The sequence below is a fragment of the Desulfovibrio sp. JC010 genome (assembly GCF_010470675.1).
In the GTDB taxonomy this organism is placed as follows: Bacteria; Desulfobacterota; Desulfovibrionia; order Desulfovibrionales; family Desulfovibrionaceae; genus Maridesulfovibrio.
Genome location: NZ_VOIQ01000007.1, coordinates 115,344 through 229,116, shown reverse-complemented (window position 1 = coordinate 229,116; position 113,773 = coordinate 115,344). Strand labels below are relative to the sequence as shown.

The 113,773-nt window shown below is 50.1% G+C and carries 103 protein-coding genes, 9 tRNA genes and 1 pseudogene (1 of these 113 running past the window's edge); 57 read left to right on the top strand and 56 right to left on the bottom strand.

Annotated elements, in window-relative coordinates; translation table 11 throughout:
- Positions 1–170 precede the first annotated feature (170 nt).
- The 14 genes from FMR86_RS10170 to FMR86_RS10105 form a co-directional block, all read right to left on the bottom strand.
- Entirely contained in the window at positions 171–509 is a 339-nt protein-coding gene (locus tag FMR86_RS10170) for an Hpt domain-containing protein (RefSeq protein ID WP_163351043.1), read from the bottom strand.
- Between the two features lie 56 nt (positions 510–565).
- A complete protein-coding gene (locus FMR86_RS10165; protein WP_163351041.1) occupies positions 566–2,377 on the bottom strand; it encodes a methyl-accepting chemotaxis protein in 1,812 nt (603 codons plus the stop codon).
- Between the two features lie 256 nt (positions 2,378–2,633).
- The gene (locus tag FMR86_RS10160) at positions 2,634–2,936 is read right to left on the bottom strand and encodes a Dabb family protein (RefSeq protein WP_163351039.1); all 303 of its coding nucleotides are present in this window, start codon (positions 2,934–2,936) and stop codon (positions 2,634–2,636) included.
- Between the two features lie 135 nt (positions 2,937–3,071).
- Positions 3,072–4,874, bottom strand: coding sequence for a methyl-accepting chemotaxis protein (locus tag FMR86_RS10155; RefSeq protein ID WP_163351037.1), 1,803 nt, complete (start codon positions 4,872–4,874; stop codon positions 3,072–3,074).
- 373 nt (positions 4,875–5,247) lie between these two features.
- Positions 5,248–7,407: an L-lactate dehydrogenase (quinone) large subunit LdhH gene (gene ldhH, locus FMR86_RS10150; protein WP_163351035.1), complete on the bottom strand. Its 2,160-nt coding sequence runs from the start codon at positions 7,405–7,407 to the stop codon at positions 5,248–5,250.
- A gap of 2 nt (positions 7,408–7,409) precedes the next feature.
- A complete protein-coding gene (locus FMR86_RS10145) occupies positions 7,410–8,033 on the bottom strand; it encodes a lactate utilization protein (protein WP_163351033.1) in 624 nt (207 codons plus the stop codon).
- 235 nt (positions 8,034–8,268) lie between these two features.
- Positions 8,269–9,459, bottom strand: a complete 1,191-nt coding sequence (locus FMR86_RS10140; protein ID WP_163351031.1) for an acetate kinase — start codon at positions 9,457–9,459, stop codon at positions 8,269–8,271.
- Positions 9,460–11,577 carry a phosphate acetyltransferase gene (pta, locus tag FMR86_RS10135; RefSeq protein ID WP_163351029.1) on the bottom strand — a complete coding sequence of 706 codons (2,118 nt, stop codon included), beginning with the start codon at positions 11,575–11,577 and terminating at the stop codon, positions 9,460–9,462. It abuts the gene before it with no gap.
- Positions 11,578–11,786: 209 nt separating this feature from the next.
- Positions 11,787–13,079 (bottom strand): (Fe-S)-binding protein, encoded by a 1,293-nt coding sequence (locus FMR86_RS10130; RefSeq protein ID WP_163351027.1) that lies wholly within the window; start codon positions 13,077–13,079, stop codon positions 11,787–11,789.
- A 1-nt stretch (position 13,080) separates the two neighbouring features.
- The gene (locus FMR86_RS10125; RefSeq protein WP_163351025.1) at positions 13,081–14,466 is read right to left on the bottom strand and encodes an FAD-binding oxidoreductase; all 1,386 of its coding nucleotides are present in this window, start codon (positions 14,464–14,466) and stop codon (positions 13,081–13,083) included.
- Between the two features lie 103 nt (positions 14,467–14,569).
- A complete protein-coding gene (locus FMR86_RS10120; protein WP_163351023.1) occupies positions 14,570–16,282 on the bottom strand; it encodes an L-lactate permease in 1,713 nt (570 codons plus the stop codon).
- A gap of 227 nt (positions 16,283–16,509) precedes the next feature.
- Positions 16,510–20,034, bottom strand: a complete 3,525-nt coding sequence (gene nifJ, locus FMR86_RS10115; RefSeq protein WP_163351021.1) for a pyruvate:ferredoxin (flavodoxin) oxidoreductase — start codon at positions 20,032–20,034, stop codon at positions 16,510–16,512.
- A gap of 432 nt (positions 20,035–20,466) precedes the next feature.
- Positions 20,467–21,957 (bottom strand): sigma-54 dependent transcriptional regulator, encoded by a 1,491-nt coding sequence (locus FMR86_RS10110; protein ID WP_163351019.1) that lies wholly within the window; start codon positions 21,955–21,957, stop codon positions 20,467–20,469.
- Positions 21,950–24,610 carry an ATP-binding protein gene (locus FMR86_RS10105; protein WP_163351017.1) on the bottom strand — a complete coding sequence of 887 codons (2,661 nt, stop codon included), beginning with the start codon at positions 24,608–24,610 and terminating at the stop codon, positions 21,950–21,952. The genes FMR86_RS10110 and FMR86_RS10105 overlap by 8 nt, the downstream gene beginning before the upstream one ends.
- A gap of 182 nt (positions 24,611–24,792) precedes the next feature.
- Between FMR86_RS10105 and FMR86_RS10100 the strand changes: the two genes are divergently transcribed.
- Both FMR86_RS10100 and FMR86_RS10095 read left to right on the top strand, forming a co-directional pair.
- The gene (locus FMR86_RS10100) at positions 24,793–25,848 is read left to right on the top strand and encodes an esterase-like activity of phytase family protein (protein WP_163351015.1); all 1,056 of its coding nucleotides are present in this window, start codon (positions 24,793–24,795) and stop codon (positions 25,846–25,848) included.
- 202 nt (positions 25,849–26,050) lie between these two features.
- Positions 26,051–26,230 (top strand): hypothetical protein, encoded by a 180-nt coding sequence (locus FMR86_RS10095; RefSeq protein ID WP_163351012.1) that lies wholly within the window; start codon positions 26,051–26,053, stop codon positions 26,228–26,230.
- A gap of 149 nt (positions 26,231–26,379) precedes the next feature.
- On the opposite strand, the gene FMR86_RS10090 is transcribed toward FMR86_RS10095, so the two are convergent.
- The 8 genes from FMR86_RS10090 to FMR86_RS10055 form a co-directional block, all read right to left on the bottom strand.
- A complete protein-coding gene (locus tag FMR86_RS10090) occupies positions 26,380–26,766 on the bottom strand; it encodes a DUF3568 domain-containing protein (RefSeq protein ID WP_163351010.1) in 387 nt (128 codons plus the stop codon).
- A gap of 59 nt (positions 26,767–26,825) precedes the next feature.
- Positions 26,826–27,221 (bottom strand): response regulator, encoded by a 396-nt coding sequence (locus FMR86_RS10085; protein WP_163351008.1) that lies wholly within the window; start codon positions 27,219–27,221, stop codon positions 26,826–26,828.
- 237 nt (positions 27,222–27,458) lie between these two features.
- Entirely contained in the window at positions 27,459–29,165 is a 1,707-nt protein-coding gene (locus tag FMR86_RS10080) for an FAD-dependent oxidoreductase (protein WP_163351006.1), read from the bottom strand.
- 239 nt (positions 29,166–29,404) lie between these two features.
- On the bottom strand, positions 29,405–29,896 hold the full coding sequence (locus FMR86_RS10075; protein ID WP_163351004.1) for a PocR ligand-binding domain-containing protein: 492 nt from the start codon (positions 29,894–29,896) through the stop codon (positions 29,405–29,407).
- Between the two features lie 183 nt (positions 29,897–30,079).
- Entirely contained in the window at positions 30,080–30,556 is a 477-nt protein-coding gene (gene moaC, locus FMR86_RS10070; RefSeq protein ID WP_163351002.1) for a cyclic pyranopterin monophosphate synthase MoaC, read from the bottom strand.
- A 1-nt stretch (position 30,557) separates the two neighbouring features.
- Positions 30,558–31,679 carry a molecular chaperone DnaJ gene (dnaJ, locus tag FMR86_RS10065; protein WP_163351000.1) on the bottom strand — a complete coding sequence of 374 codons (1,122 nt, stop codon included), beginning with the start codon at positions 31,677–31,679 and terminating at the stop codon, positions 30,558–30,560.
- Between the two features lie 3 nt (positions 31,680–31,682).
- Positions 31,683–31,904, bottom strand: coding sequence for a DNA-directed RNA polymerase subunit omega (rpoZ, locus tag FMR86_RS10060; RefSeq protein ID WP_163292575.1), 222 nt, complete (start codon positions 31,902–31,904; stop codon positions 31,683–31,685).
- Positions 31,905–31,944: 40 nt separating this feature from the next.
- A complete protein-coding gene (locus FMR86_RS10055) occupies positions 31,945–33,195 on the bottom strand; it encodes a DUF4340 domain-containing protein (RefSeq protein WP_239057202.1) in 1,251 nt (416 codons plus the stop codon).
- Between the two features lie 265 nt (positions 33,196–33,460).
- Between FMR86_RS10055 and FMR86_RS10050 the strand changes: the two genes are divergently transcribed.
- The 13 genes from FMR86_RS10050 (at position 33,461) to FMR86_RS09990 (ending at position 45,022) form a co-directional block, all read left to right on the top strand.
- On the top strand, positions 33,461–34,210 hold the full coding sequence (locus FMR86_RS10050; RefSeq protein ID WP_163350996.1) for an ATP-binding protein: 750 nt from the start codon (positions 33,461–33,463) through the stop codon (positions 34,208–34,210).
- Between the two features lie 75 nt (positions 34,211–34,285).
- Positions 34,286–35,191, top strand: coding sequence for a M23 family metallopeptidase (locus FMR86_RS10045; RefSeq protein WP_163350994.1), 906 nt, complete (start codon positions 34,286–34,288; stop codon positions 35,189–35,191).
- Positions 35,192–35,368: 177 nt separating this feature from the next.
- Positions 35,369–36,172: a flagellar biosynthetic protein FliR gene (gene fliR, locus FMR86_RS10040; RefSeq protein ID WP_163350992.1), complete on the top strand. Its 804-nt coding sequence runs from the start codon at positions 35,369–35,371 to the stop codon at positions 36,170–36,172.
- A gap of 11 nt (positions 36,173–36,183) precedes the next feature.
- Positions 36,184–37,245, top strand: a complete 1,062-nt coding sequence (gene flhB / locus FMR86_RS10035) for a flagellar biosynthesis protein FlhB (protein WP_163350989.1) — start codon at positions 36,184–36,186, stop codon at positions 37,243–37,245.
- A gap of 69 nt (positions 37,246–37,314) precedes the next feature.
- Positions 37,315–39,402, top strand: a complete 2,088-nt coding sequence (gene flhA / locus FMR86_RS10030; protein WP_163350987.1) for a flagellar biosynthesis protein FlhA — start codon at positions 37,315–37,317, stop codon at positions 39,400–39,402.
- 13 nt (positions 39,403–39,415) lie between these two features.
- On the top strand, positions 39,416–40,504 hold the full coding sequence (locus tag FMR86_RS10025) for a flagellar biosynthesis protein FlhF (protein ID WP_163350985.1): 1,089 nt from the start codon (positions 39,416–39,418) through the stop codon (positions 40,502–40,504).
- Between the two features lie 103 nt (positions 40,505–40,607).
- Complete coding sequence (locus FMR86_RS10020) at positions 40,608–41,435, top strand: MinD/ParA family protein (protein WP_163350983.1); 828 nt, start codon at positions 40,608–40,610, stop codon at positions 41,433–41,435.
- The gene (locus tag FMR86_RS10015; RefSeq protein ID WP_163350981.1) at positions 41,377–42,168 is read left to right on the top strand and encodes a FliA/WhiG family RNA polymerase sigma factor; all 792 of its coding nucleotides are present in this window, start codon (positions 41,377–41,379) and stop codon (positions 42,166–42,168) included. The genes FMR86_RS10020 and FMR86_RS10015 overlap by 59 nt, the downstream gene beginning before the upstream one ends.
- Before the next feature lie 10 nt (positions 42,169–42,178).
- The gene (locus tag FMR86_RS10010; RefSeq protein ID WP_163350979.1) at positions 42,179–42,562 is read left to right on the top strand and encodes a chemotaxis response regulator CheY; all 384 of its coding nucleotides are present in this window, start codon (positions 42,179–42,181) and stop codon (positions 42,560–42,562) included.
- A gap of 101 nt (positions 42,563–42,663) precedes the next feature.
- Positions 42,664–43,368, top strand: coding sequence for a flagellar basal body-associated protein FliL (gene fliL / locus FMR86_RS10005; protein WP_163350977.1), 705 nt, complete (start codon positions 42,664–42,666; stop codon positions 43,366–43,368).
- Between the two features lie 5 nt (positions 43,369–43,373).
- On the top strand, positions 43,374–43,694 hold the full coding sequence (locus FMR86_RS10000; RefSeq protein ID WP_163350976.1) for a hypothetical protein: 321 nt from the start codon (positions 43,374–43,376) through the stop codon (positions 43,692–43,694).
- Positions 43,695–43,771: 77 nt separating this feature from the next.
- Entirely contained in the window at positions 43,772–44,182 is a 411-nt protein-coding gene (locus tag FMR86_RS09995) for a potassium-transporting ATPase subunit C (RefSeq protein WP_163350974.1), read from the top strand.
- Positions 44,183–44,188: 6 nt separating this feature from the next.
- Positions 44,189–45,022 (top strand): hypothetical protein, encoded by an 834-nt coding sequence (locus tag FMR86_RS09990; protein WP_163350972.1) that lies wholly within the window; start codon positions 44,189–44,191, stop codon positions 45,020–45,022.
- Between the two features lie 199 nt (positions 45,023–45,221).
- Here the strand turns inward: FMR86_RS09990 and FMR86_RS09985 are convergent, their stop codons facing one another.
- A complete protein-coding gene (locus FMR86_RS09985) occupies positions 45,222–47,354 on the bottom strand; it encodes a methyl-accepting chemotaxis protein (protein ID WP_163350970.1) in 2,133 nt (710 codons plus the stop codon).
- A gap of 186 nt (positions 47,355–47,540) precedes the next feature.
- On the opposite strand from FMR86_RS09985, the gene FMR86_RS09980 reads away from it, so the two are divergent.
- On the top strand, positions 47,541–48,209 hold the full coding sequence (locus tag FMR86_RS09980; RefSeq protein WP_163350968.1) for a YaaA family protein: 669 nt from the start codon (positions 47,541–47,543) through the stop codon (positions 48,207–48,209).
- Between the two features lie 83 nt (positions 48,210–48,292).
- On the opposite strand, the gene FMR86_RS09975 is transcribed toward FMR86_RS09980, so the two are convergent.
- The 4 genes from FMR86_RS09975 to FMR86_RS09960 form a co-directional block, all read right to left on the bottom strand.
- Positions 48,293–48,368 (bottom strand) — tRNA-Ala (locus tag FMR86_RS09975).
- 77 nt (positions 48,369–48,445) lie between these two features.
- The gene (locus FMR86_RS09970) at positions 48,446–51,079 is read right to left on the bottom strand and encodes a PAS domain S-box protein (protein WP_163350966.1); all 2,634 of its coding nucleotides are present in this window, start codon (positions 51,077–51,079) and stop codon (positions 48,446–48,448) included.
- Positions 51,080–51,093: 14 nt separating this feature from the next.
- Complete coding sequence (locus tag FMR86_RS09965; protein WP_163350964.1) at positions 51,094–52,071, bottom strand: ABC transporter substrate-binding protein; 978 nt, start codon at positions 52,069–52,071, stop codon at positions 51,094–51,096.
- 100 nt (positions 52,072–52,171) lie between these two features.
- A complete protein-coding gene (locus FMR86_RS09960; protein ID WP_163350962.1) occupies positions 52,172–54,175 on the bottom strand; it encodes a molybdopterin-dependent oxidoreductase in 2,004 nt (667 codons plus the stop codon).
- Here FMR86_RS09960 and FMR86_RS09955 point away from each other — a divergent pair.
- The 4 genes from FMR86_RS09955 to FMR86_RS09940 are packed head-to-tail and all read left to right on the top strand — an operon-like array spanning position 54,156 to position 58,721.
- Positions 54,156–54,416: a hypothetical protein gene (locus FMR86_RS09955; protein WP_163350960.1), complete on the top strand. Its 261-nt coding sequence runs from the start codon at positions 54,156–54,158 to the stop codon at positions 54,414–54,416. The genes FMR86_RS09960 and FMR86_RS09955 overlap by 20 nt on opposite strands.
- Complete coding sequence (locus FMR86_RS09950) at positions 54,397–55,530, top strand: ABC transporter substrate-binding protein (RefSeq protein ID WP_163350958.1); 1,134 nt, start codon at positions 54,397–54,399, stop codon at positions 55,528–55,530. The genes FMR86_RS09955 and FMR86_RS09950 overlap by 20 nt, the downstream gene beginning before the upstream one ends.
- Before the next feature lie 36 nt (positions 55,531–55,566).
- Positions 55,567–57,786 carry a PAS domain-containing sensor histidine kinase gene (locus FMR86_RS09945; RefSeq protein ID WP_163350956.1) on the top strand — a complete coding sequence of 740 codons (2,220 nt, stop codon included), beginning with the start codon at positions 55,567–55,569 and terminating at the stop codon, positions 57,784–57,786.
- Positions 57,787–57,839: 53 nt separating this feature from the next.
- On the top strand, positions 57,840–58,721 hold the full coding sequence (locus FMR86_RS09940; RefSeq protein ID WP_163350954.1) for an oxaloacetate decarboxylase: 882 nt from the start codon (positions 57,840–57,842) through the stop codon (positions 58,719–58,721).
- A 51-nt stretch (positions 58,722–58,772) separates the two neighbouring features.
- On the opposite strand, the gene lpxC is transcribed toward FMR86_RS09940, so the two are convergent.
- The 16 genes from lpxC to FMR86_RS09860 all read right to left on the bottom strand — a co-directional run bounded on the left by lpxC (position 58,773) and on the right by FMR86_RS09860 (position 68,779).
- Complete coding sequence (gene lpxC, locus FMR86_RS09935; RefSeq protein WP_163350952.1) at positions 58,773–59,699, bottom strand: UDP-3-O-acyl-N-acetylglucosamine deacetylase; 927 nt, start codon at positions 59,697–59,699, stop codon at positions 58,773–58,775.
- 175 nt (positions 59,700–59,874) lie between these two features.
- The gene (gene prmC, locus FMR86_RS09930) at positions 59,875–60,738 is read right to left on the bottom strand and encodes a peptide chain release factor N(5)-glutamine methyltransferase (RefSeq protein WP_163350950.1); all 864 of its coding nucleotides are present in this window, start codon (positions 60,736–60,738) and stop codon (positions 59,875–59,877) included.
- Between the two features lie 275 nt (positions 60,739–61,013).
- The gene (gene prfA, locus FMR86_RS09925; protein WP_163350948.1) at positions 61,014–62,087 is read right to left on the bottom strand and encodes a peptide chain release factor 1; all 1,074 of its coding nucleotides are present in this window, start codon (positions 62,085–62,087) and stop codon (positions 61,014–61,016) included.
- Positions 62,087–63,016, bottom strand: coding sequence for a DUF1385 domain-containing protein (locus FMR86_RS09920; protein WP_163351055.1), 930 nt, complete (start codon positions 63,014–63,016; stop codon positions 62,087–62,089). Before FMR86_RS09920 ends, prfA begins: the two co-directional genes overlap by 1 nt.
- Before the next feature lie 265 nt (positions 63,017–63,281).
- On the bottom strand, positions 63,282–63,512 hold the full coding sequence (gene rpmE, locus FMR86_RS09915; protein ID WP_163350946.1) for a 50S ribosomal protein L31: 231 nt from the start codon (positions 63,510–63,512) through the stop codon (positions 63,282–63,284).
- A 312-nt stretch (positions 63,513–63,824) separates the two neighbouring features.
- Positions 63,825–64,142: a TusE/DsrC/DsvC family sulfur relay protein gene (locus FMR86_RS09910; protein WP_163349165.1), complete on the bottom strand. Its 318-nt coding sequence runs from the start codon at positions 64,140–64,142 to the stop codon at positions 63,825–63,827.
- 178 nt (positions 64,143–64,320) lie between these two features.
- Positions 64,321–66,048, bottom strand: coding sequence for a YcaO-like family protein (locus FMR86_RS09905; protein ID WP_163350944.1), 1,728 nt, complete (start codon positions 66,046–66,048; stop codon positions 64,321–64,323).
- Positions 66,048–66,767, bottom strand: a complete 720-nt coding sequence (locus tag FMR86_RS09900) for a methyltransferase (protein ID WP_163350942.1) — start codon at positions 66,765–66,767, stop codon at positions 66,048–66,050. Before FMR86_RS09900 ends, FMR86_RS09905 begins: the two co-directional genes overlap by 1 nt.
- 143 nt (positions 66,768–66,910) lie before the next feature.
- Positions 66,911–67,969, bottom strand: a complete 1,059-nt coding sequence (locus FMR86_RS09895) for a glycosyltransferase (protein ID WP_163350940.1) — start codon at positions 67,967–67,969, stop codon at positions 66,911–66,913.
- 138 nt (positions 67,970–68,107) lie between these two features.
- Positions 68,108–68,182, bottom strand: a tRNA-Gly gene (locus FMR86_RS09890).
- A gap of 3 nt (positions 68,183–68,185) precedes the next feature.
- Positions 68,186–68,260: transfer RNA gene (locus tag FMR86_RS09885), tRNA-Cys, on the bottom strand.
- Between the two features lie 7 nt (positions 68,261–68,267).
- Positions 68,268–68,342, bottom strand: a tRNA-Gly gene (locus FMR86_RS09880).
- 61 nt (positions 68,343–68,403) lie between these two features.
- Positions 68,404–68,478, bottom strand: a tRNA-Gly gene (locus FMR86_RS09875).
- Positions 68,479–68,544: 66 nt separating this feature from the next.
- Positions 68,545–68,619, bottom strand: a tRNA-Gly gene (locus FMR86_RS09870).
- A gap of 3 nt (positions 68,620–68,622) precedes the next feature.
- Positions 68,623–68,697 (bottom strand) — tRNA-Cys (locus tag FMR86_RS09865).
- A 7-nt stretch (positions 68,698–68,704) separates the two neighbouring features.
- Positions 68,705–68,779, bottom strand: a tRNA-Gly gene (locus FMR86_RS09860).
- 364 nt (positions 68,780–69,143) lie between these two features.
- Here FMR86_RS09860 and dksA point away from each other — a divergent pair.
- Positions 69,144–69,506 carry an RNA polymerase-binding protein DksA gene (gene dksA / locus FMR86_RS09855; RefSeq protein ID WP_163350938.1) on the top strand — a complete coding sequence of 121 codons (363 nt, stop codon included), beginning with the start codon at positions 69,144–69,146 and terminating at the stop codon, positions 69,504–69,506.
- Between the two features lie 16 nt (positions 69,507–69,522).
- Positions 69,523–71,034, top strand: coding sequence for an NFACT RNA binding domain-containing protein (locus tag FMR86_RS09850; protein ID WP_163350936.1), 1,512 nt, complete (start codon positions 69,523–69,525; stop codon positions 71,032–71,034).
- Between the two features lie 279 nt (positions 71,035–71,313).
- On the opposite strand, the gene FMR86_RS09845 is transcribed toward FMR86_RS09850, so the two are convergent.
- Together FMR86_RS09845 and FMR86_RS09840 are read right to left on the bottom strand one after the other, a co-directional pair.
- On the bottom strand, positions 71,314–72,333 hold the full coding sequence (locus FMR86_RS09845; protein WP_239057201.1) for a hypothetical protein: 1,020 nt from the start codon (positions 72,331–72,333) through the stop codon (positions 71,314–71,316).
- Positions 72,334–72,458: 125 nt separating this feature from the next.
- Positions 72,459–75,098 (bottom strand): hypothetical protein, encoded by a 2,640-nt coding sequence (locus FMR86_RS09840; protein WP_163350935.1) that lies wholly within the window; start codon positions 75,096–75,098, stop codon positions 72,459–72,461.
- Positions 75,099–75,127: 29 nt separating this feature from the next.
- On the opposite strand from FMR86_RS09840, the gene FMR86_RS09835 reads away from it, so the two are divergent.
- Positions 75,128–75,490: a molybdenum cofactor biosynthesis protein MoaE gene (locus tag FMR86_RS09835; RefSeq protein ID WP_163350934.1), complete on the top strand. Its 363-nt coding sequence runs from the start codon at positions 75,128–75,130 to the stop codon at positions 75,488–75,490.
- Between the two features lie 46 nt (positions 75,491–75,536).
- Here the strand turns inward: FMR86_RS09835 and FMR86_RS09830 are convergent, their stop codons facing one another.
- Positions 75,537–76,415 carry a glycosyltransferase family A protein gene (locus tag FMR86_RS09830; RefSeq protein WP_163350933.1) on the bottom strand — a complete coding sequence of 293 codons (879 nt, stop codon included), beginning with the start codon at positions 76,413–76,415 and terminating at the stop codon, positions 75,537–75,539.
- Between the two features lie 172 nt (positions 76,416–76,587).
- Here FMR86_RS09830 and FMR86_RS09825 point away from each other — a divergent pair, with 172 nt between their 5' ends.
- Complete coding sequence (locus FMR86_RS09825; RefSeq protein ID WP_163350932.1) at positions 76,588–77,694, top strand: glycosyltransferase; 1,107 nt, start codon at positions 76,588–76,590, stop codon at positions 77,692–77,694.
- A 3-nt stretch (positions 77,695–77,697) separates the two neighbouring features.
- On the opposite strand, the gene FMR86_RS09820 is transcribed toward FMR86_RS09825, so the two are convergent.
- The 5 genes and pseudogenes from FMR86_RS09820 to FMR86_RS09805 all read right to left on the bottom strand — a co-directional run bounded on the left by FMR86_RS09820 (position 77,698) and on the right by FMR86_RS09805 (position 82,027).
- Positions 77,698–78,609: a lytic murein transglycosylase gene (locus FMR86_RS09820; RefSeq protein WP_163350931.1), complete on the bottom strand. Its 912-nt coding sequence runs from the start codon at positions 78,607–78,609 to the stop codon at positions 77,698–77,700.
- 18 nt (positions 78,610–78,627) lie between these two features.
- Positions 78,628–78,789 (bottom strand): annotated as a pseudogene (locus tag FMR86_RS20690) (dual CXXC motif small (seleno)protein); the annotation flags it as partial.
- A 199-nt stretch (positions 78,790–78,988) separates the two neighbouring features.
- Positions 78,989–80,410: a TolC family protein gene (locus FMR86_RS09815; protein ID WP_163350930.1), complete on the bottom strand. Its 1,422-nt coding sequence runs from the start codon at positions 80,408–80,410 to the stop codon at positions 78,989–78,991.
- 112 nt (positions 80,411–80,522) lie between these two features.
- Positions 80,523–81,299, bottom strand: a complete 777-nt coding sequence (locus tag FMR86_RS09810) for a MogA/MoaB family molybdenum cofactor biosynthesis protein (protein WP_163350929.1) — start codon at positions 81,297–81,299, stop codon at positions 80,523–80,525.
- Between the two features lie 23 nt (positions 81,300–81,322).
- Positions 81,323–82,027 (bottom strand): DUF1614 domain-containing protein, encoded by a 705-nt coding sequence (locus FMR86_RS09805; protein WP_163350928.1) that lies wholly within the window; start codon positions 82,025–82,027, stop codon positions 81,323–81,325.
- Between the two features lie 133 nt (positions 82,028–82,160).
- Between FMR86_RS09805 and rfbA the strand changes: the two genes are divergently transcribed.
- Positions 82,161–83,045 carry a glucose-1-phosphate thymidylyltransferase RfbA gene (gene rfbA, locus FMR86_RS09800; RefSeq protein ID WP_163350927.1) on the top strand — a complete coding sequence of 295 codons (885 nt, stop codon included), beginning with the start codon at positions 82,161–82,163 and terminating at the stop codon, positions 83,043–83,045.
- Positions 83,042–83,524 carry a hypothetical protein gene (locus FMR86_RS09795; protein WP_163350926.1) on the top strand — a complete coding sequence of 161 codons (483 nt, stop codon included), beginning with the start codon at positions 83,042–83,044 and terminating at the stop codon, positions 83,522–83,524. Before rfbA ends, FMR86_RS09795 begins: the two co-directional genes overlap by 4 nt.
- Positions 83,525–83,627: 103 nt before the next feature.
- Here FMR86_RS09795 and FMR86_RS20395 read toward each other — a convergent pair whose 3' ends face one another.
- Positions 83,628–83,771 (bottom strand): hypothetical protein, encoded by a 144-nt coding sequence (locus FMR86_RS20395; protein ID WP_203544836.1) that lies wholly within the window; start codon positions 83,769–83,771, stop codon positions 83,628–83,630.
- A gap of 224 nt (positions 83,772–83,995) precedes the next feature.
- On the opposite strand from FMR86_RS20395, the gene FMR86_RS09790 reads away from it, so the two are divergent.
- The gene (locus tag FMR86_RS09790; RefSeq protein WP_163350925.1) at positions 83,996–84,541 is read left to right on the top strand and encodes a PilZ domain-containing protein; all 546 of its coding nucleotides are present in this window, start codon (positions 83,996–83,998) and stop codon (positions 84,539–84,541) included.
- A gap of 38 nt (positions 84,542–84,579) precedes the next feature.
- Entirely contained in the window at positions 84,580–85,542 is a 963-nt protein-coding gene (locus FMR86_RS09785) for a D-2-hydroxyacid dehydrogenase (RefSeq protein WP_163350924.1), read from the top strand.
- Positions 85,543–85,640: 98 nt separating this feature from the next.
- Here the strand turns inward: FMR86_RS09785 and FMR86_RS09780 are convergent, their stop codons facing one another.
- From FMR86_RS09780 to FMR86_RS09770, 3 genes are all read right to left on the bottom strand, one after another.
- Positions 85,641–86,078, bottom strand: coding sequence for a response regulator (locus FMR86_RS09780; RefSeq protein ID WP_163350923.1), 438 nt, complete (start codon positions 86,076–86,078; stop codon positions 85,641–85,643).
- A 160-nt stretch (positions 86,079–86,238) separates the two neighbouring features.
- Positions 86,239–86,616: a hypothetical protein gene (locus FMR86_RS09775; protein ID WP_163350922.1), complete on the bottom strand. Its 378-nt coding sequence runs from the start codon at positions 86,614–86,616 to the stop codon at positions 86,239–86,241.
- A gap of 93 nt (positions 86,617–86,709) precedes the next feature.
- Positions 86,710–86,913 (bottom strand): hypothetical protein, encoded by a 204-nt coding sequence (locus FMR86_RS09770; protein WP_163350921.1) that lies wholly within the window; start codon positions 86,911–86,913, stop codon positions 86,710–86,712.
- A gap of 243 nt (positions 86,914–87,156) precedes the next feature.
- On the opposite strand from FMR86_RS09770, the gene rdgC reads away from it, so the two are divergent.
- The 5 genes from rdgC to FMR86_RS09745 all read left to right on the top strand — a co-directional run bounded on the left by rdgC (position 87,157) and on the right by FMR86_RS09745 (position 91,385).
- Entirely contained in the window at positions 87,157–87,774 is a 618-nt protein-coding gene (gene rdgC, locus FMR86_RS09765; protein WP_163350920.1) for a recombination-associated protein RdgC, read from the top strand.
- Positions 87,775–87,804: 30 nt separating this feature from the next.
- Positions 87,805–88,338, top strand: a complete 534-nt coding sequence (locus tag FMR86_RS09760) for a hypothetical protein (protein WP_163350919.1) — start codon at positions 87,805–87,807, stop codon at positions 88,336–88,338.
- Between the two features lie 2 nt (positions 88,339–88,340).
- Positions 88,341–88,907, top strand: a complete 567-nt coding sequence (locus tag FMR86_RS09755) for an arylesterase (RefSeq protein WP_163350918.1) — start codon at positions 88,341–88,343, stop codon at positions 88,905–88,907.
- A 76-nt stretch (positions 88,908–88,983) separates the two neighbouring features.
- Positions 88,984–90,171 (top strand): patatin-like phospholipase family protein, encoded by a 1,188-nt coding sequence (locus tag FMR86_RS09750; RefSeq protein WP_163350917.1) that lies wholly within the window; start codon positions 88,984–88,986, stop codon positions 90,169–90,171.
- Positions 90,168–91,385 carry an ABC transporter substrate-binding protein gene (locus FMR86_RS09745; RefSeq protein WP_163350916.1) on the top strand — a complete coding sequence of 406 codons (1,218 nt, stop codon included), beginning with the start codon at positions 90,168–90,170 and terminating at the stop codon, positions 91,383–91,385. The genes FMR86_RS09750 and FMR86_RS09745 overlap by 4 nt, the downstream gene beginning before the upstream one ends.
- Here the strand turns inward: FMR86_RS09745 and FMR86_RS09740 are convergent, their stop codons facing one another.
- Positions 91,386–92,075 carry a TVP38/TMEM64 family protein gene (locus tag FMR86_RS09740; protein ID WP_163350915.1) on the bottom strand — a complete coding sequence of 230 codons (690 nt, stop codon included), beginning with the start codon at positions 92,073–92,075 and terminating at the stop codon, positions 91,386–91,388.
- Between the two features lie 150 nt (positions 92,076–92,225).
- On the opposite strand from FMR86_RS09740, the gene FMR86_RS09735 reads away from it, so the two are divergent.
- The 24 genes from FMR86_RS09735 to pilV all read left to right on the top strand — a co-directional run.
- Positions 92,226–93,923 (top strand): YcaO-like family protein, encoded by a 1,698-nt coding sequence (locus FMR86_RS09735; protein WP_163350914.1) that lies wholly within the window; start codon positions 92,226–92,228, stop codon positions 93,921–93,923.
- Between the two features lie 59 nt (positions 93,924–93,982).
- A tRNA-Leu gene (locus FMR86_RS09730) sits at positions 93,983–94,069 on the top strand.
- Entirely contained in the window at positions 94,040–94,675 is a 636-nt protein-coding gene (locus FMR86_RS09725) for a TraK family protein (RefSeq protein WP_373682469.1), read from the top strand. The genes FMR86_RS09730 and FMR86_RS09725 overlap by 30 nt, the downstream gene beginning before the upstream one ends.
- 17 nt (positions 94,676–94,692) lie before the next feature.
- Complete coding sequence (locus FMR86_RS09720; protein ID WP_163350912.1) at positions 94,693–95,412, top strand: P-loop NTPase; 720 nt, start codon at positions 94,693–94,695, stop codon at positions 95,410–95,412.
- Between the two features lie 9 nt (positions 95,413–95,421).
- On the top strand, positions 95,422–95,835 hold the full coding sequence (locus FMR86_RS09715) for a hypothetical protein (protein ID WP_163350911.1): 414 nt from the start codon (positions 95,422–95,424) through the stop codon (positions 95,833–95,835).
- A complete protein-coding gene (trbB, locus tag FMR86_RS09710) occupies positions 95,835–96,812 on the top strand; it encodes a P-type conjugative transfer ATPase TrbB (protein WP_203544835.1) in 978 nt (325 codons plus the stop codon). The genes FMR86_RS09715 and trbB overlap by 1 nt, the downstream gene beginning before the upstream one ends.
- Positions 96,796–97,107, top strand: a complete 312-nt coding sequence (locus tag FMR86_RS09705) for a TrbC/VirB2 family protein (RefSeq protein WP_163350909.1) — start codon at positions 96,796–96,798, stop codon at positions 97,105–97,107. Before trbB ends, FMR86_RS09705 begins: the two co-directional genes overlap by 17 nt.
- Before the next feature lie 14 nt (positions 97,108–97,121).
- Complete coding sequence (trbD, locus tag FMR86_RS09700) at positions 97,122–97,403, top strand: conjugal transfer protein TrbD (RefSeq protein WP_239057200.1); 282 nt, start codon at positions 97,122–97,124, stop codon at positions 97,401–97,403.
- Between the two features lie 8 nt (positions 97,404–97,411).
- Positions 97,412–99,832: a conjugal transfer protein TrbE gene (locus FMR86_RS09695; RefSeq protein ID WP_163350907.1), complete on the top strand. Its 2,421-nt coding sequence runs from the start codon at positions 97,412–97,414 to the stop codon at positions 99,830–99,832.
- Positions 99,829–100,263, top strand: coding sequence for a helix-turn-helix domain-containing protein (locus FMR86_RS09690; RefSeq protein ID WP_163350906.1), 435 nt, complete (start codon positions 99,829–99,831; stop codon positions 100,261–100,263). The genes FMR86_RS09695 and FMR86_RS09690 overlap by 4 nt, the downstream gene beginning before the upstream one ends.
- Positions 100,260–101,054 (top strand): P-type conjugative transfer protein TrbJ, encoded by a 795-nt coding sequence (gene trbJ, locus FMR86_RS09685; protein WP_163350905.1) that lies wholly within the window; start codon positions 100,260–100,262, stop codon positions 101,052–101,054. Before FMR86_RS09690 ends, trbJ begins: the two co-directional genes overlap by 4 nt.
- Positions 101,055–101,056: 2 nt before the next feature.
- A complete protein-coding gene (gene trbL, locus FMR86_RS09680; RefSeq protein ID WP_163350904.1) occupies positions 101,057–102,487 on the top strand; it encodes a P-type conjugative transfer protein TrbL in 1,431 nt (476 codons plus the stop codon).
- An 18-nt stretch (positions 102,488–102,505) separates the two neighbouring features.
- On the top strand, positions 102,506–103,162 hold the full coding sequence (locus tag FMR86_RS09675; RefSeq protein WP_163350903.1) for a VirB8/TrbF family protein: 657 nt from the start codon (positions 102,506–102,508) through the stop codon (positions 103,160–103,162).
- 15 nt (positions 103,163–103,177) lie between these two features.
- Positions 103,178–104,182 (top strand): P-type conjugative transfer protein TrbG, encoded by a 1,005-nt coding sequence (gene trbG / locus FMR86_RS09670; RefSeq protein ID WP_163350902.1) that lies wholly within the window; start codon positions 103,178–103,180, stop codon positions 104,180–104,182.
- Complete coding sequence (locus FMR86_RS09665) at positions 104,179–104,907, top strand: TcpQ domain-containing protein (protein WP_163350901.1); 729 nt, start codon at positions 104,179–104,181, stop codon at positions 104,905–104,907. The genes trbG and FMR86_RS09665 overlap by 4 nt, the downstream gene beginning before the upstream one ends.
- A 2-nt stretch (positions 104,908–104,909) precedes the next feature.
- A complete protein-coding gene (locus tag FMR86_RS09660) occupies positions 104,910–106,409 on the top strand; it encodes a secretin N-terminal domain-containing protein (protein ID WP_163350900.1) in 1,500 nt (499 codons plus the stop codon).
- Positions 106,410–106,411: 2 nt separating this feature from the next.
- Positions 106,412–107,665, top strand: a complete 1,254-nt coding sequence (pilO2, locus tag FMR86_RS09655) for a type 4b pilus protein PilO2 (RefSeq protein ID WP_163350899.1) — start codon at positions 106,412–106,414, stop codon at positions 107,663–107,665.
- Positions 107,652–108,413, top strand: coding sequence for a hypothetical protein (locus FMR86_RS09650; RefSeq protein WP_163350898.1), 762 nt, complete (start codon positions 107,652–107,654; stop codon positions 108,411–108,413). Before pilO2 ends, FMR86_RS09650 begins: the two co-directional genes overlap by 14 nt.
- 3 nt (positions 108,414–108,416) lie before the next feature.
- Complete coding sequence (locus tag FMR86_RS09645; RefSeq protein ID WP_163350897.1) at positions 108,417–110,030, top strand: GspE/PulE family protein; 1,614 nt, start codon at positions 108,417–108,419, stop codon at positions 110,028–110,030.
- Positions 110,017–111,087, top strand: a complete 1,071-nt coding sequence (locus tag FMR86_RS09640) for a type II secretion system F family protein (protein ID WP_163350896.1) — start codon at positions 110,017–110,019, stop codon at positions 111,085–111,087. Before FMR86_RS09645 ends, FMR86_RS09640 begins: the two co-directional genes overlap by 14 nt.
- Positions 111,088–111,098: 11 nt before the next feature.
- Positions 111,099–111,581, top strand: a complete 483-nt coding sequence (locus tag FMR86_RS09635; RefSeq protein WP_163350895.1) for a type 4 pilus major pilin — start codon at positions 111,099–111,101, stop codon at positions 111,579–111,581.
- Positions 111,582–111,593: 12 nt separating this feature from the next.
- The gene (locus tag FMR86_RS09630) at positions 111,594–112,574 is read left to right on the top strand and encodes an ATPase, T2SS/T4P/T4SS family (protein ID WP_163350894.1); all 981 of its coding nucleotides are present in this window, start codon (positions 111,594–111,596) and stop codon (positions 112,572–112,574) included.
- On the top strand, positions 112,571–113,008 hold the full coding sequence (pilM, locus tag FMR86_RS09625; protein ID WP_163350893.1) for a type IV pilus biogenesis protein PilM: 438 nt from the start codon (positions 112,571–112,573) through the stop codon (positions 113,006–113,008). Before FMR86_RS09630 ends, pilM begins: the two co-directional genes overlap by 4 nt.
- 8 nt (positions 113,009–113,016) lie before the next feature.
- Positions 113,017–113,773: the 5' portion of a shufflon system plasmid conjugative transfer pilus tip adhesin PilV gene (pilV, locus tag FMR86_RS09620; RefSeq protein ID WP_163350892.1), read on the top strand. The gene runs 383 nt beyond the window's last position; the window shows 757 of its 1,140 coding nt (coding positions 1–757); it begins with the start codon at positions 113,017–113,019; its stop codon lies beyond the right edge, outside the window.

Here is a 113,773-nt window from a genome sequence, read left to right as displayed (position 1 = left end):
TCGAAGTAAATGGTTCTCAGGAACCAATTCTTCAATCGTAACCAACTCAACAGTGACTTGCTTTTGCTCAGGCTTTTTTAACATGCAAACAATATAAAAAAGTCCTCACCAAAAGGCGAGGACTTTGTCAGCAATCTGAAATCCCGGAGCGGTTGCTCCGGGATTTTTAATTATTTATCCGCATATTCAAGCAGGGGCAAAAGCTCCCGCCGCAATCGCATATAATAGCAACTCAAGTACAGGGGAGAAGTACTGGAAGCTGCTGTTTCAATATTGCCGGCAACCATGCTGAGTTCTTCCAATCCCAGATTCACAAGACTGCCTTTTAACATATGGGCACTGGTAACCACGGTTTCAAACTCACCTTCATCAATGGCTTCATCAAGGCTGTCCATGGTATCCCTCAGATGGACGGAAGTATCTTTCAAAAAACTGCCCATCTGTTCAGCAGGGACACCGGCTATCTCGCGCAGATGTTTTTCAACGATCTCAATGAGTTCAGATTCCATGAAGCCTCCAAGCAATAATTCCGCAAGGACGGATAATCCCGCCCTTGCGCTACACATTACTCTTCACTTCGCAATTCTTCAACCAGATTAAGAAGTTCCTCAACCTCGGCTGAAAGCGAGCGGGTTCCTTCTGCGGCCATCTGACTGTTATGCGCGTTCTCTTCGGTCATGGAATCAATCTCACCGACACTGCGGTTGATTTCATCCGAGGTTGCGGACTGCTCTTCAGCGGCAGTTGCGATCGAACGCACCTGATCAGCGGAGCTACCGGCCAGTTCGACAATTTCATCCAGCATTTCACCGGAGGAGCGCGACAACTCAGTGGCTTTTTCCACAGCATCCACAGTGGAATCCATACCCTTGACGTTTTCACGGGTCAGCTTCTGAATGGAGCCGATACTCTGGTCAACTTCCTCGGTGGCACCGATGGTCTTTTCAGCAAGCTTGCGGACCTCATCAGCGACCACAGCGAATCCGCGTCCGGCATCTCCGGCACGGGCTGCCTCAATGGCCGCATTCAGGGCCAGCAGGTTGGTCTGGTCAGCAATATCATTGATCACGCCCAGCACATTACCGATATCCACAGCCTGCGCATCCAAATGCTCCATGGATTCCTTCAGGTTGGCAGTACGTTCCTGAATATTGCCCATGGCAACAATCACATCCTGCACCAGCCTTGCCCCCTCGCGGGCCTTATCCATGGACTGCGCGGAGCTTTCATTGGTCTCAGTGGCATTCTTGGCAACTTCAAGAACAGTCACGTTCATTTCTTCCATGGCGGTAGCGGTTTCAGTTACACGCTGCTTCTGGAATTCACTTCCGCGCTGGATTTCCTCGGCATTGCTGGAAACCTCGGCAGTAATGCTTGATACACGCTCAACCACTTCCTGCAGCCTCTCGGCGGCGGCAAGCATGCCTTCCTTCTTGGCACCTTCGGCCCTGATCTGGGCTTCGCGAGCCTCTGCGGCAGCATCTTCAGCAATACGGGCCTGTTCCTGTGCCTCGACTTCCTTGGCCTTGATGCTTTCAAGGTTAGCGGACAGGGTTCCGACCATGGTATTCAAAGCTTCCTGCAAAGTGCTAATTTCATTGCGCCCGTCAGGATTAAGGGAAACATCAAGATTACCTTCGGCAACCTCGGTAGCGGCCTCGGTGGATTCAACAAGAGGATTAACAATGGAACGAATCAGATAAATGGACAGCGGAAGTACGATCAGCAGCAGGACAGCACCGGCCCCAAGAACAATCTTCATGGTAAAGCCGTTGGCACTTTCACGCATGGCATCGCCCATCTTCCCGGTTTCCACTTCAATATTATCGATATAAACACCCGTACCGATCCACATGTCTGTTCCGGGAATCATCATGGCGTAACTGATCTTGGGTTGAACCCCGGCTCCGGGCTTTTCAAAGAAGTACTTCACATACCCGCCGCCGGAATGGGCAACCTTGTCAAGTTCCCGGATTAAGAGCAGACCGTTCTTATCCTTAAGTCCGCCAAGATCCTTGCCCTGCAAGGACTTCTTGGGCGGCATGACCATATTCACAGTTCCCTTGTATACAAAGAAATATCCGGAACCGTCCTTTTCAAAACGGACAGGATCAAGGGCTTCACGAATGAATTGGAGCCGCTCTTCAGGGTCCTTGAAATGCTTGATTTCTTCACCAATGGATAAGGCCATGCTCCGGGTCGCGACCTTGACCTTATCTTTCTGGTCCTGAAACATTATTTCTTCAGTACTGCTGACCCCGTAAGCAGTGATGTCCCGGATTGCACCCATAAAGAACGCACCGGTTACAACCAAAAAAATTACCATCAAAGCCAACAGCAGGAAAAAACGTGCGCCTATCGATAGATTCTTCAACATAGGCCCTCCCCTTGTTTGCGGATTTGGAAACAATATTTCCAGCCTTAGTTAATTTATACATCTTTGGTGGAGAAATTCAAAGTTTTTAGCGTTATTTTTATAAAAAAATAACACAAACAAAAACATTCATCGCTGTATTTTTCATACAAATGAATGTATCTCCTTTAATAAATATAAGCATTACCCTTCAAAACACCAGCAATAAAAAAGGCCGAAGACTTGCGTCTCCGGCCTTTTAAAGCATATTTTGCTATTACTAGATCACGTAATCAATTGCGTGACGGGAAGAGACCACCTGCTTGATGAATGCAACGCATTCCTGATGCAGGGGATGAACAGCATAAGCCTGCAGATCTTCCTTGCTGTCGAATTCAGAATAAAGCACGAGGCTGCATCCTTCAGGGGCTTCAAATACATCCAGACTGATTTCAACATGGTTGAGTTCGTCAATTTTGCCATTCAGGGCTTCGATCATTTCTTTAATCTTAAGCCCGTTCTCTGCCGCAGTTCCGCCGGCGGCTTCCTCTTTAAGGGTCCACCATACAATATGTTTAATCATTTTTCCTCCGTTCCGTAGTGCATATGAAGAACAGGACAATGGATTCGATATTTGGAGAGAGCATTAGAGCCTATTTTAGCAGGCTCCACAAGCACTAAAAATTCAGACTGTTCAAAATAATTTTTCAACAGTCTGCTAACTTCTGAGTTCTTCAACAAGTGCTACCAGCGCATCAACTTCACGGGAGAGCTCAGTTGCTGCCTCAGCGGCACGCATGCTGTTACGGGTATTTTCCTCGGTCATGGAATCAATTTCGGAGATGCTGCGGTTGATCTCATCAGAGGTGGCGGACTGCTCTTCCGCTGCGGTGGCAATAGACTGCACCTGCCCGGCTGCGTTCGCGGCCAGAGTCACGATCTCAGCCAGAACCTCACCTGAAGCACGGGAATGCTCAGTAGCTCCGCCAATAGATTCCACGGCGTTGTGCATACCTTCGATATTCTGTTTGGCCAGCCCCTGGATGGAGGAGATGGATTTATCAACTTCATCGGTAGCCCCGATGGTCTTTTCAGCAAGCTTGCGGACTTCGTCAGCTACAACCGCGAATCCACGTCCGGCTTCACCGGCACGGGCTGCCTCGATAGCTGCGTTCAAGGCCAGCAGGTTAGTCTGGTCAGCAATATCATTAATCACGCCCATGACATTACCGATCTCAATGGACTGGGTATTGAGCTGATCCATAAGCCTTTCAAGTTCATTAGTCTGGTCCTGAATACCGACCATGGACTCGATTGTCCCCTGTACTACACCCTGCCCTTCGGAGGCTTTATCTCGGGTCTGCTCAGTGTCTTCATTGGTTTCAGTTGCATTGCGCGCAACTTCCAGAACAGTGGCGTTCATCTCTTCCATGGCGGTTGCGGTCTCAGTGATACGCTGCTTCTGGAATTCACTGCCGTTCATGATTTCATTGGTGGAACTTTCTACATCGCGGGAAATCTTAACGATATTATTGAGCACGGTTTCAAGCTTGTTTGCGGCAGCAAGCATACCTTCGCGCTTGGCACCTTCAGCTTCTTTGCGGGCTTCTTCAGCCTCGGCAGCCATTTTCTGGGCCACACGGGCCTGCTCTGCGGATTCAGCTTCCTTGCGCTTGATGTCGGTCAGGTTCTCATCAAGGGTGGTGGTCATGGTGTTAATTGCCCGCTGCAGGGTGGAAATCTCACTGCGTCCGGTGGGATTGAGGGTAATTTTCAGATCACCTTCTGAAACGTTCACTGCAGCATCTGTTGCATCCTTAACTGGCCCAACGATGGAACGGACAATAACAATGCAAAGCGGGGTAAGTGCAAAAAGAAGCAGTGCCAGCATGATTAGCACAATCTTGGTTGTATCAGCTACAACGGCGTCATCAATAACGGTTCTGACACGCAGTTTTTCCGCTTCAATATTATCGATATAGACCCCGGTACCGATCCACATGTCAGTGCCGGGAATCATGGTCGCGTAAGCAAGTTTGGGCTGAAGTCCTTTGCCCGGCTTATCAAAAATATATTCTACAAACCCGCCCTGTCTGGCAGCACTGGAAAGATCCTTTACAAAGTAAACACCGTTTTTATCCTTTGCTCCGCTGAGATCCTTACCCTGCAAAGACTTCTTAGGCGGCAGGGCAACAACAGTGGTTCCTTTATATACAAAAAAATAACCGGATTTATCATTTTCAAACCTGAAGCCATCAATGGATTTACGTATGAAATCAACTTTAGCTTCTTCACCATCAACATTCCTGAGCTGTGCACCCAGAGATTCTGCCGCAGCGCGGGTGGCAACCTCAATCTTATCCTTCTGCCCTTTCAGCATAACGCTTTCAATTTCAGTAAGGCCTATATTTTCAACCTGACGAATCTCAGTCAGGAACATGGCCCCGCAGATAATCAAAAAAACCAGAACTGAAGCGAGCAGCAGAACAAAACGCCCGCCAATAGACAAATTTTTTAACATTTCTCTCTCCAAAACTTCATAACAATCTATAAAAATTAAACAAAAAGGACACGCCAGTGCGACAAAAGGTACATTTCTCACAACTTAATTGTCACAGTACATATTTATCGGAAACAAAACAATAAAAGTTAATGCTCATACCGTTATCAAAATCAATTATAAAACATGCACTCATGAATGTTTAACACAATAGACACAAAAAAGGCTTTTCCATCGGGCGAGCGAATGGAAAAGCCTTAAGTGCGCGGCCTGTAACCGGTGTTTTCAGTTGCGAGGTGAAGGTACCGGGTTTGGAGGCATTATTACATGCCGCAGCTTAAACCACTGTCCGCGACCGGCAAACATAGTCGCGGACAGTGAGCGTGTGTCATGTTTATTTTCTGCGGTCAGCCATGTATTCAGCGATGTGCTTAACTTCAAGGTCGAAACCTTTACGTTTTGCACCGCCGCGAATCTGCATTACGCAACCGGGGCAGTCGGTGAGAAGCACCTTGGCACCGGATTCTTTAGCGTTGTTGAGCTTTTTCTCCAGAAGCTGTTCGGAGATTTTGGGGAACTTCACAGAGTAGGTTCCGCCGAATCCGCAACAGACTTCTTCTTCAGCACTTTCCTTGTAATCAAGTCCTGCTTTTTCCATCAGGGCGCGGGGAGCTTCTTTCACGTCCAGACCACGGCAGAGGTGGCAGGGAGCGTGGTAGGTTACCGCGTCACCGGCGGAATCAAGGAAGTCTTCTTTTTCAACGCCGAGCACATCATTCATGAAAGAGCTGTAGTCGATGACCTTATCGGCGAATGCCTTCACACGCATAGCGTACTTGGGATCCTGTCCGAGCATCTTCACGTAGTTGTGCTTCAGGTGGGAAGCGCAGGAAGCACACATGGTGATGATATAATCGCAATCCACACCTTCGTATGCTCTCATGTTCTGAAGAGCCACTTCTTTAGCACCGTCCACTTCGCCCATCATCTGCAGGGGCAGACCACAGCAGGACTGATCCATGGGGTATTCCATGTCGATGCCTTTGTTCTTCATGGACTCAACGGTGGCTACGGACTGTTCGGGATATACGAAGTCCTGTACACAACCGGAGAACATGGCAACTTTGTACTTGGTTTCCGCAGGCTTGGCCGGCTTGACCTTGGCCCACATGTCACGGAACGGAACTTCAGCCACTGTGGGCAGTGCGCGAAAGTCGTGATCCGGGGCAAACATCATGGGCAGGTGACGCAGGAAGCCGTCTTTAGCTTTCACAGGCTTCTGGGCAGTCTTGGCGATGCGCAGGAACTTGTGGAAAAGCTTGCGGTTCTTCATCATTTTCGCGAGGAAGGAGGAGTACATGGGATGTCCTTCTTCTTCCAGAATGCGGGCCTGAATGTCTTTGATCAGGCCGGGCAGGTCGATTCCGCCTGCGCAGATTTCCTTACATGCTCCACAGTTAATGCAGTTTTGAACAAGGTTCTTGGCCTTGTCGGTACCGTGGTAGAAGTAGGTAAGGATGAGGCCGATAGCCCCGATATAGATATGGCCCATCTTGTGGCCGCCGACCATACGGTAGACAGGACAAACGTTGGCGCAAGCGCCACAGCGTACGCAGCGGTGAACCTGAGAGAACACCGGGTCCTTTGCGAGAGCGCGTCTTCCATTGTCCAAAAACACGAAGTGCACTTTCTTCCTGTCATCCTCAGCCGCAGCACACTCGTTGGACCCGGTGATCCAGGTAACATAAGAGGTGATGGCCTGCCCGGTTGCGTTACGGGGCAGAGCCTTGATCACACGCAGAGCGTCATGAAGTTTGGGGGTCAGTTTATCAAGACCCATGAGAGCTACATGAACTCTGGGCAGGGTGGTAGCCAGACGGGCGTTACCTTCGTTGGTAACCAGACCGATGGAACCGGTTTCAGCGATAGCAAAGTTACCGCCGGAAATACCCATGTCGGCATCAACAAATGCCTGACGAAGCTCGCGACGTGCAACCTTAACCAGAGCCTGAACGTCATCGCCCTGCTTCTGGCCGGTCACTTCGGAGAAAAGATCGCTGACCTGATGGCGGGAAAGATGAATCGCAGGCATAACCATGTGCGAAGGACCTTCCTTACGCATCTGGATGATCCACTCACCAAGGTCGGTTTCAACAACCTTAAGGTTGAGATCATCTTCAAGGTGATGGTTGAGCAGGGTCTCTTCCGCAGTCATGGACTTGGATTTAACAATGGTCTTACAATTTTCTTCCACAGCGATGCGGCCGATGATTTCATTGGCTTCTTTTGCATCCTTTGCAAGATGAACCACTGCGCCGCGTTTTTCGGCTTCTTCCTTGAACTTGGCGAAAAGCTCATCCAGTCTCTGGGCGGAAGCGTCTTTGGCATCTGCAATTTCAGCGATGAGCGCTTTTTCGTCCATGTCTTTGAACGCATTGGCACGGCTGCCGCGGTAGGCAACAGCGAAGTTGTCCATTGCTGTTCTCAAAAAATCATTATCAAGGGATTCCCTGATCTCTTTTCTGTATTCTTTAAGATTCTTAGCGTCCTGCATGATTAGTCCTCCAGAAGAAGAATATGAAGTTCAAGGGGACCGTGTACGCCGATGGCGAGAACGCGCTCGATGTCGGCAGTACGGCTGGCACCGGTGATGAATGCAGTGTAGTTGCCTTCCATCATGTTGCCTTCCATCCATGATTCGAGATCATAGGAGTTATCCACGAGCTTGGACTTGGGCAGAACTGCCACGTGGAATTCACTGATCATGGTGGCCAGTCTTAATTCTTCTCCGGGACAGTTGAGAACGATAGTACCGGTCTCGGCAATGCCGTGGTCGGCATAGGTAAAAGCGATATCAATGCCGCCGAGATGGTTGCGGACGCTATCTTTGATCATGGTAAAACCGTTTTCTTCACACTGTTTTTCCAGTGCGGTTGCTTCCTTCTTTGCAAGGGCGGGAGCAACGATGGTTTTACCGGTCTTGGTTGCACAGAGTTTCTCAGCATCGCTGGAAAGGTTTTGTTCACAACCGGAAATGAGCATTTTACAGGCGTCTTTTTTTCCGCAGAGATCCATTGTGTACGCATAAGCTTCATCCAGAGAAGAAATCTCTGTCACTACAGCGGACACAAGCTCAGCTTTATCGGTAAAAAGCTTTACACTTTCAGATTTAGCTGTCATTTTTCCCCCAAATACGATGGACGATGTTATTAAAACATCTTCCGTTAATATTTCCGTTTTGCCACCATCCCTTCCACAAGATGGGGGCACAGCCTCTTCCACAGGCTGCTACGGACCGTTTCCTTCAGGCAGTGCTTCTTAAGTTGCAATAATCGCAATAAAAAGTTGCCTGTCCATTTCTTTTACCGGGGTGAAGTCTTCCACACTTCACCCCGGTTTTTTCAATATATACTTTCTACAGTCCGAGAACTGCTACAGTATCGTTTGCGATTTCGAGTTCTTCGTTAGTGGCGATGATAGCTACTTTCACAGCACTGTCGTCATCACTGATAAAGGAGGGAGTGCGATCCCAGTTCCAGTTCTTGTCGTTGTTTACGGAGATTCCGAAAGACTCAAGACCGGAAAGAGTGCGTGCGCGGTATTCGGGATCGTTTTCACCGATACCTGCGGTGAAGACGATGCAGTCAACCTTGCCCAGCTCAAAGCAGTAGGAACCGATGAACTGGCGCACTTTGTGGCAGGCCATGTCCAGAGCGAGTTCAGCCTGCTTGTCGCCTTCTTCGATGCGGGCATGGATGTCGCGCAGGTCGTTGGATCCGCAGATTCCTTTAAGGCCGGAATCGTTGGTCAGGACTTTTTCAACACCTGCTACGTCGGTGCCCAGCTTCTCAGCCAGAACGCCTACGATTGCGGGGTCGATATCACCGCAGCGGGTACCCATGATGATACCGGCCAGAGGGGTCATACCCATGGAGGTGTCGTAGCACTTGCCGTTCTTAACTGCTGCGAGGGAACCGCCGTTACCGAGGTGAACGGTAACGATGTTGCACTCTTCAAGAGGCTTGCCGAGCAGTTTTGCGGTTTCGCGGGCAACAAACTTGTGGGAAGTGCCGTGGAAACCGTAACGGCGGATACCGAACTTTTCATACATTTCGTAAGGAATACCGTAGGTGAAAACCTTGGGTTCCATGGTCTGGTGGAAAGCGGTATCAAAAACTGCAACCTGACGAACGCCGGGGAAAAGTTCCATGGCGGTTTCGATTCCGGTAAGGTTACCGGGGTTGTGCAGGGGTGCCAGAGGAATGTTGGCCTTGATGCCTTCGATGACTTTTGCGTCAACTTCAGCAGGCTCGGTGAAAGTTTCACCGCCGTGAACTACACGGTGACCGATGGCTGCGATTTCAGCCTTGTCTTTTACAACACCCTTGTCAGCGTCGGTGAGGATGTTGATAACCTCGACCATTGCTTCTTTGTGGGTGGGGAAAGGTTTTTCAAAAACTTCCTTTCCGTCGGTCTTGTAGGTCATGGTGCCCATGTCCTCGCCGATACGTTCCACAATACCGGAAGCGAGGTCATCTTTGCTGGTCATATCGAGAAGCTGGTATTTAAGAGAAGAGCTACCAGCGTTAATTACTAAGATTTTCATTTAGATCTGTCCTTTTTCGGCTGCTGCCTGAATTGCAGTGATTGCGACGGTGTTAACAATATCCGGTACGGTACAACCTCTGGAGAGGTCGTTTACAGGCTTGTTCAGACCCTGAAGTACGGGGCCGATTGCCACGGACTGCTCAGCGGAACGCTGTACAGCCTTGTAAGTGTTGTTACCGGTGTTCAGGTCGGGGAAGATAAATACGGTGGCTTTACCGGCTACCTCACTGTCGGGCAGCTTGGTTTTAGCTACGGAAGGATCGATAGCCGCATCATACTGGATGGGACCTTCGAGTTTCAGTTCAGGATTGCGTTCCTTGGCAATCTTGACCGCTTCCTTGACTTTCTCAACGTCAGCACCCTTACCGGACTGGCCGGTGGAGTAAGACATCATGGCCACACGGGGTTCAACACCGAAAATCTTCGCGGTCTGGGCGGAGTTCAATGCGATCTCGGCCAGCTGTTCCGCGTTGGGGTTCGGGTTTACTGCGCAGTCACCGAAGACAAGAACTTTATCTTTCAGGCACATCAGGAAGACACTGGATACGATGGAAGCATCAGGCTTGGTCTTGATGAACTCAAAAGCGGGACGGATGGTCTGGGCGGTGGTGGTTACAGAACCGGAAACCATACCGTCGGCATCACCCTTCTGCACCATCATGGATGCGAAGTAAGTGGGATCGAGCATACGGTCGCGGGCATCGGACATACGGATGCCTTTGTGTTCGCGAAGCTTGAAGTAGGTTTCGCAGTAGTCGTCGAACTGGGGTGCGGATTCGGGATCGAGGATACGCACGCCGTCCATTTCAAGACCGAGCTGGGAAATCTTACCGGCGATCTCCTCGGCCTTACCGAGCAGAACGATATCAGCAACACCGCGACGGGTCAGCATATCAGCAGCGCGCAGAACACGCTCACCGGTGCCTTCGGGCAGAACGATGGTCTGCTTGTTGGCTTTGGCTTTCTGGACCAGCTTGTACTCAAACATTTTGGGAGTAACCTTGCTGGACTTGCTGGTAACCAGACGGTGTCTCAGTTCGTCGGCGTTGACGCTTGCTTCGAAAGTACCGAGAGCAGAAGCAGTCTTGCGCTGATCTTCAGGATCGATTCTGCCGTACAGTTCACTCAGCAGCTGGGTGGTACGGTAGGTGTTGGTGGATACGGAAAGGATGGGAGTGGGAACACCGGTCCAACCTTCGATGAGACGGTGAACACTCGCGCTGGGCTGCAGTCCGCCGGTCAGCAGAATACCGGAAATATCCGGAAAAGAACTGGAGAGACGGGAAGCCAGTGAGCTCAAAATGATATCAGAGCGGTCACCGGGGGTGATGATCAGGCTGCCGTCTTCAATGTATTCAAGAAAGTTGCCGATACGCATAGCCGCGATAACGTAGTCATCTACGAGGGTATCGAGTCTTCCGTGGCCGTAGAGAACAGAACCGTCCAGCCATTTGCGAACGTCGTTCATGCTGGGGTTGCCCAGACTTTCATTTTCATCAATACCGTAAACGAGAAGTTCCTGAGTACATCTGGTCTTGCATTTAATGCTGGACAGGATTTCAGTTTTTTCCTCGTCGGTAGCGGTCAGCCTGTTGATGATAGCGGCGACGGTGTCTACGCCTTTGTCTTCGAGTGCATCGATTACGAGCTGGGTGGATGCGATAATGTCGTCAGCACTCTTCCCTCTTCCGTTTGCAACGAGAAGTACGGGACAGCTGAGGTTGGCGGCAATTTCCGCGTTGATGTCGAACTCGAAGTTCTGGTCTTTACCCTGAAAGTCGGTTCCTTCGCAAAGCACGAAATCATACTTCTCTTCAAGTTCACTGTACTTGTTGAGAATGTTTTCCAGCAGCAGGGAATGCTTGCCGCTGTTAATGAGTTCCCTTGCTTCCTTCAGAGTGTAGGCATAGGTATCTTCATAGCTGATATCCAGATTGAAGTGCTTCATGATCAGATTGATATCGTGATCACGATCACCGGACTGGCTATCATTGATGATGGGCCTGAAGATAGCGACATGCTGTAGATCTCTCAGCAGCAGTTGCATCACGCCGAGAGCAATGGCAGATTTTCCGCTCTTCTCTTCAGTGGCAGTGATGTAAAGGTTTTTAGACACTGGGATTATCTCCTGTGTAAAAGCGCAGACAGCTGGAACCTTCAGAGCCGCATTTGAAGAGTCCGCGCGATTTCAATAGTTCATCTTGGGCCGGATCAGACTAAAATGATCCTACAAACCCGGAAAATTGCTTCCAGCCAATCCCTATTGGAACGTTTTTTAGTGAAGTAGTCCAGAATGAAATCATTCTGGACTACTTTCGTATACTACTAGAGGGAATCGGCGTAGATTTCGAGAACGTGTTTTACCTCTACTCCACCACCGGTCTGGGAAAGCATGTCACCGAGCTGCATCATGCAGGCGGGACAACCGGTAGCCGCGATATCGGCACCTGCGTCGCGGACATTGCCCGCTTTACGCTCACCGATGCTCTTGGAGAGGTCGTAATGGTAAAGGTTGAAAGAACCACCGCAGCCGCAGCAACGGTTGGCTTCGTTCATTTCCTTGAATTCCACGTTATCGCTCAGTTTCAGCAAGGTACGGGGCTGTGCAGCAACACCAAGGGATTTAGAGAGGTGACAGGGGTCGTGGTAGGTAACGACCTTTCCGCCCTTCTTGGGTTCTGCAGGAGCCTTAACGCCCACGATGTCAACGAGGAATGCGTTAATATCCATAGTCTTGGCTGCAAGATCCTTAACTTTTTCAACAAAAACAGGATCTTCATTATCAATCATTTTAGGCCAGGTCTCATGAAGTGTGGCTGTGCAGGTAGCACAGGGAGTCACCAGATAATCAAAGGTTCCGTTTTCGAAAGCCTTGATATTCTGCTTCATAAGAGAAACCATGGTATCCTGGTCACCGGAAGCCAGTGTGGGGATACCGCAGCAGGCCTGTCCCTTGGGCAGGAAGATTCCCACACCGTGGTGCTCAAGAATCTTGATTGCCGCATGGCCGACGTTGGGGAACATTTTGTCCACAACACAGCCGGGGTAGAACGCTACTTTCAGGCCGGACTTGCCGCGGGGGGTATCCAGCTGCGGATAATCCTTGCGAAAAGGCTTTTTAGCCAGAGGCATGAAGTGACGTTCGCCGAGGAGCGGGTTCAGCATGGCACAGCTTGCAGCACCGGAGGCCTGGTCGGCGATCTTTGCAAACGGACCCTGAAACTTCGCACTCATCTCGGTCAGAGTGTTGAACAGTTTGGGACGGGTAAGCAGTCCCTTGAAGATCATCTTCTTGGTCGCGGAAAGACCCTTGAACTGGGTAACAATCACGCGGGCTTTCATGAAGATATCCATGATCTTTACGCCGGAAGGACAGTTTGCTGCACAGGAACCGCAAAGCAGACATCTGTTCAGCTTGTCGTTAACCTGATCGGCGTCCTTAACCATCTCATGAGCCAGCTTTTCGAGCAGAGCGATCTTGCCGCGGGTTACGTCGGCTTCCTGCATGGTCTCGGCGAAGACAGGACATACTGCCTGACACATACCGCACTTCATGCAGGCGACCATCTGGTCGTCCAGCTCCATGAGGTTTTGTGCTAATTGCTTGAGATCTTCCATGCTATACGTCTCCGATGATCTTGGTGGGGTTCAGGATGCCCTTCGGATCAATGGCACGCTTCATTTTCAAGGAGTACTCAAGGGTAGCCTTGGAAGTTTCTTTTTCCATCCACTTGGACTTTGCCATACCGATGCCGTGTTCGCCGGAAAGGGTTCCTTTCAGGGAGAGAGCTACGTCAAAGATTTCGTCGACAGCTTCTTCTACACGGTGGAATTCTTCCTTATCGCGGTTATCGCAGAGGATGGTCGGGTGCAGGTTACCGTCACCGGCGTGACCGAAGGTACCGATGTCGAGCTTGTACTTCTTGGCAATCTTATCCAGACCTTCCATCATTGCAGGAATCTGGGAGCGCGGTACGGTAGCATCTTCGAGAACGGTAGTCGGTTTTGCACGGGCAAGGGAAGGCAGCGCGTTGCGACGAGCAAACCAGAGAGCTTCACGCTCTTCAGCGGTTTCAGCCATTTTAACTTCTTTAGCGCCGCACTTGGTGCAGATATCAACAACTTTCTGAGCATCTTCGATAACTTCAGCCTGATGACCGTCAACTTCGATAAGCAGGATAGCGCCCGCATCGGTGGGCAGACCGGCTTTGGTGAAGTCTTCTACGTAACGGATAACAGAGTTATCGAGGAATTCCAGAGTACAGGGTACGATGTGGTTCGCGATGATGGCAGCAACGGTTTCAGAAGCAGTCTGAACGTTGGGGAAAATTGCCATCATAGCCTTGGAAGCCTTCGGCGGCGGAACGAGCTTGAGGATGATGTTGGAGAACACACCAAGGGTTCCTTCGGAAGCAACCATGAGCCCTGCGAGGTTGTAACCGGTAACACACTTAACAGTGCGGGATCCGGATTTGATCAGGTCACCGTGTGCGTCATAAAAATCCATACCCATGACGTAATCTTTGGTAACACCGTATTTGAGTCCGCGGAGTCCGCCTGCGTTCTCGGCAACGTTACCACCGATGGTGGATACTGCCTGAGAGCCCGGATCCGGGGGATAGAAAAGTCCTTTGGAAGCAACCTGTGCTGCAAACTGTGCAGTTACAACACCGGGTTCTACTACTGCGTAGAGGTCTTCTTCGTTGATTTCGAGGATTTTGTTGAGACCGTTGGTCAGAACAACAACGCCGCCGGGATGGGGAATGGTTCCGCCGGAGAGGTTGGTGCCTGCGCCGCGAACAGTCATGGGAAGACCGTGTTCATTACAAAGCGCGGTTACGGGACCGAGCTGTTCGGTGGTGGTGGGTTTGATTACCAGTGCAGGTACCTGGGGATCGAGTACTGCGGAATCGTAAGAGTAAGCGTGGAGGTCAGCTTCTTCGTGCATGACATTTCCAGCACCTACAATCTTTTCAAAGTCTTTGGCTAATTTAGCGTTGGACATGTTTTTTTGCTCCTGAATCTAAAAAACAATCTTGGTATATATTAATCCGACTAATTAAAACCCGCGACCGGAGCCGTCTCCGGTCGCGGGAGGACGTATTTAATTAGAACAGAGTGGGGTACATTACGAAGGAAAGTACGCAGGCTACGATACCTACAACCGCGCCGTATACGAGGAAGGGCCATACGGTGCGCTTGAGGATCTGACCTTCCATACCGGAGAGACCGACAACTGCACATGCTGCAACGATGTTGTGGATGCAGATCATGTTACCCATTGCGCCACCAACAGCCTGTGCGGCTACGATGATCTGGCGGGGCAGGTCGAGTTTAGCAGCTACGCCCCACTGGAATTCAGCGAAGAGCAGGTCGGATACGGTGTTGGAACCGGTGATGAAGGAACCGAGACCACCAACGAAGGAGGCGAACATGGGCCAGGTCTGGCCTGCGAGACCGGATACAGCTTCGGCCAGTGCCAGAGGCATGGACATGTAACCGTTGGGGTTCAGGGCTGCATCAGCAATACCGGAACCGCGGAAGATGGATACCAGCGCAACGGAGAAGAACAGTGCGATGGTGGGGTTCTTCATTTTCGCGATAGCTTCTTTCCATGCGGTAGCAGCTTTAGCAGCAGGCATGCCGTGGATGAAGATGGTCAGTACTGCGACCAGTGCGAAAGGAATGGTACCGGGGAGGTACAGAACCTTGATGGAGTTGTTAACGGATTCGAAACCGAGGATGTTCTTAAAGGGAATTGCAACACCTGCGAGCATGCCTTTGAGGCCGAGCTCGGGGATACGGGTGATTACAAGGATCAGACCGATGAGAATGTAAGGGGTCCATGCTTTGAGCTGGCTCATGTGAGCTTTGAACTCACCGGAGTTTTCAGCGGAAACAGTACCGGTCCATTCAGCATCCCAAGTGGAGGGTGCGCCGAAGTCCCAGGTTTTTTCGGGTACGCAGAAACCGTTTTTAGCACCGAGAACAGCGATACCGAGACCTACGAGACCACCAAGCAGGGAGGGGAACTCAGGTCCTACAAACCATGCGGTGAAGAGGTAAGGTACGGAGAAAGCGGTGGATGCGAAAAGGGAGAATTTCCATGCGCCGAAACCTTCAGACCAGCTCTTGTTCTCACCGAAGAAACGGGTCATGAAGCCGAGCATGAACAGGGGCAGGATGTAGATCATGGGGATGTGCATTACAGTCGCCCACTGACCGATTACTGCGTCGAAAGCTTCCATGGAGTTGAAGTTCAGGCCGGGAACTGCTGCTGCAACAGCCTGGTCAACATAAGAGGTCAGGTATTTCATACCGAGGATAACCGGGGTACCGACAGCACCGAAGGTTACGGGGAAGGAGTTGTATACCAGACACATTACAACTGCGCACAGAGGGGGGAACCCGAGGCTGAGGAGCAGCGGTGCTGCCAGAGCTGCGGGAGTACCGAAACCTGCGGCACCTTCAATGAATGCGGCGAACAGGTAACCGATGATCAGAACCTGTACGCGGCGGTCACGGCTGATGCCCTGGAATCCGTACTGGATGGTTTCCATACCGCCGGAATACTGCAGGGTGTAAAGAATGATAATCGCACCGAATACGATAATGAGAACGCCGATAGCGGTGATAAAACCGTGGACAGTAAGAGCTGCAACGTAAGATGCGGGCAGGTTCCAGACGGCGATTGCGCCTGCAACAGCAGAGAGCCATGCAACGGGCATAGCTTTAGTAGCGGGCCAACGCAGGCCGACCATCAGTACCATTGCCAGTACGATCGGGATGATCGCTACGAGGGCCAAAATTCCTACAGACATGTTTCCTCCTTAAGCAAAAAGAAATGCTTTTGTTCTTGCCGCTCTCTGATGAAAACGCATTCATCATACCACATAAGAACGGCAACGGTTCAACGTTTTTTTAAAAGTCTGCTGAAATGACTTTCTACCCTGCCCTCCTCTTGCTGCGACACCTTCCACGTATTCGCAGAGAGAGGGGGTGCTGCGGACGGGCCACCTGTGCAGGCCCGTCCGCAGCGCGGGTGGTGCTATTCGCCTTGGCTGTAATCAGCCGCGGCCATGTGTTTCAATATTTCGTACCGTTCGTTGTAATCTTTTTCGATTTTCGCACGGTATTCTTTGGATGCTTCGGGGTTGAGACGCTCAAGCAGGCCGTAGCGGTTTTCGCCGGCCATGAACTCCTGCATGGTTCCGTCGGGAGCTTTGGACTCCAGAACGAAGGGGTTCTTGCCTTCGTCAGCAAGCAGGGGGTTGAAGCGGTAGAGAGGCCAGTAACCGGAATCTACTGCCAGCTTCATTTCAAGCTGGGTCTTACCCATACCCTTGCGGATACCCTGGTTGATGCAGGGAGCGTAGCAGATTACGAGAGAAGGACCGGGGTAAGCTTCCGCTTCCTGGATTGCCTTCATGAACTGCTGCTTGTTTGCGCCCATGGATACGGAAGCAACGTATACGTAACCGTAGCTCATCATCATGCGGCCGAGGTCTTTCTTGCCGGTGTTCTTACCACCTGCTGCGAACTTGGCGATGGAGCCGAGGGGGGTCGCCTTTGAGGACTGACCACCGGTGTTGGAGTATACTTCAGTATCCATTACGAGGATATTGATGTCGCGACCGGAAGCGAGCACGTGGTCAACACCGCCGAAGCCGATGTCGTATGCCCAGCCGTCACCACCGAATACCCAGAGGGATTTCTTGGTGAACAGGTCTTCCATGTCTGCAATCTCAGCGAGAAGTTCGGTCTGGGGAGCACCGTAGATGCCGTCCACAACTTTCTGACCGTACTCTTCGGAGAGTGCTGCGTTGTCTTTGTTTTCCAGCCAGCCTTTCATGTCAGCTTCGAGTTCAGCGGGAACGCCTGCTTCGACAGCTTCAGTCACGAGGTCAGCCAGCTTTTCACGGCGGTGGGATACACCCATTTCAAGGCCGTAACCGAACTCAGCTGCATCTTCGAACAGGGAGTTGCCCCAGGTGGGACCGTGACCGTTCTTGTTGGTGCAGTAAGGAGTGGTCGGAGCGGATGCACCCCAGATGGAGGAACAACCGGTGGCGTTTGCAATGATCATGCGTTCGCCGAAGAGCTGGGTAATAGCTTTAACGTAGGGAGTCTCACCGCAACCGGAGCAGGCGCCGGAGAATTCCATCAGCGGACGCTGGAACTGGGAACCCTTAACAGAAGTTCTGGTCATCAGGTTATCCTTTTCGGGGATAGTCTGGGAGAACTCGAGGTTGGGAACTTCAGTGGGGGTCTGGGTAGCGATGGGCTTCATGACCAGAGCGGACTCTTTTGCGGGGCAGATGTCTGCGCAGTTGCCGCAACCGAGGCAGTCCTGAGCGTAAACCTGCATGCGGTACTTGAGACCTTTGAGCTCTTTACCTTTCGCATCGAGAGTTGCGAAGGTGTCGGGAGCGTCTTTCAGCTCTTCTTCAGTTACGAGAACGGGACGGATAGCTGCGTGCGGGCAGACAAATGCACACTGGTTACACTGAATGCAATTTTCAGGCAGCCATTCGGGAACGTTGATAGCAACGCCGCGTTTTTCGAACTGAGCAGTGGAAAGAGGGAAGAGGCCGTCAGGCTCAAAAGCGGAAACAGGCAGGTTGTCACCTTTCTGAGCAAGGATGGGACGGACAACATCAGTGATGAATGCCGGCTCATCAGATACGGCCGCTTCGTCTTCAGTGAGGTTTTTCCAAGATTCGGGAACAGTGATTTCAACAAGGTTGGCAACAGCCTGATCAACAGCAGCGTTGTTCATGTTGACGATCTTGTCGCCTTTCTTGCCGTAAGCTTTCTTGATGGATTCTTTGAGGTACGCAACAGCGTCGTCAAAAGGAATAACATCAGCAAGCTTGAAGAATGCAGTCTGCATAACCATGTTGATGCGACCGCCGAGACCTACTTCAGCTGCGATTTTAACAGCGTCGATGGTGTAGAACTTAAGGTTCTTCTCAGCGATGGTGCGACGCAGTTCTACGGGAAGTTCCTTCTCCATGTCTTCAGCAGACCAGGGAGAGTTGATCAGGAAGGTTCCGCCTTCTTTGATGCCTTCGAGCAGGTCGTACTGGTGCACGTAGCTGGAGTTGTGGCATGCAATGAAGTCCGCGCTGGTTACGAGGTAGGTGGACTGGATGGGATCATTACCGAAACGCAGGTGGGACATGGTGATACCGCCGGACTTCTTGGAGTCGTAAGCGAAGTATCCCTGTGCGTACATGTCGGTTTTGTCACCGATGATTTTGATAGCCTGCTTGTTGGCACCGACAGTACCGTCAGCACCGAGACCCCAGAACTTACACTGAACAGTTCCAGCAGGAGTGGTATCCATTTCGGCACCCACTGCGAGGGAAGTGTTGGTAACGTCGTCTTCGATACCGACGTTGAAGTGGTTCTTGGGACCGGCAGCTTTCATGTTGTCGAATACTGCTTTAACCATGTTGGGGCGGAACTCTTTGGAACCGAGACCGTAACGGCCGGCGGTAACAACGGGGTTCATGCCGCTTTCCATGAATGCGGTGCAGACATCCTGATACAGGGGATCGCCGAGGGAGCCGGGCTCTTTGGTGCGGTCCAGAACAGTGATGTTGGTGGTGGTTGCGGGGAGTACGTTGAGGAAGTACTCGGTGAGGAAGGGGCGGTACAGACGTACTTTGATGAGACCCACTTTTTCACCGTCGGCAACAAGCTTGTTGACAACTTCTTCAATGGCTTCACAACCGGAACCCATGGCAACGATGACTCTTTCAGCTTCTTCGTGACCTACGTAGTCGAAAGGCTTGTAGTAACGTCCGGTCAGGTCGCCTACTTTCTTCATGCAGTTGGTAACGATAGCAGGAAGCTGGTCGTAGAAACCGTTAGCTGCTTCACGAGCCTGGTAGTAAATATCAGGGTTCTGGGCAGTACCGCGAATGGAGGGATTCTCAGGATTCATTCCTCTTGCGCGGAAAGCTGCAACTGCGTCCCAGTCAACCAGAGACTTCATGTCTTCGTAATCGATAACTTCGATCTTCTGGATTTCGTGGGAGGTGCGGAAACCGTCGAACATGTGCAGGAAAGGCACGCTGGATTCGATGGATGCGAGATGGGAAATAAGGGCGATGTCCATACATTCCTGTACAGAGCTGGATGCCAGCATGGCGAAACCGGTCTGGCGGCAGGCCATTACGTCCTGATGATCACCGAAGATTGAAAGTGCCTGTGCAGCGATAGCGCGGGCGGAAACATGAAAAACGCCGGGAAGAAGTTCACCGGAGATTTTGTACATGTTGGGGATCATAAGCAGGAGACCCTGCGATGCAGTATAAGTAGAAGTAAGAGCACCCGCTGCGAGAGCACCGTGAACGGCACCGGCAGCACCAGCTTCGGACTGAAGCTGTTTTACGTTGAGTACCTGACCGAAAATGTTCTTACGGCCCTGCGCTGCCCATTCTTCAGCAACTTCACCCATGGTGGATGAGGGAGTGATGGGATAGATGGCTGCAGTGTCACTCATCGCGTAGGAAACGTGAGCGGTAGCAGTGTTACCATCCATAGTTTTCATGTTCTTAGCCATTAAAAAAGCTCCTTAAGAGAATTAATGTAAAACCTCACCGAGTAATTAAAAACCTTGCAAAAACAATCGGAACCCACGGCGCAAGGTTGAACACTCACATAAGCCCTAGTTATCAATTTGCGTGCCAAGACTGTTTTAAGCCATAAACACAAGCAGAATCAGCCGGTTACATTCAAACAACTCTAATTGAGAAGGGTATTCACTCCACTCAGTCCGAAAATTAAGACAAATCACCTGCCTCAAACTCTTAATTTTCCCGTTGCCGAAATGTAAACGGGCCCCAAAAGCCCGCAGGCTAAGGATTTCAGTTCTGAACACACAAAAAAAAGCCCTGTCTTCAAAAAAAGACAAGGCTTAGTCTTAAAAACCAGACTGAACAGTTATTCAATGATTATTTTAACCCAAACAAGTTACAACAGGTACTCACTTGCCCTAATCATTTATCCCGTGCTTTTTAAGCAGAGCATAGAAATGGGAGCGGGAAAGACCTGATATTTTTAAGATATATGCAGTCTCTCCGGGATGTCGCAGGAGCAGTTCTTCAAGGTATTTTTTCTCAGCCATACCCTTGAAAACTTTTAGCGGCGGCAATTCATCTGCAAGAATGTCAGATACCACAGTATCAAACACTGAATCTTGATTCAATTTCAACGAGTCCTTTTTTTCAGACACCAAGTTCTGCTTTAACTCGGCTGCAGGCTGCGGAGCGGACTTTTCCAGCTGAACAGCATGGCTGCCGCTCTTTTTTAAATTGGATTTAGCCATCTTGATACGCAGGGCATCGGAAAGATGCATGGCATAAATGGTATTGCCGGACCCGGCAGCAACAAAAGCCTGCTCTACGATATTAAACAGCTGGCGAACATTGCCCGGCCAGTCGTAATTCTCCAGCACATCATAAAAATCTGAGTTGGCAACCTTGGGCGGAACCCCGTACTGCGCGCTTAAACGCGAAAGATGAAAGGAGGTCAGCTCACGGATATCCCCTCCCCTGTCGCGCAGGGCCGGGAGGTAGATATGAATGGTCTGGATGCGGTAAAGCAGGTCCTGCCGGAACTCGCCGCGGGCTACCATGGCTTCAAGATCACGGTTGGTGGCCGCTATGAGCCTGAAATCAGACTTGAACTCCCGGTTCTCACCCACCGGACGGTAAGTACGCTCCTGAAGCACTCGCAAAAAGGACTTCTGCACAGCAAGAGGCATCTCCCCCACTTCATCGAGAAACAGGGTTCCCTTGTCCGCCAGCGGGATCAACCCCTTGCGGTCGGCCTGCGCTCCGGTAAAAGAACCGCGCTTGTGCCCGAAAAGAGTGGATTCCACCAGAGTTTCGGTCAGGGAGGCACAGTCAACCACAACAAAATTATTGTCGGCCCGTCTTGAATTCTCATGAATGGTCTGGGCGAAAAGCTCTTTCCCTGTTCCGGTCTCACCGTTGACCAGCACGTTGGCATCCGAACCTGAAGCATGGGCCACCAGATCATAACAACCTTTGATCTCGGCACTTTTACCCACAATATTATCGAGATTCAGGGCCACACACTGGGCCTTGTTCTGCTTTTCATTATGAAATTCCAACGCCCGGCGCATGGACAGGGTAATCTGCTTAACCGAAGAAGGCTTGACCAGAAAATCCCACGCGCCGCCCTGAATAGCCAGTTCGGCCCCGTCGGCATCTCCTTTTCCGGTCAGGATAATTACCTCCGGCTTACCGGAGGAATCCTTTACCTGCTGCAGATAATCCAGCCCGTTGCCGTCCGGCAGAGAGATATCAAGAAACACAAGATCAAAATCAGCGGCCTTAACCTTGGCAAGCCCGTCTTTCAGATTGTAGGAACTGACAGCCTCATGCCCGGTCCGGGCGATAAGGCTTTCAATTGTCTCGCATACCTGAACATCATCATCAATAATCAGAATTCTACCCATTTATGTTCTCCGTAGAAGAAAGAACTTCTCGAATTGCGTCAGCGATCACATTTTTATTATACGGCTTCATCAGAACTCTCCTGACACTCTTAACATCATATTCAGAATCCGACACGTAACTGAGCACATTGCGTCTGCCGGAAACAACAAGAATCGGCAGCTCCGGGGCCACATCCTGCACCATGCGGGCCAGTTCCAGCCCGTTGGTATGCGGCATGTCGTAGTCAGTTATCATCAAATCAAATCGTCCGGGCTCATCTACAATCAAGCTAAACGCTTTTTCCGGAGAAGCAAGGGCCGTCACTTCATAACCCAGACTTTCCAGAATACGCGGCGTGGTTTCCAGCTGGTCTTCATCATCCTCAACAAAGAGAATATTTTCCTGCCCCATGGGCAAGGCACCGTAACTCTTGCGCACAACATCACGCAGCTGGCCCTGCACCGGAAGGAAAATTTCAAAACAGGTCCTCACATCCGGAGTACTGCTGACCGAGATGCCGCCGCCATGCCCTTTGATCAGCCCGTGCACAACGGCAAGCCCCAGCCCTGTTCCTTCAGCCTTGCCTTTGGTGGTAAAGAAAGGATCAAAAATCTTATCCAGAATTTCCACCGGAATCCCCGGACCATTGTCAGTAATTTCCAGACGCAGGTAAACTCCGGGCGCAACCCGCATGAACTGGGCCTGCTCATCTTCAACTTCCACGGTGGTCAGGGTAACATCAATATTGCCGCCCCGCCCTTTCAGGGAATGAAAGGAATTGGTACACAGGTTCATGATCACCTGATGAATCTGGGTCGGGTCGGCCATAACCAGCGGCGCGCCTTCCGGGACATTGGCTGATACCCGAATATTGCGCGGCAGGGAAGCTTTAATAAAATCTACGGTCTCCTTGACCACCTCACCGATAGCAGTTGCCTTGAACCCTTCCTGCGAGGGACGGCTGAAGGTCAGAATCTGCTTAACCACCCGGCTTCCGCGCTGGGCAGCCTTAATGGCCCGGTCAAGGTCCTTATAGGTCAGGGTTCCTTCCTCGATATCGCTCAAAGCAAGCTCCACCGAGTTCATGATCGAGGTCAGGATATTATTGAAATCGTGGGCAATTCCACCTGCAAGGGTACCGATAGCTTCCATTTTCTGCGATTGCAGAAGCTGTTTTTCAAGGTTGACTTTACGGGTCACGTCTTCAGCAGTTGAAAGTGTGCCCACTACCGCCCCTTTTTCATTGTAAAGGGGAACCTTGTTGATCTCCAGCCAGACCGGCTCCTCACCGTCCCGGATCAGGGACCAGTTAATACCCATACGCGGCTTGCCAGTCTGGAGCACTTTCTTATCCCAGACCGCAGCCTGCTCTGCAAACCTTTTATGCACCTCAATCTCGGAGTCAGTCAGCCCCACCAGCGACCACGGGGAACCCAGCCCGAAAAAGTCAGTAAATGAATGGTTGGCCCCCAGATACTGCTGTTTCTTATCCTTCCAGCAGATCAAAAGCGGGATGGTATCCATAAGGATTTCCTGAAATGAAAGCTGGGCCTTGATGCGCTTTTCAACCTTGCGCCGCTGAAGGATGGAAATTATCAGCATGACCAGAATCATACTCAATCCGAGTATGGAAACGATGATGGTCCAGAAAACCTGCTTGTCCAGTTTATAGAAGTAGTCCGGTTCGTTGATTATAACGCTGTCATCCGGGAGCAGATCACTATTGATCTTAAATCTTTCCAAGACATTATAATCAAACATATAATATTCATTGGTGGCCTTGATAACCCTCTGTTTCGGCATCTTTCCGGTCTTGAGTACATGCAGGGCCATTTCCGCAGCCTTGCGGCCCTGATCTGTACCGGAAAGCAGTTTACCGCCCACAATACCGTGGCCGAGCAGAAATTCCCAGACACTGAAAATCATGACCGGGGAATTCTGGTAAATAATACTCAGCACTTCTTCAGAAGAAAAAAGTTCGCCGTGCGCCCCCTTATAAAACGGGGTAAACAAAAGGATTTCATCTTTGGTCATTGTCCGCGAGCGGGCCAGCAGGTCAACCAGCGGCATATCGTTCCAGTATTCAAAATTCAGCACCCCCCTGAAAAGGGGTTCTGCCTTTTTAATCTGTTCCCTGATAGCCTGTGAGGTTACCGACTGGTCACCAACCACCACAACCTTATGCAGATTCGGATTAATCTTAAGCGCGAGTTCAATATTATCTTTGATATCCGGGTTCTCAAGAACCCCGCAGTACTTATCCAGCCCGGCGATCAACTCCGGACGGAAGTCATTGATACCGCAGAAAATGACCGGAACGTCAGGAAAAAAAGTTTCCCGGTAACGGAGCATGAAATTAAGGGCGTTGTTGTCAGACACAACAATGGCTGAGAATTTATATTTCTGATACTTAAACACATAGTAGGAATGCAGAATTTCCATGAACTCTTCATCCTTGAACCGTTTGGTATCCATGTATTCAATATGCAGGTCGATATTCATCCCGCTTTCATTGAAGAAATCACGGACCCCTTCCAAAATATCATCGGACCACTTGTAGCCGTTCTGATACGAGTTCAGGTAGAGAACATTCCGTTTTTCGCTTTCCGCCATGGCGGCAGATGAAAACAATATGCTTAAAATAAGAAGAGTTACAGCAATTAACTGTTTCACTTTCCATTCACTCCGGTTTATATGCAATGTAGCACAGGTTCGCTGTCGGCACAGCCCCGATTTTTTCCGGGAACAGCCGCCCTGCTCAACTTTTACGATATACAAGAAACGTACCGCAATTAATACATTTTGTCGCAATCAGAACCAGTTATAATTTAAAAAATCCATTTTCAGGAAATAAAATGAAAAAAATTTTGCTCTTTATTCTGATCCTTTGCAGCACACCGATCTCTTTCCTGTTCGGAGCCTCCAGCAAATTGGACAATCCTGCCCAGCCGCAGGTTAACCCTGTGGAGATAGTGCTTGTCAGCGAGCAATTGGGGCCGGAAGAAAATAATACAACACTGTCCCACCCTCATTTGAAATACCGGGGTTCACTGCTGCTGAACAGCCCGCATCCGGCTTTCGGAGGATTCTCCGACCTGCTGGTAAGCACCGACCGCAAATCATTTCTGGCTGTATCAGACATGGGATTCTGGCTTAAAGGAAAACTGCAATACACCTCCTCCGGCTTCCTCAAGGGGGTTGAGCGCAAAGCAGAACTGGGACAACTGCTCAACAGCGAGGGCAAAACCTTTGCCATAAAATACAACGGTGATGCCGAAGCACTGTGTCGCACTCCGGACCAGAGCCCGGACAGCTCCACGGAATCCGGCTACCTTGTAGCTTTTGAAAGAGTCCACCGCATCAACAGCTATAACTCAGGTAAAATTCTGGACCTTTCCGGCAAAGCCACTCCGCTTCCCCTGCCGGAACAGATCAAAAAATCACCGCTCAACGGGGGCATCGAAAGCATGGCCCTGCTCCCGGACCAAAGTCTGTTCATCCTCACTGAAGGTGATGATTCGGCAGGCTCGTATTCCGCAGCAGCCCTGATGAAAAACGGAAAGTGGACAACTTTCCGATACAAACGTGATTCAAGCTTTCGCCCCACCTCCGCAGCCTGCCTTCCGTACGGTAAAATCCTCATTCTGGAACGCAGATACAACGGTCCCGGAACTCTCGGAATCAGGCTCAGCACCATTGAAAAAGGCCTGATCAGAAAAGGTACGATTCTCAGCCCGAAGCTGTTTTGTGAACTGAATCCGCCCATACCGCGCGATAATTACGAAGGTCTGGACGCTGTCCTCGGCACGAATGCTAACATATGGATTTATATCATTTCCGACGACAATTTCTCACCTGTACAGCACACAATCCTCTCACTTTTTGAACTTACACGCGGAAAAGAAAATTAGTCGTTAAATTCCGTATAATTAAAATCACACTATTTGATTTTAGCTAAATATTTTAGTCAGATATACGAAAAATAAAAATACTCTGTTAATCCGGGACGATTCAGGTTTTATCCATTTTTTTTCATCAGAGCCATTGTTTTGTTTGTCTGCAGAGGTTATCTTCTTACTAGGAACAACCTCACTGCAACCAATGGAGGAAGCCATGAAACAGAACAAGCGTCCGATTAAAAAAACGGAAAACACGGCCTGCCCGATTATTAACATAAAAGACAAAAATGAACTGTACATGATTTCGCCTGAAAACTGGAACACTCAGGACAACCGCACCTTCATTCTCAATGCAGATTTTCGCCAGATGGATTCAGCAAGGACAAAAAGCTAGCTGAATCCCCGCCCCCTTCCTGCCGCTCTCGCAAAATGGAATACAGCTGCCCCCCCTTAAAAAACATCCGGCAAAGGGGGGATGAAGACATAAAAAAAGCACCCTGCCCCACGGGCAGGATGCTTAACGGATTGCTATTATCCAAACAGTTAAAAATTCTTATTAATGGCACTAAGAATCCTGCGCGAAGCAGCTTCATCACCGAGTATGCCATAACGAACCGTAACCTCAGTTACCTTTGAAGATACATAAGTGAAATCAATATGCACTTCTGTATCAACATCTATGGCCTTAATGGAAGCATCGCTGAGTCTTTTCTTTTTCTCTTCCACTTTTAGCCCCAGACTCTGACACCCTTTTAGTGCCGCCTGAAAAGTGCTGCCCAGATCAGCATTGAATTTCTGTTTGGCCTGACCGGTAATGTACACATAAGTGCCGCCGGCAGCCGCCCCGCCCAGAACCACTGCTGCGCAGCCGGAAACAGCAACGCACATAAAAAGCGCAAGACAAACAGCCAAAACTCTACTTTTGAACATGATGCAACTCCCTGGCAAAAAAAAGGCCGGGAAAACCCCGGCCCCTGCATTCTCAAAATCTAAAGAATATTATTCTCGCGCAGTTCATTCATGACCTGCACTTTATTAAACGGTTTGACAATGTAGCAGCTGGCATACCCTTTAAAGAAAGCCTGACTCACATTTTTCGTGTCTTTCAGGGAAGTGATCATGACCAGCTTGAACTCATCCGGCCCATCCACTTTCAGCTCATGCTCCATCTCACGTAATTTTTTAGTCGCTTCGTGGCCGTCCATTTCCGGCATCAGAATATCCATAAAGACAGTATCGAACGGGTCGTCGTCCTCATGGGCCTTCTTATACAACTCAATGGCATCGCTTCCGTTGAACACAGCTTCACAGCGGGCATACGGTGAAAGCAGCTTGCTCAAATACATGTGAACGGTTTCGTCATCGTCAATAATTAGAAACCTCATATCCCCTCACTTGGCACAGTATGAATAGTTAATTTGGCTAGAAAATCAACAAACGTTTTAATTTCTACATCATACAATAAAATAAATAAAAAACCATAGCAACGCTAAATTAAAAAAAATACCCCCCTCAATTTAGCACCAACCGAGCGAAGCACAACAGCATTACATATTGATTTAAAAAGAAAAAAACGCCGCTCTTTAAACAAAAGCGGCGTTTTTTTGTACATTTTGCGAATTTTAAATATCCACGCCGAAAGCCTTGATTACGGCCATACCGCCGTGGGTATTATGAACATCTTCAAAGCCTATGGCATCAAGCATGATCTGGGCTTCGTAAGAACGGCCGCCGGTGTTGCAGACCAGCACCAGCTTTTTATCCTTGGGAAGCTCTTCATGCCTTTTGGGAATCTCACCCTGCGGAATGTTGTGCCAATGTTCGGGATACTTTTCGAGGAAAGGCTCTGCATCGGCATGTTCACGAACATCAAGGAAGCAGTACTTGCCGCTTTCACGATCAGCCCAAAGCTCGGCAAAGGCATCAGGACCGCTGCCATGGTTCATTCCATAAACAGCGTTATCAGCCATGTTGGCAATGGCGTTGAGCACATCCATGGCGGAAGCGAACGGCGGGGAGTAAGCCACTTCCAGATTGCTTACATCTTCAATCTTGGGTTCATATTTCATAATTGCCGCAACCGCGTTGATACGGCCCACAAGGGCATCGCCGCCAGCGGAAATCCCCTGAATGCCGAGCACCCGGCGGGTTGTTTTATCCACAACCATTTCAAGGGTCATCATGTCCTTTTCAGGATAGAAGTGGGCACGGTCGGCCATGATCAGCATAACGCTGACGGCGTCGAATCCGGCCTGCTTTGCAGCACCGAGGCTCATTCCGGTACCGGACATGGCCTGCTCAAAAATCTTAACACACCATGATCCTGCTGCAGCGGGGAAACTCTCCTTGCGTCCTGCAAGGTTGCCGCCGATAACCCGGCCCTGCCTGTTGGCCATGGACCCCATGGGCAGGAACAGCGGAGAGCCGTCAACAGCATTTTTAATGATGGCGCAGTCACCGCCGGAAAAGATCAGCGGATCGGAAGTACGCATGGTTTCATCAACCATAATTCCTCCGCGCTCACTGCATTCCAGACCGCATTCACGGGCCAGTTTATCATTGGGGATAACCCCGGCGGAAATAATTACGATATCCGCTTCCACTTCGCCGTCGGAGGTGATTACCTTCTCAACCTTGCCGTCACCTTCAATTCTGGAAACAGTCTGCCCGAGTTTGAAGGAGACACCTTCGTCTTCCATGTGTTTCTGGCCCATTTTTGCCAGCACAGGGCTGCACATGCGCGGAAGAATCTGGTCAAAAATTTCAACAACTGTGGTTTCAATGCCCCACATGTCGGAGAACGCTTCAGCCATTTCAAGACCGATAAATCCGGCACCGACCACAACAGCCTTGCCGTACTGACCCTTGGTGATGCCTTCCTTGATTTTTTCAGCGTCATGCATGTTGCCGACATAGAAGACGTTCTCAAGATCTTCGCCGGGCAGGCCGAGCTTGCGCGGGGTGGCTCCGGTACCGATTACGAGCTGGTCGTAATCAAGCACGCTTTCTTCGCCGGTCTTCAGGTTCTTGATCTGAACCTGCTTGTTTTCACGGTCGATCTTGGTGGCTTCAGTGGAAGAAAGCACTTCCACGCCCTTGATGTCGTTGAAAAACGGCTCGTCCCGGACCATATGGAAAGCTGTGGTGCGAAGCTGGTTGGCTTCGGACACATCGCCGGAAACAAAGTAAGGGATACCGCAACCGCCGTAGGAGAAAATTTCGTCCCTGTCGATAAGGGTAACGCGGGCGTCCTGTCTAATTCTTTTAAAGCGACAGGCCGCCTTGGGCCCAAGTGCCACAGCACCGATGACAACTACATGTTCTGACATGAACCGAACCTCTGTGTTGAGATTTACATAACTACTGAATAGCATCCTAAGCAGTAGGGGAATTGTCTTTGGCTTACGAACTAATCATTTTAAGAGATAAACGCAAGTAGCAGAGGGAATAATGCTGCAGTGGCACCGGTAAAAACTAAACCGTCCCTGCGTAAATCCTATTAAGAATCACATAGGGACGGCTTGCATTGATCAGATTTCAAATTCTAAAACGCCTGAAGTCCTTTTGGTTAAGCAATATTCTTAACAAAATCCTCCAAAAACTCAGCTAATTGCTCAGCCTTCTTCATAGTGAGAGGAGAAACCTCGTCCGCGAGATTTTCAACTCTTTCCAATTCAATATTAATAGCTTTGTGTACGGTAAAAGTTTCGACTTCTGAATCATCAAGAACTCTGCCGCAACCACCGACAATACCTACAAATTCACCTTCAATAATCACCGGAGTACAGACCTTGACCATCCCGGAATCACATTCTTCAATGACCGTTTTCCCGGAGGTTCTGGCCAGTTGGGACATATGTTGATGAGCCACGGAACAGATAGCCTGTATGCCCTCCGGGTGTGATTTAATTTCAGCACATAATGGATTACAGAAATTCTTATAACCGGTGAAAGTCAATCCGTCAGCATTGTACGCACTGGCATTAAAACCCCAGTCTTCATGTACTTTTCGCTCAAGATCATTCCACTCTTCTTTAGAAAGCAGATCGGTCATCAACATAACTAGCCCCTTATGTTAATAGATTTATGATAAATTTTATACTTACCCTATTCCAAAACATAATCAGGAGCAAGTGGGGTTGCAAAAAGACCACACCCCAAAGGAAACAAATTAATTCCACAAAAAAGACCGCCATATCCCGAAAGATATTGCGGCCTAATTCAATCTTTAAATTGGTAAAGTTTACTCTGCCCGAAAAGTCCCGGACTTGCCTCCGTCTTTGTAGACGAGTCGCACATCGGAAATAATCACATCCTTCTGTACGGCCTTACACATGTCGTAGATGGTGGCACAGGCGACCTGTACGGCAACCAGTGCTTCCATTTCTACTCCGGTTTTCCCGGTACAGCGGGCCTCGCCTTCCACTTCAATGGTCAGTTCGGCTTCGTTAACGGCAAAACGCACGTCAACATAGCTGAGTGCAATGGGATGGCAGAGCGGGATAAGGCGGTGAGTTTCCTTGGCCCCCATGATACCTGCGATCTTTGCGGAAGCAAGGGCGTCCCCTTTGGGGAGGGCCTGCTTCTGCAGCAGATTGAAAGTCTCCTCGTTGAGGATTACCTTTCCTTTGGCAATGGCGGTACGTTTGGTGTCGGCCTTGGCAGCCACGTCCACCATTGTCGCATTGCCTTCGGCATCAATGTGGGAAAACTCACTCATGCTACTCACCCATCACTTTATCTTTTGCTTTTTTGAAAAGCTTTTTCACCTTTTTCATGGGCTTCTCTTCATCAAGGGCTTCGAATTCCCTGAGAAGTTCTTCCTGCCTGCTGCTTAAGCCGGTGGGAGTCTTGACCTTTACTTCCACAAGCAGGTCGCCCTTGTGGGAACTGCCGAGGTAAGGAAGACCTAATCCGCGCAGCTGGAAAACCTCGCCACTCTGGGTCCCCTTGGGGACGTCCATTTCGATGGGATCATCAAGGGTGGGTATTTCCAGCTTGTAGCCCAGTGCAGCCTGTACAAAGGTAATTTCCGTACTCAGAACCAGATCCTGACCCTGACGCTTGAATACTTTGTCCGGCTCCACAGTGATGACCACGTAAAGGTCACCGTGGGGACCGCCGTTCATTCCGGCTTCACCTTCGCCGCGCAGACGCAGACGGGAACCGTTATCCACACCGGCAGGGATGCGGACATTCAGGTCCTTCTGCTTGCGCACATAACCTCCGCCATGACATTCAGGGCAGGGATTGGTGATGACCTTGCCCCGGCCGTTACAGGCGGGACAGGGAACGGAAATACGGAAAAACCCCTGAGTCTGCTCAACAGCCCCCCTGCCACCGCAATGGGAGCAGGTTTCCGGGGTGGTTCCGGGTGCGGCACCGCTGCCGTCGCAGGTATCACAGGTATCGGTCACCGGAATATTCAGTTCGACTTCGGTACCCTTGGCCGCATCACGGAAGGAAACGGTCAGGTTATACCTGAGATCGGAACCGGCCTGCATGCGGCTTCCGCCGCGTCCGCCGCCGCTGAAACCGAAAATGTCACCGAAAATATCACCGAAAGCACCGAAAATATCTTCGGAAGACTGGAATCCGCCGAAACCGCCGTTCATGCCGTTCACGCCTTCATGGCCGAAACGGTCATAACGGCTTCGTTTTTCAGGGTCGCGCAGAACATCATAAGCTTCTGCAGCTTCCTTGAAATTTTCTTCAGCTTGCGCGTCACCCGGATTACGGTCAGGATGAAATTCCATGGCTTTTTTGCGATAAGCCCTTTTGATTTCACCTTCCTGAGATTCCCGGGTAACTTCTAAAACTTCATAATAACAACGTTTTGACATAGCTTATTCGCTGCCGGGCTTTTTACCGTCAGCAGTGTGGTAGCTCTCGGGAAGAACCTTGGTAGCGGCAATTTCCCTGAGTGCGGTTACAATTTCTTTGTTTTTGGATTCAACAAGAGGAGTGTATCCTTCACGGTACTGCTTCACTCTTTTAATGGCCATCTGGACAATAAGGAATCTGTTACCAACCTCAGCCAGACAATCTTCAACGGTGATTCTTGCCATGCGATCTCCAACACAATGGTTTTACCGGGATAAGCCCCGGTTATTTTCTGAGAGGAATCTGGCCCTGCAGGTCTTCCAGCAGTTTGTCCGATACAGGATAGTACCCGGTACCGTTACCCAGTGAAAGCCAACATTGCCCGGCGGGAAGTTCCGGATCGGAAAAAAAGGACACCATAACGACACGCTCGCCGTTTTGGTCCAGTAAATCCAGATCCATGACCTTTTCGGAACTTTCCGAAAGAGTCTGCGCCGGTTCCGCCTCGAATTTTAATTCATTAAGTCGCCACAGAGACATGTCAATGCCCAGCAGCGGCTTTTTATCCTCAAAATTAATCCAGCTTTTATCGGATTTGATTCCGGTAAAAGTCTGGTTGCCTTGAACAACCTTTACAGAACCGAGCTTTCCGGTAGCCACGGAAACAACATTTCGCTGCTGCATGCTGAAAGCTTTTCTGTCCAATTGCTCATAATGTTCTTTGCTAAGAACCAAAAAACCGCTCTGCGCGGAAGAACGGGCAATGTAATGTCCGCCCTCCCCGGCCGGTTCGAAAATTTCCAGAGTCTCCACCTTGTTTCCAGGCAGAGCAATCTCGATATTCAGCACAATCCTGCTTTCTTTCCCCGGTCCTGTGGCAACGATGCCTTTAGCCGGAACCTCCAGCAGGGAGTGAAGAAAAAGATCGACATCTCCACCGCTGGCCTCTTTACCGCTAAGCGATGCCGGAAACGAAAAGGTAAACGGACCCTTCTTGCGGACCAGAGTCCATGAAAAAGAACCGCCGTGGCCCAGCGAAATGGACTGGACCTTATCCGGCTGCCCCGGCAACAGGAACATATTATAATAATATTCCGCCGGAAATTCGCAGCTGCTGACAAAATCTTTATCAAGAAGGAAAAGGCTGTTCTTTTCCTTGGAATTCAAAGCGTAAAAACCTTCCCCCGAAGGACTCTCGGAGCCGACTGTAACTGTCTGCTCCTGCCCACCGCCGGCGGCAATGCGCACCCGGGGAATTTCAAATCCATATTCGGCAGACACGCCTCCAGAAATCTGCCCAAGACAGCGAAAAGCCTTGTCCTGCGCAAGTACGTCGAGAAGAGCTTCAACTTTTTCCAGATCAGCTTCCACTGTGCCGTTCCAGCCGTGCTGAACCACACCCCAGCCGTCCGCCCTGCGCACAAGAGAAAAGCAGCCCTTATCCAGCGGACACACGTCTAGCCTGTCCACCTGTTCCTTATTGAGAACAGGCCAAACAGGCTCTGCGCGTTCCACCGGACTTTTCGGGGAACTCAAATAAAAGGCTCCGCAAACAATGGAGACCAGAGTCAAAAAAATTAAAAACCTTTTCAGCACAAACAGCACCTTGGGATTAGCAGACTCACGACACTATTCAACAACGGAGCAATTTGTTAAAATAAGAGATATAAACTTGCATGTCAATACATTTTAGGGCAAAATCCCCATCCCGTCAGTCGGACATCTCCGCCTGACTTGGTTATCAATAAATTATAAACTCGATTTTTTCCACAACTTACTTAAAGTCGACCCGGAGAATAAAATGGCAAAATGGGGAAAACTAAGCTTTGCCCAGAAAAAATGCGTTTCAACCGTCGGAATGCTTATGCAGAAAACCGAGATGATCAAAGACGGAGACCGTATAGGGATCGCTGTATCCGGGGGCGTAGACAGCTTCGTACTTATCCGCACCATGCTTATCCGTCAGGCTATCATACCATTTAATATAGAACTCATGGTCCTGCATGTTAACCCCGGATTTGTCCCGGAAAACCACCACCCCCTCTCTGAATGGTGTCGCGAGAACGGAGTTGCTTCACACATTGAGCTGACCGACTTCGGCCCGAGGGCGCACGGACCCGAAAACAAAAAAAAATCTCCGTGTTTTTACTGCAGCCGGTTGAGACGCAAAAGACTGTTCGAACTCTGCGACCAGTACGACCTGACCCACCTGGCACTCGGACATACAGCCGACGATCTGGTAACCACTTTTCACATGAACATGCTGCAAAGCGGACGCGTTCAGGGCCTATCCGCAAATGAATCTTTTTTCCAAGGAAAATTACAACTTATCCGCCCCACTCTTATGCTGGAAAAGAAATACATCAAGGCAGCGGCCCGGCAGTGGGAACTGCCCGTCTGGAACAACAAGTGCCCCTCCGACGACAACACCAAGCGCAGCGAAATCAACAGCTGGCTGGAGCAGGAATGGCGCAAAATGCCCGGCTCCAGAAACAATACTTTTAATGCTTTAAGACGCTGGCAGCTTGACTTAAACATGAAAACATCTTAAAAATTTTTCAAATTTATTGCGCCTGTTAACCAGACAAACTCAAGCGTCATATATAAAACAAGGCCCATACTGATTATGCTATCAAAAAAATATCACGTAGTAATTTTTAAAAACCCCTGCGACAACGCCCGCAAATTCCAGCTTCGCGGATGGATATTCTTCTTCATTTTCGCAATTGTCGCAGGTCTGGCCGGAGGCAACATATACCTCTGGAAATATTACCAGAACTATTCCGGACTGGAAAACAACCTTGCCCGTGCAGAAAAGGCTGTTCAGGAACAAAAAGCCCAGTTGCTTTCCCTTTCCCAGAAAATGCAGAATATTTCGCAGGACCTTGACCGGGTCCGCAATTTCGACTCCAAACTGCGGGTCATGATCAACCTTGATCAGGGCAACGTCCAGAACGTAGCCCCCAAAGGCGGTTCCACCGGAGCAGAATTCTCCAACAATTATCTGCCCCTCTACAGACAGGAACTCCTTGTCCGTAAAATGCACGACTTTCTCGCCCAGCTCAGCACAGAAGCCAAACTTGAAGAAGTACGCCAGCAGGAAATCATCCACTCCATGCGCTCCAAACAGGACGCACTGGATGCCACCCCTTCCATCTGGCCGGCCGAAGGCTGGGTAACCTCTCCCTTCGGCTGGAGAAGTTCCCCATTCACAGGAAAACGTGAATACCATAAGGGTATTGACATTTCCTGCCCCATCGGAACCCCCATTTATGCTCCGGCAAAAGGGACTGTATCCTTTTCCGGCAAACAGGGCGGTTACGGCAAACTCATTAAAATCAACCACGGAGCCAACCTCTCCACCCGCTACGGTCACATGAAACAGCAGATCGTTAAAAAAGGTCAGGTTGTAACCCGCGGCGAACTTATCGGTTACGCAGGCAACACAGGGCGTTCCACCGGCCCCCATGTCCACTACGAAGTGCGGCTTGGCGGAGTTCCGGTCAACCCCATGCGCTACATCCTAAACTAGCCGAGACAAAAAAGAACACCAAGGTCCGCAAAGAACTATCTTCGCGGACCTTTTTTTGATTTTGTTCTTAAAAAATAGAGATATCCCCTATCCCCCTTTGCCCTATGCGGCTCTTGGTGGTAATAGAACTCGAAGAATAGGTCCTGAATTTGCAGACCTGTTTGAAACGAGGACAGCATGACTTTTTTTGATTTCAAACCCAGCGACCTGATGAGCTTTTACCTAACCCTGTTCAGGGTTAGTATTGTGCTGTTTTTAATGCCTTTTTTTGGAGGAAAATCCATCCCAAACCCGGTAAAGGCCGCCCTGACACTTGTTTTGACACTGGGCATCTGGCCCTATGTCGGCTTTGACGGCAGCCTCATGCCGGCCAGCCCATACTACATAGCCCTGATGATACTTGGTGAACTTGTACTCGGACTGGTTCTGGGGATTTCAGTGCATGTAATGTTCGCCGCGATCCAGACCGGGGGTAACCTCATCGGCGTACAGATGGGCTTTTCCATGGTCAACGTCCTCGACCCGGTGACCGGAGTCAATGAAGCGGTCACCGCCCACTTCCTGTACATGTGCGCAATTCTGGTCTTCCTGAGCATCAACGGCCACCTCTATCTGATGTCAGCCATGGTGGAAAGTTTCAAATACATTCCCCCGGGCCAGATATTCATTTCGTCCACCCTGACAAGCCAGATAATGGTTATCTCCAAGGACCTGCTCGTCCTCGCGGTAAAAGTCGCCTCACCCATTATCGCCACCATCTTTGTGGTCGACCTAGGTCTGGCACTGATCAGTAAGATGGCCCCGCAGATGAACGTACTCATGCTCGGATTCCCCCTTAAAATTATGGCCGGATTCTTTGTCCTCGGTCTCGTCTTTAATGTTCTGGCCCTGCATGTAGGAGAATTTGTAGCCGACCTGCCCGCCTATCTTTTAAGCATCATTAAAGCCGGAAGCCCGCCGGACCTGCCCATTGGCAACTAGGAGGAAGCAGAATGGCTAAAGACCCTAGTAGAACTGAAAAGGCGACGCCCAAACGGCTTAACAAAGCACGCCAGGACGGAAGTGTCGCCAAAGGGGAAGAAATGGGCAAAACCATGACCCTCATTGCGGGTGTGGTCTGTCTGCGGGCAATCATGGACTTCTACTACGAGCAGTTCTACGAAATATTCCAATGGTTCTTTACCAAAGGAATTTTCACCCAACTCGACAAACAGTCTGTTTACCAGCTTTTCCAATGGTGCTCACAAAGACTGGCCCTAATTCTGCTGCCTCTTTTCCTCTTCATTGCTTTTGTCGCCTTCGTTGTTCTGCGGCTTCAGGTAGGAAGCCTGTGGACCACTAAAGTTTTCAAACCGAAATTCGGCAAGATGTTCAACCTGATGTCCGGGCTGAAAAAGTTGATGCTCGATATAAAGACAGCAATCAGGCTCATTAAGAGTATTCTTTTTGCGGTAATCGTCGGGATCGCCCCTTACATAATTATCAAAAATGAAGTTGGAAATTTTCTGCCTCTGTTCTATTCCAGTGCCCATGAACTGGCTATTTATGTACTCAGTATCGGATATAAAATGGTCACCTACACCATGCTGCCCATGCTTATTCTGGCTGTAATAGACCTCTGGTACCAGCGCTGGAATTACCATGAAGAAATGAAAATGACCAAGGATGAAGTCAAAGACGAACGAAAACAGGCAGAAGGTGATCCGAAAATCAAACAGCAACAGAAACAGAAAATGATGGCTATGCTTCAGCAGCGCATGATGGCTGAAGTACCCAATGCAGATGTGGTTATCACCAACCCGACCCACTACGCCATCGCCCTGAAATATGACGCTATACTAGCCCCGGCCCCGCTGGTCCTTGCCAAAGGAATGAACAAAGTGGCTGAACGCATCAAGGAAATAGCCCGCGAAAACAAAGTGCCTATCCGTGAGAACAAGCCTTTGGCACAGGCTTTGTATAAACAGGTTGAGATCGGTGACATCATTCCGGAAGAACTTTACAAGGCTGTCGCGGCAATACTTGCAAAACTGAACAAATTCACGCGTAAATAAAGGCCTGCACACCTCTTCCGGGGTAGAAATGCCACAGAAAAAACAAGACCTGAAAGGGGTGTCAAAATCATGGCCGAATCAAAAGTGATAAATTACCAGCAATTTGCCAAGCAGGGGGATGTCCTTCTCGCGGGCGGAGTTGTAATGATTCTCTTCGTTATGCTCATTCCCCTGCCGACCATGTTTATCGACTTCATGCTCACAGTGAGTATTTCACTGGGACTGGTCATCCTGATCACCGCCATGTTCCTGGAATCACCCCTTGAATTTTCCATCTTTCCCTCACTGCTGCTGGTAACCACCCTGCTCCGGCTGGCCCTGAACGTGGCCACAACCCGTGCCATCCTGCTGTACGGAGATGAAGGTACGTCGGCAGCAGGTAGCGTTATTCAAAGCTTCGGTGAATTTGTTGTCGGTGGTAACTACGTCATCGGTATCGTCATTTTTATGATCCTGTTCATCCTGAACAAAACTGTTATCGTTTCCGGTACCACACGTATCGCGGAAGTAGCCGCCAGATTCACCCTTGACGCCATGCCCGGTAAACAGATGGCCATTGAAGCGGACCTCAACTCCGGACTGATCAATGAAGACGAAGCTCGCGAGCAGCGTGAAGACCTGCGCCGCGAATCAGATTTCTACGGTGCCATGGACGGTGCCGGTAAGTTCGTACAGGGGGACGTCAACGCAGGTATCATGATCACCGCCATCAACATCATCGGCGGTATCCTCATCGGTGTACTCCAGAAAGGAATGCACTGGACCGACGCAGCCCAGACCTACACCCTGCTGACCATCGGTGACGGTCTCGTCTCCACCATCCCTTCACTGATTATCTCCACTTCCGCAGGTATCATTGTTTCCCGTGCCGCTGCCGAAGCCAAGATGGGTGAAGAATTCATCGGACAGCTTACTTATCATTCCCGGGCACTCAAGCTGGTATCCGTCATCCTTGTGGTCTTCGGTATCGTACCCGGCATGCCCACCATCCCCTTTCTCTGCCTTGCAGCGATTGTCTACGCTGTTTCCCTGCTCGGACGTGACGCTGAAGCCGAAGAGCAGCAGCAAGAGGAAAAAGCACAGAAAGCAAAGGCCGAACAGCCTTCACTGGACAGCCCCGAAGAGGTACAGGCCCTGCTGCCTCTGGATTCCCTCGAACTGGAAGTCGGCTACGGCCTGATCCCGCTGGTGGACGAAGAACAGAGCGGCAACCTGCTCTCACGTATCCGATCCATCCGCCGTCAGTACGCTCTGGATATGGGTGTCATTATTCCGTCACTGCATCTGCGTGACAACCTGCAGCTCAAACCCGGTGAATACCGCGTACTCATCAAGGGTAACGCCGTGGCCTCCGCTGAAATCCTCATCGACCATCAGCTGGCCATGGATCCGGGCGACGCCAAGCACAGGATCAAAGGTATTGAAACCGTCGAGCCCGCATTCAACCTTCCCGCTGTCTGGATTCCCGACACCCAGAAGGAAGAAGCCATGCTCGCAGGCTACACCGTTGTCGATCCGTCAACAGTTATCGCCACCCACCTTACCGAAGTATTCCGTCGCAACCTCGGCGAATTCCTCGGCAGGCAGGAAACACAAGATCTGCTGGACAACCTTTCCAAGCGCGCTCCCAAGGCTGTTGAAGACCTTGTTCCCAACATCCTTTCTCTCGGCGTGGTCCAGAAAGTTCTCCAGAACCTTGTGCGCGAAAACGTATCCATACGTGACCTGCTGACCATCGTTGAAGCCATGGCTGACTACGGTCCCTCTATTCCGGACCCCAACCAGCTGACTGAATACGTCCGCTCCCACATGAGCAGGACCATTATCAAGCCTTACCTTGCCAGCGACGGCAGCCTGCCCATCCTGACCTTCGGCCCCAATGCGGACGCCAAGCTCAACGATGCGATACGCTCCTCCGAAACCGGCGGTTTTCTGGCCCTCGACCCCGGCAGTGCCCAGCAGCTCATCCAGTCCGTCAACACTGCGGCGGAAGGTGTACTGGAAACTGACGGTCAGCCGGTGCTTTTATGTGCTCCTCAGCTGAGAAGCCACTTGGCTCAACTGATGGTACGCTTCTTGCCTACCATACCTGTAATATCGCAGGCCGAGATTCCTGCGAGCGTAAGAATCATGTCTGCGGGTACCGTAGAGATTTAAAAAGGTTGGTAATATGCGGGTAAAAACATTCAGAGGCAACAGCACTGCAGCGGTCTTCGCCGAAATCAAGGCGGAATTCGGCGACAACGCAATCATCCTCAGCAACAAATCTGTTGAGGAAGACGGACGCAAGATCCACGAGATCATGGTCGGCGTTGACGGTCAGGAAGCACCTGCCCCGGCTCAGGAAACACGGGAAGAAGTCATTGACGATGCCATGAGCAACATCCCGGACTGGAATCAGGAATGGAACCAGATCAAAGGCCACATGATGGCCCTCCTGAAGCCGCAGATGAATCTGAACCTGCTGGCCCCCCGCCAGCGTCTCGCCCTTGAGTATCTTGAGCGCGAAGGCGTGGAAAGCAAGGTCATCCTCGATCTCTTCCAGCAACTGCGCGGAGACAAGTCCAAGGCCATCCTTCCTGAACTGGAAAAAATCACTACGGTCCGTGCACTTGATGCGAGCAACTGGCCCCAGAAATTTCAAGCCCTCGCCGGACCGCACGGCGTAGGCAAAACCTCGACCATTATCCGCCTGGCTCTCAAAGAAAAGAAAGAAAACCCCGCCTCCCGCATCTGTCTTGCCTCTGCAGATCAGGGACAGGGCAAGGGCCGCCTGGTCCTGCGCCACTATGCCGACCTTTCCGGACTTGAGTTCAGAGAGCTGGCATCCCGCGAAGATTTCGCCAAGCTTATCGGCGAAAGTCAGAAATTCGACAGGGTCTTCATCGACCTGCCCGGACTCTCCGGAAATGCAGAACTGGAAGGCTGGCTGGCCGCCTGCGGCATGACAGGTCCCTGCGATCTGGCTGTACATCTGGTGCTCAACCCCTACTACGCACCTGCGCAGTACACCGCCTTCCTGAAAAAATTCAAATCCGACAAAGTAAAAAGCCTCATCTGGACCAAACTTGATGAAGCATGCAATTACGGCGCACTGGTAAACACATCATACGAAAGCGGCCTTCCGGTTTCCCTGCTTTCCTATGGTTCCGGACTGCGCAACAGCATGAAGCCGGCCTGTGAAAAAGATTTCTGGAGACTGGTTTTCAAACACCAGCTTCCCACCGAGGAAAAAATGAAATTCGCCAAGGCGGTATAACCGTCTTTACCAAGAAAAATAAGATAATTCAGGCACAATATTCGTTGCATAAAAATCGCTGGCAACGTAAACAGTATAGATAAATAAGAACAGGGTGATACAAATGAATTCCAATCTTCCCATGGTATTTTCAGTAACCTCCGGTAAAGGGGGAGTAGGCAAGACAAACATTTCCGTAAACCTGGCCTACAACTTAAGCCGCATGGGCAAGAAAGTCTTGCTGCTGGATGCCGACCTCGGCCTCGCCAACGTCGACGTCCTGCTGGGTATTGCACCCAAGTACAACCTCTTCCATCTCTTTCACGAGGGAACAGGAATCAGGGAAGTGCTGCACAAGACCGAATACGGATTCGACATTCTCCCGGCCTCTTCCGGCGTAAGCGACATGGTCTCCCTTTCCACCGGCCAGAAACTGGACCTGCTGGAAGCCATGGACCACCTTGAAGATGAAATTGACTACCTTATTGTCGATACCGGTGCAGGCATCAACGATAACGTTCTCTACTTCAACCTTGCCGTACAGCAGCGGCTTCTGGTACTGACCCCGGAACCGACCTCGCTGACCGATGCCTATGCCCTGATCAAGGTCATGAAACTGCATCACGGGGTTGACAAATTCAAGGTTCTGGTAAACATGGCTCCGGACATGAAAGGAGCCAAGGAAGTGTTCAAGAAACTCTACATGGCCTGTGACCACTTTCTGAGTGGAGTTTCTCTGGATCTGGTGGGTGTCATCCCCCGCGATCCGAACATGCGTCAGGCGGTCATCAAACAGACCCCGCTGTGCAAGGTTGCACCCTCAAGCCCGGCTTGTGCCCAGATTGCTGAAACTGCTAAAAAAATAACCAAATGGAAAGCGACATCCGAGCTAGATGGTAATATCAAGTTCTTCTGGAAAAAACTTCTCTTCCAAGAACAGTCCGTGGCTTAATCTCGAAGCCGGGACTACAGACTGGGAAGATTTTTCGCCCGCAGATCAAGAGGCGATAGTACGGCATTATTCGCCCAAAATACGTATTATCGCGCTCCGCATGAAAGCCAAGCTCCCGCAGAATGTGGAGCTTGGAGAACTTATCAGTGCCGGAAGTCTGGGGCTTGTGGAATCGCTTGGAAAATTTCGCGCCGAACTTAAGATCAAGTTTGAAACCTATGCGGAAAACCGCATCAAGGGAGCCATGCTTGATGAACTGCGGCGTATGGACTGGTTTTCACGGGGCCTTCGCCAGAAAGTTAAAACCATTGAAAACAGCATCCGCGAGCTGGAGCACGAAACAGGTGAAAAACCGACCAGTGCACAGATTGAGGAAGCTACAGGACTTTCTGCAAAAGATGTTCAGCAGGGGCTTGAAGCACTGCAGAACCAGATCTGCGTCAATCTTGACGCCTTCAATGACAATATCCCCAGCAACAAAGATTCACAGCTTGATGACGAACCTTTTCAAAGTGCTGCTTTTCAAGAAACAGTGGACAAGGTAGCTGATCTGATTGATAATTTGACGCCGAGGGAAAAACTGGTATTATCTCTGTACTACGGGGAGGAACTCAATATGAAAGAGACCTCTGAAGTAATGGAGATCACAGAAGGCAGAGTGTCCCAATTACACTCCCAAGCCTTGAAAAAATTGAGAAAAATGTTCCACGATAAATATCAGACGGAACCTTAAGGAGAAATAAATGGCGATTGATTACTCTATGAAAGTTCTTGTTGTGGATGACTTCGCTACCATGCGTCGCATTATCAAAAACATCCTCCGCCAGATCGGCTTCACCAACATCGTGGAAGCTGATGACGGCACAACAGCATGGGAAACCCTGAACAAAGACGACAGCATCGAGTTCATAGTTTCCGACTGGAACATGCCCCAGATGACCGGCATCGAACTGCTGCGCAAAGTAAGAGCCAGTGAAGAATTCGCCGACATTCCCTTCCTGATGGTTACAGCTGAAGCACAGCAGGAAAACATCATCGAGGCTGTTCAGGCCAAGGTTTCCAACTACATTGTTAAGCCTTTCACCCCTGACACTCTCGGCCAGAAAATCAATAAAATTTTTGAATAAAACATTCCTGTTCAGCGGACATGGCCTGCATGTCCGCTGATCATATTTCAGGCGGCAGCTGCTAGCTTCCCGTCCGGAACCTTGTCCTTCAGGATACGTGCATGATTTTCCTCGCTCTTGATGATATTGATGATTCTGAATCCGGGGAGGAAACTCAATCTTCGGCCCCTGCCAGCAAGGCAGCTCAAAAAGTTGAGCTGGACCTTGACGATGCTCCTTTTCTTGAGGACGAAGACGAAGACGACGATATTCCGGACGATGAGCCGGAAGAACTGGATGCGCTGGAAGAGGCGCCACCTGAAAAAAAATCCAAGACCAAACTTATGATTTTTGCCGGCATCGGCGTAATCATCATTCTGCTTGTTGCCATTCTGGTAAAACTTTTCTTTTTTGATTCCCCACCGCCACCGCCCAAGGAAGAACCCGCTGTTGAAGAAACAATGGAGGAAATTCCTATGGAAGCAGTTGAGGAAGCACCGCCTCCGCCACCGGAAGAACCGGGCGTAACCCTGCTGCGCATGGACCCGTTCTGGATCGAACAGAAAGACAAGGACAACCGCACCAGATTCCTTATCGCCCGCTTTGCCATGACCACCACTGATGAACGGGTTGTGGCCGAATACGGACGCAAGACCCTCATCCTGCGTGACGCAGTCTACTTTTATCTCAAAAATAAAGATTTACAGTTTTTAGCCGATGAGAAGAATGTAGAGAAGCTGAAAAAAGACCTGCTCATGGTGATCAACCAGTATATCGTGGCAGGTGAATTTGAGAAAATCCTGTTTGAGGAGTATCTCGTGAGGTAAAAGTCATGCCCGGTCCTGTGGATATGCCCCTGATCATTTCGCAGCTTGCGAATGTCCAGAAGATTTCCAATTCTGAAGTCACCAAAGCGGGACTTCAGCAGACCCTCATGATTAATCCTGAAGAAAAGGAAAAGAATAAAAAAGCCCAGTCACAGATTCAGAAGACCGAAAAAGACGAAGCCGCCATCTCTGTAAAGGATGAAGAGAACAAGGGCGGACAGCAGCATTCACCGCGCAAACGGCAGAAGCATGAAGAAGAGCCGGAAGAAGAGACACAGACCAAGCAGTCCCCGTGGTCCGGCAATATTATCAATGTGAAGATTTGATTTAACACGCCTATTGCCCTTCTCCTGCAAACAGGGCAGACTATTACCGATTCAACGAACCTTTACCATAGCTAATTATGACTGTATTCCTGCTGATTTTCTTTTCCGTAACCGAGATAGCCCTGCTTGTCGCTGTAATATTTTTCTTCCTCAGACTGCGCAAGTCCGAAGAACTTGTCACCCAGCTTCAGCTCAAGCAGGAAGAATTCGTCAAAAAACTCCAGTTCAACACCCAGCTTGAAAACGAGATGATGAATACCTTCGCCGAGCGGCAGGAAGAACTGGCCCAGCTCGATATGATGCTTGACCGCAAGTCAAAGAAGCTTAAAAAAATCCTCTCCCAAGCTGAAGAATTCTCACGCTCGCCGCAGTTTCTGCGCCAGATTATCCTCACCGGACACAAAGAAGGCAAACCAGTCAGCAGACTCGCCAAAGCCACCGGGCTGTCTATCGAAGAAGTCGAATTAATTATTGATCAGCATAGTTAATTAACCATGAAAATTTCTAAATATGGAAATCGCGGTTTCAGCGGCGGAGGCAAAAAATCGTCCGAACGCTCTGCCATGTTCCGCAAAAAATTTTCCGTCGGTCAAATACTGCAGGGCAAACTCATTAACTGGTACCAGCCGAAACTGGGCTGGGTAATTATCGAAGATCTGGAACTGCTGGCCTCCATCCAGACCAATGCTTCTCCCGGCGACATCCTCACCTTCCATGTGGAGCAGCTTTACCCGGACATCATCCTCAAAGAAATCGACCCCGCCCACCTCAGCGGTCATGGCGCGTATATAAATCCGGCCGGCGTTACCCGTGAATTTGTCAGCAACAGGGCAACATTCCAAGCACAAGCCAGTTCAATATTAAACCAACTGCAAGACGAAAACATAAGCAACGCCACAGGGCGCAAAAATAGATTTCTAAATCTGCTTGAAAATGATGTAAAAACTGCGATTCTATTCTTCAAGACTTTGAATTCTGCGGCAAGACTGAATTCAGTTCTTCCCACAACCAGACTCTACTATATGCCGTGGCTGGTCCCTTGCGGACTGAATCAGGAGATTGTGCTCAAAACACGGGTGGACAATGAAAATCCTGACAACTCATTCTACGAGCTGTTATTCTCTCTGGACCTGCCCCCATCCCTACCGGCACGCTTCAAAATCATGTATAAAAAGCCGCAATGCGGATTCAAGCTACTGACCGATGATCCACGCTTGAAAGCCCTGCTGGAACCGGGCTTCAAAGCAGATTTCCCCGAATTTCTGGGAACAGAACACATCCCGCCCCACAATGCAGGCGGAGTGCTGGCCGAACTATTAAACGGCTAGCAAAATTTAACTCACAAAGCGGCGAAGCCAAATAAAAAAGTTTGATTCGCCTCGTCCTGAGGCTCACCCCTACGGGGCGTTGCCTATTCGGCAACGTCCAAATCCGCTTTCCTGCAGTTTTGTGGGATTCTTAAACCCTTTTCCCAAAAGGTTTTGAGGCCCCCGGCAGGGTGCCCCGCAAGGGCCGACGGAGGCATTCTTAATCTTGCTCGACCTGAAAAGCGGCAACTTCTTCTTCAAGGCTGGCTACGGAATTGGCCAGCTGTTCGGTGATGACCACAAACTCGGAAAGTGCATCCTTGGTTTGAATGGAAGTTTCGCTGAGCTGAATCATGGCCTTGCTGATCTGCTCCGCTCCTTCGCTCTGGTTCTGCATACCTTCGTTGACCGACTCAAAGCGCGGAGTCAGGGTCTGGACCTGAGTTACGACACCTGAGATACCGTCCCCGAGCACAGCCACATTGCTGACCCCGTTCTCCACCTGCTTGCGGAACTTATCCATCTCCATAACCCCGGCGGAAACAGCGGAAAGCATCTCGGCCACGATTTTTTCGATATCAAGGGTGGACATGGCGGTCTGATCGGCAAGTTTGCGAATTTCACGGGCTACGACAGAAAAGCCCTGCCCGAATTCCCCGGCCTTTTCCGCTTCAATGGCAGCGTTCAGGGAAAGCAGGTTGATCTGCTCTGAAATCTTGGAAATGGAAGTAACCACCGAGCTGATGTTGGCCGCCTTGGAATTGATCACCGAAAGCTTGGAAAAGATACCGCCTGAAGCATCGCGCATGGCATCCATTGTCTGGCCCATTTCGCCTAGATCACGCACGCCCTGCGCAGCCAGATCTCCGGTGGAAACCGCAACAGTGGTAGACTCGTTCATGGTCCGGGCCAGTTCCTGAGAGGTCGCGGAAATCTCACGCGAAGAACTGCCCAGTTCCTGTGTCGCCGCAGCCTGATTTTCCACTGCCGCTTCCAGCTGATTGATGGCTGTCCCCAGCTTGAGGGCCGATCCTGTAACCTGATCCCCGGACCTCTGCACCTGACTGACCAGTGAGTTCAGGGTAAGCAGCATGGTGTGGATGGATTTGACAAGATAGTCAACCTCGTCAAAACGCTTCTCCTTACCTGTCTCAAAGGAATCAACCACCTTTCTAAGGTGCCCCTTATCCGTGGCCATGGCAAAAACTTTACGGGCTTCACGCAGGTCTCCCTTGGAAACGTGAAATGCAACCTTAGAGACACTGCGGATAGGCAGACAAATTCTCCGGATCACCCAATAAATAACCCCGATGGTCAGCAGCAGAATCAGAAAACTGATCCCACCCTGCTTCATGATCAGGTCCTCAACAGGGGCAAAAACTTCACGCATGGGCACGGTGGAAGCCACATACCAGCCCAGAGGAGCGAAAAACCGGACATACGACTGACGTTCGACAATCTGCCCGTCCTGTCTGCGGACCTTGTAATCAAGCCGCCATTCACCCAGTTTACCAATCTCTTTCAGATCATGGATCAGAGTCTTCCCGGTATTCAGGTTAATGGTCTTCTCAAAATCAGGCCCAGCACCAAGAGGCGGCACCAGCACCTTTTTATCATTATTAAAGATAAAAAGACGCCCGGTCTCGGCAAGACGAATCTGAGAAAATCCCTTACGCATTTCCTTGATCAAACCCTTTTTCTGCCTTTCTACTGCAGCCTCAATGTCATCAACATACGCCCCGGTCCCGATGATCCAATTCCACCTGGGGAACCCTTTCACATACAGGATTTTAGGACTGGCTGCAGACTCCCCGAGCCGGGGCCATAACAGTTTCACATAACCGCCCCCTTCGCGAGTGGCCTTGCGGATCATATCCGGGCCGAAGGCATAACCGTTATTATCCTTTAATTTAGACAGATCACGCCCTTCAAGAGCGCGGTTAGGATGGGCCAGCGCGTGCAGTTTATCAGTGTAGATGAAAAAATAGTCGTTGTTGAAATATCTGGTATTGCGGGCAAGGCGGTAAGCCGCATTCTTGGCCTGCTCTTCAGTGAGTTTTCCGGACTTGTAGAGAGCGTAAAAATTATCAATCTGTCCGAGGAAGATGGTCATGGCATCTTTGATGGCCTGTTTGCGGTCATCAAAGGCATGCTTGCGGTAACGGTCAAGAGACTGATGCCCCTCCTGCAGATAGAGCATGCCCATCCTGATGGTGTTCCGGGCACTACGTCCCTGCCCGTCAATCAGATCATCCTCAAGGGTGGAACTGGTGAAAATCAGCGTAACCAGCGTGGAAGCGACAACAACAGCAGCGACTATATATGAAATCCTAGTACTGATTGACCGGAACATGGGTTCTCCTTGAAATATATAAATACCGACAGCTTCTCGAAATTAATACCCCATATTTACCGCTGCCACCAGTGGAGTCAAGCATGTGTGGGAAATAAGTGTACAATGAAAAGGTATGACAGGCATAATGGACACATGCAGCAAAAAAATGGACAACCCTGCGTAGCCCGGTTAGTTTAATATCTTATGAAAACCATCATCTTGATTCCACCATCAGAGGGCAAAGCTGACGGGGGGAAGAATGAACCTTTAAAGTCTGTATCAGGTATTGCTGCCAACTTAATTGAAGCGATCAAAGAAGCTGACCCTAAAAAGCTGTACGGACTTAAGAAAAATGCGCTTGAGAAAGCAATCACTGCAAATAAGAACGTCTTAAGCTCAAAAACAATGCCGGCAATTGAAAGGTATACTGGTGTTGTTTATGACGCTATTGATTATCAGACTTTGAAAAACAAATCAGACTTCGATGAAAAAGTATTAATTGTGTCAGGGCTGTTCGGCCTTGTCCGCCCCACTGATTTGATTCCTGATTATCGCCTGAAAATTGATAAATTAAAGGCTGCCAAACTATGGCTGAATTCCAATTCAGAACAATTAAAAGATAAATTTGTTATTGATTTATTGCCGCAGGCACACAAGAAGGCTGTGAACTATGATCATGGAATTGAAGTTGAATTTGTCCTGAAAAAAGCAGGAAAAAAAATGCCTGCAGGCCATCAGGGAAAGCACATTAAAGGTCGCTTTATCAGGTGGTTGATTGAAAACAACATCACAGACCCAAAGCATTTTAAAGATTTTAAAGAAGAAGGCTATAAGTGGACTGGTGAAATTTTCTTAAAGGAAATTCAGCCCTGATTGACCGGACTCTACCGGCCACATCGAAAACAGGTTACAAAAAAAAGGCTTACGATTTTCATCGTAAGCCTTAAGAAATATCTTGGTGGAGCTGGAGGGAATCGAACCCACGGCCTCTTGAATGCCATTCAAGCGCTCTCCCAACTGAGCTACAGCCCCACGCTGTTGGGTGAGAAGAGTGTTTATAGAATCCTGCGCTGGCTGTCAACACTCTTCCCTGAATTTAGTACAAAAAATCAAGCTTCCCCAATACCTTCCTGTGATTGCGGGCCTTCCATGGGCAGACTAATTACAAAACGGGTCCATTTTCCGGGTTCGGAAACAACTTCCATGGAACCGCAATGCTGCTTCACCACAATAAAATAAGATACGGACAACCCAAGCCCGGTTCCTTTTCCGGGACTTTTGGTGGAAAAGAAAGGTTCAAAAACCCTTTGTTTTGCACCCTCTGCCAAGCCGGTACCGTTATCCTCCACTTCAATAAAGCTCACTGCGTTGCGGGAGTAACTTCTGATAATTATCCGGGGCGCATCGTCGATATATTCTTTTTCCGACATGGCATGGGCGGCGTTTTTAAGCAGATTAAAAAAGACCTGTTGAATCTGGTTGCTGTAACAAACAACATTGCTGTTACCGTCTTCATACTCCCTGACGATTTTGATCTTCTTGAAATCATAATTCTTTTTGAGATCATAATCATTACTGACCAGCTTGAGGGTGTTATCCATCAGCTCGGTAATCTTGTTGCTGATCAGGGATTTCTCATTCCTGCGGCTGAAACTGAGCATGTCTTTGACAATATCCGCGGCCCTCTTCCCGGATTCATAAATGGACTGCACCATATTGTCGCAATCGCGAGCCTCGGCATAGCGAAGGATATGATCAAACGAAATGCCGCATTCATCTGCCACAGCCCTGTTTTTGGGAATATCCTTAAGCAGCCTGTTCTGCAGATTCTGGCAGGAGCCCACAATGGCCGCCAGCGGATTGTTGATCTCGTGGGCCATGCCTGCAGCAAGACCGCCCAGTGACATCATCTTTTCGTTCTGAATTATAAATTCCTCAGCCCTTTTCTGATCTGTCAAATCCCTGAACTCAAGCACCTGAACAACACGGCCCTGATAGGGAATATTTCTTGATTCCAGATGAACCGGATATTCAGTGCCATCTTTGTGTATGCCATTGGCCTCGTATGCTTTTTCTACACCGTCACGGATGTTTTTTTCCACCACGGCCCGCGATTTCTCAGCGATCAACCGGGTAATATCCAGTCCTTCAAGCTCGGCAATACCGTAACCGGAAACTTCGGCAAGTCCCTGATTGCAATCCAGAATTAGGCCCTGCTCATGTATGGCAATCCCGCCGAAAGAAGCATTGTGCAGCGCGCGGAACCTTTCTTCGCTATCCTGCAGTTCCCGCTCCGCTTCCTTGCGTTTAGTAATATCAATGATGCTGGAAAAAACGACATGCTTTCCTTCCAAGGGGATGGGCCCGGTATAAACATCCACATCGCAGATTCTGCCGTCAGCCAGCCTGTGCTGAAATTCAAATCTTGAAATTTCCCCATCCACAACTTTTTTCATCCGTTCCCTAAGAGCAGCATGCCCTGCGACGTTGATATCGCCGATATAAAATGAAGTCATTTCCTCTACTGACCAGCCGTAAAAACGGCTTGCAGCATTGTTGGCTTCAAGTATTCTGCCGTTCTCAGGATCAATAAGCAGCATGGCAACGGAATTGAATTCGAACATGGAACGAAAACGCTCTTCGCTTAAGGAAAGAGCCTCTTCAGAATCCTTCCTGATCTGAATTTCATGTTCCAGTTCTTCCAGCATACGTTGCAGATTACGGGTCATGGAATCAAAAGCCTGCGACAAATCGGCAATTTCCTCAAATCCACCGATGGTAATTCCGGGATAAAAGCTCTGATCTTTAATATTCAAAGCTGCTTCAGTTAAGAGCTTAACCGGACGGGTAATCCTTCTTGCAGTACGGAGAGTGGCAATAAAAACCAATCCGGCAGTGAGGATCGTTGCCAGCAGGGCCACTCCGGCCGAACGCATAGCGGGCACCAGTGCTGTTTCAGCCAGCCGTTCCGCCACCACCCGGAAGGTCAGGTTTCCAAGGCTCAGTTCCGAGTAGGCCCCGATGACATAATCACCGCTGATATTTTTACGCAGCTTCCCATCGTCTATTGACAATGCCTTCTTCTTCGCCAGCACAAAAGAAGGATTGGGATGGGCCAGAACCTGTCCATCCGCGCCCACCAGAAAAAGTGATTCTCCGTCCTGAAAATTCTGCTCGGTAACATCACGCCATGCTGTGCTGAGCCTGAAATCCGCCAACAGCACAACACCTGTTTTTCCTGACATTCTGTCCTTTAACGGCACCCCGACCTGCAAAATCCTCCCGCCACAATTGCCGCCCTCATAGACCCGGCCATAAGTGACCTTGCCAGCGGACACAGTTTGTTCAAACAGTGCTGAATCAGCAGCACCGAGCGGCTCCGAACTGTCATAGACTTTACTGGAAGAAACCCTGCACCTTATCCGGCCATCACCATCCAGAAGAACAAGCGAACATATTGAATTCTGCCGTGCTACCAATTCCTTGGCGAAATGCTGCGCTTCCACGTCAGAAACGGTCGTAAAATTCCTGAACTGGTTCAAGCTGAACAGCTTTTCTTCCAGCGCGGAAAAATGACGCTTCAAATCATGGGCAACATGCCTGGCCATACTCTGTTCCTGCCGATAGGATGCAGCGATCTGCCCGCTGGCAATCCAGACGGTCAGCATAATCCCCAGCAGCACCAGCGGAACCAGCGCAAGCACTATATAGGAGCGAAAAAGTATGGAATAAAGAGTTCTCATTTCAATTCCGGATTTTACCTGACAATCTCTTGAGCCTGCCGCAAAATTTCATCACTGATATCCACACCGATTTTCCCGGCTGTCTTCAAATTGATGAACAGGTAATCCTCAGAGGTTTCAACAGGCAATGAAGATACTGGTGCCCCGGAGAGAAGCATGTGGGCCATACGGGCACTCTGACGACCGATTTTGTAACCATTAAATCCATATCCGGTCAGGGCCCCCAGCTCTACCTGCTTATAGCGCGGAGTTGAAAGCGGCAGCTTGCGCTCTAAGCACAAAGTCACAAAATCCCTGATCCGGGACATGACCAGCCCTTCACGCGGCAGGAGTATGGCATCCACACCGTCAGGGACATAGCTTTTATCCACCAGAATGTTTGTTTCTTTATAGAACGGCTTTTTAGTGAGGATAACCCCGACCTTCGGAGCGGCGTCCTCAAGCATTCTCAGACTCGCAGCCGCGCTTTTATCGCCCGGACTGTAAGGCACAAAGACATTATTCACAGAAGGAACAACATCCTTAAGCGACAGCAGCCTGCGTCCATCGCTGGCGGACAGGCGGACCCCGGTGATATTTCCGGCAGGAGCACGTACGTCTTTTACGATCCCGGCAGAAACAGGGTCGTTGACCGGAGCAAAAACAACCGGAATCCCTGTACCTGCAGTCATTTTCTTAGCCACTATTGCAGCAGGTGTGGGTGACGCGAAAATCAAATCCGGCTTCCGGTCGAGCAGTTTCTGCATATAGCCGACAAGATCATTCTTGGAAGGAGCAGGACCGTCAAAAAAATAAACAACCTTATCCCCTTCCGGGTAGCCCAGTTCCTTTAAGCCGTCCTTGAACCCTTCAAAGGTGGAAAGATTATTTTTTGTAAATTGCAAAACGCCGATTTTATGCACTTTTTCATCAGCATCAAAAGGCATAAAAAGATAAACCGCCACTGCAAAAAATATAAACAGAACTCCCGCCGTAAGAACACTTTTCCGCATCCTTCCCTCCTGTTCGTAAAGTAGCGCAACACCCCGACAATAACACAACGACCTGAGCCGGTAAATTATCATGCAAAACTGTTGGCTGGAATCTCTGCCCTCAACGCCGGACCTCAACCGTATTATCATTCAAGGTTGTTGCCTCGCCGATGTCGGAAAGACGCTCGTGATGCAACGCATTGACCAGATTCCTGTTGGCCGACTGGGACGATTTAAATATGCCTGCTGCGGCAACCGCCCCTTTCGCCACCAGCGGAGTCACCCGGGCGGTGAAAGTTACTTCACCCAGATCATTGAAAGCAACAATTTCATCACCGTCAGCAATGGAGCGGGCAGCCGCATCATCGGGATGGATATCCAGAAACATGGCACCCCGGCTTTCCACAAGCTCGTCCCGCTCAAGAAAAATGGAATTAAGGGTCTCAGTGCTGGGAACGGCAATCAGCTGCAGCGGATAAGTTCCGCCATGACATTCCTGATAGAACGGCAACGGTTCATCCTGTGCGTTGTCCATAATCTGAATCTTGCCCGACGGGGTTTTCCAATCCGTGTGGTCGGCAAAAGATGCGGAAATCATCCCGCCGTTTTGCAGGGTATCGCGCTGGTGAGCACTGATATTCTGCAAGCCCTGCAGGGGATTGGCCAGCAATTCATCCAGCAGATCTTCTTCCGAACGCTGGAAATGAGACTCACCGTACCCCATAGCCTTGGCAAGCAGGCAGAAGATATCCCAATTGCTTTTACATTCTCCGGGCGCAGGGATAATCTTACGGGCCGCGCCGAATGAGCAATAGCCGTAAGAACTGTAGCAGTCCGACTGCTCCACGGAAAATGTCGCGGGCAGGATGATATCGGCATAACGTGCGGTGTCAGTCATGAAACGCTCGTGGACAACGGTGAACAGGTCCGGATTCTCCAGACCTTCACGGATACCGATCTGATTGGAGACCGAGCCCACCGGATTGCTGCCGAAAATATGCAGGCAACGAATCGGCACCTGCCCTTCGCCGCCCTTGAGAGCCATGCCCAGCTGGTTTATATTCACCTGCCGTCCAGCCCTGCGGCGCAGGTCCGGCCGGGTGATGCGGTTCGTATCCACATAAGGACCGCCGCCGGGATTACAGCCGCAAAGCCCGCCTCCGGACTGCTGCCACGCCCCGGTGAAAGCGGAGAGAATGGTGATCAGCCGCACGGTCATGCCCCCGTTGCCGTAACGGGAATTACCGCTGCCGAGAATAATTGCCGGAGCCGAAGCCGAAGCGTATTCACGGGCCAGCTCAATAATGACCTGTGCCGGGACTCCGGTTGCAGACTCAGCCCATGCCGGAGTGTATTGCTCAAGAGAAGCTTTGAACTCAGCGTAGCCTACGGCTTCACTCTGCAGGAACTCCGAATCTTCCAGCCCTTCTTCGGCCAGCACATGCATCATGCCTAGAGCCAGCGCACCGTCCGTGCCGGGTTTGACCAGCACCACCTGATCACAATACTCGGCCATTTCCCCGGCAAAACACTCAATCAGCACCACACGGTTGCCCTGTTTACGACCCTTGACCAGATCGGGCATGCTCTGCAGCCGGGTGGCTTTCATGTTGCTTCCCCAGACAAGATAAAAATCGCTGTCCGCCAGTTCACGGGGGTCAAGACAACCGGTATCGCCCATAACCGACTTGTACCCGGCACTCTTGGCCGAAGAACACAGGGTCTTAACCAGTTCACAGGCTCCCATCCTGTTAAACAATCCATCCCCGCAACTGCGTTGAATCAGGCTCATGACCCCGGAATAGTAGAACGGAAGAATGGAATCCGGGCCGAACTCATCCAGAGCCTGTTTCCACTTTGCGGTGATAGCCTCCACCGCTTCATCCCACGCGATGGGTTCAAAGCAGCCGTCCCCCTTGCCCCCGCTCCGTTTCATGGGAGTAAGGATGCGCTCCGGGGAATGGATGGACTTTTCATAGTGCTGCATCTTGCGGCAGATCAGCCCTGCGCAGACCGGATCATCGGGATCACCTTTTACTTTACTGATCAGAACACCGTCACTTTCCACTAAGAGACCGCAACTGGTGGGACAATCATAAGGACAGATGGATTTAAATATCGGCATGGAATTACCTCGAAAAAAAGGAATTGAAGATAATCTTAAACCACATTCAGCGGTTAATCCAGCAAAGGGTAAACATCCTAAATATTATACGGGATTTTTATCAATTGCTGTGGTAAGTTACTACTTAATAAACCAACAATTGATTATTTTTTTCCCACCTGAAAAACATCTTGGACGAAACAGGAGCACCCGGCCCAGTTTGGATGCCACAGGAGATAATTGTGAAAAAATATATCCGTAAATCAGTATGTTCGTACTGTATCATAATGCTGACCGTTCTGCTGACCCTCTCTTCATGTACTGACACTGCCAGCGTTAAAATAGGTTTTGTGGGCAGCATAACCGGACAATTTTCTGAACTGGGGGTTACCGCCCGAAATACCCTGCAACTCATGACTGAAGAACAGAACAAAGCCGGCGGAATAAACGGCAGAAAAATAGAACTGGTTATCCGGGATGACAAAAGCTCGCCTGAAGCGTGCAAAGCCGCCATTAACGATCTCATCAAAAATGACGTCCGCGTAATCTTAGGTCCCATCACCAGCTCCATGGCGGAAGCGACAACAGAAACCATTGAAGGGCGCGACGTACTGATCATGAGTCCGACCATGAGTACTGACTTCCTTGCAGACAAAGACGATAACCTGCTGCGCACCGCCACCTCCAGCACAGGACAGGCAAACGCACTTGCAGAAAGGGGGCTTGCCCTGGGCCTGGGCAGAACCGCAATTGTCGGTGACATGGAAAACCCCAAATATGTAAAAGCCATAGCCGGAAGATATAAAAAACTGATGCAGGAAGCAGGAAAGGAAGTTCCGGTTGAAATAAATTATTACAGCAACCGGAAACCGGACTTTACTGCCATAGCTGAAAAAATTATTGCCGGGAAACCTGATTCAATTCTTTTTATCACCAACGGTTTTGACGCGGCCATGATAGCACAGGCCCTGCACAAAACCGGGATGGACCAAGCTCTCTTTTTCGGGGTCAGCTGGACCCAGTCCAATGACATCATCACCCATGGCGGAAAGGCAGTGGAAGGAATGCGTCTCATAGGCATGTACGACTACGAAAATCTTGACCCCGAAATAGCTGCCCTGAAAAAGCAATATCTTGATAGATACTACAAAGACCCTTCATTCATATTCACTCTGTATGCTGAGATATTTAAAATCGCTGTTTACGGCCTTGAGCATACAAAATCATATAATCCCGCCCAGATAAAACATACTATACTTAATAAAAAAGAATTCAATGTACTGGGAAATAATATTATTTTTAATAAATTCGGTGACGTCAAAGAAAAATACAACATCGTCACCATCAAGAACGGTAATTTTGTCAACGACAACTAGATTCGTATGAAAAAGAAAAAATCATTAAGAAAAATAATGTCGGTACACTTCATTGTATCGACAACAATTCCATTTTTACTATTTGCTGCACTGGCATACGCATACACTTTAACCCACTTCAAAACGGATATTGATGACAAAAACAATTCTTCAGCAAAACTTATAGTAAGTATTGTTGAAGAAGAAATGCACAACATCCAGAGCTCCTTACAGAATTGTGCAAAAGCAATCGAGAAAAATAAAAATACGGCGGTACAAACCGAAATATATCTGCAGGCCATCATCATGGCCAATCCGGCAATACATCAGGTCCGGCTGCTGAATAACGAAGGGATTGTTTATGCTCTTTCCCCTTTTTCCAAGGATGTGCTGGGGATGGACATGTCCAACTACCCTTCATTTAAAAATGCATATGTAAAAAAAACAGTTTACTGGTCCCCGGCTATTATTTCAGCCACCCACCGGACACCTGTATTCCAGATCTCAATTCCTGTACAAAATGGAGTGCTGATCGCCAATGTAACGTTCCCGAATCTCAACTCGCTGATCAAGGAACTGAATATAGGAGAACACAGCATCCTTGCAGTCACCGACCAGACCGGAACCTACATTGCCCACACGGATGAGACACAGGTACTGCAACGCACTGAAGATCCGCATTTTAAACTATTCAAAGATATTTCCGGAAAATCAGTCCGCAAGGAATCAATCAAAAACGACAAAAATTATGATACGGCCTACGCTGCTTCCATCGGCCCGTCCCGCTGGGTGGCTTTGATCTACCAAAACTCAAAAGAAGTGTACCGGGACCTGATCACCTACACCATTGCGTTCACCACTCTTGCCCTGCTGATACTGTTTCTGGGCATGATAGTCCTGCTCTTCAGGCTGAAAACAATCGGCTCCAACTTTAATGAGCTGGTCTCCCTTGCAGCACAGGTTTCACGCGGAGATTACAGCCGCTCTGCAACTCCGAAAGACATCCGGGAATTCGATGAAATTGCGACTGCTTTCGGAAAGATGTCCTCCAGCATTGAATCACGAGAACAGGAAATCAACACCCTGAACCGGGATCTCGCGCAGCAATTGAGCGAAATGCAGAAACTGCGCAGCCTGTTGAGCAATATCATCAACTCCATGCCCTCCGTACTCATTGCCGTGGACAGTTCAACAAAAATTATCCAGTGGAACGCGCAGGCCGAACTGGAATCCGGAATAAGAAGCAAAGACGCCGCAGGGCGCGCCCTTGAAGATGTCTACCCGCGACTTTCTTCCAAAATGGCGGACATACGAACAGCCATGCACAGCTCCAAACCCCGCAGTGAGGGCAGGCTGACCCATCTTCAGGACGGCAGAACCTACCATGAAGATATCACCATATACCCCCTTGAAAGCAACGGTATTGAAGGTGCGGTAATCCGTTTGGACGATGTAACCGACAAAGTCCGGCTTGAGCAGATCATGGTGCAATCCGAAAAGATGATGTCGCTGGGGGGGCTTGCGGCAGGAATGGCCCATGAAATCAACAATCCGCTGGCCGGAATTTCCGGCAATATCTACAATATGCAGAAACGCATTTTCGGGGACCTCCCGGCCAATCAGGCTGCTGCTGAAAAATACGGATTGTCGCTCGAAGACATGCACAGATATCTGGATGCGCGGGATATCCCTAAAATGATGGAAGCCATCAAATCTTCCACAAACCGGGCCTCCACCATTGTCCGCAACATGCTCAGCTTCAGCCGCAAAAGCGAAAAAAACATGGAGCCGCAGAACATAGCAGACCTGCTGGACGAAACAATTGATATTGCCGCCAGCGACTATAACCTGAAAAAGCAGTTTGACTTCAAAAAGATCAGGATTGTGCGCGATTACAGTGAAAATATTGCTGATGTTTTTTGCGAAAGAAGCGAGATTCAGCAGGTCTTCTTCAACATCATGAAGAACGGGGCCGAAGCCATGAAGGACAAAGAGTACTCCGGCTCATCTCCCTGCTTCACCATAAAAATTTATCAGGAAAGACAGGATGTCACAGTACAGATCGAGGACAATGGACCGGGAATAAACGAAAAGGCAAGATCGCGAATATTCGAACCGTTCTACACAACCAAACCCGTGGGCAAAGGCACGGGACTAGGGCTGTCAGTTGCCTACTTTATTATAACCGAACAGCACAAAGGTTCCATGAGCATAGATTCGGAAACAGGCAACTGGACCCGCTTCACCATCACCCTCCCGGTAAAACAGGAAAATTAAATTTACCCTTAACAACACTTAGCATCCATACAATGCCAACCTCAAGGAAACATATGAACAAAACAACACTATTCCGTAAACTGGTCAACAGCCCCGAAATTTTACTCATGCCCGTGGCCTATGACGGCATATCCCTGCTGGCTATTGAGCAGGCCGGATTCAAAGCCACCTGCATTGCCGGGTACGGCACCTCAAGCTCTCTGCTGGGTCTTCCGGATATCGGCATGATCAGCTCCAGCGAAATGCTGACCCATTACGCCAATCTCATCGCCCGTACCGAGCTCCCGGTCATGGTCGATATCGACACCGGATTCGGTGATGTGAATAACGTCATCCGCACAGTGCAGCAGGTGGAACAAATGGGCGCGGCTGCCCTATTCATTGAGGACCAGACCTACCCCAAACGGTGCGGGCATATGGGCGGAAAATCCGTAGTGGATGTGGAAGAATACCTGCCCAAGCTGAAGGCCGCCCTCTGGGCACGCAAAAATCCGGATTTAACAATCATGGCCCGTACCGACGCCAAGGCTGTATACGGTCTGGATGAAGCCATCAGACGGGGAAAAATTTACGCTGAAGCCGGGGCGGACATGGTCTTTGTGGAAGCGGTGGGTTCTGTGGACGAAATGCGCCGGGTCAATGCCGAAATTCCGGTCCCCAGCATGGCCAATATGATTGAAGGCGGCAAAACCCCGTTCCTGAACAAGGACGAGCTTCAGGATGTGGGCTACGCACTTGCCGCCTACGCCTGCGGCCCGCTCTACGCCGCAGCACGGGCAGTACAAAAATGGGCAACCACACTCAAAGAAGAAGGCAGCACAGAAAGTTTCGCCACCCCGGAAAATATGATGGATTTCGCTGAATACTACAGCTTCATCGGCGCGGATAAAATTCGGGAACGGGAAAAAATATTTCTAAACGGGACAGACAAATAAAAAAAAGACCCGCCGAAACCGACGGGTCTTTTTTCTCGTAAAAACTTACTGCTATGCAGGAGCGGGAACGGCCTCCGGTGCAACCGGGGTGAAGCCCTTTTCCGCAACCTTTCCGGCTGCAGGCTCAAGAGCGCGCTCTTCAAGATAATCCACAGCGTTCTCATTGATATATTTCAGGAAAGCGTTGTTCAGCGCGTGACCGGAAGCATAGACTTCGAAACGGCCCTGCAGGGGCATTTCAAGAACAGCCATGTCACCGATAAAATCAAGCATTTTATGCCTTACAAACTCATCAGCAAAGCGAAGACCGCCGTCGTTCAGAATACCGTAATCATCAAGAACAACAGCGTTATCAAGGGAACCGCCCAGTGCAAGACCGTTGGCATGCAGGTATTCAACCTCTTTCAGGAAGCCGAAAGTTCTGGCTTTAGCCAGCTCGTCCATGAAAACATCAGGAGTAATCTCAAGGGAAAGGGTCTGTTTGCCGATCTGGGGGTGTTCGAAATCAATGGTATAATCAACAGCAAAACCGTCATGGGGAAAAGCCCTGACATACTTGCCGTCCTGCTCGAAATTAAGTGATTTGGTCACAGCCAGAACCTTGCGCGGCTTGGCAAGATCACGAACTCCGGCCTGACGGAGCAGATATACAAAAGGACCTGCGCTGCCATCCATAATGGGCAGTTCATTACCTCTTACTTCTACATGAATATTATCAATGCCCATTCCGCGTACCGCGGCGAGCAGATGTTCGACAGTGGAAACGGAATCCTGTCCGTTACCGAGAGTGGTGGCCAGTCCGGTTGCTACAACCAGATTGGGATTGGGAGTAATAAATGAGCTTCCAGAACCGGTATGGAGCGAAAAAAGGATTCCGGTATCTTCCACAGCAGGACGGAGCACAATCTCCACCTGTTTACCGCTGTGAAGCCCGATACCCTTACATCTCACTGTGTTCTGAATAGTAGTTTGTAGCATATTATCTCCTGTTGCCACTCTATGTAGCAATTAATATGCCACTCTAAAGGAGTTTTTCAACATACTGATTTTAATAAACTTTTTAATTATATCAATTATCACAAAACGTAACTAGTTGTATTTTTACAACAACACAAAACATACGCTGTGGTTTTTTTGCAAACATGCAGCAAAGCTATCTCTTTTTTGCCACAACAATACGGTCGTGCCCGGAGAGGTCTTTTTGCACCTCCACACAACCCGAAAATGCAGCACAGCTGTCAAAAATATCATAGGCGACCTGTCCCTGAAGATAACCGATCTCCATAAACACAGTGCCGCCCTTTTTCAAAGCCGATCCGATACGCGGTGCACTGCCTTTGATATCCTCGTCCCCGGACGGACCGCTGACCAGCGCAGACACAGGTTCAAATTCCGCCACCTCATAGCTGATTTCATCCAGTTCCGCTTCACAAAGATAAGGCGGATTAGCCAAAATCAGGTCAAACTTTGCGTCAGCCAGCAGAGATTCATTAAAATCAGCACGCACAAACTGCACCCGCTTAGCAACACCGTGCAACCGCGCATTCTCCTGTGCAATATTAAGAGCAGCCGGACTCAGATCAACCGCAATCCCGCGTGCCTTGGGAAACAACTTCGCCACTGTCACCGCCAGAATCCCCGATCCGGTACCGAAATCAGCAAAAACAAACTCTTCATGCGCACCAAAAAGCTGCTCAACCTTCTCAACTATCTCCTCAGTCTCAGGACGGGGGATCAACACCCCCGGCCCAACCTTGAATTCAAGGCCGTAAAATTCCTTCACACCCAGAATATAAGCCGCAGGTTCGCCGGAAGCTCTGCGTTTAATCAGCATTTCGAACTCAGCCAACTTCTCTGAATCCACAACGCGGTGCATCTCGGTAATCAGCTGCACCCGGCTTAACCCGAAAACCTGCTCCGCAAATAGCTGCGCAGACAAGGCCGGGGAATCCACGCCAGCTTCATTTAGCCGAGCTGTGGCTTTGGATAAAATTTCTTTGAGTGTAAGATCGTGCATATCTAGCCTTCGGCGACCCTGCCGGGGGCCTTAAACCCTTTTTGCAAAAAGGGTTTAAGAATCCCAAAAACTTTAAATAAGCTTCGCTGGTTTAATTTCAATAAAAAAACGGGATATTAAAAAATATCCCGTTTTAGATTTTATCTTAGCCCAACCCCGGCCAACGCGTTTTGGGGAGAGGGGATGGGGAGTCCAGAGGGGAAGGGGAGAACACCTTTTTGGCGGCAGCAAAAGGGGTTCTCCCCTTCTCCTTTGGCCGCCGGAGGCATGCTTCCCTAGCCGTCCTGAGCCTGTTGCTTCAAAGCTTCGGACTGGTAGTGGCTGATGAGCGAATCGACCAGCTCGTTCATGTCCCCTTCGATTACGGAATCGAGTTTGTAGAGGGTCAGGTTGATGCGGTGATCGGTCACCCTGCCCTGCGGAAAGTTGTAGGTACGGATACGTTCGGAACGGTCACCGGAACCGACCTGTGCGCGACGCTGTTCAGCCATTTCCGCATGCTGTTTGTCCTGCTCGGCCTGCAACAGGCGGGAACAGAGAACCTTCATGGCCTTGGCCTTGTTCTTGTGCTGGGACTTTTCGTCCTGACAGATAACAACCAGCCCGGTGGGAAGGTGGGTTATGCGGATAGCGGAGTCAGTAGTGTTAACGGACTGACCGCCGGGACCGGATGCACGGAACACGTCGATACGCAGATCTTCGTTGCGCACCTGTACGTCCACTTCCTCTGCTTCGGGCATGATGGCCACGGTGGCTGCGGAAGTGTGGATACGGCCCTGTGTTTCAGTGGCGGGCACACGCTGAACACGATGGGTACCGGACTCGTATTTCATCTTGGAGTAGATGCGGCTGCCGCTGATGGCGGCGATAATTTCCTTGAATCCGCCAGTTCCGGTGGGGTTGGAACTCATGACCTCAACTTTCCAGCCGTTGGCATCTGCAAAACGGGAATACATGCGGAAAAGATCGGCGGCAAAAAGGGCTGCTTCTTCCCCGCCGGTACCGCCGCGGATTTCAAGGATAATGTTCTTGCCGTCCATGGGGTCTTTAGGCAGCAGGAGAAGCTTGAGTTCTTCTTCCAGCTTGGGCAGACGATCCTTGATCTCGGCAATTTCCATCTCAGCCATTTCGCGGATTTCCGGGTCGGAATCCTTGGCCATTTCCTTGTTGTCTTCAAGGTCGGCGGAAAGCTGCTTGTATTCGCGGAAAGCTTCCACAACATCGCCGAGTTCAGCGTGGGCCATGGTTACTTTACGGTAGCGATCCTGATTATTATAAACTTCCGGGTCTGCAAGCTCCTGCTCCAGATCCATGAAAGAACGTTCAATCTCTTCCAACTTGGCAAACATCAGCTGTCTCCTCCATCAGCATCGGCAGCAACCGCAGTATTAAGTGCCGCAAGAGCAACTTCAATCTGCTCTTCGTCCGGCTCGCGGGTAGTCAGCAGCTGCATCCCCATTCCGGGCAGACAGGCCGCCTTGCACAGGGGTTTGTCCTCGTGTTTGGCAGAAGCCTTGATCATCTCATAGGCGACCGCACTCACAGGAGCCATCAGCAGCAGCTTGATACCGACTATATATAAATGTTTAAGCACAAAGGTCTGCGGTGCCCAGACGGCAACGATCATGGGAACCAGCACAGTGAAAAGCAGGATACTCACCACCAGCACGAAAAGCAGAAATGCTGTTCCGCAACGGGGATGGAGCCTGCTGAAATTTTTAATATCGCAAACGTCAAGTTTGCCGCCCGCTTCATAAGCCCAGATAGCCTTGTGTTCGGCACCGTGATACTGGAACACGCGCTTGATATCCGGCACAAATGAGATGGACACGATGTAACCGATGAACATGAGCATCTTGAAGAAGCCGTCCCAGACATGGAAACTCAGGGAATCCACACCGCCGGAAACGCCCCACCACTTCATAGCCACGGAAAAAAAGTGCGGCAGCACAACGAAAAGACCAAGCGCGGCACCAAGTGCGATGACCATGGTCAGCACAAGGTGAAAAGTGGTCAGTTCGCCGTCTTCCTCTTCATCAAGAGCCTGAGTGGCGGAATAGTTAAGGGCTTTGACTCCGTTAACCATGGTCTCCATAAAAATAGGAAAACCACGCAGAAAAGGTTTTTTCATAAACTCGGGAGTCATTGAAAACCAGGGACGAAGCTCAACAGTAATTTCACCGTCAGGACGACGGACAGCAATGGCAAGATTGTCCTTTGCGCGCATCATAACGCCTTCGATAACAGCCTGCCCGCCAACGGTTTTGGCGGCGGACATAAGAAGAGGTAATTTCAAATCCGTTTCCTCACTGATAAGGGCCGGACAGCCCGTAAAATAGTAATGTTTCTCAGTAGAATAATCACTTACAGCCGTCAAGCAAGACCGAGATTGATTATCACTACAAAAGAATACAGCGGGGAGGGATTTGAAATGTCCCACCCGGCTACGATGCAGGACTTTTAAATATTTTAAAAAAGGACATGCCTCTACCGTCATAAAACGGCAGAGGCATGTTCACGCGGCAAAACCGCAGAAATATGAGCTAGTTGCCCTTAACTTTGCTTGCTGCGTCGAAGTTACCGAACTTCTTCTTAAAGCGATCGATACGACCAGCGGTATCAACAAAACGCTGCTTACCAGTGTAGAAAGGGTGGCAGTTGGAACAAATTTCAGTGCTCACCTCTTCACCAATGGTGGAGTAGAGTTCGGACTCATAACCGCAGTGGCAACGTACAGTTGCCTTATGCAATTTAGGATGGATATCTTTTTTCATGACTTTCTCCTGTCTTTGTTAACCGTGAAAACAAGGCCGAATACACCTGCACATAATAATATGCAAGCTTTATTTGCCCAGTTCCGCAATTTTTAGTGCAATAAGTTAACAGGCCCACCTGATGCACGTCAAGCGGCCGGAACGAGCAGACAACCAGATGCCTGCTGACGATTCAGCTATCAGACCGGGACAGCTTACAATCCCCGTTTACGCTTAATAACCGGACCGTCACCATTCAGCTGATTGTCTTTAAAGAACAAAAAAGGCGGGACCGCGAGGATCCCGCCCAAATATACTAAGAAGCTGTCTGATCTATACGCAGCCGGTGGGCTTGGGCAGACCAGCCATCTTACAAGCTCCCTTACCGGGACCGGAGGGGAACAGTTCGTAGATGTGCTTCAGTTTGAAACCAGTTACTTTGGAGAGGATACGCACCATGGGAGCGATACCGTTCTTTTTGTAGTAGTCCTGCAGGAAGTCGATAACTTTCTGGTGTTCTTCGTTGAGTTCTTTGATGCCTTCGGACTCTTTGCAGAAGTCAACCCACTCAGGGCACCAGTCTTCAAACTTCAGGAGGAAACCGTCTTCATCAACGTCAAAGCTTTTGCCCATGAATTCTACGATAGCCATAATAATACTCCTAGGAATATTTACATTTATTACTGTAGGTTCTGACCGTGTCGAACCTGCCATATCCAAAAACAGCATTCCACTGTTTCACGACTATTTTATAGCGTAAACCCTTACGCGTTTTTGCTTAAATTGAAATAAGCCTTAAATCCCATTCTTGTCAATCGGGATCAGGAATTTATTTGTCGAGTAATTCCTGAAGATGAGGCAGAGCATACTCAAGGGAAGGATCGAGCTCCAGCGCGGTGGTCAAATACTCGATGGCTTCATCATCTTCACCCATAAACTTATGACATAATCCGAGATTGGCAAGGTCTGAAGCCGATCCGCTGTCCAGTGCAAGGGCCGCCTTGAAATCAACCGCTGCCAGCGCGTAATCCTTGGCCTTGAATTTAGCCACACCGCGCAGGTTGAAATACTCCTTGGCCTCGTCATCAAGCTCAATGGCCCGGTCAAGATAAGGAATGGTTACCGGCCAGCGTTCCTCAAGAGAAAGCGCGTAAGCGGTGTAGAATGCGGAAAGAGCCTTCTCTTCATCCGCAGGCTGCATCTCCACCGCAATGCTGAACATATCCACCGCGTGGGAGGTATCTCCGCCGCGCAGGGCCAGCATGCCTTCAAAGAAAGGAATGAAATACGGCTCGCCGTAAATATCCGAAATCACATCCAGCCCGTCCCCGGCGATATCGAGGGCGACCTTCTCAGACAGGATACGGCCCACAAACAGGCCGAGGCTGGCATGCGGGGTGCGCTCCCGGAACTGAAAACCGGGCACGAAGTTGTAGTTGGCAGGTACACCCAGCTCAGGATGGGTGGTCGCTACGGTGTACAAGGTGTAGCCCTTTTCATCCAACCGGGCGGCGAAAGTCTTCAGCTCATCATAAATATCGTCACTCTCAACAGAGGGCAGGGATTTCATCTGCACGCACTGCCCTGCTCCAAGCCAGCCGGTCTGCTCAATCTCGGTAAACTTGGGCAGGCCGGAAGCTTCGTAAACACGTCCGGTCTCAAAATCCCCGGCCAACTGCGCCACCTCGGTGAAAGCGCGGATAGCGGCCTTGCAGGGAGAAGCGGAAGTCCCGGCGGTAAAGACAATCTCACTCATGCCCGGAAAAGTGGACGGGTCCCATGCGGTCACCGCCACCGTGGGCAACGGCATACCGAAGGAAAAGTCGTTGATGATGTATTTGATGTCGTTGTCATCAAAGCATTTGCAGAGATTGGCGAGCACCTCATCATCGCAGGAAGCAGGATCAATCACCGGAACTTCGGGACGGTCACGGTCAATAACCGCGCAAACGTGCCGTTCCACCAGTTCACTTGCGCCCTGAAGCACGGATTCTTCCGGGGAGTTACCAGCGGATGCCCCGTTGAATTCATTGAGAATCTTGAACCAGTCCAGTGGTACGTACTCTTCTTCACCGGTATGAACGTTAAGTGCAGGATAAAAATGCCAGCGTACCAGATCAAGGATGACCCGCGCCTTGCCGGGGTCCATATCCTCGCCCACGGACTGCAGGATTTTCTCAATGGAAACAACCTTGCCGGGCCAGAGATCTTCGGCCTCGCTATAAGTGGCAAGGGTAAAATTCTCCGGTGTGGACCAGAAGCTGAAAAAGCTGAACCGCTCCACCAGCTCCATAAGCGCGGAAGCCTCGGCCTGAGCCACGGAAGCACCCTTGCCCATCTGCTTGCGGGTGGGCATTACTTCACGGGCCTCATCGCCGCATTCGCTGATGAAGACGGGAATCCCCAGACGCCCGGTATCAACCTTGCGGGTGCATTTCAGCACGCCGTTGCATTTCTCATCCAGCAGGGCCTTAACGCGGGAGACGGTCTCTTCGGGACTTACCGCCTTATCCTGGTCCTTGGAATAAACTTTGGGACATGATTTAAGCTCAAGCATTATTTCACTCCCATGCGGACCAGAGAAATAATGGACTTGCCTTCACCGGCGTTTCCGGCAAAAGGAACTTCCTGCTTCATCAGACGATAGCTGTCCTTGGTCTGCTCAAAAAACTTCTTGCCGCCGCGCTTTTTATCCATGGCCAGCAGCACTTCGGAATCCTTGGCTTCCACCAGATGGCGACCGATAAATCCGGGCAGGGACTCGGCAACATCATCGCGGTGCAGGATTTCACATCCTAAAATATAGTTGAACTTTTCTTCCAGATCAGTCTCGGCGAAATCCACCTTGCGCATGCTGATATTTCCATCAAGCTTGTTGCGCGCAGCGTTCAAGCGGGCAAAAAGCAGTGCGTCATCATCAGTATCAGCCAGCACAACTTCATAACCCCGGCTGGCTGCGATCATTCCGCAAAGCCCGCCGTCAGTGCCCACTTCAAGAAATTTAGCACCTTCAGCCGCCTTGAACTTCAGCGCGTAAAAGCCGAGCACCAGAGAAGAAGGCCAGATCTTGGCCCACAGGGGCAAGTCGATTTTCTTGCCGCCACGGGCTTTGTTGACGAGTTTATCAAGGTATGCGGGCATATCCGCAATCTGGGCCAGTTCAAAAATCCGGTCGCCCACTTTAACTTCTTCAAACTTGATTGCTCCGAACTTGTTCCGGGCCGCAGCAAGCAGTTCATCAAAAGTCGCAGCGGGCTTCAACGCTATATTTTTCAAGGAAACCTCCTGAAGGAATAATCGAAATTTATTTTATCCTGATGAAACAGAAAAATGCTCCACGGCAGCAGATTATGTGCCGTGAAGCAAGATGAGTAATCATTAACAAGCGGGTGGTCAACCGCCACCATCCGTGAAAAAAGCTACGAATACAACGCAACCTTATCCCAGCGTTCCTGATAAGTTTTTGCGATTTCCCCGAAGTGGCTGACCATCTGGGGCGGAAGTGCTGTTTTGGACTCTCCGCAGATAAACATTGCAGCCAGAACCAGCTTGCTTCTGATAAAATCCCCGTGAGTTATGCGCTTTTGCACCGAACCGGACAATCCTGCAACTGTATCCAGCACTTCCTGTGCACGCACAAGCGAGCTGTGCTTTTCATTAACCAGCCGCTCACCCGCACGGGCAATCTCATCAAGCTTCTGCTCATCACTAAGCATTTCAAGGGCAATTTCCGCCGCGTGTTTCGCATTTCCGCGCTCGTACGGGGGCAGAATATTTTCACCGGGAGTGAATAGATCCAGCAGGCCGTTGTCGCAATCTTCAGTTAGCACAGCAGCTCCGCAGGCCGCTGTTTCAAAAGTACGGTAATTGAGCTCCGCAGCCGCAGACTGATTCAAGATAATCTTAGAGCGGGCAAAGAGAGGCTGGTACGCGCCCTTTTTGACAAGTATGGGACAAAATTTAGCAAACGTATCCAAAAAAACTTTTCGTGCAATATTCTGTTTGCTATCCACCGTCCCCACAAAACAAACCGGGATATCCCGGACCTGCGAATCATTAAATGCGCTGGCCTTGTCATAAAACAAAGGAAACCATTTATTCAGCTTCGGATAACCGGCTTCATTGAACAGCGGAACGGCATTTTTTTGAGCAACCATCGCGCAATCAAATGCATAGGAATACGGAACATGCCACGGGTTGCAATAAGTATCGATAAAATAACCCACAGTAGGACAATCCAAAGCCTCCAAACCCCAGACTCTGGGGATATTGCCCACGTCATGCCAGAACACAAGATCAGGCTGAAATGAAAATTTATCAAAGATGGTCAACAAATCCTGATAAAAAAGCGGACGGTTAACCTGAAGCAATTTTTCACTCTCAATCGGCTCACTATCCCACCTGATGTGAAAAACGTCGTGCCCCAACTCACGAAAAGAAGAAGCCAAAAGGCCGGATTCCAAAATAACAATCTTCATATTCACAATCCTGCTTATTGCAACGAGCAGCTGTAAGAAGCGTAACTATTTCCCCTGACTGACCCAGCACTTTACTCTGAAACACCTGTAATTAACACAAAAAAAAGACCACCCTCACGGATGGTCTTTATTAAATTCTGGAGCGGGAAACGAGATTTGAACTCGCGACTCCGACCTTGGCAAGGTCGTACTCTACCACTGAGTTATTCCCGCGAATGGAGGCGGCATCCAGATTTGAACTGGAGAATGGAGGTTTTGCAGACCTCTGCCTTACCACTTGGCTATGCCGCCTTATTTTTGGAGCGGGAAACGAGATTTGAACTCGCGACTCCGACCTTGGCAAGGTCGTACTCTACCACTGAGTTATTCCCGCTCAAAAGCCTTCCGCATCACGGAAAGCAAACGGCCTCCCGATTAAAGGAGGCCTGAAATTCTGGAGCGGGAAACGAGATTTGAACTCGCGACTCCAACCTTGGCAAGGTTGTACTCTACCACTGAGTTATTCCCGCTCGGGGCTTTACCTTCAAACAATATGAAGGAAGGGACAGTCACAGGGACGGACCCAGGAAATTTTTTGGAGCGGGAAACGAGATTTGAACTCGCGACTCCGACCTTGGCAAGGTCGTACTCTACCACTGAGTTATTCCCGCTCTTGGAGGCGACATCCGGATTTGAACCGGAGAATGGAGGTTTTGCAGACCTCTGCCTTACCACTTGGCTATGTCGCCGTCTTTTTGGAGCGGGAAACGAGATTTGAACTCGCGACTCCAACCTTGGCAAGGTTGTACTCTACCACTGAGTTATTCCCGCTCACGAAAAGCGAAGCAGTTTTTAACTTTCTGTTATAAAACTGTCAACACCTTTTTAAATTTTTATATCTTTTGCTTTCCCTCTACTGGACATATTGAGAATAATTACTACTTATTCTGCAAAGATATACGTCCGTAAAGTCAAACATTTAATTCAAAGAATCGACTGGTGTGTCGTTGAGAAACGTGTTTAGGGCAGCTGTTTTTTTTTGTCAACCGTTTTAATTTTTTATTTTTTTATTTTTTTTTATCATGCCCTTTACTTCCATAGCCACTTTAGGCTAATACCATTCATCTTAAAAGTTAGAGTTGTTTTGGCAAACTCGTAACCCCACCTCCGTCTATTAAAAAGAGAGGTTATCAATATGGAACAGAAAGATATTGAATACTTCCGTGAAACCCTGAACAAGATGCTTGATGACATCCTTCAGAAGGGCAAGGAAACAATCGACGACATGACTGAATCCGGGGAGACCTATGCAGACCCCGCAGACCGTGCAACTGCCGAGTCCGACCGAGCCTTCACTCTCAGACTCAGAGACAGGGAGCGCAAGCTGATCAAAAAAATCCAGAAGGCCATCCAGCGCATTGATGACGGTGATTTCGGTATCTGCCACGCTTGCGGTGACGACATCTCCGTTCCCAGGCTCAAGGCCCGCCCGGTAACCACCCTCTGTATCGCCTGCAAAAGCAAGCAGGAAGAAGAGGAACAAAACCGCGGAGACTAAGCCCGGATCAAAGTAAATGGATGCACACTTCTTTCGTGCCCTGATCGGTGAACTTGAGGAAAACCTCAAAGGCCGCAGGGTGGAAAAAATATTTGCCCCCGCTGAGGGAGTGTGGACTTTCGCGCTCCAATCAAAGGGAGGTAAGGAATATCTTCTCTTCAGGCCCGCCAAATCGGTGGGCCTGCTCTTTCTTTCAAGGGTGAAACCGGTTAATCCCCCCAGCCCGCCGTCACAGGTCATGTGGCTGCGTAAACGGCTGGCCGGACGCAGGCTCTTCGAAGCCCATCACGACTGGATCAACCTGCGGGTTGCCTTCACCCTTTCCCCATGGAAACAACGCGATAAATACCGCTACCTGTTGCTGGACATGAAAAAAGGAGTCTCCCTGATTCATGACCTTCCGGAAGGATTTCCCGCGCCTGTCAGCTGGCCACCCTACGAGGAAGCCCGCTCGGACGATGAAATCTGGCGCGAATATCCGCAGATATCCCCTCCTCTGCGCAAGACCCTGAACACGCTTGCCGAAGACGAAGGACGGGACCTGCTGGACCGCCTTGAAATGGGAATCTCTGACCGCTTCTACATTTCAGAAAAAAAAGGTGAACTGACCGCCCCGCGCGTCTGGTCCAACCCCAAAGCCGCTGAAGAGATTTACGATTCCGCCATTGAAGCAGCATCCGTGTACGGAGAAAAGATTCTCTTCCCGGTCATGGAGCGCATGGAGAATGCCGAACAGCGCAGCACTCTCAAGTCCGGCAAAAAGAAATTCAAAAAGATTTTCAGACGTATTGAGCAGGAAGAAGAACGGCTGCGCGCACTTCAGGCCCGCAAGATCGAAGCCGAAGCCCTGCAGGCCGAGATGTACCGCTTAAAGGACCTGCGTGAGCTGGACAAGGTAACTGTCACCCATCCCGAACACGGCGAAATGGAAGTAAGTCTCGATCCGCTACTGACTCCCACTGAGAACATGGAAAAGATATTCCGCTTCGCAGCCAAGGCACAGCGCGGATTCAAGCACATGGAAAGGCGCAGGCAGGAAGTGGAAGCCGAGCATGAGCTGTTCCTGAAAGCCAACCTCATGCCCGCCGCCGACAAGGGCAAGAAAAAGAAAAATATCGAGATACCCAAGAAGTATAAAAATATCGCCGCTGCCCTGTTCATCTCTTCCGACGGTTTCCTGATGATCCGCGGCAAGAACAGCAAAGCCAACCACGAAATTCTGAGCAAGGTGTCTTCAGTATTTGATTACTGGTTCCACGTACAGGGCGGCCCCGGCTCCCACGTTATCCTCAAACGCGACCATCCAAGTCAGGAAGTACCGGAACAGACCCTGCGCGAGGCTGCCATACTCGCAGCCCTGAAAAGCTACCGCACCAACGACTCTAAAGCCGATGTCATGTGCGCGCTGGTAAAAGATGTCCGCAAAGTAAAAGGCTGGGCTCACGGGCAAGTAGCCGTAGACAGCGTGCTCCAGAACCTGCATGTTGATATTGATCAGAGTTTAGAAGAAAAACTGGCTAAGAAATAAGAATGCCTCCGGCGGCCCTTCGGGGACCAAAGAACCTTTTTTTGGAAAAAAGGTTCTCTGGACTCTCCCAAAAACTTTTTATCGGGGCTTCGCCGCTTCGTATTAAAAATAGTGCAAATAACTAAAGCGCAATATCTTTCGAGGTATTGCGCTTTAGTTATTGAAGGTAGGTCGTCAAATATCTGTGCGAAGCTTACTAAAAAGTTTTGAAGGGATGGGGTCTGGGGAAGGGAAACTTTTCCCAAAAGTTTCCCTTCCCCAGCCGCCGGAGGCATACATTTATGCCGTTTTGGAAATTCCGTTGAGCATGGCCAGTACTGTGCTTTGCTCTTTATCAAATCTATTAGCCACGCTCTGCTGTACCCGTTCGGTAGAAGACGAAAACTGTCCTTTGCGCTCGCCGTATATTTCCTTGACCAGATCAGCGGGAAACCCTTTGCTTTCGGCATTTGCGGCCAGCTTGTCGATAGCCTTGGCAATCAGGTTGGAGGCCCCTGTTGGGCCGTGCTGTACTGATGTGGACCAGAGCACTTCACGTACCGGAGCGGGCAGTGAATTCATGTCTATGCCGGTCTTTTCGAGAATCATCTTGGCTGCGGGATCGTAGTGGCTGCCCTGAATAAAATCGTGCTGCAACTTTTCAAAACCCTTGGGATCGGAATCGGCCAGCTGCTTCCAGATATCGGGCATGGAGCCTGCTTTTGAACCGGTATCAGCAGGCCCGGCACCGAGCAGCTTGTCGGCTATTTCCGGAGCCTTGTCTTTAAGGAACTGGATAAAACGATCCATGGTCCCGGTCTTGGAGGCAATTTGGTATTTTCCGTAAGAAGTACCGCCCACCCGGTCATAGCCGATGGCGGAAACACCGTTGGAACCTGATTCAAATTTTGCGGCAAGATCTCCGGTAACCAGTTGGTTAAATGCTGAAGTGTCCATTTTTTTGACAGCAGCATTGTCGGTGGCAACGGGATTGGCGCGATAGGCATTGAGAGCCTGCGCGTTGTGCATACCTGTTCCGGACTGCAAGCCTTTTACGGAATTAAGCGCGGTAAGGGCTTCCAGCATGAGCACATCGTTCATGACTCCCATGTCCATGCTGCTGGGCGAAAACTGGTCGCCTGAACCGCCGGAAAACAGCTTCTCGGCCATCATGAGTTCCATGTCGAAAGCCCCGGCCTGCCCTTTCATGGCAGCAAGGTTAGGGGCGGAACCGCTTCCGTTACCGGAAACATTCCCCAGCATCTTCATCATCGCGGCAATATCGTTGGTCACATTGGTCATGAGTAATCCCTCTGTCAAAAAAATATCTTTTCAACATGGGATTTGCACCAAGTGTACCAATTGCCTGCCCTGCCTGTCCGGCAAGAAAAAAGGCCCTTTTGAAACCAATCAAAAAAGCCTTTAATTACAAAACAATACATGAATCAATCATCATCCTTACCATCATCAATAAGAAAGAGTTCCCGCTTCTTCTTTTCAAAAACAACTGCAGCACGGAACGCTGAAATGGCAAGGGCCAGAATACTCAGGATCAGGATCAAGCCTTTCTGAAACTCCCATTTCTGGCGAATAATCATATCTATAATAAAATTCGACTGGAAATTATTTGAATAGTAGATCAGCGCGGGAATGCAAAGCAAGGCAAGCCCAAGCAGAACCACCTCCATCCAGATAAAAGTCCTGCCCAGCAGCATGATAAAAAGGGTTGAATCGCGGATAACCCTGAGTGTAACCAATCTTTTTCTGAGCTTTTTCAAGCGGTCATCAATGCGGTCCAGATAACGCTGGGTCTTGCGGAAAGTCTCAGCAGCATTGAGCTGCTGGGTTTTGATCCAGTAAATCTTATCCGCGCAGTAATTGAAATCGCTGTTGAATTCGGTCAGCAGCTTGGGAAACGGAAACCATGAAGCCTCGCGCTGGACGTCCAGCAATTCCTCACGGTAGATTTCCAGTTTTTTATTGATGACCTTAATTTCGTATTCAACACGCTTTTCAATTTCATCGGTCAGCCGGGCGATGCCGCTGGTCAGCTGCCGGAAGGCGACATAGTTTTTAATCTTGGCCAGCTTGTTCATGCGATCCATGAACCGGGTAGCTTCATCTGCAAACTCGTGCCCTTCTTCAAACCACTGGGCAATATCAGAGGAAAGGTTATCCATTCCGGATGCGACTTCCTTGGCTTCTGCTTCAGCAGTTGCCCAGAGATCCCCCATTTCCTGCAGGACAGTCAGCCTGCCTCGATCAAGTTCGGGATCGATTGCCGCTCTGTTGAAATAATGCGGATCTTTTTCAATAACATCATTGAACAACGAAAGGGCCTGCTCCGCAAAACCCATTTTTACCATGCATACGGCCCGGCGGTACTGCGGTTCGAGCCATTCAGAACATTTGTTGTGGGCTTTCCTGTAGATATCGCTGGCCTCGCCGAATTCCCCCATAACTTCCTGCATGCGCCCCTGAAGATACACAAAGTATCCTTGCTGCAAAGGAGAATAGCAGAGTCTTTCCGCTTCCTGCCAATAGAAATAAGCCTGTTCCAGATTGCCTGCCTCAAGCTCGTAAAACGCCATCAGTGATCTGGGCTGGTAACTGCGGCTGAACCGGATCATGGCATTCTTGATCAAAGTTTCGGCCTCGTTGCGGGACCCATTGCGCAGGGCCTCATACGCGGACCAGATAAGCTCGCCCTCTTCCGGTCCCTGATCCTTGATTCCACGCGGCCAGTCCTTGCCGCGACAACGCCAAACCATATAAAGCGTGCGCAGCTGCGCAATAGCATTAATGGAAAAAAGGGCACGGGTTACAACCCCTTCATACCCCTTGCCCTTGTGCAGGATTCTGGAAAATTCTTCGAGGACATTATTTTTCCCCTGCATCTGAAGGTCAATATTTTGGAAACCTTCGGTAAATTTTTCGCTGTCGATAGCCGCAAGCTGCTTCCAAACCACCGGGTCGAGTCCGTTCAGGCTGCGACTGGGACACTCTGCCGGGCTGTGGTTCTTCATGCCGCAATAAAAGCAGTCCTCGTATTCCCCCACCGAAACCTTTCGGGAAATGGTCACTGAAACGGCGGAAGAACTGGTATCGTGCACCCCCTGCTTAAGGCTGACATGACACCATCCATCCACGTTTTCCTGCTCGCTGCCGAAACGGACCTCGTTTACTGCGAAATCAACTCCAAGCAGGAATGCATCCCGGTAACGCAGGTGCGGGCAGTCCGGAGTGAGTTTATCCCAGTCAAGGTTGACTTTGCGGACGACCTCATCGTTAAAGCTCATATTCATCTGGGGAACAAGAGCCATAACCGAAGGCCAGTAAGCCACCTCCTCTGTCATCTCATTGTTCCTGACCCGATTGATAAGCACCAGCAGTTCCCGCAGAAAAGTACGCAGCACGGAAAGGGAAGCGATGGGCAGGATAACCTTAACTTCCGATGTAATATACTGAATCCCCAGTCTCTGGAGCATTACCTGCACTTCGGAAAAAAAAGAACGCCAGCCCTTAATAAACTCCTTATCTGAAGGATTACCCACCGGAATCATTATGAAATACCAGTTCTGCAGGGAGTCGTAACCCAGCCCCTGATCCGGGTCCATAGACATCCAGCCGGACTTGGAAATACCGGTAGGCGTGCGCACTTCCTCAAGCTTCAATCCGGCAATGGCTTTTACGGAGTCGGAAAGCTTGGGATGGATAATTACCTCAAACTCAGTGGGCAGGGCTGTTTGCTGATTGGTAAATTCAGTGTCCACTTTGAGAGAAAGATCAAGATTATAATCCACTAGAAGCGTGGCCGGCATAACCTGAATATAAACAGGCATAGGATTGAGCCGGGCCCAGATTTCAAGACGGGCAACCACCCGGAAGACATCATCACTGAAGAAAAACCAGTAAGCCTGATTCGATTCCTCGCTCATGCACATGCCGCCGAAGTCACGCATACTGCGCACAATGGAATCTTCCAATGTGTCAGCCCAGACGATCCAGACACCGAAACCTCGGTTTACCATGCGGGAATGGCTGACAACCGGAAAATTTTCAAATAAGCTCGAAATCGAATACAAAACAACAACTCCTTACTTGCGGAGGAATTATGGACATTTCAAAAAAAATCGCTGAACTCAAACAGGACCCGGAATTTGCCGATAATGTAGGCATGATCCTGATCCATAACGGAATCGTCCGCGGTTGGTCGCGGGGAACCCGTGAAGAAGTTACCGGCATCGAAATCAAGGCCGACCGTGAAAAAATCGAACAACTCCGCCAGGAACATGAAAAATTCCCCGGAATATATAAAATAGTCGTCCATGCCAATGAAGGCGTGTTCAAACCCGGGGACGACCTGCTCTTCCTCATCGTAGCTGGAGACATCCGTGAAAACGTCAAAGAATGCCTCGGAAGCCTGCTCGACAGAGTGAAAGCCGAAGCCTTCAGCAAAAAAGAAATAATGGCCTGATCAGGACCGCTCAAGGGCCGGGTGATGTTCAATATCCCGGCCCGTTTCAGCTTTTTATTATTTCAGCGGGCGACACCGGATTCCCGGAAACAATATCCCGCACCAGCCGCTCGATCCTTGCGGCCTGCCCATCGCGCCCCCTTTTTCTGCATCCGCCGATATAAAAAGCGGCCTTGCGCTGCAACTCAGCAAGGGCCATGCTCCGCGCTTCAGCAGGAAGTGTTCCCTCATTAAGCAGCTTCACTATAGCGTACATTCTGTATAAATCCAAACACCCTACACTATTGGAAAGCTGGTCCGGCCGCCCGCCGTGTTTGACGGTCAGCCGTTCACGCAAAAGCCCCACCGGATACTTAAGCCCTGCCCGCAACCAGAGGTCATAATCCTCGCAGGCAGCCATATCTTCATCAAAAGGGCCCAGCTCATCCCAGAACCTGCGGCTGAAAATCACGCAGGAAGGGCTGACCATGCACATCTCCAGTGAACGGTCAAAGAACATCCCTTCGGGTTTCTCGTGCTTTTTGCACTGATTAACCCGTTTGCCCTTGCGAATCCAGATTTCATCGGTCTGGCTGATTTCAAAGCCGCCCTCTTCCATGAATGAAAGCTGCTTTGCCAGCTTATGCTCCACCCACTGATCATCTGAATCCAGCAGGGCAATGAAACTTCCACCGGAATTGGCAATCCCGAAATTCCTTGCAGCTGAAACGCCGCGATTTTCCTGCCAGAGTACCTTCAGCCGGGGATCGGTATAATCCGCCAACCGCTGTGCCGTATCATCCGTGGAACCGTCATCCACGACCAGACATTCAAAATTATCAAAGCTCTGCCCCAGCACCGAATCCACAGCCCGGCAGATACGCTCCGCCCGGTTGTAAGTGGGTATTATCACGGACACTTTGACGGCATTATTAATAACAGCCAATTAATCACCTGCTTTGCAATAAAAAAATAATTTCCCTGCCAAATGGTATTTGATCATGTTAATAAAAAAACATACCCTGTGTACAGTTAAGCAAGGTTGATTTTTCAGAACATAATCAACATCGGTTATTTTGCCAGACCCTTTAGTTCTTTACGGATTATCATAAACTCACATGCGAATTTTCCAAGTTATCAACGTCCGCTGGTTCAATGCCACTTCATGGTATGCCCTCTACCTGAGCAAGCTGCTGCAGGACGGAGGGCACGAAGTGCTGGTCATCACTGTTCCCGGTTCGGAAACCGAGGAAACAGCCCTTAAAATGGGCTTGAAAGTGAAAACCATTGAACTTAATTCCGCCCGCCCGCACAAGCTCATCAAGGCCTGTTCGCAGGTTTTTTCCCTGATCAAAAAGCACAAGCCGCAGGTGGTTAACTGCCATCGCGGGGAAGCATTTTTCTGGTGGGGAATCCTGCGCAAGATGCGCATGGGCTACAAACTGGTCAGGACCAGAGGCGACCAGCGGCTGCCCAAAAGTGATTTTTTCAACCGCTACCTGCATTCCAAAGTAGCGGACGCCGTGGTGGTTACCAACAAAAGGATGGCCGACCATTTCCTGAAAAAAATGGAACTGGCCGAGAACCGTCTCTGGCTCATCCACGGCGGTGTGGACAGCGATAAATTTCGTTTTGACCCTGAGGGCCGCAAAAATGTCCGTGAGCAATTCGGATTCAGTGACGACGATATGGTTATCGGCATGCTCGGCAGGTTCGACCGGGTCAAAGGCCAGAAGGAACTCATCGAAGCCCTTGCCAAAACCCGCAACAATGTTCACGGCAAATCCGTCAAGCTTTTCCTGATCGGATTTCCCACCGCCACCAGCAGGCATGAAGTGGACAGCTGGCTTACCGATTACGGACTAAACGACATCACCGCCATCAGCGGCAAATGCGCAGATGTCACGGCCTGCATTTCGGCCATGGATATCGGGGTTATAGGTTCGCTTTGGTCGGAAACCATCGCCCGTGCAGCCCTTGAAATCATGGCCTGTGAAAGACCGCTCATCTCCACAGCAGTAGGCGTCATGCCCGACCTGCTGCCGCCGCAGGCCCTCGTGCCGCCGCAGGATGTGACCCAGCTTTCCCTCAAACTTACCGAAGCAATCAACAACCCCGGTTTCCGGGAAAAACTGCTCGCAGAACACAAAAGAACCATGTCCCAGCTTTCAGGAGAAGATTTCCTGAAACGGACTATGACTTTATATCAGAGTATTTTGAATTAGTTCTTAATCCGGTCCGAAAGTAGACCGGATTTTTTCCAGCTGGCGGGAGACTTCGTAGATGGTCCGGGCGTAGACCATGGAATGGTTGTAGCGGTAGATGACCTTAAGCTTCTTTTCCTTGCTCAGGGAATTCTTCCAGCCGTGCCGCTTTAAAAAGCTGGCCATGGAGAACAGGGCATCCTCGCGGGCAAAGAGATCGATGCGTCCATCACCGTCTCCGTCCACAGCATAGTGGATGGCAGTGCTGGGCATGAACTGGCAGATACCGAAAGCCCCGTAGGGGGAACCGGGAATCTCTGTGGGCACAATGGAATTATCTGCTGAAAATTTCAGCAGCGATGAAAGTTCTTTGTAAGCCCAGTCGGCTTTCTTTTTGGTCCGCTTCTTGAGCCAGACCATATCTTTTTCTTCCAGCTTTTCGTAACCGAGATCATCGAAAAATTTGAGCGGATCGGAACTGGCAGCCATGTTGGCGAGATTATTAAAAGCCGGATTATCACCGAGGGTAAAACCGAGCTTGGTCTCCACCAGCAGCAGTGCGGTCAAAACGGAAGGATCAACCCCGTAACGCTTGTCTATTTTTTGAAGTAATTCATAATGCTCACGCAGATAGGAATATCCCCCGGCCAGCATAACCGGACCGATGTATCTTTCATCATACTTCCTTTCCCGGGCTGCTTTCTTTGCCGGCGGCTCAAACCTGCGCTTGAGCAGCACCCGCATCTTGCGGGCCATCATTGCGGAATCGTATTTAAGCGAACTGGCCGAAAATACCGTCTCCACATACTCGCGGTTGAAACCGTCGGCCACGAGCCGGTCCTTGAGAGCGTCCCAGCTGTGGGAATCATCAGCAACAGCACAAGGTGCGCTTGCCAGAAAAAGAATAAAAAAGAAGACAGTCAGTTTCCTGAACATTTTTATTGCATCCACCGGTTAAAGCCTGTTCATGGGCACATTAGCCATTTCATCTTCAAAATCGTCGTCTATGTATTCAGAATAATCAGCAACGTTAAATTTCTTACCGCAGGACCCGCAGCGCAAAAACACGCCGCGTCATTGACGATGGGTATACAGGTCACCGCCGCATGAACGGCAGCGTCCGTCGTCATCGTGCTCCGAACCCTGTACGGGTTTATTAAAAAACTTCCGCCCCGTGAACATTTTTCCCTCCAATCTCCGGCAATATAAAATTGATCACAACTTGATGTCCACAATAAAAATCCGGCAGACCGCCTGTAAGCAATCTGCCGGATAAATATTTGTAAATCACATCAGACTAAGATCTGATCCCTTTCTAGTTAGTCTTAAGAGAGGGGTTCATGTCACCCATGGCAACATAAAGCTTGGCCAGTGCCACCTGATAGTCGGACAGGGCCTGAATAAGCTGGGCTTCACTGTCACTCAAACGGGACTGGGCATCAAGAACTTCGTTGTTGGTGCTGACCTGAGCCTGATAACGGGCCATAGCCATACGGTAACCTTCACGACCAGCTTCAACAGACTTGCGGCCTACGCCGATACGGTCCGCAGCAGCCTTGAGGCTGAGCATCTGGTCTTTGATCTCGTATTCGGCTTCGAGCTTGGTATTGTCGTACTCGGCCTTGATCTTCTCAACGTTATCTTCCGCACGCTTGGAATCGTAGTAGGTCTGGCCCCAGCTGAAGACTTCCCAGTTCAGACTTGCGCCAACATTCCATGCATCAGGACGGTTGTCGTAATTATATTTGTTAGTGCTGACCGAAGGATCACCGCCTTCGCTGCTGTAATTGAAATCAGCAGAAACATCCGGGTAAAAACCGCTTTCAGCGATGGTTACGTCTTCTTCCGCGATGGCAACGGACTTGCGCGCAATCTTCAGGTCCGGACGGGCCTTGATCGCCTTGGCGAAGCACTGATCAAGAGTCATGGAAAAAGGAAGATAGGTAAGCTCTCCGGAATAGTTGACTTTCTTTTCAATGGGCAGGTTAAGCAGAGTATTCAGCCTCGCAACCCTTGAGTCAACGGTGTTCTTGGCAATGAGCAGATTCTGCTCTGCGTTGGCAAGCTCAACTTCCGCCTGCAGCACATCAACACGGGGCCTGAGGCCGACCTGATAAAAAGCCTGAATAACATCAAGCTGGGATTGCAGACGGGCAACAGAATCCTGCTTGCTCTTAACGTCCATACGACCCTGCAACAGAGTCAGGAAAGAAGTCTGAATATTGCTGATCAGGCTGAGTTCCGCATTGTAGAGGCTGGCCTCAGTGGATTCCCGCTGAAGTTTTGTTTTCTGGTATTTGGAGAGCAGCTCAAAGCCCCTGAATACAGGCTGGCTGACATTTACGGTAAATGCCCACTTGTCCTGATAATCCGCATTGGCACCGCCTGAACGAGGCTGGTCACCGTAGTGGGTATAGCCGTAAGTGGTAGTCACCGGAGCACCGAATGCACCGCGCTGTCTTTTCACATCACTATCCGCTGCCAGCAGATCTTTACGGGCGGCGATGATGGTCGGGTTCTGTTTCAGGCCGAGATCAACACACTCCTCAAGGGTGAGGGTCATGTCGGCTTCTTTTTCTTCCTGAGTTTCCGCCTGAGGCACCTGAGTATTGGCCTCTTCCATGGAAACCGGGGCCTTGGCTTCACCAAGCTTTTTTTCCGCCTGCTGCGCTGAGGCAAAAGACGCCATTGACAACAAGAAAAGTAATACAACTAAAAACGAAATATTGCGCTTCATTCTACACATCCTGAACGTGCCGTTATTTTCTTTGAAAAAATTTATATACAAAAATCAAAACTTATATAGATGTTCCTGCGCAAGGAATCAAGCAACATTTTTGTTTTAAACGCTACAAAACCTGCGCACAATCGGTTTTATCACCCTGCAACTTATCCACCGTGTGTTTCAGGGCGGGGATAACAGTCTCGAGGCTTTCCCGCACAGCTTTGGGGCTTCCGGGAAAATTAACTACAACACTCTCCCCCATGGTTCCGGCCACAGCCCGTGAAATCATGGCATGGGGTGTTTTTGACAGCCCGGTGGCTGTAATGGCCCGCTCAAATCCGGGCAGCCTATTGTCGATGACCGCAAGGGTCGCTTCCGGGGAAACATCACGCGGGCCGACCCCGGTGCCCCCGGTGGTCATAATCAGGTCAAATCCGTCCACATGGGCCAGATGCATGAGCAGGGCTTTGAGATCATCGGTTTCATCGGCAATTAGATAACCCTGCGCAATGGAAAGCGGAAGTGCATTTTTTATCATTTCCGCAATGAGCGGTCCGGCCTGATCTTCACGCTCCCCGGCTGCGCCCTTGTCACTCAGGGTTACATAAGCAAGGGAGTAGCCATCTTTTTTCAGAGTAAGGTCAACTGGTCCATCCGGTAATTCCGACAGCACTTCAGCGGTCCAAGATTTAGCCCCCGGCACACCGGATGTCCACAGTCCGGAAACAATACGCAGCAGTTTTGTTCCGCCGCTTTGCAAAACAGTCCCGGCACGCAGCCCGGATACGTTTCCGCTCAGAGCAGCACATAAACATCCCTGCGACAGGAAGCGGGAATTACCTAACATGATCCTGCTGCCGGGACCTGCACCTTTTATCGTAGAAAAATCACAATTCAGCACTACGTAACTCCTTAATATAATGATCAGGCCAGTAGTACGGCCAGAATTCCGGTAATAAAAATCCCGTCAAAAGTCCCGGCCCCGCCGATGGAAACCACCGGGGCATCCAGCACCCGCCGGGTGGCCGGAGTGGCCAGGTGCAACAGGTCCGCACCTATCAGGGTTCCGAGACTTCCCGCAACATAAGCCGCTATAGGTGCCATTTCACCCTGAACGAAAATCAACGCGGCTAGCGCAGTTATCAGCGGCGGAATGAGTACCGGAATACCGATTCCCACCCCCGGGATGGGCCGGGCAAGAGCATAAGCGGCAGCACTGACCACGGCTATACAAAGCAGAATGGAAAAATCAAACCCGGACCTGCTGAGCAGGGAAAGGGAAAGCAGCACCGGAATCACGCAGCCACCGAAGTTCACGGCCACCACCTGATTGGTCAGGGTGGCAGCATCCCTCTGCGCTCCCATGGGGGAATAAGGATTGAACATGCGCACCCGCCTGATACTCACATCCGGCACCAGACGCTCGGAACGGAAAACCGGAATATTGATCCCGCTACCCAGCAGGGTGGCAATAAGCAGCAGAAACCCCTGCCCCGGAGTAAGGCCCAGCTTGGAGAAAGCCACGGTAACCAGACCAACCTGTACAAATATAAACAAAAAGAATATGAGGACAAAAAATATGATGCCCAGAAACATGACTGTGGGCAGGGAAAACATAGGGCCGCGCATCGAACCAAACTCCTTTTTTGCAGATGTGGACAAATTCAGGCCATTTAATGCTATAAATGCAGACACCACAAGATTTTATTGCTAATTTAAACACTGATTAACAAAGATTATAAGCGCGAGGAAGGTATACATAATGAAAGGAATCATTCTGGCCGGAGGTTCCGGCACAAGGCTCTATCCCCTGACAAGGGTGGTCAGCAAACAGCTTTTGCCTGTTTATGACAAGCCCATGATCTACTACCCGCTCTCCATCCACATGATGTCGGGCATCCGGGATATCCTGATCATTTCCACTCCCGAAGACCTGCACAGGTTCGAAGATCTCCTCGGGGACGGCTCAAGTCTCGGCATCAATATTTCCTACAAGGTCCAGCCCAAACCGGAAGGTCTGGCTCAGGCTTTCATTATCGGTGAAGACTTTATCGGCGACGACAGCGTCAGTCTTATCCTCGGCGACAACATCTTTTACGGACACGACCTGCCGCACATTCTACAGAAAACAGCAGCACTCAAGGAAGGCGGCACCGTTTTCGCCTACGCGGTCAAAGACCCCAAAAGATACGGCGTGGTTGAATTCGACAAAAACCAGACCGTAATCAGCATTGAAGAAAAACCGGAAAACCCCAAATCAAAATTCGCGGTTACCGGACTTTACTTCTACGACAACTCGGTCATTGATATCGCCAAAAACATCAAGCCTTCCGCCCGCGGAGAGTTGGAAATTACAGATGTGAACAACGAATACCTGAAACAGGGCAAGCTCAACGTGGAACTGCTCGGACGCGGTTACGCATGGCTGGACATGGGAACCCACCAATCCCTGCTCCGGGCGGCATCATATGTGGAGGCCGTGCAGGAAAGGCAGGGCTTCATGCTGGCCTGTCTGGAAGAAATCGCCTTCCGCATGGGTTACATATCACTTGAAGAGCTGAAAAACATGACCAAGGACATGCTTAAAAACGATTACGGCCAGTACCTGATGGAAATTTACAACGACGCAAAGGTGAAAAGCGAATGAAAAAAACAATCTTCAGCACAATAATGATCCTAGCCCTGCTGGCCCCAACTGCCGGTTTCTGCTCAAAGGCGAACCTCTCAACCGAGTTCGACAAGCTTTCCGGTGCCGAGGCGGCCTTTAAAAAACTGGGCATGAATATCGACAAAATATCAGGGTCAGATACCCGCCCGGAACGGGTCTATGCCCTGCAGGACATGGCCGGATTGTGCAGGACCAGCAAAATGCAGGTCCACAGCCTGACCTCACTATTTTCGGTGGTAAACCTCGTTAAACGTGAAAAAAAATTCCAGAGTAAGGAAGCGGAACTGCTCAAACGGAAATGCGGCTATGCGTATAATGATTTCAAGCGCCGCAAGATTTTTATCCGTGATATTCTGGCCAAAGCCAAGGAACAAAAATTAAAAGATCTGGCCCATATCTTTGATGCCCAGCTGGAAATAGTGCTGGAACAACTGACGCAGATAAACGGTAAAATATAAATCAGGCTGATAAGAAATCGCCGGATGCATGGCGCAAAAAAAAAGCCCGCAAATGCGGGCCTTTTTTTCGCATGAAAGGGGTAGCAGCCCTTTCGAAAATTTCCTAATGGTGACCTTCTTTTTTGCCTTCATCAATCCGTTTAAAGATCATGAAAAGCATCCATGCAAGGTAACCGAAAATGAGAGAAACACCTACGAAGCCAGCAGTGGTGCTGTGGCCCATGTTGTGAATGAGTTCGCCGATCATACCCAAATACCTCCAAGTATTTAACCCGATTTATTACCAAAATTTTGAATATTCTTCGCTATTATTTGCGATAATGTCAAGAGCTAGTTTCAGTATAAATATTGACAAAAAAGCATAGACAGATAAGATAAAACAAAGAAACATTTTTTTTTACGCTAATAATACTGAACCTTTGTAATATATTACACCAACCTTATCCAAACACCTGTCAGCAGAGGAAGAGCATGGGCAAGGAGAAGAAAAAATCAGGACTGGTCAGCACGCTGAAGACAAAACTGGACCGCATGCTGGGCAGAAATACCGATGAATCTCTGAATATTGACTACAGACCGCAAAAAGAGGTCCCTGCTGCCCGCCGGGCCTTTCGTATTGACGTGGACAACATGCACGTTATCTGCCGTATCCCGCGTGTAAAATGCAAAATTACGGACATCAGCGCAAGCGGCATAGGCTTTGCCAGTTCCAAAGAATTCCCCGTGGGCACGGTCATTGATGCCGTGCTGATCTGGTCCGGAAAACCCGTACTGAAAAATCTGAAACTGAAAATTGCCCGCCGCACCCCAAAAGTTGTGGGTTGTGAATTTACCGACCTTGAAAGATCTCAGGACAAGGTTATCAGCAAAATTGTTCTTGCCGCCCAGAAAAGATTGATCCAGAAAAAACATTCCGGCAAACGCCCGGACACTACCGAAGAAGAAATGGCCAAAGAGATAGAAGCTCAAAAGAAACGCGGCATAGCCCCGGCTTCAAACAAAAAATTCAAGATCTAACCCCGTGTCCATACGGCCGGGAATTACGGAAGCAGCCCATGAAAACAGTTATTTTAGACGGCTACACACTTAATCCCGGAGACAATCCCTGGACCGGACTGGAAGAAATCTGCGACCTCACCGTTTATGACCGCACCCCGCCGCAGCTTGTCCTTGAACGGGCTAAAAATGCAGACATAATCCTGACCAACAAAACCCAGCTCAGTGCGGAAATCATAAACAATCTGCCCAGACTGAAATTCATTTCCGTGCTGGCCACCGGATACAACGTGGTTGATCTGGAGGCTGCAGCTTCACGCAATATCCCGGTCTCCAATGTTCCGGGCTACTCTCCACCTTCGGTTGCCCAGCATGTTTTCGCCCTGCTTCTGGCCCATGCCAACAGGGTCGCCATGCACGATCAGGCGGTAAAAGACGGACAATGGGCACAGCAGGAAGATTTCTGTTTCTGGAATGCACCGCTCTTTGAGCTGGCCGGAAAAAAGATGGGCATCGTCGGCTTCGGAGATATCGGTAAACGGGTGGGCAGCATCGCCAATTCTTTCGGTATGGAAGTTCTGGTTTATGCACCGAGACCGAAACCGGCACCGGACTATGAACCGTTCAGCTTCGTATCCCTCAAAGAACTTTTCCGGGAAGCGGATGTTGTTTCCCTGCATTGCCCGCTGACCGCAGAAAACGAAAGATTCATCAACAAAAACATGCTCTCAACCATGAAACCCAGCGCATACCTGATCAACACCGCCCGCGGACCGCTCATCAACGAGGCAGACCTCGCCGCAGCACTGACCGGGGGTATTATCGCCGGGGCTGCCCTTGACGTGGTCGGGGTTGAACCCATGCTGCCGGGCAATCCCCTTTCAGGCACCCCCAACCTGACCATCACCCCGCACATTGCATGGGCAACCCTTGAAGCCCGCTCAAGACTCACCGGAACCACCGTTGAAAATGTGCAGGCTTTTCTGAACGAAAAAACCATAAACGTGGTCAACGGAATTTAATGCTCCGTCAGAAAAATTTTACATTACCCCAAAAAATCGGGCCTGATATGGATATCCATATCAGGCCCTGTTAATTTATATTCATTTGAAGCTGTGTATCAGGCTTCACCGTTTCCGTATTTCTGTACAGTGGAGATGAGGTCGGCTTTGCGGACCGGTTTGGTCAGGAAAAAGTCACAGCCCACTTCGTAGGCCCGGTCTTCATTTTCCGGCAGGGCATGTGCGGTGACAGCCACAATGGGAGTCTTGGCCCTGTCGTTTTTCATTTCAAAATCGCGGATAAGAAGGGTTGCCTCATAACCGTCGGTCACGGGCATTTCAATATCCATGAGCACAACATCATATTCGTTGCGCTGGAAAAATTCAAAAGCTACATGTCCGTTCTCGGCAACGTCAATGGAATACGGAAACTTCTTCAGGTACAATTGCACCAGAAGAACATTGTTTTCGCAATCTTCGGCAAGTAAAATTTTCAAAGGCTTAACAACTCCCTCGACGTGCATTGTTCCGCTCACAGACTTTTCTGCATTCAGCATCGATACATCCTGTATAATAGTCAAAAAACAGACCGTCAATAGCAGCCTGCTCCTCCCTTTGACCCGACGCCAAGTGATATAACACCCCCCCTGTAAAAGCAACCGCCCTACTGATAAAATAACACATCCCGTACAAAGCGAAAATTTAACTGCCTGAAATTCAGCGGGAAGCCCTTAACTCAGCAACAAACTCCTCCAGATCATTAGGATCATCTATTTTATGATCTTCCGGATAAAGCAGCGCGGACATAAAAAAAACACTGCCAATTTCAAGGGATTGGGCCGCAGACTGCGAAAAACGTTCGAGCCTCTTCATAGCAGGCCCCATGTCCGGATATTCTGCAACATTAATGACTTCCCCGCCCTGCTCGGCAAGAGAAGCCAGCTTCAAAGCTTTACTGCGCATCAGATCCCGGTAGGCGGAATCATCTTTATCGTCGTAAAGGGCTGTCTGGGCCCGGCTTTCGATGCTGCGGATTTCAGCCGCTTCTTTATCAAGCCATTGTGCAAGTGTAAGATAAGGATTACCGGAACTCATTTTTCCTCCCGCTTTTGTTCTGTATGAATAGTAAAATCCGGGCAGAACAAAAGCAAGGGGATATAAAAAGAAATATGTCAGTGCTGAGCAAACTTATAGCGAACCGCACATATGACGGTAATTACCGCACTCAAGCCTGTTTATGAACGGACAGGCACTCTTCATGAACCACTTTTTACGCGGACACCAGAAACGGTCCTTGAACGGTTCGTTGCATCCGTCGGATGTCAGCTTCTTTCTGCGCTGGTTACCGATAACGATATAATTTCCTTCAGTCCGTACTTCTATGAGAGTCATAACGACCTCCGGCAGCTTGCATCAGCTCATAACTGACTAAGTCCTCCTTTAGGGGGTTGCCTGATTTACAATCTTCTACAACTGAAATATATTATGCACCTAATATGCCATACTCGGTTGATCGGGAATTCTTCCCTTTACATCCGCAAGGATTGGTCATAACAGATATCGTTTGAATTTATCTTCACAGCGAAATAAATCCGGCCACGCCAATATGGTGACAGTCGGTTCAAGGAGCATGCTTTGCCTATACTTTCAGCCAGCACAGGAATCACCAGATACAGGATCCTGGAAGAAGTCAGCGATGAACAGATCCGGGAAATCCCTGAAAAATTAGCAAAATTCGCATTCATGGATATTGACCACACCGCTGAAGAACGCTCCTTCGGCTGGGTGAACATGGACGATATGCTTGATGACAAATGGGCAGTATCACCGCCGGAAAAGGCCCAGTACTTCACCTTTTCCCTGCGCCTCGACACCCGCAGAATCCAGCCCGCAGTGCTGAAAAAACATTTTCAGATCGCCCTGAACCATGAGCTTGCCGAAGCCAAGAAAGAGGGAAAAAATTTCATCTCCCGCGATCGCAAAAGGGAAATCAAGGAACAAGTTACCCTTAAGCTGCGCGCCCGTTCCCTGCCCATCCCGGCAGTTTTCGATGTGGTCTGGAATGTTCCGGAAAACCGGGTCTACCTTTCCGCCACCAATACCAAGGTCATGGATCTGTTCACCGATCATTTTTCAGACACTTTTGAACTGACCCTTGAACCGCTGACCCCCTTCTTTCTGGCCATGGAAATGCTCGGCGAAGAGGCTGTACAAAAACTCGAATCCCTCGACCCCACCTATTTCGTAGGCTAGGTCTGAAACACACTCAAAGGAGCACACGTTATGGACCTCATGATGCTTGCCGAAAGGGAAAACACACTGCTCGGTCAGGATTTTCTGACCTGGCTCTGGTATAAAAGTGAAATTCAGGACGGCATGTTCGAGCTGGAAAACGGCGACCGTTTCATGCTTTACATGGAACAGCGCATGTCCGTGCAGGGCGGCGACGGTGAAAACGTGGACACCGCCACAGTAAACTCCGCCAGCGGGGATATGACCGAAGTCCTCTACGGCCTGCGCACCGGGAAAAAAGTAACCCGCTGCCAGCTGAAGATGGAGATCGACGAAAACCTCTGGCAGGTCCAGCTCAAGGCCGAAGATTTCACCATGAGCGGGCTTAAGACCCCGAAAGTGGATATGAAAGACGAGGAAGGGGATGATCCGGACGCAAAATTCCTTGAAAAAATCTACCTGATCGAAAAATGTATCGCCATGTTCGACCATGTATTCAAGGAATTCATCACCATCCGCATCTCCGATCAGTGGAAGGATGAAGTGGCCCGCTTCCAGAGCTGGCTGCGCGAGGGAGAAAAATAAGCATGGCAAAAATCACATTGGCGGCCTTCGGGGACAGCCTGACCGAAGGTTACGGACTTCCCGCTTACAGCTCCCTTCCGGCCCAGCTTGAACGCAGGCTGCTGGAAGAAGGTTTCCATGTGGAGATAACCAATTTCGGCCTGTCCGGGGATACATCCGCGGACGGGCTGTTTCGCCTTGCCGATGTAATTGAAAGCGGGCCGGACGCGGCCTACATTGAATTCGGAGCCAATGACTGCTTCCAGATCATGGACCCGGATCAGACCAGAACAAACCTCTCACGCATGGTGGAAGCCTTTCAGGAAGCCGGGATTCCAGTCCTGTTGCTCGGCTTCAAGCCCATGAATTTCACCCCGCAGTCCTACTCCTCCGAGTTCAAGCGTATCTTCACCGACATTGCCGATAAATTCTCCATCCCCCTCTATCCGTCCCTGACCGAAGGCATCGGTGAAGAACCGGAATACTACCAGCCGGACGGAGTTCACCCCAGCAGTGAAGGTGTGGCGGTCATGGTCGATAAAATGTTCCCGGCATTTAAATCATTTCTTGAGTCCATCTCCGGTAAATAACAGCGTTTAAAGCCGCAATCCTTGTTGTTTTTTTTCTGCGGCCCATGTATCTTTTCAGGCAAAGCATGGAGAGAGAATGGAAGAAAACAGCAAGCCCGAATCACCGCAGCAGGAACAGACCGCAGACCGGCCGGACGAACAGGCACAAGGGGAATCTGAAGAGCAGCAAAAAGTTGCCAAAGCCCCCGAACGCCCGTCCGTAGCCCTGATCATCGGCTCGGAAGGGATAAAATCCTTTGCCGCCCTGCCTTTTATCGAGTACCTGCAATCCGAAAATATAAACATAGACCTCGTCATCGGTGTCAGCGGAGGTGCCCTGCTGGCCGGATTCATGGGTGCGGGCTACGACCTGAAACAGATTCAGGAAGTCTTTTCCAAAACCGTGGACCCGCGCTTTTACACAGATGTGGACTACAACTCCGTGCTGGAAATCGCCAGCAACGGCATGGGCAAATTCACTGCCGAATCCGGCATTCTGAAAACCGACTGTTTGCGCCGGACCTACGAAACCCTGTTCAAAAAAACCGATATTTCCGAACTCTCCCCCAAAACCCTGATCACCACCACCGACCTTGAGACCGGAAAGCCCGTTATTCTGGAAGAAGGCAACCTTGCCCAGGCCATTTACGCCAGCAGTGCCATCTATCCGCTCATGCCTCCCGGGAATGTGGACGGCAGGCGGCTCATCGACGGGGCTTTTTCCTCCCCGGTGCCGATCATGGAATGTGTGAAACGGCAGATCGATATCATCATCGCCATTTATTTTGACGATGCCTGCAACCCGGAACCGGACAGCTTTGTATCCAGCTATTTCAACACCTCACGAATCTTCAAACGCTCCATCCTGACCAGCCAGCTACCTCTTTCCATAGACCTGCACCACCATGAAATCATCCCGGTTTATATCAAACACCCCCGGCCCATAGAACTCTGGGAAGTGAAAAAGCTGACTGAAATAGTCCATGCCGGAAAGGTCGCCTTCACCAACAAGAAATCCGACTTCAACGAAGCGGTTATAGAATTCAAGAAAAAAAGAAAGCTGCGCGAAAAAGAACTCAAACGCAGGGAAGCAGAAAAAAAACTTGCCGCAGCCCAGGCCGCAGCCGAAGAAAAGAAACATGAAGAAGCAGTGGAAAAAATGAAGAACGAAGCCGGAAACAAGAAGGCCCCCGCACATGAGCCGCCCAAAGCCAAAGAAGCGGAAAAGAAACGAACCTTTAAAATCATCAAAAACCGCAAAGAACGGAAAGGATCCGGAGCATGAGAATTTTCACCATCCTGCTTGCATTTATCTGCTGCCTCAGTTCTCCGGCACTTGCCGGGGAAATGGTGCTGGGAACAATTTTCGAACTGCAGGACAGTCAGGCCCCCACAGCTCAGGAAGCCTTGAACGGTGCCTTGCTGGCGGTAAAAAAGATCAATGAATCCGGCAAGCACAGCAAAATCAGACTTGAAGTCGAATCCATCAGCGGCGAGACCACCGGAGTCCTTAAAGGCGTGGATAAGCTGGTCAAATCAAAGGGAATCATAGCCGCTACAGGAATCATTTCCGAGAACACGGCCTTAACCGCCGCCCCCGCATTTCAGGCCGCAAACCTGCCCTTCCTGTGCACCGGGGCACAGGACGATTCTCTTTCGCACATCGGGATGAACATTTTCAGCCTTGCCGTGCCTGACATCAGGACCGGACAACTGCTGGCGGAATTCGCCACCGGGACCATGCTGGTCAATAACATCATGCTGGTCCGCTCCGATCTTTCCGACAGCACCGCACGGCAGGCGGACAGCTTCGCACGCCGCTTCAAGCAGAACGGCGGTAACATCATGGCCGAAATGCGCATTACCGAACCGGACCCGGATTTATCTTTTGTCAGTGAAAAATTGAAGGACCTGATCCCGCCCAAAAACACCAACAGCACCGTGGTCAACGACCCTGTGGAAGCCAGCGACTTTGTTGACAGCGCAGTCGGACTCGATATCCAAAAACGGGCCACTGAGCCTGCAAAGCCGCAGGTGGAGGGCGTGATAGTATTCGCCCCGGCCGGCATCGCTGCAAAACTGCTGGCCCGGCTCAAAGAGGACCAGCTGACCTACCCCGTCCTCGGCGGAATGACCTTTGACTCTGTATCCATGCAGCAGTCCATGAAAGATTACCCGGCAACTGTGTACTATGCATCACAGGCCAGCATGGAGCGGGAAGCACCGCTGGTGCGTTCTTTTGTGGAATCCTATAAAGGACTTTTCGGCCACGCGCCGCAAACAGGATACGCGGCACTGGGCTTTGATTCCGTCATGCTCCTTGCCTCCGCAGGTGCAAAGCGGACATCATCCGCCGGAATTCGTGACGTACTGCCCGAAACAAAACATTTCGAAGGGGTCTGCGGAAAAATCTCTTTTCTGGGCCGCAGCGCGTCCAAACCGCTCTACATCATTCAAAGACAAAACGGACAGAAATCACTGGCCACCGTGCTGGACTGATCAAGAGGGCTCTTCGTCCTGTTCAATACTACGCCGCACCGCCCGGACTAAAAAGAATATCACTGCTGCCGCTGCTGCCAGCACTGCCAGCATCTCCCAGTTCATGGTGCCCTCGCGCACCCCGGCGGAAAGCAGGTGCCCCCCGGCAGTAAGAAAAACAGTTTCCGGAATAAGACAAAGCACACTCATGACAAGGTAGGGCAGAAAACGAACCCCGGTGGCCGCCCAGAGATAGTTGGCAACGGAATAGGGAACCACAGGCACGATCCGGCTCAAGGCCAACACCTTGACAGGATGTTTGCGGCTGAGCATTTCCATTTTCATAAAATTGGGATCATTACGAAATTTCTTGAAAACCCGTCCCCGCAATACAAACCGCCCCAGAAAAAAAGACAGGGAGGCCCCTACAGCCATGCTGATCAGACACATGGCCGTTCCTTTCAATGCGCCGAAAAGCACCCCAGCCACCACTGTAAACAAAGTCTGGGGGATAACCAGCACCATGCCGACAACATTAATTGCCATGAACAGAACAGGCGCAAAATTACCACTGGCCTCAATCCATGCCGCCAGAGCGGACAGGTGGCCCTCTCCCCAGTGCTCAACGGCAAGGGAAAGTGCGCCTACCGCCAGCAGCACAATTGCCCCGTGCAGGATCAGTTTTTTTGAATGGGATTTTTCCGGGTGCATGTTTTCTCTCTTCACTTGATGATTAAAATATCCTACCGTCACAGTCGGAAGTTAACGTGACATCCGTTAAAGATAAGGATAACACGGTGACCTACTCAAAGTTTAATTACTGAAAAATCTCATTTCAGAAAACAATAATCAGGGGAAAATATGCGCTACGAACTCAAACTCATGGACACCCTTTCCGGAACCGGATGCTTTGCCGCGTTTCCCGGTCCGAACCTGAGCTTCTCTGAAGTACTGGCCCATCTGGAAGCACATCCGCATGATGAATTCATGCACCGCCACATGCTGGAACAGCTCGGCAAACACCGCACCCGCAAAATCCAGAAGCTGATCAAAGAAATCAAGGACGACCCGAAAAAGAAAGTCCTCGCCGCCCTCATTTACGAAGCAGCCATCACCCACCCCCGTCTTGCTTCCCTGCGCGCCGAAGTTGAAGCTACTTTTGACGCCGAAGAGCTCAAAGAATTCAGCCCCACCCTGCACCTGCGCTCCCACCTGCTGGAAGACCAGCCCCTGCACAACCGGTGGACCGGACTTTTTGCCGACAACATGGAAATGCACAGGGAACTGCCCGCAATTGAAGAGACCGGAATCGAGCCGCTCTACGCAAAAGAAGACCTGCCCGCAAAAGATTTCACCACCGCATCCGCAATTCGCGAAAAACTGGAATCCGAATCCAAACTCCCCCCGGCCAAAGAACGCGCCCCTATTGAGGAAGTAACCGCCAACGCCAACAAGAAACTTGAGGCCGCAGGCGTTTTCATGGGCCCTCAGATGCGCCAGAAAGGATGCTTAAGCCCCTTTGCCGTGCTCCACAACTGGATGGTTGAAAACCGCACCGACAACGGTTCCCTGAGCAATTCCCTGCGCGCCATTCAAACCAGCTACGGACGTGGATTCACCTTTGAACAGGCTTGCGTATCCTGCGCCATGGAAGTGGCCGAAAGGGTAAGTTCCTACGCCAGCATCGGCAAATCCGGCGTGGCAAACCGCACCGCTTCCCTGCCCGTGGTCAAAGGATCATACGAGGAAATCTCCGCAGACGCAGCAGCCGTCAATCCTGACGATCTCGGTCTTGAAACCCCTTACGAGGGGCAGCAGCTGTGGTGGATGCCCGCAGAAAAATTTGACGGAGAGAAACACACCCCGGCTCAGGTTCCGGTGCAGCACGTTTTCCTTTTCTGCAACCTCGATGAACCGAACCTTTTCAGCGGACTCAGTTCCACTGGGCTAGCCTCCGGCAACACCATAGCCGAGGCACGGTTGAGCGGCCTGCTTGAAGTTCTGGAACGTGATTCTGACGCGACCATTCCTTTTGATAAGGAAAAATGCTTCACCATTGAAACTGATGACGAAGAAGTGCAGAAACACCTGAACGCGCTTGAACAAAGCGGCATCAAGGTCTGGTTTCAGGATAAGACTTCCGAACTGGGCATCCCCTGCTACACCGCCTTTGCCGTGGGTAAACACGGGGACATCAATAAAGGCGGCGGCTGTTCCCTTTCCGGCAAACGCGCCCTGCTCTCGGCCCTGACTGAAATCCCTTACCCCTTCCCCGGTCCGCCCACCGCAGAAGTTCCCGCAGACCTCCCGGCACGCAAACTGGAAGACCTGCCGGACCTGACCACCGGAAGCGCGGAAGGCGATGTAATGGTCATCGAGCAGACCCTCGCAACCAACGGTTTCGCCCCCTACTATGTGGACCTGACCCGCAAGGATCTCGAAATCCCGGTAACAAGGGCAATCATCCCCGGCCTCGAAATAGTTTCCGACCTCGACAAGTTCTCGCGCATCAGCAAAAGACTGTACAGAAACTACCTCGACATGAAAAATCTTCTGTAATATGCTCTCTCTAAGCTTGACTACGTAAAAGACACAGTATATCAAGCATTACTTTCCGTGCCCGGATGGCGGAATTGGTAGACGCAAGGGACTTAAAATCCCTCGAGCTTACGCTTGTGCGGGTTCAAGTCCCGCTCTGGGTACCACAAGAAAATCAAGGACTTACAAACAACTTTGCGGTTGTGTGTGAGTCCTTTTTTTGTGCCGTTTTTCGGAGTTGTCCCACTCCTGTCCCACCCTTTTTCAGTAAAGCAACATTTCCCGTAAGCACGGTGATTCCTGTCACCGCGCTCTTTTCCCGTGTCCTGAGACTCGTTCAGGACGCATTCTACACATCTTCCATCAATATAACAAAGAGAGGCTGCATGACCTCTAAGATCAAGCCTTCCCAGCGCGGCAAAGGACGGGTTGAATACCTCGGCCTTGTAAAGGAAATCGAACAGAACCTCCTTGCAGGCCATACCCGCAGAGCTATTCATGACCACCTCAGAAGTGGTGGCAGGATGACTATCAGCTATCAGCGATTCTGCCATTACGTGGCTCTCTACAGCCCCCATTGCCTGCCAGCAGATACAGCAACAACTTCATCACCGGCCATAACAGGCACTCCTGCTGTAAGGACCGTCTCCGTTCCTCTTGTACCCCTGAATGGAGGCGGTCCTCATGCGGGACCGACTGATGAAAATCCAGCATTTGTTCATGAAAACAAAGTTACCGAGAAAGAGCTCAAAGAAGATCTGATCGGTGAATAAATACAAGGAGTGAAACTATGGCTACAATCAATGCAATCTTTCAAGGCAAAGGCGGAGTAGGCAAAAGTCTCGTCGCCAGTTTTCTTACCCAGTATCTTCTGGAATCCGGCAAGGAAGTCTGCTGCGTGGACACCGATCCGGTGAACGCAACCTTCTCTGGTTACGGTAGATTCGGGGTAACTTCCCTTGATATCATGAACGGTGACGATATCGATCCCAGACGGTTCGACACACTCGTCGAATTGATGATGGCCCTGCCCGATGAAGCGGAAATGGTCATTGATAACGGTGCCGCTACTTTTGTCCCGCTTGCCAGCTACCTTGCAGACAACGAAGTTTTTCCCATGCTTGCCGAAGCCGGACACCAGATCAACCTGCACACGGTTGTTACCGGAGGGCAGGCCCTTCCCGATACTCTCAGCGGACTCAATTCCTTAATCAAAACTTTTCAGGTTCCCATTTATATCTGGCTCAATGGATTCTTCGGCCAGATCGCGCGGGACGGAAAGACCTTTGAAGAATTCAAGGTCTACAAAGACAATTCACACCGTCTTGCCGCTCTGGTGCGCATTCCCCAGAAGAAAAAAGAGACCTTTGGCCGGGATATTGAAAATCTGCTGACCGCAAAGCTTTCTTTTCAGGAAGCGCAGGAAAGCGAACTGCCGATCATGACCCGCCAGCGGCTGAAGATGTTCTGGAATGAAATGAAAACAGAACTCGTGACCTGCGGAATGTAAGGATCGGCAATGTCTGACCAGACTCCCAACAACGCCCCCCTCACCATTCAGGGTGTGCGCGATCTCATTGCAAAAGAGCACAATCTGCTGCTCAGTGAGGATGATCCCATTCTTATTGCCGTGACCATGCATCGCGCCGCTCTGGATGAGTATGACCGGCTGCTTCAGCTCCACAAAAAACAGCTTTCCAAGGATATGGAGGAGCATGTCTCCTCCTTTGCTTTGGAAGTACGCAAATCAACCAACAGCCTTTTAAGCAAGGCCGTTAAGGCGAACATAGAAAACTGCCTGAGCGTTATCAATGAACATCAGGTCCAGATGGGAAGCTTCCTCAGTTCGATGCGGCAACTGGCTATCCTTGCAGGCATCATGCTCGGCCTGTCCATTGCTGTTTCAATCACGGTCATTGTGTGGGGTTCGTGATGGAAGACCGTCTTGTAAAAAATATGATCCATAACATGGGACCGATCATAACTGGAGCACTTGAAGATCCTAAAGTGGTTGAGATCATGGCTAATCCGGACGGCAAAATCTGGATTGAAAGACTTGGTGAAGACATGAAACTGGCTGGAGAAATCCCTGCAAGCCAGACCTCCATGATCGTTTCACTCGTGGCCAGTGCTCTTGAAACCACAGTGACCAAAGAATCACCCATAGTAGAAGGAGAACTCCCCAAAGCGGCACCGTTATGCGGCAGCCGTTTTGAGGGAGTCTTTCCCCCGGTCGTTGAGGCCGCTTCCTTCACCATTCGTAAAAAGGCCAGCAAAGTCTTTGCCCTTGAAACATATGTTGATGAAGGAATCATGACGCATGAAGTCATGGAGTCCATCAAGCAGGCCATCATAGATAAGCAGAACATCATCGTTATCGGCGGAACCGGATCGGGCAAGACTACACTGGTCAACGGTATCATCCGCGCAATTTCAAAAATATCCCCTGAAGAACGACTGGTCATAATTGAAGATACTGCGGAGCTGCAAAGCGAAGCCCGCAACAAAGTATTTCTTCGAGCCACGGACCATACCCCGTTTCAGACTCTTGTCCGGGCCACCATGCGTTTGCGCCCGGATCGGATTCTGGTCGGCGAAGTGCGCGGAGGGGAAGCCACTATTGAACTGCTCAAAAGCTGGAACACCGGCCATCCGGGCGGAGTGGCGACAATTCATGCGGACTCAGCTGCTGAAGGTTTGCGGAGGATCGAAATATTGACCGCTGAATGCAGCAATTTCCCCATGGCTCATCTCATAGGTGCAGCTATTGATTTCATAGTCTTTATCCAAAAAGACAGAACAGAAGGCGGCCCCGGCAGACGGGTTAGCCAGTTGGCAAAAGTCTCGGGCTATGACGCCAAAAACCAAAGATATCTCATGGAGTACGTCTATAATGAAACTGAAGGCTAAACTTACGATCTTCTTTTTGTATGCCCTCCTGCTCGTACCTGAAGCGGCTTTCGCAAGCGGCATCGATGAGTTCCAAGGCCCAATAGAAAAAGTTCTGGGAACAATAACCGGGCCGGTCGGGGGGCTGATCTCCGCAATTGCATTTGGAATCAGTGGCTTTGCCCTGATCACTAAGAGGGCAGAACTGAGTGATACATTCATCAAACTCTTAACAACCATTGTAGGCATCACATTTATCGCCTTTTGCGGAACGATCGTTAACGCGATTTTCTCCTTCAGCGGAGCAACCCTATGAGCATCAATGAAGACATGATCGTCCGTAGAATACCGGTACACCGCTCACTGCATAGGCACGCGCTGGTCATGGGTGCTGAACGCGAACCGGTCATGACCGCAGGCCTGATCAGCATCATTCTTGTGCTTGTAGGTAAAGACTTTCTTTCTACTGGCGTGGCTATCGTTTTCTGGTTCTTCAGTGTCTTCATACTGCGGATCTGGTCAGAAGACGACCCGCAGAAGACCAAAGTCTGGTTCCGCCGCAACGGCTATCAAAATGTGTATCCAGCGAAAGCTACACCTTGGAGCAGATAGGAATCGCTATGCTCAAGCTCAAAGACTACCGCCACAAACAGAAGAGCCTGCCGGACCTGCTCCCCTATGCCGCCATGGTCGATAATGGAATTGTGCTCTGCAAAAACGGCGCACTCATGGCCGGCTGGTTTTTCAGATCTCAGGACACTGCTTCAAGCACGCCCAGTGAACTTGCGGCCATCAGCAACAGAGTAAATCAGGCACTGAAGGAACTTGGTTCCGGCTGGATGTGCCATGTCGATGCTGTGCGGACTCCTTCAACCGGCTATCCGGTTCCCGCTGCAAGCTACTTTCAGGATAAGGTAACAGCGGCCATAGATGATGAACGCCGCAACGCTTTTGAATCAGGTGATTTTTATACCACCAGCACGTTCATAACTGTCACCAGCATGCCCAGTCTCGGCAAAGACAAGGTAAAAAGATACGCCAGTGGTGAAAGCTTTGCCTTCAGTTCGCTGGAAAAATATTTGAACGACTTTAAAAAGGCCATCATACAGCTTGAAGACTCGCTGTCACTATGCCTTCAGCTCGAACGTCTTACGGACTATGTTTATGAAGATGAATACGGTTCACGCAAGACTATTTCCCCACTTCTGAGCCTGCTGCAATTATGTGCGACCGGGGAAAACCATCCAATAATGCTCCCCGAAATCCCCATGTATCTGGATGCCGTTTTAGGTTGCAAGGATCTCGTTGTGGGCGACTCTCTTTTCATGGGCAAGAAACATATCCGGATTCTTGCCATTGACGGACTTCCATCGGAAAGCCACCCGGCTATGCTCTCATGCCTTGAAGGAATTTCCATCGAATACAGATTTTCAACCAGATTCATCTGCATGAGCCAGATAGAAGCACTCAAAGAACTGGAGCAATACCGCAAGACATGGCAGCAGAAAATTTTCAGTGTTTTTGACCTGATGTTTAACAAGGTCAACCCGAAGCCAAACCAGACAGCGGCAGACATGGCCTCTGATGCAGAACAGGCGATCACGGAAATTGAATCCGGCGATTTCTCAGCCGGCTTCTATACCGCCTGCATCGTGCTGATCAGCGAAGATCCGGAACAGCTCGAAGAGCAGACCCGGCTACTAAACAGACATATCCTTTTCAAGGGCTTCAGCTGCCGGGTGGAAACAACCAATGCTCTCGAAGCATGGCTGGGAACCCATCCGGGCAACAGCTTTGCCAATGTTCGGCGGCCCATCATCAACACCATGAATCTGGCCGACATGCTCCCGCTGGCTACAATCTGGGCAGGCCGGGAACATAACCCCTCACCCATGTTCATGCCGTCCTCCCCGGCTTTGATGCATTGCGCCACAAACGGCGCAACTCCCTTCCGGTTGAACCTGCATGTGGGTGACATTGGCCATACCTTGATGTTCGGTCCTACCGGCTCCGGTAAATCCACCATGCTTGGCATAACCGCCGCCCAGTTCAGGCGATACAAAAATGCAACGATCTTCGCTTTTGATAAGGGAATGTCCATGTTCCCGCTGTGCAAAGCAGCCGGGGGAAGCCATTACGAAATTGCCGGGGAAGGCTCAGAACTGGCCTTCGCGCCCCTTTCGCATATTGAATCTGATTCAGAACAGAGCTGGGCTGAACAATGGATAGAAACCCTTGTCCAGTTGCAGGGTTTCATTGTTCTCCCTACACACCGCAATGCCATCCATCAGGCCATGAACCTGCTGCGCAACAATCCGCAGGACATGCGATCGCTAACGGACTTCTACCATCTCCTGCAGGATGACGAACTGAGGGAGGCAATCAAACACTATACCGAAGCCGGTGCAATGGGCCATCTGCTCGATGCCAAGCAGGACACTCTTGGTATTGATTCGTTCATGGTCTTTGAAATTGAAGAGCTCATGAACCTTGGCGACAAGAACCTGATCCCGGTTCTGCTTTATATTTTTCACCGCATTGAAAAAGCACTGAACGGCCAGCCCGCGCTGCTCATTCTGGATGAAGCATGGGTCATGCTAGGCCACCCGGTATTTCGGGAAAAAATCCGGGAATGGCTCAAGGTTCTGCGTAAGGCTAATTGTGCAGTTCTACTTGCAACCCAGTCCCTTTCAGATGCTGTGCGCTCCGGGCTGCTTGATGTTCTCTCCGAATCCTGCCCGACCAAAATCTATCTGGCAAACGGCAGTGCAAATGATGAGGACCAGCGCAAGCTCTATAAAGGTCTTGGCCTTAACTCCACCCAGATCCAGATCATCACCTCAGCTGCTCCCAAGCGGGACTACTACATAGTTTCCCCCGAAGGACGCCGCCTGATCAACCTTGCCCTTGGCCCGGTGGCCCTATCCTTTGTCGGTTCATCAGACAAGGGAAGCATTACGCGCATCAAAGAGCTGGACAAACTCCATGGAAAAGAATGGCCCGGCAAATGGCTTGAAGAAAGGCGGGGAGATTTCAGATGAGTAACCGATTAACCGCTGAAAAGTTCAACGCAATGCTTAGCCGACTCGCTGAAGGTCTGGGACTTGGGACAGGAAAAGTGACTCAGGTCCAAATGGCAAAAGTCCTTGGAATCCGACAGTCATCTATTTCTGACGCCAAAAAGAGAAATTCTATTCCTGCGGAATGGTTCCTCAAAGCGTTAGAAATCGGCGGGATCGATCCCGAATGGGTGCGCACGGGCAACGGACCCAAATACCGGGTTCTATCCGACACGCCTAATGGAGCTTTGACAGTAACAGAACTTCACAAACGCATTGCCGCTGAAAGTAAGAGGGAGCTTAGCGAAGAAGAGCTTATGTCCGCTCTGAAAAGAAGGTTTCCTGCCGGCACGACTATAGAGGTTCATTTTTTGATGGGATGCACCGGCGAAGCCAAGGAGAATGCAGAATGAAATCTGTAATTAACCTTATTTTCATATTGTTCATACTCATAAATTCAACCCCGGCCAAGGCAATGACCGTGACCTGCACCAATTGCAGCGATAAATTCCTGCAGATGCTGGAGCGCGTAACCAACATTGAGCAATTGGAAACCATGTACCGGACATACGCAGAAGAAATGATGCAGACCCAGCAACAGATCATGATGGTAAAGCAGAATATTGAGCAGTACGTGAACATGGTCAAGAATACCATCCGGTTGCCGTTCGCCATTAAAAACAGCGTAATCAGGGACTTTAAACAGCTGGCGTCCCTGACAATGGGCCTCAAGGAGACCGTTTCAAACATTGACGTTCTGGATGGAGTTTACGATGCATATTATCCGAATTTCAATTCAGCAAAACAACTCGTAGGCCTTCCGGCCAGCGAAGTTAATCCCAAATATTACGAATATTACGCCAAATGGTCTGAGCGTGTGGATGAAGCAACTGAAGCCACTTTCAAACTCTCCGGGCAGCAGCTCAAAGAAATCAGCGAATCAGAAGAATTCGACGCCTACATAGATGACCTCTTAAGCAGCCCGGAAGGAAGAATGCAGGCCCTTGAAGCCGCCAATCAACTCTCATCAATTCAGATATCTGAAATGAGAAAGCTGCGCGCGCTCATGGCTATGCATATCCAGAATCAGGCCCAGATTCAGCAGAAGAAGGAGAAGATTGATCAGCTGAAGGCAGAAAGCCGCAAAATGTACTTTGAAAACGATCTCGCTGAACAGGCAAAACAATTCATTGAGAGCGAATAAATATGCTGCCTATTTTTCCTTTTCAGCACTCTTATCCAAAAGCTTTTGAGCCTGAGCAGCAAGGTCATTCTCAAAATATTCCTTGGTATCCTGCTTTACTTTGGAGACAACCTTCTCAGGTGTTGCTTCAGCTTTGTCTGTCTGCTGTTCATTACATCCAGACATTAATCCACTTAGAAGTAAAACAAACAAAAGTACAAAAATTTTATGCATATATTCGTCCTTATTTATTTTTCAAAAAACTAAAATCTAAAGATTCAATTGTCAAACTGACAGTACTCGTAACATTCACATTCATAATTTTGGGTCTCGATTATGATTCAGCCTTTGCAGTAGAACAGACAACACAAAGTTTAGACTTTCCTTCAACTGTTCTGGCTGAACTTGAAGAAGCTTCTAAAGCTTGGGGGCCGATAATTGAAGGCTTTTCATTAAGCCTCTTCAAATGGCTGATTCAGATAGAAATCGGACTTTTTGCAATTCGAGCCATTCTCAGTGGGCAAGAATTAAAACAGACCTTTGCAGAATTCACACTTCTTATTTTCTATTCCTGCTTCATGGTTGCAATAATATACAATCATGAAGAATGGACCACTGCATTAATCAATTCATTCAGCAATGTTGCGATTAAAACGGGAGCACCGGAACCAAGCCCGCAAAACATATTCACATATGGTCTCATAATAATAGGCAACCTGCTGAACAACTTCAGCTTAATAGATATTCCTGTCAGCATTGGAGTCCTATTCAGTAGTCTGGTCATAGCCGTCACATTCACGCTGATCACAGCCCAAATAATAATGGTGAAATGTGAAGCCTACATTGTCTTAAATGCAGGAGCCATCCTGCTTGGTTTTGGCGGCTCCAAGATTACAAAAGAGTATGCCATCAACTTTCTGCGCTACGCCCTTTCCGTAGCAGTAAAGTTATTTGTCCTCCAATTGCTCATGGGAATGAGCATGAGCTTTATTATGAAATTTTCATCTGTAAACACCAAAAGTTTTGCAGATATTTTCATAGTCATCTGCTCATCCATCCTAATCCTAGCCCTAGTCAAATCAATACCGGACATCGTTTCCGGTATCGTCAATGGTTCCCATGTTTCCACCGGGAGTGCTCTTACTTCTGCGGTTTCAGCTGTCGGTATCGCCAGCATGGCTGTTGGCCGTGCTCCGGCTCAGGCAATGGGCGGTGCTGTTGAAGCCAAACGCGGTTTCAATGCTGCCCAAGAAGCATTCTCCATGGCCGGTTCCCAAGGCGCGACCGGATTCGCAAAAGGAATGCAGGCAATGAAAAATTTAGGTGGAGCCATGCGTGACAACATCGGTGACAGCGACATGGGCAATTTACGGAGCAGCATGGTTGCTCGCCATGAATCTTTCAAGATGGATCAGGCTAACTCCGGTCCGTCAAATGACTATCAATTTCCTTAACCAATGGAGTGAGAACATATGTCTAAAACAGAATCCCCATACCTTTCAGCCAGAGAAGAATGGCTGGAACGATACGGTTCATACATTGAAGGCCGTAACCAGTGGAGGCTGGTAGCATTGGTCTGCCTGCTGATTACCGCCATATCCATCAGCATGAATTTTGTGCAGGCCACCCAGAACAAAGTCGTTCCCTACGTGGTCGAGGTGGACAAGCTCGGCCACTCAGTTGCCGTTAAACGCGCTGATCAGGCGGAACCGGTTTCCCACCGAATCATTCAGGCTGAAATCGCCAATCTCATTGTTAACTGGCGGACCGTTACCGCTGACATCGGGCTACAGAAAAAGATGGTCCAGCGCATGTCTTCATTTGTGATCGGCGCGGCCCGTGGCGCGACAAGAGGCTGGTACGAAGCGAACAACCCTTATGAGCGCGGGCAAAAAGCCCTCGTTGAGGTTGATATTAAAGGGATTCCGCTCCCTGTCAGTTCTGAAAGCTGGCGTATCGAATGGCTGGAAACAGTGCGCAACCATTCCGGTGTCGCCATGACCAGCACCAAGTATGAAGCGACTGTCAAAGTCCGCATATCTCCCCCCACAACTGACAGCCAGATCATCCGCAACCCTGCCGGTGTTTATGTCACCGAGCTGTCATGGGCAAAACTTCTTGAACAATAGGAAACAGGAGCAGAAATGAAACATCTCATTTTAACGTTATTCCTTGTTCTGATCGCCTGTTCCGGCTGGGCTGCGCCGAATCAGCAGCAAGCCGGACAGCAAAATCCTGATATGGGATTGCTGAACAAGGTATTTGCACAACCAACACCACCGAAAGGCAGCAAAAAACCTGCTGAAGCGGCAAAAATTCCGTCTTATTCGCCTTCTGTGCTGGCGCAGCCGGACTATATATCCAAAACAAACGTTCGTCTTAATAGCAAGGAATGGGAAGCTCTGAAGCTTTCCAAAGAATGGATCAACCGCAAGATCAACCCGATCCTGCTGGAGAACGGCAAGGTTGTTTACATCTTCGGGGCAACCATGCCGACAATCATCTGCTCACCGTTCATGGCTTCAGATCTTGAGCTGCAGCCCGGTGAAAACGTCAATGACGTTATTGTCGGTGATACTGCGCGTTGGCTGGTTACAGTTGGCCAATCCGGCACACCGGGCCGGGAATCCACACATATTATTCTCAAGCCGCTAGACGCCGGACTTGTGACCACCGCCGTCATCACCACTGACCGCAGGGTTTATCACCTGAAGCTTGTCTCACGGCGTAAGGATTACAATCCATACGTTTCTTTCATCTACCCGGAAGACCAGCAGAAAATCTTCAAAGACAGACTGAAGCGGAAGCAGAAAAAGGACATCTGGAACACCACCCAGATTGAACAAAAAACCGTGGATCTTTCCACTTTGGACTTCAGCTACACCATCAGTGGTGATGATGCGAGCTGGAAGCCCATGCGCGTCTACAATGACGGAATCCGGACCTTCATTCAGTTGCCGAGAACTTCCACCCAGACCGAGATCCCGGTGCTGCTGGTGGAAAAGGCAGGGCAGGAAGCGATCGTCAACTACCGGGTCAAAGGCAATGCCATGATCGTTGATGAAATCTTTGAAAAAGCAATCCTCGTGGCCGGAACCGGAATGGATCAGGCCAAGGTTGAGATTACCCGGGTGGAGGTAACCAAATGAGAATCCTGATTCTGATCATCCTCCTGCTCTTCCCCACCGGCTGCAATGCTTGGCGTTCCATGATCAAACAGGTCGAAGTGGTTGAGCAGGCAACACCTATGTACGAGGAACACGAAGTTGATTCCATCGTGGAGGAAGCCGCACTCAAAGTTGCCGCCCACTATCCTCCGGGCCGCACCGTTATTCACCTGACTGTCTCGGACAATCCCTGCGGCTGGAAATTCGAAGCCAACCTGCGCGAACAGGGATTTCAGTTCAGCCCCAAGACCACTGATCCCAACGTCTTGAATATGAACATGGTCTTCGATTCCTTCACCAATTCCACCCTCTATTACCTCTATCTCGGATCTTCGGATGGCTGGTCTTTCGGGCAGGTCTACAACCTGACCTTTGAAGGCTTTGAAAAATCCGGCCTGCTGACCCAGACCCCGGCCTTCTTTGAGTTCGTGGGCGGTGATGCCGAACAGGTTGAATCTCCCCTCAATGAGAACTGGTCCATCGTTCCCGGCGGTCTGCGTGACCAGCTCAAACGCTGGGCCGGTCGCGCTGAATACACATTGGTCTGGAAGGCCAACCACGACTTTGAAATGCAGTCCCATGCAACCTTCAGGGACACATTTCCACGGGCTGTAAAACGCCTCTTCTCCCGGATGCACGCCAACGGGAACTCCCTGCGCGTGACCATCTATCAAGCCAATAAAAACATTGTCGTCAGCGAGGATTAAGCATGAAACGCACTTTGCTACTCATACTCATTTTTTCTTTTACCCTTTGCAGCTGCGCACCGCTCCAGCCTTCACAGCAGGAACGATCAGTGAAAAGCCGCGCGGCTTCCATGAGATCGGCCAGCAGCAAGAAGACTGTTTCCATTGTCCATGCTCCCTATCTCGGAGCCATTGCGGTGGAGCTGGACGATAACAGGCTGCCCTCAATCTTTAACCGGCGCGTAACCTTGACCAACAGGATCGGTACTGCTTCCCAGATCGCCAAGTGGGTCAGCGAACTTGTGCCGCTGCATATCGAAGTAGAAGCAGCTGAACATACCGGCAAAGAAAAACAGAAGCGCATGCGCATCAACTATGATGGCAAGCTCTCCAATCTGCTGAACACCATGTGTGAATACTTCGGCATGGGCTGGGAATATGACCAGCAAAGCGGCAAGGTTGAAATTGCCCGTTTGCAAACCAAATCTTTCAACCTTGCAGTTGCTCCGGGCAGCATCAAATACGAATCGACTATCACAAATAAATCCCAGACTTCCGGCAATTCCGGTGATTCCAGCGGCATGGATGGAGTGGGCCAAACCACCAAGACTTCAGATAGCGTCAGCCAGACCTCGCAGACCAACAAAGCAAAATTTGAAGGCAATGTCTGGAAGGACACCGAAAAAGCCATTGAGGCCATGCTTTCCAAAGACGGCAGAGTTGTGGTCAACGAAGCCGCCGGAATGGTCACTGTTACCGACACGGCCACAGTCCTGCACAGGGTCGGCAGGTATATCAAATCCCTGAACACCAAGATGGGCAGGCAGGTGGCTCTGGCCGTAAAAGTCTGGGCCTTGGAAATGTCCCGCAATGCCGATGTCGGCTTTGACATTGAAACCTTACTTAAGGCCGGACAATCCAGCTTCAGCATCCTCGGCGGCCAGCCTTACAGCACCATTTCCGGAGCCGGAACACTTACCGCCGCCATTCTGGATGGTGACTGGAAAGACACCAAGCTCATGCTTCGCGCCCTGAAGCAGCGCGGTCGCACCACTCTGCTTACTTCCGGTTCAGGTATCGTCATGAACAATCAAGCCCTGCCCGTTCAGGTAGTTAAGCGCGACACCTATCTTGCCGGGATCAGTTCCACCACCACGGAAAACTCCATGCAGACCTCCGAGCTGACACCCGGTGAAGTTTCCACCGGCTTTTCCATGACTGTGATCCCGCACATCATGAACAATCGCAAAGCCATCCTGCAGTACAACATCACCCTTTCCTCTCTTGATTCCATGGAAGAATTCACTTCCGGGGATTTGACTATCCAGCTGCCGCAGGTTTCCACCCGCAGCTTCAGCCAGCGGGTCAAAATGAAATGCGGCCAGACTCTGGTCCTTGCCGGATTCGAGCAGGAAACCGACCAGCAGTCCAAGGGAATTGGAATCAGCGCAGGCGGACACAGTCAGAAATATGGCAAATCCCTGATCATCATCACCATTGAGATGGAAAGTGCCGGGGTCTAGTCATGCGCAGTATCAAAATCAAAAAGAAAGAATACGTCATCGGTTTCTGGTGGCAGCTCCTCGAAGGCAAGGGACGAAAAGTGCTTTTCGAAAAAGCACGCGCAGTTGCCGAAGATTTCAAGGACAGCAAATACAATTGCATTGTTCCCCGCAAGCAACAGTTCGGTCTCGGAACTTGCGAGAGTAGGAAAGTAAAACGCTTGCCCTCTCTGGCCTGTGCATTGGTTGAGAGATCCCCTGACACATGGATCGGAATATTCTGCTTTGCGGAAGATCTCTGGTGGGTCTGCGCGGTCAGCAAGAAAATGATTGTTGCTGATGGAGACCAATACTTCACTTCTAAAATAGAAGCCGAAGCCCACTTGGCCCGCCTGAAGTCCATGTCCAGTTGGGACAAGGACAACGAATACCGCTGCGAGACAGTGGATGAATCCCTGTCCCACTTTGAAGGGCTGCTCAAAGCTACTGAACGAGTACAGCCGCTCTATCCGGAACACTCCAACCTGAAGTTTATCCTTGGCGCGGCCATACTCATTACGGCCTGCGCAGGCTGGTACATGTGGGATGCTCACCAGCAGGATCTGCGTGAAGCCGAACAACGCAGGATCGCCCAAAAAGCACGCCAGAAGGAACTCCAGAAACAGGAAACCGTCACAAAAGATCCGGAGAAAATATTTGCCATGGCTTGGAAGGAAGCTCCCCTGCCGTCAGCATTTGCCCATGAATTCCTGCGTGCCGTACGTGATTCCGAGCCGTACACCCTCGGCTGGAAGCTCAATTCCATTATCCGTGATGCGGACGGAATCTACATGGCGTGGCTGCATCAGGAAGGTGCAGATTTCACCAACCGCCCGACCGTTGAGAAAATCAATTCCAGCCTTGGTGCAAAGCCTGAGCTGGCTGACCTGACCATTGATTACCCCGAAGCTGAAAAACGCCCTGCACAAGCCCTCATCAAAAAGGACGTTGCCACAGCCCGACTCTATGAATTGACCCGCAATATCGGAGCCAAGCTGAACCTCACTTGGCAGGCTCCGGTGACCAAAAAGCTGGATAACAAGATCCTCCAAAAAACCGTTGCCGTCACAGCTCCGTGGGTCAAGGGAGAGTGGAAACTTTCCGCTCTCCCGGTCGGGGTAACGATCGAGGACGCGCTTTTCACAGCAATGGACTCCATCCCCTGTCTGGTCCTTTCAAAGATCGACTTCACCAACAACCAATGCACCTTGGAGGGCCAGATTTATGCGGTCTACTAGCCAGACAATTCTGATCATAATGTTGGGACTTATCGTCCTGACCTTTCTGTTAGGGACGCTCTTCTTTGTCGTCCCCGCTTTCGCAGAAGACTTGGCCGACCTGAATCCTGCAGGAGAACTCCTGATCGATGTGGACACAGGTAACGCGACCAGCTCAGTCAATGCGACCGCGCCCATAGCACAGGCCAACGCAACAAATACTACCGCTAATTCAAACGTAGCAAACGGTACGTCCATAACTGCGTTCATGACCGACTCAAACAGCACAGATAAAGATCAAAAGCCGGAAGCTCCGGCTTCAGCTGAAAACGCGACTGCTACCCCGGCACAAACAACCGCCCCAGAAGCAACCGAACAGGTGGCGCAACATTCCTCAACCTTCGCACGCCCAGCAGTAAGCCTTGGTGATGCGAACCATCTGCGCAACCTGATTGAATACCGAAACCTGCAGGTAAAGCTTGCCAAAAAAGAAAAAGAATTGCTTGAGCTGTCCATTCCGGACCCGGCACTCATCACCCCCAAAAAACAGGAAGCTAAACCGAAAAAGAAACGCTGCCCGGCATGGCCCAAGGTCGTTTCCATCCAAGGTGTGGACGGCAGGCTTTCCGCTACCCTTTCCAGTTCCGCAGGTATCGAGACTGTGCGGGTCGGCAACACAGCCGGTCCCGGTAAAGTCGTATCCATAACCCCCAATAAAGTTCTGGTCCGCACAAACGGCAAGAACGTTGCCTTGAAATTCAAGGAGTAAATGATGACTGAAACTGAAATTCCCACAAGCCTTCAGGAACGCATCCTGTTTCTGGACGGCAAAATCATTATCTCGGCTGAGGTGGAGAATGACGCAACCCTGATGTCATTCCTGAGTTACGCTGCACGTAAAGGTTTTACTGAAACCGAAAGGAAAAAAGCTGAAGAATTCCAGAAACTGCGCAAGGAACATTTCACAAAGGCAGAAACAAGCAGTGATATTCAAGAACTTGCTGTCCAGATAATCGCAGACGCATACGAGCAAGGAGCCTCGGACATCCACATCACGGATCATGGTCCGTTCACCTCCATATCATTTCGCAAACTCGGAATGGTTCAGGATTACAAACAATTAATGGGTGAAACCGGCAGAAAAATCATCGTTGCCATCTATCAGACGATGTCAAACCAAGGGGACTCAACATTCGTTGCAACCGAAAGTCAGGATGCCAGAATTTCAGACCGCAAGTTCCTGCCCAGTGATGTCCATTCCATCCGTGTCCATACCGAACCTCTTGAAGAAGCCATGGCCGAGAACGGAACCGGCACAGAAATGGCTCTACGTTTACTTTACGATCGCACAACAGCACAGGGCAGCCTTGAAGAAAGGCTTGCCACACTCGGATATTCTGAAAGGCACATGCGCCGCATTCAGTTCCTGACCCAGCGTTCCGGCTTGGTGCTTCTTTCAGGTCCGACCGGTGCGGGTAAGTCTACTTTCCTCAAGCACATTATGGAAAGTATGGCTAAGGACAACCCCGAAAAGAACTTTTTCTCTGCTGAAGATCCTGTTGAATACCCTCTTGAACGAGTGAAGCAGATCAGGATCAGAACCAGCTCCAAAGAAACACGAGGCGAAGAATACAGCGGAGCAATAGCCGGATTAATGCGCTGCGACCCCGACATCATCATGATCGGTGAGATTCGTTACCCGGAAGCTGCCTCCGCCGCCCTTGATGCTGCCCAGACCGGACACGGAGTATGGACCACCGTCCATGCAAACTCTGCCTTCGGGATCATTCAGAGAATGGTTTCCCTGCTGCGTGCTGCAAACTATCCGGACCCGCTTGAATACCTCTGTGACCATACCGTTCTTTCCGGCCTGCATCACCAGCGGCTCGTCCCGGTACTCTGCCCTCACTGCAAACAGCCTATTAAAGAAATTTCAAAACTTCCTGCAGACAACGAGCTGCGCCGTAAGCATCTCCCTGAACCGGTGCTGAGTCGTTTGTTTAAGGCTGTAGACAAGCTGCATGAGAAAAACGTTCATGTCCGGGGAGAAGGATGTGAACACTGCCGCGGCATAGGAATCATCGGTCAGACCGTGGCCTCTGAGATTGTGGCCACAGATCATGTAATTCTGCGGAACATCCGAGCCGGAAACATGGCAGGTGCATACAAACACTGGCGTAATGAACAAAACGGAGAAACGTTTGTCAGCCACGCCATCAGGCTCATTGAAGAAGGAATCATTGATCCTTACCTGACCGAAAAACGACTGGGCGTACCGCTGAACTACGCCAAAGTCTCTGACGATTTCAGCAAGGGTATTTCCGCAACCGGCTTCGATGAAATGGCAGGTTCTAAAATCGTGGAGAGGCCGAATGCAGCGTCCTGATCTGAATAGAATACTTGCCAAGCTCTTCTTCAATGCTCCTGTGCGAATCAGGTTCTACAGAAAACTGGCAGCACTGACCCGGCATGGTGTCATCGTGGCAGAAAGCGTTGCTGAACTTCAGGAAAGATACGCCAAGCAACGAAGCCCACTGTCTCTTGTTCTGGCAGAAATATCCAGCCGTCTGGATGGCGGAAGTAAACTCCATCAAGCCATGCAGGGTTTCATCCCTGCCGAAGAAGTAATGCTCATCGATAGTGGGATTACATCCGGTAAACTGTACGAATCGCTTGATCTTGCAGTGCAGCTGATTCAGGCAAGAATGAAGATTATCGGCTCCATGCGTAAGGCTTTAGCCTATCCTGCATTACTGATCAGCGCACTCATCACTTTGCTGATTGTATTCTCAAGATATGCCATGCCCAATTATATCCAGATATCCAACCCGGAAAACTGGAGTGACGGAGCAAAACTTCTTTATCGGGTCTCCTGCTTTATTGATTCCACCGCAGGAACGATTCTTTTTGCCGTAATCATACTTTCGGGCCTGCTCTCCTTAGCCACCATCAAAATCTGGACCGGGAATATCCGCGTCCGCTTTGACTCCATTCCGCCATGGTCATTCTACCGACTGATCATCGGCAGCCTTTGGCTGTTTACTCTCGCCATTCTCATGAAATCAGGAATCCAGCTTTCTACCGCAATAGAAAAAATGCTGGCTATTCCAGACACAGGTCCGTGGCTCAGAGAACGACTCCAGTCAGTCCTAGCTCAACTTACCAAAGGTAAAAAATTAGGTCCGGCTCTGGACGACTCCGGATACCAGTTCCCAACCAAAGAAATCATCGAGGACCTGCGTATTTACTCAAGACTCAGCAATTTCCACAGCCAGCTCTATCTCATAGCTGAAGAAATGCTGGCAGAAGGGGTTGAAAAGGTACAGACGCAAGCCAAAATTATCAATTACGGCTGCATCATCACAATAGCTTATCTGGTGTCCAACATTGTTCTGGCAATGTCCGACATTCAACAACAATCCGGCCTGAACATGGCCTACTAGGAGATAAAAAAATGAACTTACTCGAACTCACAGGCGTTCTGGTTATCATCGCAGTACTTCTTGGAACAACAGCACTCAGGATCAAGTCTGGAAGGGAAAACGAGATGATCACGACTGCGCAACAGAACATTTCTACCTTTAAGCTTGAAGTTAAAAATCTCTACAAAGGCGAACCGGATTTTACAGGACTCACCACCAATATTGCCGTCAAAAACAAAATCGTTCCAACATCAATGGTCAAAGGGAACGGTGAAGTGCGCAACGTATGGGATGGTGCAGTTACCGTTGAAACAGGAACCGATCCCAGCACCTACATAATTACTTCAAACGAAATTCCAGAATATGCCTGCGTAAAGCTGGCCACTTTTGAATCATGGAAAAGCCTTTCAGTAAATGGAGTTGAAATAACTCAAGGCAGCGGAATGGTTGCAGCCATTACCGGGCAACTCCAAGACAGCAACACCATTGCTTTCACCTCCGATTACTCCAACTAGTAGAGGGGTCACATGACACTCAAAAGTGCATCATTCACAGATCTTATACTTCATGAAAGCGGGGAGGCTTTTATGAAAGGCTGCGATTCCTGCGGCCAAAAACTCGTTCCCTGTACAGAGGACATCAAAAAGGAAATTGAAATCCTGCACAAGGAAGTCCTCAAAGTTCATGAAAAGACTGGACGACACACTTTTAGAGTCATCCATGAGGAAATCAGCTACAGGGTCGCCCTTTATGAAGGTGTGGATTGGGGCAGTGGTAAAGTTTTCTTCCTGCGCCGCATTCAGGAGCAGGTCGAAAACTTCAATAATATCGGAATGCCTGAACCAATTGCAGAATGGCTTCTTTCTGCGGAACAGAGCAAAGGTCTGGTGCTTTTCACCGGTGCTCAGGCTTCAGGTAAAACTTACAGCGCATCATCTCTGGTAGGGACACGACTCTCAACTCTCGGCGGCCATGCTGTCAGCTTTGAAAATCCTGCAGAAATGCCTCTTGACGGCAAGCATGGAGAATACGGTTTCTGCTTTCAGGCCGAGATTGAACGCGAAGAAGATCTGGCTGAAGGCATAGAAAGGTCCCATCGTTTTGCCTCTCCCAACATCATCTACATCGGCGAAATCCGCAGCAAATACGCGGCAAGCGAAGCTCTGCGGGTCTGCCTAGGTTCTGACAAACAGATTGTCGTTGCCACCATGCATGGGTTCGACCTTGTAACCGCTCTTGAAAGATTGGTGACTATGGCCCGTGAAATAGATGGGGAAATCGCCAGTCAAAACCTCGCTCAAGGATTGCTTGCGGTCGTTCATCAGCAACTTGAGGAAGACGAAAACGGACAGAAAGTTCTCAACGTCCCTCAATTCCTGCTGGCACCCTTCACAGATGAATACGTCGGATTACGCGCCAAGATTAAAAACAATGAAATGATCGCTCTGGAAGAAGAGATGCGTGACCAAGAGAACATCATCAACTTCTACGGGATACAAAAGATATGAAGATGTTCGCAGTTCTCTTCACCATGCTTGGGTTGCTGGCAATGCTGACACCGGACTCCTTTCTTCAGCATGAAGTAAAGCAGGGAAAAGCTAAAGCTGTTGCCGTTAATTTCGGCACCTACCGTAATGCTGTGAACGATTTTGCCATAGCACGCCCCAATGCTTTCGGAGGAATTCCCATCCCCATATCACTCCTTGACCTGCCGTCCGGTTGGAAATCCATGCGTGCATGGACCAACCGACCGGACGGCGGGAACATCTATGTCTGGGGTCCGGTTCAAGGAGCTGAAGCCGGAGAAATCATGGATTTATTCATGGAGTCCTACGCCATTGGAATCAAACGCAGTGGATCACTGGTCACAGCTCATGGGACCGGAATAGCCCTGCCATCCTTCATCCCCAACGGTAATATCGTCAGCGTGATCAGACCATAGGAGCAAAGATGAAAATCAATCCTAAAAATAAACAATCCGGATTCGGCATGATGGATGCTCTTGCGGCATTACTCATCCTTGCCGTGATTTCACCAATGCTCTCAAACATGCAGCACCAAGGCTTTGAAAATATCAAGCAGAAGAGTGTCAGCAAGCATCTTGCCACTGTCCTTGATGCGGCTTCCGACTATGCCAAGGAACATTATGCAGATCTGATCAGCTCTTCCACGGCCAGCAGTGCCACCGCTGTGACCATGGCCCAGCTCCGCTCCGGAAACTTCCTGCCTTCCGGATTCCAAGATCGCAACGGCTGGGGCCAGCAGTACGGAATTTACGTGCTCGAACCCAACGCGGACGACCTGCAAGTCATCGTCCTGACCTATGGCGGACGCACGGCCGCAAATGACAAACATTTCGGCACTGCTTCTGCTCCGTCAGCTGCGGCTATGGTCGGCGGTGCCGGGGGCTACATCCCCACCGGAGATCTTCCCGGTCAAAGCTCTACCGAGCTGCGCGGCTCCTACGGAGGTTGGACCGTCAATCTTGCCGGAACCAACATTCCGGTTCCCAGCCCCGGCCACATCGGTGGTCGCGCTTTCCTGCGTGAAGGAGATCTCAGCCAAGACTTCCTCTATCGCGTGGAAGTTCCCGGCCATCCTGAGTTGAACGAAATGTCCACTGAGCTGGACATGACCGATCACGCCATTGAGAATGTGAAGGAAATCCAATTCGACGAGCACACCATCGCCGACATCGATGCGACCG

Bases quoted from the DNA above. Each gene is read 5' to 3' on its own strand.
- FMR86_RS10170 (WP_163351043.1), bottom strand. From the start codon at position 509: ATGGAATCTGAACTCATTGAGATCGTTGAAAAACATCTGCGCGAGATA.
- FMR86_RS10165 (WP_163351041.1), bottom strand. From the start codon at position 2,377: ATGTTGAAGAATCTATCGATAGGCGCACGTTTTTTCCTGCTGTTGGCT.
- FMR86_RS10160 (WP_163351039.1), bottom strand. From the start codon at position 2,936: ATGATTAAACATATTGTATGGTGGACCCTTAAAGAGGAAGCCGCCGGC.
- FMR86_RS10155 (WP_163351037.1), bottom strand. From the start codon at position 4,874: ATGTTAAAAAATTTGTCTATTGGCGGGCGTTTTGTTCTGCTGCTCGCT.
- ldhH (WP_163351035.1), bottom strand. From the start codon at position 7,407: ATGCAGGACGCTAAGAATCTTAAAGAATACAGAAAAGAGATCAGGGAA.
- FMR86_RS10145 (WP_163351033.1), bottom strand. From the start codon at position 8,033: ATGACAGCTAAATCTGAAAGTGTAAAGCTTTTTACCGATAAAGCTGAG.
- FMR86_RS10140 (WP_163351031.1), bottom strand. From the start codon at position 9,459: ATGAAAATCTTAGTAATTAACGCTGGTAGCTCTTCTCTTAAATACCAG.
- FMR86_RS10130 (WP_163351027.1), bottom strand. From the start codon at position 13,079: ATGGAAGATCTCAAGCAATTAGCACAAAACCTCATGGAGCTGGACGAC.
- FMR86_RS10125 (WP_163351025.1), bottom strand. From the start codon at position 14,466: ATGTCCAACGCTAAATTAGCCAAAGACTTTGAAAAGATTGTAGGTGCT.
- FMR86_RS10120 (WP_163351023.1), bottom strand. From the start codon at position 16,282: ATGTCTGTAGGAATTTTGGCCCTCGTAGCGATCATCCCGATCGTACTG.
- nifJ (WP_163351021.1), bottom strand. From the start codon at position 20,034: ATGGCTAAGAACATGAAAACTATGGATGGTAACACTGCTACCGCTCAC.
- FMR86_RS10110 (WP_163351019.1), bottom strand. From the start codon at position 21,957: ATGGGTAGAATTCTGATTATTGATGATGATGTTCAGGTATGCGAGACA.
- FMR86_RS10100 (WP_163351015.1), top strand. From the start codon at position 24,793: ATGAAAAAAATTTTGCTCTTTATTCTGATCCTTTGCAGCACACCGATC.
- FMR86_RS10095 (WP_163351012.1), top strand. From the start codon at position 26,051: ATGAAACAGAACAAGCGTCCGATTAAAAAAACGGAAAACACGGCCTGC.
- FMR86_RS10090 (WP_163351010.1), bottom strand. From the start codon at position 26,766: ATGTTCAAAAGTAGAGTTTTGGCTGTTTGTCTTGCGCTTTTTATGTGC.
- FMR86_RS10085 (WP_163351008.1), bottom strand. From the start codon at position 27,221: ATGAGGTTTCTAATTATTGACGATGACGAAACCGTTCACATGTATTTG.
- FMR86_RS10080 (WP_163351006.1), bottom strand. From the start codon at position 29,165: ATGTCAGAACATGTAGTTGTCATCGGTGCTGTGGCACTTGGGCCCAAG.
- FMR86_RS10075 (WP_163351004.1), bottom strand. From the start codon at position 29,896: ATGTTGATGACCGATCTGCTTTCTAAAGAAGAGTGGAATGATCTTGAG.
- moaC (WP_163351002.1), bottom strand. From the start codon at position 30,556: ATGAGTGAGTTTTCCCACATTGATGCCGAAGGCAATGCGACAATGGTG.
- dnaJ (WP_163351000.1), bottom strand. From the start codon at position 31,679: ATGTCAAAACGTTGTTATTATGAAGTTTTAGAAGTTACCCGGGAATCT.
- rpoZ (WP_163292575.1), bottom strand. From the start codon at position 31,904: ATGGCAAGAATCACCGTTGAAGATTGTCTGGCTGAGGTTGGTAACAGA.
- FMR86_RS10050 (WP_163350996.1), top strand. From the start codon at position 33,461: ATGGCAAAATGGGGAAAACTAAGCTTTGCCCAGAAAAAATGCGTTTCA.
- FMR86_RS10045 (WP_163350994.1), top strand. From the start codon at position 34,286: ATGCTATCAAAAAAATATCACGTAGTAATTTTTAAAAACCCCTGCGAC.
- fliR (WP_163350992.1), top strand. From the start codon at position 35,369: ATGACTTTTTTTGATTTCAAACCCAGCGACCTGATGAGCTTTTACCTA.
- flhB (WP_163350989.1), top strand. From the start codon at position 36,184: ATGGCTAAAGACCCTAGTAGAACTGAAAAGGCGACGCCCAAACGGCTT.
- flhA (WP_163350987.1), top strand. From the start codon at position 37,315: ATGGCCGAATCAAAAGTGATAAATTACCAGCAATTTGCCAAGCAGGGG.
- FMR86_RS10025 (WP_163350985.1), top strand. From the start codon at position 39,416: ATGCGGGTAAAAACATTCAGAGGCAACAGCACTGCAGCGGTCTTCGCC.
- FMR86_RS10020 (WP_163350983.1), top strand. From the start codon at position 40,608: ATGAATTCCAATCTTCCCATGGTATTTTCAGTAACCTCCGGTAAAGGG.
- FMR86_RS10015 (WP_163350981.1), top strand. From the start codon at position 41,377: ATGGTAATATCAAGTTCTTCTGGAAAAAACTTCTCTTCCAAGAACAGT.
- FMR86_RS10010 (WP_163350979.1), top strand. From the start codon at position 42,179: ATGGCGATTGATTACTCTATGAAAGTTCTTGTTGTGGATGACTTCGCT.
- fliL (WP_163350977.1), top strand. From the start codon at position 42,664: ATGATTTTCCTCGCTCTTGATGATATTGATGATTCTGAATCCGGGGAG.
- FMR86_RS10000 (WP_163350976.1), top strand. From the start codon at position 43,374: ATGCCCGGTCCTGTGGATATGCCCCTGATCATTTCGCAGCTTGCGAAT.
- FMR86_RS09995 (WP_163350974.1), top strand. From the start codon at position 43,772: ATGACTGTATTCCTGCTGATTTTCTTTTCCGTAACCGAGATAGCCCTG.
- FMR86_RS09990 (WP_163350972.1), top strand. From the start codon at position 44,189: ATGAAAATTTCTAAATATGGAAATCGCGGTTTCAGCGGCGGAGGCAAA.
- FMR86_RS09985 (WP_163350970.1), bottom strand. From the start codon at position 47,354: ATGTTCCGGTCAATCAGTACTAGGATTTCATATATAGTCGCTGCTGTT.
- FMR86_RS09980 (WP_163350968.1), top strand. From the start codon at position 47,541: ATGAAAACCATCATCTTGATTCCACCATCAGAGGGCAAAGCTGACGGG.
- FMR86_RS09970 (WP_163350966.1), bottom strand. From the start codon at position 51,079: ATGAGAACTCTTTATTCCATACTTTTTCGCTCCTATATAGTGCTTGCG.
- FMR86_RS09965 (WP_163350964.1), bottom strand. From the start codon at position 52,071: ATGCGGAAAAGTGTTCTTACGGCGGGAGTTCTGTTTATATTTTTTGCA.
- FMR86_RS09955 (WP_163350960.1), top strand. From the start codon at position 54,156: ATGGATTTAAATATCGGCATGGAATTACCTCGAAAAAAAGGAATTGAA.
- FMR86_RS09960 (WP_163350962.1), bottom strand. From the start codon at position 54,175: ATGCCGATATTTAAATCCATCTGTCCTTATGATTGTCCCACCAGTTGC.
- FMR86_RS09945 (WP_163350956.1), top strand. From the start codon at position 55,567: ATGTCGGTACACTTCATTGTATCGACAACAATTCCATTTTTACTATTT.
- FMR86_RS09940 (WP_163350954.1), top strand. From the start codon at position 57,840: ATGAACAAAACAACACTATTCCGTAAACTGGTCAACAGCCCCGAAATT.
- lpxC (WP_163350952.1), bottom strand. From the start codon at position 59,699: ATGCTACAAACTACTATTCAGAACACAGTGAGATGTAAGGGTATCGGG.
- prmC (WP_163350950.1), bottom strand. From the start codon at position 60,738: ATGCACGATCTTACACTCAAAGAAATTTTATCCAAAGCCACAGCTCGG.
- prfA (WP_163350948.1), bottom strand. From the start codon at position 62,087: ATGTTTGCCAAGTTGGAAGAGATTGAACGTTCTTTCATGGATCTGGAG.
- FMR86_RS09920 (WP_163351055.1), bottom strand. From the start codon at position 63,016: ATGTCCGCCGCCAAAACCGTTGGCGGGCAGGCTGTTATCGAAGGCGTT.
- rpmE (WP_163350946.1), bottom strand. From the start codon at position 63,512: ATGAAAAAAGATATCCATCCTAAATTGCATAAGGCAACTGTACGTTGC.
- FMR86_RS09910 (WP_163349165.1), bottom strand. From the start codon at position 64,142: ATGGCTATCGTAGAATTCATGGGCAAAAGCTTTGACGTTGATGAAGAC.
- FMR86_RS09905 (WP_163350944.1), bottom strand. From the start codon at position 66,048: ATGCTTGAGCTTAAATCATGTCCCAAAGTTTATTCCAAGGACCAGGAT.
- FMR86_RS09895 (WP_163350940.1), bottom strand. From the start codon at position 67,969: ATGAAGATTGTTATTTTGGAATCCGGCCTTTTGGCTTCTTCTTTTCGT.
- dksA (WP_163350938.1), top strand. From the start codon at position 69,144: ATGGAACAGAAAGATATTGAATACTTCCGTGAAACCCTGAACAAGATG.
- FMR86_RS09850 (WP_163350936.1), top strand. From the start codon at position 69,523: ATGGATGCACACTTCTTTCGTGCCCTGATCGGTGAACTTGAGGAAAAC.
- FMR86_RS09835 (WP_163350934.1), top strand. From the start codon at position 75,128: ATGGACATTTCAAAAAAAATCGCTGAACTCAAACAGGACCCGGAATTT.
- FMR86_RS09825 (WP_163350932.1), top strand. From the start codon at position 76,588: ATGCGAATTTTCCAAGTTATCAACGTCCGCTGGTTCAATGCCACTTCA.
- FMR86_RS09820 (WP_163350931.1), bottom strand. From the start codon at position 78,609: ATGTTCAGGAAACTGACTGTCTTCTTTTTTATTCTTTTTCTGGCAAGC.
- FMR86_RS09815 (WP_163350930.1), bottom strand. From the start codon at position 80,410: ATGAAGCGCAATATTTCGTTTTTAGTTGTATTACTTTTCTTGTTGTCA.
- FMR86_RS09805 (WP_163350928.1), bottom strand. From the start codon at position 82,027: ATGCGCGGCCCTATGTTTTCCCTGCCCACAGTCATGTTTCTGGGCATC.
- rfbA (WP_163350927.1), top strand. From the start codon at position 82,161: ATGAAAGGAATCATTCTGGCCGGAGGTTCCGGCACAAGGCTCTATCCC.
- FMR86_RS09795 (WP_163350926.1), top strand. From the start codon at position 83,042: ATGAAAAAAACAATCTTCAGCACAATAATGATCCTAGCCCTGCTGGCC.
- FMR86_RS20395 (WP_203544836.1), bottom strand. From the start codon at position 83,771: ATGATCGGCGAACTCATTCACAACATGGGCCACAGCACCACTGCTGGC.
- FMR86_RS09790 (WP_163350925.1), top strand. From the start codon at position 83,996: ATGGGCAAGGAGAAGAAAAAATCAGGACTGGTCAGCACGCTGAAGACA.
- FMR86_RS09785 (WP_163350924.1), top strand. From the start codon at position 84,580: ATGAAAACAGTTATTTTAGACGGCTACACACTTAATCCCGGAGACAAT.
- FMR86_RS09780 (WP_163350923.1), bottom strand. From the start codon at position 86,078: ATGCTGAATGCAGAAAAGTCTGTGAGCGGAACAATGCACGTCGAGGGA.
- FMR86_RS09775 (WP_163350922.1), bottom strand. From the start codon at position 86,616: ATGAGTTCCGGTAATCCTTATCTTACACTTGCACAATGGCTTGATAAA.
- FMR86_RS09770 (WP_163350921.1), bottom strand. From the start codon at position 86,913: ATGACTCTCATAGAAGTACGGACTGAAGGAAATTATATCGTTATCGGT.
- FMR86_RS09760 (WP_163350919.1), top strand. From the start codon at position 87,805: ATGGACCTCATGATGCTTGCCGAAAGGGAAAACACACTGCTCGGTCAG.
- FMR86_RS09755 (WP_163350918.1), top strand. From the start codon at position 88,341: ATGGCAAAAATCACATTGGCGGCCTTCGGGGACAGCCTGACCGAAGGT.
- FMR86_RS09750 (WP_163350917.1), top strand. From the start codon at position 88,984: ATGGAAGAAAACAGCAAGCCCGAATCACCGCAGCAGGAACAGACCGCA.
- FMR86_RS09745 (WP_163350916.1), top strand. From the start codon at position 90,168: ATGAGAATTTTCACCATCCTGCTTGCATTTATCTGCTGCCTCAGTTCT.
- FMR86_RS09740 (WP_163350915.1), bottom strand. From the start codon at position 92,075: ATGCACCCGGAAAAATCCCATTCAAAAAAACTGATCCTGCACGGGGCA.
- FMR86_RS09735 (WP_163350914.1), top strand. From the start codon at position 92,226: ATGCGCTACGAACTCAAACTCATGGACACCCTTTCCGGAACCGGATGC.
- FMR86_RS09720 (WP_163350912.1), top strand. From the start codon at position 94,693: ATGGCTACAATCAATGCAATCTTTCAAGGCAAAGGCGGAGTAGGCAAA.
- FMR86_RS09715 (WP_163350911.1), top strand. From the start codon at position 95,422: ATGTCTGACCAGACTCCCAACAACGCCCCCCTCACCATTCAGGGTGTG.
- trbB (WP_203544835.1), top strand. From the start codon at position 95,835: ATGGAAGACCGTCTTGTAAAAAATATGATCCATAACATGGGACCGATC.
- FMR86_RS09705 (WP_163350909.1), top strand. From the start codon at position 96,796: ATGAAACTGAAGGCTAAACTTACGATCTTCTTTTTGTATGCCCTCCTG.
- trbD (WP_239057200.1), top strand. From the start codon at position 97,122: ATGATCGTCCGTAGAATACCGGTACACCGCTCACTGCATAGGCACGCG.
- FMR86_RS09695 (WP_163350907.1), top strand. From the start codon at position 97,412: ATGCTCAAGCTCAAAGACTACCGCCACAAACAGAAGAGCCTGCCGGAC.
- FMR86_RS09690 (WP_163350906.1), top strand. From the start codon at position 99,829: ATGAGTAACCGATTAACCGCTGAAAAGTTCAACGCAATGCTTAGCCGA.
- trbJ (WP_163350905.1), top strand. From the start codon at position 100,260: ATGAAATCTGTAATTAACCTTATTTTCATATTGTTCATACTCATAAAT.
- trbL (WP_163350904.1), top strand. From the start codon at position 101,057: ATGCTGCCTATTTTTCCTTTTCAGCACTCTTATCCAAAAGCTTTTGAG.
- FMR86_RS09675 (WP_163350903.1), top strand. From the start codon at position 102,506: ATGTCTAAAACAGAATCCCCATACCTTTCAGCCAGAGAAGAATGGCTG.
- trbG (WP_163350902.1), top strand. From the start codon at position 103,178: ATGAAACATCTCATTTTAACGTTATTCCTTGTTCTGATCGCCTGTTCC.
- FMR86_RS09665 (WP_163350901.1), top strand. From the start codon at position 104,179: ATGAGAATCCTGATTCTGATCATCCTCCTGCTCTTCCCCACCGGCTGC.
- FMR86_RS09660 (WP_163350900.1), top strand. From the start codon at position 104,910: ATGAAACGCACTTTGCTACTCATACTCATTTTTTCTTTTACCCTTTGC.
- pilO2 (WP_163350899.1), top strand. From the start codon at position 106,412: ATGCGCAGTATCAAAATCAAAAAGAAAGAATACGTCATCGGTTTCTGG.
- FMR86_RS09650 (WP_163350898.1), top strand. From the start codon at position 107,652: ATGCGGTCTACTAGCCAGACAATTCTGATCATAATGTTGGGACTTATC.
- FMR86_RS09645 (WP_163350897.1), top strand. From the start codon at position 108,417: ATGACTGAAACTGAAATTCCCACAAGCCTTCAGGAACGCATCCTGTTT.
- FMR86_RS09640 (WP_163350896.1), top strand. From the start codon at position 110,017: ATGCAGCGTCCTGATCTGAATAGAATACTTGCCAAGCTCTTCTTCAAT.
- FMR86_RS09635 (WP_163350895.1), top strand. From the start codon at position 111,099: ATGAACTTACTCGAACTCACAGGCGTTCTGGTTATCATCGCAGTACTT.
- FMR86_RS09630 (WP_163350894.1), top strand. From the start codon at position 111,594: ATGACACTCAAAAGTGCATCATTCACAGATCTTATACTTCATGAAAGC.
- pilM (WP_163350893.1), top strand. From the start codon at position 112,571: ATGAAGATGTTCGCAGTTCTCTTCACCATGCTTGGGTTGCTGGCAATG.